The sequence below is a fragment of the Bacillus cereus group sp. RP32 genome (assembly GCF_040459735.1).
GTDB lineage: Bacteria > Bacillota > Bacilli > Bacillales > Bacillaceae_G > Bacillus_A > Bacillus_A wiedmannii.
In genome coordinates, this window is record NZ_JARVHO010000001.1 from 4,438,287 (window position 1) to 4,553,629 (window position 115,343).

The following is a 115,343-nucleotide window of genomic DNA, read 5'->3' on the forward strand; positions in this document are numbered from 1 at the left end:
TTTCGTTCTTTTAATGCTCTTTTCCATCGTATTAAACTACTGCTTTGGCCTACTCGTGCATCATTATGATAAACGAAAAAATATGAAAGTCACATTTTTAATTATGGCTGTGGTCGGAAATATTTTATTACTGTCTTATTTTAAATACATTTCATTTTTCACAGACATGTTAAACAACGCTTTACATTTATCTATTCATGTGGAACCTATTCCACTACCAATCGGAATTTCATTTTATACATTCCAAGCGATGTCCTATGTCATCGATATATACCGTAAAGATGGGGATGTTCAAAAAAATCCACTTAACTTAGCGTTATATATATCTATTTTCCCTCAGCTTATTGCCGGACCAATTGTTCGTTACAATATCGTTGCTGAGCAAATTAAAACGCGCATCCATTCTTTTGAACGATTCACAGAAGGTATTCAAATTTTCGTTCTCGGATTAGCAAAAAAAATATTAATCGCCAACCAAGTAGGATTTGTCGCCGATAAAATATTTGCCTTACCACCATCTGAAATAAGTGTTGGAACGGCATGGATTGGTATTATCGCCTACACCCTCCAAATTTATTTCGATTTCTCAGGGTACTCTGATATGGCAATCGGACTTGGAAAAATGTTCGGATTTGATTTCCCGAAAAACTTCAACTACCCATACATCTCTAAATCTATTTCAGAGTTTTGGAGAAGATGGCATATTACACTTGGTTCTTGGTTCCGCGATTACATATATATCCCGCTCGGCGGAAACCGCGTTTCAAAACTAGCGAATTATCGTAACCTCTTCATCGTATGGGGATTAACTGGTTTATGGCACGGGGCGAGCTGGACCTTTATCTCATGGGGCCTATATTACGGCTTTATTATTTCAATTGAAAAAGCTGGATTTGAAAAAATATTAAACAAACTATGGAAACCGCTGCAACATGCATACGTATTATTAATCGTTATGATCGGTTGGGTCTTCTTCCGAGCTGACAACTTCGCTTACTCGTTCCAATATTTAAAAGCGATGTTCGGCATAGATGGGCAATCTCTCATTGACGACAATACAATGTTATACGTACATGAATACATTATCGTATTTCTCATTGCCTTTATCGCAGCGACACCAATTTTAAAACGAATGAAAAACATATTAGAACTCGCGCCAAAAACGTATATGTTCACGATGCAATTTTTACGTCCTATATTACTACTAACATTATTTATGATTTCGGTTATGTACTTGATTAACTCAACATATAATCCATTTATTTATTTCAGGTTTTAACTTATGTAGGAAGGAAAAGTTATTATGAAAAAATTGGGGAACCTCATCCTGTTAATTGGTTTTCTCACCATTATCTTTTCATTTGGCATATTATCGTTACTCAAACCAGACCGAGACATTTCACCAGTTGAAAATCGGCCGCTCGCTCAAAAACCAGCACTGACGAAAGAAGCTCTCCTAACTGGTAGCTTCTTTAAAGATTTTGAAACATACACAAATGATCAACTAATCGGACGAGATGAATTTATTAAAAGCTATACAATTGCCCAAATTAATATGGGCAAATCTCTCATTAACGACATTATTTTGACTGATGATAAATGGCTCCTTAAAAATCCAGCGTGGACGAAAAAGTATAATGAAATTGATCAATCCATGCCCGCTATAAACGACTTATCTCAGTTTTTAAAAGAACAAAACGTCGAGTTTTACTTTGCTTTACCACCGTCAAAAACGAATGCATTATCATTTAAATTACCTTCTCATATTCACACTTATGCACAGGACAATTTAAATTACTTTCTAACAAAACTTCCAGCTGACGTAAAGCCAATAAAACTGATGGAACACTATAAACAGAACTATACGAACGAAGAAATACAGGACATGTATTTCAAAACAGATCATCATTGGAATATGGACGGTGCCTTCTTAGGCTACCAATATATAATGAACACAATTGGACAACAATCTTCTATATATAAAGGAAAAGAAATAAAAAAAGAAGATTACACTCGTACATGTGCGCAAAATAAACATTTAGTCGGAAGCTTCAACAACCAACTATACCAACTCATCGATGCAACTGGTGAAAAATTGTGCTACTACACACCGAAAGGCGGTTTCAACTTCACAAGCGTTACCGCAAAAGATGTGCAAGGTACTGTTCATCAAAACTTAGATGACATATACGGCGTAGAAAAACAAAAAGATACAACATCATACGCAGGATATTACACGGACGACTATCCAGAAATCGTCACCGAAAATAACAATGCACCAAATGAAGTACGCGCCTTAGTCCTAAAAGACTCATTCGCAAACGCAATCGTGCCACACTTAGCACAAAGCTTCAAACACACATCTATCCTCGACCTGCGTCACTATCACGAAAAAGATGTATATCAATACATTAAAGACAACAATATTAACATGGTATTGTTCGTGTATAGTGATTCGAATTTGAGTGGGGATATGTTTAAGTTTAAGAAATAGAAAGAAGGCTCTTGTAAATGTACAAGAGCCTTCTTTCTATTAAAAAATCAGTGGGGATGAATCCCCACTGATTTTTCACTTCATCTATAATCGAATTATAGATTTGGGTTGTTAAGAACGTTAACGTGTACAGCTTGTGAACCGATTTCGCTTGTAATAACATTTTTATCTGTTAATACTTTGAATACTAATGTACCTTTGTCAGTGTACTTAGTAGTTAAAGTATCGTAAAGGTCTGCCTTGAAGTTTGGAAGTGTAGAATCACTTGTTTGAGATACTGTTACATCTCCAAGTTTTACATCGCCAGCGTTAAATACAGCATCGCCGTTTCTATCTAAGTAAAGTTTACCTTGCTCGTCACCAGATTTTACAACACGTACTTTATGTTGTGTTTCTTTCGTTAAGTTAATACCTTTTACGATATCATCAAGGTTACTCTTCTCAAGCTCTAATACAGTACCGATGTTGATTTTCTTCTCAACGAAGTTTTCTGTTTGAACTGGTTTGAAGTTTACAGATTTAATAGCGATTGTTTCTTGAACGATTTCAACTGTCGCTTTACCAGCAGTTGCACCATTTTTCGTTAAGTGGATATCAACTTTACCTGGTGCTTTACCTGTTACAACAACTTTATTTCCAATAATTTTAGCATCAGCTATATCTTTGTTTTTAGACTCAACTACATAACCCTCTAAGTTTTCAGGATCAGAGTATACGCGATCTGAAGTGTACTTAGATAATTGATACTCAACTTTGTTAGAAACATTTAGGTCAAGTTTCGTATCAGGTGATTGGCCGTATTGACCTACTTTAGATACAAGTTCAAAGTTTTTAAATGCAACGTTACCTTCTGTTACATTCACATATAATGAACCTAAAGTAGCTCCATTAGCATTTTGGAAGTGAACTGTACCTTCGCCTACTTCGTTACCTGTAACCGATACAGTTTTTGTACCGATTGAGCCAGCATCCGTTGTTACTACATCTAATCCACCTTCTGCAACTACACCTGTTTTTGGAAGAACTTCTTTAATTGCAGCTGAGTTAGTACCAAATGGATCGCCATATTGGTCAGTTGTTACGAATGTAACAGGTAATGTTTTATTTTGAACAACTTGTAATTTGTCTGGGTTAGCTTTTACTGATACTAATTTACGAGAATCAGTCGTTACTTTAAATTTAACATCTTTCGTTACGTCACCTACTTTAATAGTAAGTGTAGCTTCACCAACAGCCTCAGCAGTAATATAGTTGTTTACTACAGAGATAATACCGTGGTTTGAAGATTTGATGCTAATTGATCCTGGATCAACTACTTTATCTTCTCCAGCAATTGTAGCAACTAATTTACTAAGAGATGCTTTTTCACCAACAACTAAAGTTTGGCTATTTAAAGCAAAGTCTTTACCAGCAAGCTTGCTGCCATAGTTTACAGCACCATCATTATCAGCATCTACCGCAAATACAACATTTTTAATTGCAGAAGCTGGTGTATCAAGGTTTTTCACTGTAATAATACCAGTGTTAGAAACTGTTAAACCACCGCGTTTTGTAACTTGTACTTCTACTTTGTAGTCACCTTGCTTAATGCCAACAGCTAGTTTACCTGTAGTAGAAGTAGCTTCTCCACCTTCAAAGATGTTTGCTGATGTACCATCTAAGTTATTTGCTACAAATTTGACGTCATGATCTGCTAAGTTTAAGTACTCAACATCAGCGTTACCTTTTTCATCGTTTAATTTGAAAGCAACTGTTTGACCAGCACGATCATCGTCAAATGTAAGTTTTTCTACTGCTAATTTTTTAACTTCGTATACGAATTTCGTTACGAATGATTGATTTTTCACTTTTACAGTAAGATTTTTATTTGGAGCTACTTTACCACCAAGTGTTACAACTGCAGAAGTACCGTCAGCACTTGCTTCAATCGCAACAGCTTTGTCTCCATCAAGAGTTACATCTTCAGCAGCAAGCTTATCTAAACCAGTACCTGTTAATGTTAATTTCGTTGGTTCAGAAATTTTCACATCAGTTACATATGCTTGTGCATTATCTTTTTTGCCATATTTTTTATCTGCTACTGCGATAAATTTAGCTGCTTCTGCACGAGATACAGATTTATTTGGCTCCCATTTGTTTCCGCCTGTTCCTTCAGAAAGTCCAAGATTGATTAGGATGTTTGCTTTTTCTTCACCCCAATGATCTAATAAATCTTCAAATTTTGTAACTAACTCGCCGTTAACTTTATCTTTTAAGTTATAAGCACCTACTATCATAGAAGCGAAAGAAGCACGGTCAATCTTTTTATCTGGAGAGAAGTTTTCTTTACCATCACCTCTAACAACACCCGCTTTTTCAACAGCTGCAATGTATTTAGAAGCCCAATGATTTTTAGCATCTTTGAAAGATGGTTGTGCACCCTCTTCAACTTTTAAACCTAATGTAATTGCCATAATTTTCGCAGCAGAAGCACGATCAATTTCTTCAGCTGGAGCGTATGTACCATCTGGCTTACCTTCGATTGCACCTTTATCTACTAAGTAATTGATAGAATCTAATCCCCAATGACCAGCTGGAACGTCTGGGAATGATTTTCCTGCTGCTGCTACTGGAGATACAACACCTGCTACCATTGCTGCTGTCATTGTACCTGCGATTACTTTTTTGTAAGAGTTAGTCTTTGCCATTTTATAAATTTCCTCCTTCAGGAATATGCTACTAGTTTCATATCATATTAAATTTGAAAACTAGCTAGTTAGAAAAACCATAAAACAATAAAAGCACAAACAAAAATACTATAATGAAAAGTAGTTCATATAATAAAATGATACAAACCGTTAAATGTAAATATAGGGTTTAAATACCATTTTTTGAAACAAGTTCATCATACTATACAAAACTATTCGTTATCAAGAACTTTCTCAAAAGAAGATTCGACATATTCTGATAATTCAGTCTTTTCATTGTATTATTAGTATATTAATAATACTCAAATATAGAAATGAACAAACTGTTTTCCTATAAACCACTCTCACTGCGCTTCGTATATTTTTCATATCGAATACACAATTGGAATTATAGCACATATTTCCACTTCATCACTTAAATGTTTTTTACAATAAATACAATTTTCAGACTGCATTCGACTAAAATTATTGAATTTCGACATTTTATTCTTCTTTTCGAATGTTTTTTTAACAAAAAAAGGTGTGAATTTACAAATAATTTACATATTAATGAGATATTCTTCTATTTTTGAAAACGCTTTCGATTTGTTTCTCAATAAAACTATTCTTTTCAATCTCAAATGTACATGAAATAAGATCAAAATAAAAAGCCTATGATACTCATAGACTTTTGTCTATTTTCTCATAGGCTTTTATTAATCATTTCATGTATCGAATGATTTTAAATTAGTTTTTTGCTGCTTCTTTAATAGAAACTGTAACTTGTACAGCTTTATCAAATTTTACTTCTTGTGTTTTTCCATCTTTTACAACTGTCATGTTTTTCACATAGATAGATGTTGTGCCTTTTGCACCAAATGTACCAGTTTCAGTTACAACATTTGTATCAGCAGAAACGAATTCTACATTAGAAACTGTTGCTTTTGCTGTAGTTGCAGGTACACCATCAACAGATAAGATATTTAAAAGTGCAGCTTGTAAATTAGCATTCGGAGCTACTTCTTTAAGAGATGTACTTGTAAATTCTACTGCTAATTCTTTAGCAGCTGGTGCTGTATCAACAACTTTGAATGAGTGAGTTGTGATTAATTTACCATCTAGTACAACTGTTACTTTATAAGTTTCACCAGCTTTTGCACCTTGACCAACAGTAATTACACGGTTATCTTGTACAGTAACTTGTGCATCAGTTGCGTCTACTTCTTTACCTTCTTTGTTTGTTGTTGTTACTTTTAGTTCAGCTGCTTCTGCACCTTTTAATACTAATCCATTTGCATCTACAGGAAGAACTGAAACAGTCATTGCATCCTTCTTGTTTTTATCCGTAACATATTTATCTAATTCTTTTTCTAAACCACGAACCTCAAATTTAGAGAAAGCAGCTGGAGCTTTTAATTCTACAGCTAATTTAGCTTTTACTTCTTTTTCACCAGATTTAGTTGATAATTCTACAGTATATTTACCAGCTTCTTTACCACCAGCTCTAACTGTTAACTCACCTGTCTTCGGATCGAAGCTTGCAACTTTTTGCGCTGCTACTTCTTTACCGTCTTTATCTAATACAGTTACTTTTACATCATCAGTAGCAAATTCTTTACCATATTGGTCTAAAACTTCAGCTTTAACTTTTACGCCTGTTTCATCTTCTTTAGAAAGTGTAAGGCTTGTTTGCTCTAATTTAATCTCTTTTAATGCTTTTTGAGCAAAAGCTTCAATTTCAACTGTTTTTGAAGCAAGTTCTTTACCATTTTCATCTTTAACAGTTACTTTTACTGGTGCTTTTCCACCTGTACCTAATACAGTAATTTTACCAGTAGCTTTATCTACTACTACCGCTTCTGTATTTAAAGATTCGAATTCAACTTTCACGTTGTCTAATTTAGTTACTGTCGTACCAAATTGGTCTTTTAATTGAACTTTTAACACAGCGTCATCGTTTTCATATACTTTATTATTTTGTTTGAAGTCAGTTTCATCAAATTTAGCATCTGTTGCATTAGAAACTACTGTCCAGTTAGAGATTGAAGATACTGCAGTACCTTCAGCAGAAACTTTTACTTCTTTACTTTCAGCTACTACTTTACCGTCTTTTTTATAAACAGCTTTTACAGTAGTTGAAGTACCTTTGGCTAAATTGATTTTACCTTCTGTAACTTTAGCTGGAGTTACAAATTCAATACCTGCTGGTGAAACAACTTCAGTACCGTTTTCATCTTTAACTGTGTATTTTAATTCACTGTCTACACCCGCTACAACTGTTTGATCAGCCATTTCGATTGTTTTTGCTTCTAAAGAACCTACAGTTACTTCTGCTTTACCAACTTTGTTTACATCTACAGTGTAAGTTTGTTTAGCAGCTAAATTGCTATATAATTCAACTGTAGCAGATTTTTTATCATCTGATAATTTTACATCTTTAACTAATACTTTATCGTTGTTAGCTTTGTTAGCTACTTTAACGTCTTCTTTAGTTAATTTTTCAACAGCTTTGCTGAATTTAACTTCTACTTTTTGAGTTGTAACTGCTTTAGCAGATTCAACTGTTACTGCTTCTTTACCAAACTCTTTGTCAGTCTTAGCAATAAATTTAGCAGCTTCTGCACGAGTCACAGCTTTATCTGGCTCCCAACCATTTCCAGTACCATTAGTGATATCTAAAGCAACTAAAATGTTAGCAGCGTTTTTACCCCAGTGAGGGATTAAATCAGGGAATTTAGTTTCTAATTCTCCGCTTACTTTGCTGTCTAATTTGTATGCTTTTACGATCATTGTTGCCATAGAAGCACGATTAATTTGGTTGTTTGGATTAAACTTACCAGTTTCATCCCCTTGAATCACACCAGCTTTTTCAACAGCTGCGATATATTTAGCAGCCCATGAATCTTGAGCATCTTTGAAAGATGGTTTTGCACCCTCTTTAACTTCTAAACCTAATGTAATTGCCATAATTTTCGCTGCAGAAGCACGGTCAATTGCTTCAGTTGGAGCGAATGTTCCGTCTGGCTTACCTTCGATTGCTTTTTTTGCTACTAAATAATCAATGTACTCTGCACTCCAAGAGCCAGGTTGAACGTCTGGGAATGATTTTCCTGCTGCTGCTACTGGAGAAACAACACCTGCTACCATTGCTGCTGTCATTGTACCTGCGATTACTTTTTTGTAAGAGTTAGTCTTTGCCATTATATATATTTCCTCCTTAGGAATGTAATACTAGTTCCATAAGTTTTTAAATAGATGTTCTATTTATTTTTGAAACTAGTAGATATAAATGTGGTTAACGTATTCTTTGTACAGAATAATAGAATATTCTGTATTACGGAATCACAAAGAAATCATACACCCTTTTCGTCCAATTTAAAATCTCAAATTCGACAAAAAAAGTGAATTTTCGAAATTCTGAATGATCGTTTTTTCGACTTTTATTTTTAAATATCCAGATTATAAAATCAGAATATTTAAAACGAACAGAAAAACACGTCAGAATTACATTTTTAACAATCTTCTTATAACCATTTACAACTATAACAGAAAAACGTTTTCAATATCAATATTTAACTATAAAGATATTACGACATTAATCGACAGCTTATTTTTATATACTTCGACATTTTTATTACCTTCTCATCTCTCAAAATTACCAAATCTATTTTCTTATAATTTACCAAGTAAAACGTAAAATCCTAACATTCTTTATATAAGAATGTTAGGATTACCAAACATACATCTTATCTCTCAAACTTCTTTTTTATGAGCATACATTTAAAATCATTTATACAATTCGACATTTTTCTGCAAATATTTATTTTCTTTCGACATTTTATATTTTTCAACTAATAAAAAAAGAGGATGTCCTCTTAAATTAAGATTACATTCCCCTTTTTTCAAACTCTTTTGAATTCAAGTCACTTATGATGTAGCGAGACGCTGTTGAAATTTGTTCTCTCAATTCTTCTACTCTTTGTTCCAATGTTTCTTTTACATATTCTTTTTGTTCCAGTTGTTTCGTTGCCACGTTATACAAAGTTTCAGCCGTCCAGTCACCATCTACGTTTCCGATAATCGGCTGATTTACTTGTTGTAAAAATGAATCGATCTTTGGATCATATGAAATACCGACCATAGGAATATTAGCAACCGCTGATAATATAAGCGCATGAAGTCTCATACCTATTAGAAGCGAACATTCCGACAAAATTGAAATTTTCTCATGAATATCCAGCTTATACGGAAGCATATGAGCTTCTTCTCCCATTAAGTTAATAATATCGCGTGATGCATTTTGATCAAATGGTCCGTGCATTGGTACGAATAAAATATGGTATCCTTCACGCTTAAATTTTTTCAGCGTATCTGCTAGCTTCTTCATATAATCTTCTTTCGCGTCCCAATACCTCACACTAACTGCAATTACTTTCCCTTGAATCGAATGTTTTTGCAGCCAATCCGACTTCATTCCTTCTGGTTGACATGCCAATACTGGATCTGGAACTAGTTCGATCTCTTTCTTAATACCCATTTCTTTTAAATACAAAAATGAATCTTCATCACGAACTGATATATATGCCGCTTTTGATACTTGCCATTTCACTAATAAACGATTTTGTCTTTTCGTAATTGGACCAATTCCTTGCGCGTAAATATAATACGGCTTCTTCAAAAAACGAGCAATCCGCATAATACCTGTATAGTACAAAATGCTTTTAATACTCGTTTTATCTTGAAGGAGACTTCCCCCTCCGCTAATTAAACCGTTACTTCTCTTTATTTCCTTATAAATTGCTCTTATATCCCAGCGATTTACTGCCTCTACACCGTACATTTTTCTTGTATAGTCGGGGTCATTCGAAAGTACAACAAGCTCAAGAGTAGGATTCTCTTCATGTAGCGCTTTAATAATTGATTGCAAAATTGCTTCGTCCCCAACATTATAAAAACCATAATATCCTGATAAAACTAACCGCACTCTTAATCTCCTCCAACATTTCGCAATCAACTTTTTGTCATTCAACAAATTGCTATCAACTCTTTAATAAGAAAAGTTGGATAACTTCAAATTGATTTCTTTCACAAACATATACATAGCCATACTCATTTATAGACAAATTTACTTACTTAAAAATAGAATTTGCTTTTTGGATATCCAGTTCAACTTTAATGCGCATATGCCATATATGAACAAGGCCACACAAAATGCTAAACCACTATACATCATTGCAATAAATCTAGAATCTACCACATTTATTACAGTAGATGTGAAATATAATCCTATACCTACTATACTAGATACTCCGATTACAGCAAAAAATCTCCCCATGCGAATTGAATAAGCCAATTCTTTTCGAATGTATATATAATTTACGATACAAATTATGATATATATGATCAGTGTACTATAAGCCGCACCAGTTATGCCAAATTGACTTACGAGTACTATATTTAATATGACTTTTACAAAACTCGCTCCAACAACTATCCACGCCGCTTGCTTAGAACGGTTAATTCCTTGCAAAATTCCTATTGATAATACCATAAGTGATGTGAAATACGAACTACCAATTAAAATAGCTAACATGCCGCTCCCTTTAGCATCTGTAAACAACCCAACATTTAACGGGACTGTAAGTGCCATGAGCCAGATTGTTATCGGCGTTGTTAAAACATGAGCAAGCTCATTTGTTCGTTCAATTGTGTGTTTTGCTAACGCTATATCTTTCTTTGTTAATGCAGCAGTTAACAACGGGATTAACGGAAATACCATCGCGCTTGCAAACACGACAATTAATTGTGTAAACGCAAAGCCACGACTATATATACCAAATTGTTCTTGAATCGTTGTAGTGGATTCATGCAACATATGTGGAATCGTTACAGAATCAACTAAATTTAACAACGGCATCGATAATGCTCCAATCGCAATTGGAATCGAAACCTGAAGTATCTTTTTTGCATTTTCTTTAAAATCTTGCAGTGAATATGTATTACTTTTATAACGATATATACTTTTTACATACTTCAATCTCAAATAGATAAGTGACGTAATTACCCCAAGGCAAGAACCAATCATTGCGCCGCCTGTTACAACATCACTATCTTTATTCCAAGATACGAATAAGAATGCAATTGCTAACATAAAGAAAACACGAATGAACTGCTCAATCACTTGTGACACCCCGGTAGGAATCATATCTCCAAAACCTTGGAAATACCCTCGATATACCGCCATATATGGTGCGATTAATAAAGCAAACGAAGTGACAATTAATGGGAGTCTCGTATCTTGTCCACCAAGCATATTTGCAAACATACTTGATCCAATCATAATAACCGAAAATCCAAGCACCCCAAATATTACTCCAATAATAGATGCTGACGTAAATAGTTTGGCAATCCCACCCTGGTCATTCTTCTCATGAAGTTCAGCGATTAACTGTGATATAGCTAGCGGTACTCCCGCTACTGATAAAGTTAAAGCTATCATATATACAGGAAAAACAAGGCGGAAAATCCCAAGCACTTCATCTCCTGCTATATTTTGTAATGGGATTTGAAAAAAACTTCCCAACACTTTCGATAGAAACGTTGTAATCGTTAAAATCGCAGCGCCTTTCACAAACTTATTATTCATCTTCTAGCTCTTTTCTTTCAATATATAATTTAAATACTTATTACATCATAAAACGAGATAGCTATATTCTTCTCTTTTTTGAAAATTTTCACTTTATCTCATTTAGCTATCATACCAAATTTCTTATACATTGAATACTCTCTTTCTTTATGCCCTTCAAATATAGCATGTGCAATAACACCTTATTTATATCCAGTTTTTTCTTCAATTTACTACTTCTACTTATTCCAGATAAACATGTGCTATAATGTAGCTATTGTCAGTAAGAGGAGTGTTTACAACATGCTGAATTCGGTAAAAAAGCTGTTAGGAGATTCTCAAAAGAGAAAACTAAAAAAATATGAACAACTTGTTCAAGACATTAATAATCTAGAAGCAAAACTATCTGATTTATCTGATGAAGAATTACGTCATAAAACTATTATATTTAAAAACATGCTACATGATGGAAAAACAGTGGATGATATAAAAGTAGAGGCGTTCGCTGTTGTACGTGAAGCAGCAAAGCGTGTACTTGGATTACGACACTACGATGTGCAGTTAATTGGTGGCCTTGTACTATTAGAAGGTAATATTGCAGAGATGCCAACTGGCGAAGGAAAAACATTAGTTTCTTCTCTTCCAACATACGTACGTGCTCTTGAAGGAAAAGGCGTTCACGTTATTACTGTAAATGACTATTTAGCAAAACGAGATAAAGAATTAATTGGCCAAGTTCATGAATTTCTAGGTTTAACGGTTGGATTGAATATTCCTCAAATCGATCCTACCGAAAAGAAACTTGCTTACGAAGCTGATATTACATATGGTATTGGAACAGAATTTGGCTTTGACTATCTACGTGATAATATGGCCTCTTCAAAAAATGAACAGGTACAACGTCCCTATCATTTTGCTATTATCGATGAGATTGATAGCGTTTTAATTGATGAAGCGAAGACGCCTCTTATTATCGCGGGTAAGAAATCAAGCAGCACTGATTTACACTATTTATGTGCAAAAGTTATTAAATCATTCCAGGATACTCTTCATTACACGTACGATGCAGAATCGAAATCTGCTAGTTTTACAGAAGACGGTATTACAAAAATAGAAGATTTATTTGATATCGATAACCTATATGATTTAGAACATCAAACTTTATATCATTATATGATCCAAGCATTACGAGCTCATGTCGCTTTCCAATGTGATGTTGACTATATTGTACATGATGAAAAAATTCTACTTGTAGATATTTTCACGGGTCGCGTTATGGATGGTCGCTCTTTAAGTGACGGTTTACACCAAGCTCTTGAAGCAAAAGAAGGTTTAGAAATCACTGAAGAAAACCAAACGCAAGCATCCATTACAATTCAAAACTTCTTCCGTATGTATCCAGCATTATCTGGTATGACAGGTACAGCAAAAACGGAAGAAAAAGAATTTAACCGTGTATATAACATGGAAGTTATGCCAATTCCGACAAACCGTCCTATCATTCGTGAAGACAAAAATGACGTCGTGTACGTAACAGCCGATGCTAAATATAAAGCTGTACGTGAAGATGTTCTAAAGCACAATAAACAAGGACGCCCGATTTTAATTGGGACAATGTCTATTTTACAATCTGAAACCGTTGCGCGTTACTTAGATGAAGCGCATATTACATATCAATTATTGAATGCGAAAAGCGCAGAACAAGAGGCCGATTTAATTGCAACAGCTGGACAAAAAGGACAAGTTACAATTGCGACGAATATGGCCGGACGAGGTACTGATATTATACTAGGTGACGGTGTTCACGAACTTGGTGGATTACATGTAATCGGGACAGAACGCCATGAATCAAGACGCGTTGACAATCAGTTAAAAGGTCGTGCTGGTCGTCAAGGAGATCCAGGTAGTTCTCAGTTCTTCCTTTCTTTAGAAGATGAAATGTTAAAACGTTTCGCACATGAAGAAATGGAGAAATTAAATAAATCACTGAAGTCAGATGAAACAGGACTTATTCTAACTTCTAAAGTTCATGACTTCGTGAACCGTACACAATTAATTTGTGAAGGTAGCCATTTCTCAATGCGTGAGTACAATTTAAAGTTAGATGATGTAATAAATGACCAACGTAACGTTATTTATAAATTACGTAATAACTTGTTACAAGAAGATATAAATATGATTGAAATTATTATTCCAATGATTGATCATGCTGTAGAAGCCATTTCTAAGCAATATCTTTTGGAAGGTATGCTTCCAGAAGAATGGGATTTCGCTAGTTTAACAGCAAATATAAATGAACTTTTACCAGTAGAAAACATGCCATCACTATCAGCGAATAATGTACATTCACCGGAAGATTTACAATCCGTTTTGAAAGAAACATTATCTCTTTATAAAGAGCGCGTAAATGAGCTAAATAGCCATACTGATTTACAGCAGTCGCTACGATATGTTTCCCTTCATTTCCTAGATCAGAACTGGGTAAATCACTTAGATGCAATGACTCACTTAAAAGAAGGCATCGGGCTAAGACAATATCAACAAGAAGACCCTACTCGTCTTTATCAAAAAGAAGGCCTAGATATCTTTTTATACACATATGGTAATTTCGAAAAAGAAATGTGCCGCTATGTTGCAAGACATTTAGGTGTTCCTGAAAACGTACAATAACGAGGTGAAAGATAATGTTATCATTCCTAAAAAGAGCTAAGAAAAGCGGAAAAGATACGACTGTCTCTAGTAATCAATTATTCGGACAAGAAGAAACAAATACTGAAAATAAAACAGTAAAACCGACGCTTTACTTCCACCCTAGCTGGGGTGCAGTAGCACAAGAACAAAAATACATTTATCAATTTTTAAATAAAGAACTAACACGTTTACAAGAATATCAAATTTCTTTATCTGGAATTGAGATTGAAAAACGTGATAATGGTTATGATGTAGCTGTATTTATTCGTAGCACTGTTCCGAAACCAATTTCTTTCGAAGAGGTTACATTAATCCTTCTAGATAAAGAGAAGAAACTATTTGCCCGCAAAACATTTAATCTTTCTGCATTAGGAGATATTCCTGCAAATGTAAATATGCCATTCATCTTTACATTTGAGCAAGAAACAATTACAGGTGCCGAATTATCGCAAACAGATTGGGAATTAGCGTTTGAACTTGAAAGTAAGCATGTATTAGATTTAGACCCATCTTGGGAAGCTCAGTTACCTGAAGCAAGCAAAGAAGCTTTACGTAATTTCGTAGACAATTTAACACCTCCAAATGATGGTGAAATTAACTTCCTAGGTCTGCAAGCTGCAAGAAAAGAAAACGGTGATTTACATACAACGCTTCTTATTCGTAACGGTTGCAAAGACGACATTCAACTAGAGCAACTTCCTCTTCACATTGAAGATGCAGCAGGTGCAGTTGTCGTGAAAGGTGCTTTCACGTTACCGAATCTTGAAATTAAAGCGAACACTACAAAACCGTGGTCATTTGTCTTCCCTGCTTCATCTATATTAAAAGAAGATATGGATCTATCTTCTTGGAAAGCATTTGTACCACAAGACTAATAAGAGAGGCTGCTCTAGAAGCAGCCTCTCTTATTCTTTCCCATACAAAAAAACCTGTTCAAAAAGATGGTCATCACACCTCCTTGGACAGGCTTATTCTTTATGTAAAATTTATTTCGTTACTAATAAACGTTCAATATGATATTCAGCTTCTAACTTGCACATTTCATCTACATGCTTCACTTTATTTTTCTTTAATTGCTCTACTTGCTCTTCGCTCGGCTCTTCATTAATAAGCTCGTTAATTTTTTCATTCACTTTCACTGCTAACGCTTGATGGAAATCTGGATGTTCTTTCAACTCATCATCTACTTTATTAATCCAAGTTGATTTTGTGTATAAATATTGTTTCCACTGTTCAACAAATTGCTGCATATCAAATTTTTCTTCATGCCATTCAATTTCTTTCATATACTTCTCAAAAGAAACAACAATTGATCGCGTAATCCCGATCTTCACTCCATGTGGTAACTGTTTGTACATCAAATATTCCCTCCAGCTCACAGCTCTTCCTTCTGAATATAAAGGAATCTCAAAATTCATATACCTTCTTATAATAGCACATACCTAATCTAGAATGTTACTATACTGCTAAGATTAATAAATGTCAATAACATAAAAAACATCACGATATAAAGATATTAAACACAATAAAAAACACCCTCATACGAGGGCATTTCCTTACATAGCACCAGCTTCTACAAACTGTAATTTATCTTTCTGCTCATTACTCGCCAGCGTTACTAACGTTTTTTCAATATGAGTAGGCACTTGTTCTAGCGTCACACTCACTCCTGACTTATCCGACTGCTCAATGAAATTAAATAACGCCATTGCGCCTGATACATCCATATAGCGCACATCTTTCATACGTAAAACAACCGGAGACTTTACGTCTTGTAAAGCATAAAAAATACGATCCACTGTTAAAAATGAAAGTGGGCCTTTAATTTTATATGTCGCGTCTTTTTCTTTTACAATAGAAGCTTTACGTTCTTTACATTTCACCATGTATATAATGAACGTAAGAATAATACCGAACGCAACAGCAATCATTAAATCGAACTTCACTGTGACAATCATCGTTACGAGCATAACAATGACATCACCTTTTGGTGCTACATGCATTTTCTTCATGCTTTCCCAATCAAACATTCCAATACCAGTTAAAATTAAAATACCTGATAATACAGCAAGCGGAATGTATTGTACGACCGATCCAAGTCCCATAATGAAAATAAATAATATAACACTATGCATACTTGCTGAAAGCGCCGTTTTACCACCGCTTCTTATATTAACGATAGACCGTACAGTCGCCCCTGCCCCTGCTAATCCGCCAAACAACCCGCTCATCATATTACCGATACCTTGTCCGACCAGTTCTTTATTACTTTTATGACGTGTACCTGTCACATTATCCATTACGACCGATGTTAACAACGAGTCAATCGATCCTAATAAAGCAATACTAAGCGCTGGTAAAATAAGTTCTGCAATCCCTGTTCCACTTAAAGATGGAATATGAAGCGTCGGCATCGCTTCTGGAATCGTCCCAATTTTTTCAATCACCTTATTTAATGACAAGTTTCCGATAATCGGTAACTTCACTGTAAGCCCTTCTAACGCAGAAGAAAATAAAGGAAGCAAAGCAGTTACACCGACTAATGCAACTAAACTAGACGGAATAGCCTTAATCCATTTTCCAGAAACAATCATTACAATAATCGTTAATACTACGAGTAGAAAACTATTTTGCACATGCTTTATTTCACCTAAAATAATAATTAATGCGATTCCGTTCATAAATCCTGAAACGACAGGATACGGAATGTATCGAACGTAAGATCCAAGCTTACATACACCGAATAAAATTTGAAACAGTCCCGCCATCATAAAGGCTATAAAACTCGCCTCTAATCCGTGCGTCGCAATAACTCCTGTTGCAATAACCGTAATCGGTCCAGTTGGCCCCGTTACCTGCCCAGGTGTACCACCAAATAACGCCGCAAATAAACCTGCAAAAATCGCACCATACAATCCGACTAGTGCTCCCTCAGATGTTCCCGTTGCAGCAATACCAAATGCAATGGCAAGTGGCAACGCAACAATCGCAACAGTAAAACCTGCTAAACATTCCTTTGCTATTTTTTGAAACATATAATAACCACCTTCACATTAAGTCCACGTTCCATTGTACACCTAAAAGAATATATTCGTTAGCCCACTTTTTACAGTATCGTGACGTAAACGCATTCAATTGTAAACTTCCGCCGCATCTTTGGAAACTATTATAACTATGTTATAATGAACAAATTAAATCTTTTATTATATATTTGGAGGCACTATGCTAACTTTTGAAGAAAAATTATCGATCATTGAATCTTTCCCTGAATTAGAAAGAAAGAACGTATCATTAAAACGCGTGAACTTTCACTTTGAAGAAAGTCGTTTAGATAAAAAGAACGTTGTTTATCACTTACATCCAAATGGAAACGGCTTTGTATATGCAAACTTCATTAAAGGTTATAAAACAGATGATAAAGGCATGATTAACATCCGTGAGTTTTCAGAAGAAGAACTGCGTTCATTAATTGAAAAAGTAATTGAACGTCTATCACAGGAACCAGAAGAAATTGTTACAACAATGGAACCTGCTGCTGAAGAAGAATGGAAGAACGAAGACGGCCACATCCTAACTCTTATTCAAGAGGATGATATGTGGAACGTGTACGCTGGTGTAAACTTAGACGGTACATTCAACTCTTATCCAGAAGCTGCGGAATACCTTGATGAAGAAGGATTTTCCCGTAAATAAAAGTAGAAAGTGGGCATCCCAACATGACCATCAAACAATGTTGCAAACCCCATTTCATTCAACGATTTTTATAACAATAAAAAACCCTCAAGCATCCATATACTTGAGGGTTTTTCAATTAAAAAGTAGAACTGCTGAAAGTTCTTACATTAAGAACAAAGTGGAATTGGTACAGGAATTTGAATACCTTCTACAAATAAGAAGTATTGACCACTTACTATTTTAAAACAAACCAATTGCATGGCTATTCCTCCCTTCTGTTAGATTAATACATTATATTAGTTAATATTATTATACATATAATTAAATAGTTTGTTTTTTAAAAAAGTTACTATGCTACCATCTCTTCACTCAAAGAAAATATCTTCACCTTTCTTTTTGACTATATAAACTCCTTCCTCACACTGTTTCTATTAATTTCCATAAAATAATTTAGAGGAGGATTAAAAATGAATACAACTGCTAGATTAGTAAGTTGGAAAGAACATGGAGATATGATTATTTTGGAATGTGAATCAAATGGAAAACGCTTCGAGATATCAACATATAAACAACGAATATATAATGCCCACCTTTTGTCAGATGACGTATATGTTCGTTTAGATTCATCTGATAATATAATTGGAATAGATATCTATAAGAAGTAAGAAAAGCCCTCTATTTTTGTAGGCGGGCTTTATCTTTATTACAAAATACCAAAGTATACTCTCGTTTTCTCATGAAGTTTATGTAATTATACATATTCACAAAAAATAAACTAAATGAATATTACATGTAGTAAAATATAACTTGTGGACACGTTCTATAAAGCAGATTCTTTTAAAAGGCGTAACATATCAATCATTATAGGGGATGTGGCGTTACTCCGATACTGATCTCAGATCTCTTATATTTTGTGAACTAACAATCTAGTGTATATAGACGATTCTGTTTTATAGTATGTGTTTACACTTATAACAAAGGGGTAATACGGATAGATTCGTATGAAATGAAAATGGTTCAAGTCGGAGAGAGGCACCTTAGGGTGTCTTTTCTTTTGTACATTACATCCCTTTATTTCTTTCACATTGTTTCAAATGCACGAATTACTCTTCATTGCAAAGAAACGAGAATTAAGTGAAGATTGATTGATTTTCACTTAATTCTCCACCTCTACAAAAGAGCAAAGATATTGCTTACAGACAAACAGGCGAAAATCACATAGATATGAGGCATCCGACACTTTCTATTTTTTCGCGCCTTTCAACGACTCTCTAAGCACAAACTTCTGCAATTTCCCACTTGCATTACGAGGAAGTTCATCCACAAATAAATAATGACGTGGGCGTTTATAATCTGCTAATTCATCACTTTCTTTACAATATATTTCCAAATCATTTTCTGTAATCGTTTCATCTTTCTTTACAACGACGGCCACAACACGTTCTCCCCATAATTCATCTGGCTCACCAAGCACCGCAACATCTAATATACCAGGATGACTATGTAGAAAATCTTCAATTTCACGTGGATAAATATTAACGCCTCCGCTAATTACCATATCATCCACACGATCTGCGACGAATAAATAGCCATCTTTATCGAAGTAACCTAAATCACCAGAGTGATACCATCCTTTATACATCGATTTTGCATTTGCTTCTTCTCGGTTATGATAACCAGCCATCATAGTTGGGCCGCGTAAAATAATCTCCCCTACTTCATAAGGAGGTAATACCTCATCTGGTTCTGCTGGTGCATCATCATTTGGTTTTACAATGCGGATTTCATGACTAAAGCACGGTGTTCCTGCTGAACCTGCTTTCGTAATTTGATCTTCTTCTACAAGAAACGCAACAACTGGTCCCATTTCTGTCATTCCGTATATTTGTACGAGATCAATATAAAGACGTTCTTTACATTCCTTCACTAATGCTGGAGCCATTGCCGCTCCTCCATATATACCAATCTTCATCGATGTTAAATCGTACTGCGTTAAATCTTTTTGCAGTAACATATTCCACATCGTCGGTGCTGCAAAAAATGTCGTAATCTTCTCTTCTTGAATCGTATGTAATACTCTATCCGTATCAAAGTGATGTAAAATAACATTCTTTCCACCAACTTGAATACGCGGAATGATTCCAGCATTTAACTCGCCGCAATGATATAAAGGCGCCACTACAAGCCCAGCACTATCTCTATTATATTTTAAGAAATACGTACAAATCATACTATGCTCAGCCATTTCACGATGGCGATGTAGCACGCCTTTCGGATGACCTGTCGTACCGCTCGTATATAGCATAGAACAATAATCCATTTCATCAATTTCGATATCTACTTTGTCAGAAGATGCTGCATTCACTTTTTCATGGTAAGAACTAGCATAGGAAGGTGTATCGTCTTCTACATACCAAAAAGACGAATTTGGAAAATCTCGTTCAATGATAGCAACAGTTGATTCAACTGCTTTTTCAAAGACTACTACTTTCGAGGCTGCGTCTTGGAGAATATACGATACTTCTTTTGCCTTTAAGCGGAAATTAATCGGGTTAAAGATTGCCCCTATTTTCACGCAAGCTAAGTAAACGTTTACAAATTCACGGCAATTATATAAGTAAACAGATACAGTATCTCCCTTTCTTACCCCTTCTTTCAATAGCGCTTGCGCCGTTTTATTTATTTGCTCATCCCACTGTTTATATGTCCAGCGAATATTTTTTTCCGGCTCTACTAACGCCTCTTTATTAGGATACTTACCAACAGCTAAATCAAATATTCTCCCTATCGTCATGTACATGCCAACAATTTCCCCCTTTTCTCTTTCATAAATCTATCATTTCGTCTATAAGTAGACATTGTCCTCTAATGATTTGACTAATTTTTCTGATTATTATCGACATAGTTTTACAATCAGTGCCGCTTAGCGGTAAGTGAAATTATATCGGCGGTTTTCCGAATATATCGACCACAACTTGAAATATATCAGCGATTTTTCGAATATATCAACTTACCGACAAAAACTGACAAAATAAAAAAGAGGCTATTCCAACTCGGAACAACCTCTTTCTTCTTATACGAATAGCTCTTCTAAAATTTTCAGTTTGTCTTCTGTATATTTTACGAAGCCATCGTTATATGATTTTGGATCTTTCGGATTTGCGAAGTGCGTAATTGCGCCTGTCTTCGGATGAACAAATTTACTTGATGCACCACAGCCAAGTCCGATAATCGATTGAACTTCTTCCATAATAACAATGTTATAAATACTTTCTTGCGTCGGCATTGCATAACCAACGTTCTCTAAGTTACCTAAAATATTCTTTTGACGATATAGATAATATGGTACGTAATTATGCTTTTGCGTCCACTCTTCTGCTTCGTGCATCATCGCTGTAATTTCTTCGCGACCAGCTACTTTATATTTACGTTTGTTTTGCGTCATTTCAGAAGCACGTTTGAATGATAACGTATGAACTGTTAACGATTCTGGCATTAACTTTTCTGTCTCATCTAACGTATGCTTGAAAATATCTAACCCTTCACCAGGAAGACCAATAATTAAGTCCATATTAATATTGTTCATTCCCATTTCACGAGCTAAGTGATACTTCTCAATTGTTTCTTCTACAGTATGATGACGCCCAATTGCTTTTAATGTCTCTTGATGGTATGACTGCGGATTAATACTAATACGGTCAATGTTCCATTTATTTAACACTTCTAGCTTCGCTGGCGTGATTGTATCTGGGCGACCTGCCTCAACTGTTACTTCACGCACATTTTTCACATCTGGGAACGCTTCATACATTTCTTCATACAGCATATCCATCTCTTCTGCTGTAATACTTGTCGGTGTACCGCCGCCGTAATAAATCGTCGTAACTGTTACACCTTTTTCTTTTAAAAACTTACCAATTTCACGGACTTCATAATGTAAACCACCTAAGAATGAATCAACAGAGCCTTGGCGTCCGTTAATTGCATACGCCGGGAATGTACAATATGCACATTTTGTTGGGCAGAATGGAATACCGATATAAATACTTACTTCCTCTTTCAAACGGTATAAATCCGGAACTACCGCTAATTGGCAATCCACAATACGCTGAAGAAGTTCAATTTTCTCTTCATGAATTAAATAGCTTTCACGAAGTTCTTGGTGTGCTTCTTCTTTTGACATACCACTTTGAAGCATTTTATGAAGAAGTTTTGTCGGACGAACTCCTGTTAAAATGCCCCAGCTTTGTTCAAGACCAGTTAACTGTTGAAGAACAGAAAGATATACATAAGAAACAACGTGCTTCACTTGCTTCATACGCTCTTTTTCATCTGTGAAAGCAGATAAATCTTTTGCGAAAGTTTCTTCATACACATTTCCAGTAGCAACCTCTGTTAAACGAGCTGATGCTTTCACATTCTCTTCAATGTGTATATCAACAATAAGATTTGCTTCCTCTTGTTCAAATCCAATCGTACTATCTTCAAAAAATAAGCCGCCAATATTTTGCAGCGGACGTAAAAAACGATCATCTTGTAACGTTTTAATTGAAATTAACAACATTATCACCTTTTCATTTGCAAACTCTCTTTAGTTTACTTGAAGGGCGTTTGTAGGTCAATACAGAAGGTTTTACCTTATTTCTATATCCTATTTAAAACAAACTGAATATTAGTTTTTCACGAACTTTTCCTAGTTGTATAGACATTACAATATGCTCTTGTTACAATCTAGAACGTATTAATACTTGCTACTAATTTAAAATACATCTAAAGGAGGACTGTTAACACGACATATATACTATAACGTGTTAACAAACAACTATGAAAAAAAGGTTTTACAACATTTTAGCACTATCTTTGGCATTACAAGCATTTATAGCACCTACCCATTCATTCGCAGAAAATATAGAGAAAACTGCGGAATTGTCTATTGATGAACAAGCGTTAAAAAGCATTGAAGAACATGCAAAACAGCATAGACATGACGAAGAAAACGACCTTGAAATCTCGGGTGAATATCTTCTCCACTTATCAACAAAACTTCCACTATACGATGCAAACGACTTAAAAACCAAAACAAATATTGAAATTGCTGAACCAGTAGTAAAGGCAACGAAGAAAAAAGGTAATACATATTACGTACAAACTACATCCGGTTCTGGTTGGGTTAATAAGGAAAATAATAGTTTAGAAATACAAGAGATTCATAAACTTTCAAATCAAAAACTAATTGTGAAAGACGAAACATCAATATATTCATTCCCTTTCCAATCGTTTAAAGAGGAAACGAAATTACAGCCACAAACAGTAGCTCCTACTGAACAAGCTGGAAATTGGTTTAAAATTCAACTGAACGGAACTGAGAAATGGATTTATGCTCCTTCAGCTACATTCGAAGGTACAAAAGCATCATTATTTGAAAAAGCAGGTTCTATCGAAAAGAGAAGCGCAACTTTCTTCAAAACACCCTCTAATTTGCCTACAAATAACGTTTATGGTGTTACATTTAAAGAAATGATCGTTCCAAAAGGGAATGAAAACATTCGTCCTGGCTACGCAATGGAACCGAAATACATTACAATTCATGAAACTGCTAATACAAGTAAAGGTGCTAACGCGTTAAATCATGCGAAGTACTTAGATAGCCAAGCACGCGGAAATACTGATCGTTCAGCATCTTGGCATTTTACAGTGGATGACAAAGAAATTTATCAACATCTTCCATTAAATGAAGTTGGTTGGCATGCTGGAAATAAGACAGGAAACTATGAATCTATCGGAATTGAAATTGCTGTGAATAGTGATGGAAATTATACGAAAGCAGTAGAAAATGCCCGAAAATTAGCTGCTTATTTAATGAACGAATTAAACATATCTCTAGATCACGTGCAAAAGCATCAATTTTGGAGCGGAAAAAACTGCCCTGCATTTATGATTCAACGCGGACAATGGGATGCTTTCTTAAAAGGCACGAACGCTTACTATAATGAACATCGTAAAGAGGTTATGCCACCGCCAGAAATCCCTCATGAAAAAGACGACATTACAGGTGGTTGGTATGAACAAGACATTCGTCAATTAGCAGCTAGGAAAATCATGTTCGGTGATGGAAATGGTTCTTACTGGCCAAACCGCCTCGTAACACGAGCAGAGTTTGCAAATTTAATGTCGCGAGCTTTAAAATTACCGGCTGGAAACGCTAAATTTACAGACTTAAACGAAGCACATCCATCTTTAGTAGACGGAATTAATCGTGCAGCTAGCGCAGGTATCATTAATGGTCGTGGGAATAATAAATTTGATCCGATTGCTACAATAACACGTGATGAAGCTGTTATCATGATTGACCGTGCATTAGAATATAACTGGATTTATAGAAAAGAAGTGAAATTACCATTCACTGACCAAAATTTAGCATACGATAAGAAAGCATTACAAAATGTTTACGCATACGGCATCGTAAAAGGGAACGAGCGCAATGAATTCGTACCAAAAGGCACAGCAACACGTGCTGAATCAGCCGCATTTTTAAATCGAATGCTTAAGGTTATTGAAGCTTAAACAAAAAACTAAAAGGCATAAGAGATAACATTTCTCTTATGCCTTTTATAAAACTATTAGCTATTTTTAATCATAAATCTAAGACGTATCCCTAATAAAACAAGAGCAAAACCAACGAATGGAAGATAATTCATATCATGTCCTGTGGCTGGAAGGCGTTGTGCATGAGACGCACCTTGTCCTTTTTCTGGTGAGGTAGGTTGTTCTTTATCTACGTTTACCATTCCTTCACCCGGTTTCTCTGTCTCTTCACCTGGCTTTTCTGTTTCCTCACCTGGTTTCTCTGTTTCTTCACCCGGTTTTCCTGTCTCTTCACCTGGTTTCTCTGTTTCTTCACCCGGCTTCTCTGTTTCTTCACCCGGCTTCTCTGTTTCTTCACCCGGTTTTCCTGTCTCTTCACCTGGTTTCTCTGTTTCTTCACCCGGTTTTCCTGTCTCTTCACCTGGTTTCTCTGTTTCTTCACCCGGCTTCTCTGTTTCTTCGCCCGGCTTTTCTGTTTCTTCACCTGGTTTTTCTATCTCTCCACCTGGTTTTTCTGTTTCTTCACCCGGCTTCTCTGTTTCCTCACCTGGTTTCTCTGTTTCTTCACCTGGCTTCTCTGTCTCTTCGCCTGGCTTTTCTGCCTCTTCGCCCGGCTTCTCTGTTTCTTCACCTGGCTTCTCTGTCTCTTCGCCTGGCTTCTCTGTTTCTTCACCTGGTTTCTCTGTTTCTTCACCTGGCTTCTCTGTCTCTTCGCCCGGCTTCTCTGTTTCTTCACCTGGTTTTTCTATCTCTCCACCTGGTTTTTCTATCTCTCCACCTGGCTTCTCTGTTTCTTCACCTGGTTTTTCTGTTTCCTCACCCGGTTTCTCTGTTTCTTCACCTGGTTTTTCTGTTTCTTCACCTGGCTTTTCTGTTTCTTCACCTGGCTTTTCTGTTTCTTCACCTGGCTTTTCTGTTTCTTCACCTGGTTTTTCTGTTTCTTCACCTGGCTTCTCTATTTCTCCACCTGGATTTTCTGGACCTTTTTCTGTTTCTTTTTCATTCAATACTTCTTGTTTCGCTACTTTATTAGCTATAACGTTTACTTCTACTGTAACTTCTATCGCTTTGTAGCCTTCTGGCGCTTTTGTTTCTTCTAACGTATACTTACCTGGCACTAAGTTTTCGAATATAACAACACCATCTTTATTTGTTGTTTTCGCCTCTCCAACTATTTGACCATTTTCGTTTTTTAGTCTAAATTCCGCGCCTTCTAGCACATTTCTGCTCTCAGCATCCTTCTTGATTACCTGTAAGCTTCCCAACTCTTTCACGTTTCTAACTGTTACTGGTACTACTTTGTTCTCTTCCACATTAACTTCAATTTCTTCTTTTAGTAATTTATATCCCTCTGGTGCTTTCGTTTCTTTTAATGTATATTTACCTGGTTCTAATTTCTTAGAGATTACTTTACCTGTTTTATCTGTTCGTAATGTATCTATTTGTTGACCGTCTTTATACACTTCAAATTCGGCACCTGATAATAACTTTGTTTCATCACTTGCATCTACTTTTACAATTTCAAATTGACCTGTTACTTTTTCAACGGATGGCTTATTCCACTTTGGCCAGTTAAATTTAAAATTATGAACCTCAAATCCATCTCTTTGGTGTAATCCACCAACAAAGGCTTGTCCGTTAATAGAGCCACCCTTTGTTTCTACAACTGCATTAGGCGCAAATACACTCCCTACTACACCATAGCCTTTAGTTGTTATCTTTTTAGCATTAGGGAATACCCAAATGACTTTACTAGCTAACTCAGTAAAAGATGAATTAGGGTCGTATGCTTGAGATGTATTTATTAAGTCTGTTGCCATCCCAGTGTTTTTTGTATCATACAAAATTGCACCACTAGCAAAATTAACTGTTTCCGCATCTGAATAAATAACAATAAAATCTTTATTGTCTACATTCGGAAGAAAAACGTCTTTTACATCAAATGTTTTCTTTCCATTTTGTCCTGAAGAAACGTAAATATTAGGATTATTTACATCTTCACCGATTCCAAAGGTCATACCCGGTTTAGGTTTATCAGTATGTAATTGACCAGCCTCCTCAATTACACTATTAACATCTTTTCTAAACTCTTTAAATTTAGCATCAATCTCCGCTTGCTCTTTATAAGAGATACGGTCATATGACGATTTCATTGCACCTTCTGGGTCACCATCTTTTGTCATCGCCACTGTGCCATCTTGAATAATTACTTGTCCTGTTCCCGCTTTCGTAAATTGACCACCTAGTAATAATGCTGGATATCCTTCCTCTACCCATGTTGCTCCAGCTAAATTATTCGCTCCAGTTGCAGCTGCTAAAACTGTATAACTCGATGCATTCATATTTTTTTGAACAGCCATCGCACCCTCAATATCCGCACTCGTTGCACTATGATCTCCAAAAATGATTGCATTGTAATAAGATACATCACCTAAACCTTTTAATTCTGTTGTAGCTGCCTCTGCTTTATACGGTAAATGGATTAAAAAATTCATACATACTAGTAACACAACTATAAAACTACTACTTAATTTTTTTATTTTTTGATTAAATGATTTCCTCAAAAAATTCATTCCCCCTTTTAAACTTCCTAAAACCAAACAAAAAAGCATCTTTCATATGTACCAAGCCTTACTCACAATAACTTAAAATCATTCATTTAAATAAAAACAAGAAACTCTACAACTGCTTAATAAAATTACTACAATTCATTTTTGAGATAATACGTGAACTAAACTATCATGCGGAAGTATTTTTTGCATATGGAGCTCAACAAAATTAACCTGAAGAATATTTCATGTGGTGTAACTATTTTGGCAACATCACCCACTTTACAACAGTTTTCTAAAGGATTCAAGTAAATTGTATGAACTTCAGACACAATTTATCTGGTAAAACGTTTTCATCTTTCGAATAAAACCAATAAAAAAACGTAGCCAAAAAGCTACGTTTTTCTTTCATCGTTTCGGTGTATTTTTATGATTTTTCAAAAATGGAAGCGGGAATTGCTTACGGAAATGTTCTTTAATCATATACTCTACGCCGTTCTCACTATTTGAACGTGTAATCCAGTCTGCTGCTTGTTTTAACTCTACAGGTGAGTTCCCCATCGCTACACCAAGCCCTACATTTTCAATTACTTCTAGATCTTCTAAACTATCTCCAATCGCAACCATTTCGTTTAGCGAAATATTTAAATGCTCTCCAAGCAATTGTAATCCGCGTAATTTTGATACATTTTGCGGCAAAATTTCTATTCGTTTTGAATCACACTCAACATACTCTATATCTTGGAATGCTTTTCTTAATGTATTTATCCCTCGTTCTTTTTCACCTTTACTTTGGAAAATAACATCAATTTTTGGTGCTGCTACTGGATGATCACGAAGCGCATCACCTAACGAATCCACAAACTGAACCGGATAAAATAACGGATCTGCGCTTGATAATACAGTACGCGCAATTAAGTTTGGTGTATTTCTCTCCCGATTTCCGATTGAAAACCGTTCGTGAGAGATGCGGACGTTACAATCGAAGTGCTCTAACACTTGCACAATGTTAAACGTCTTCTCTTCCGATAACCTTCTTTGAATATACGGCTTATCTAACGTTGCTGAAACGAAAGCACCACCGTGTGTCACTAGGATAGAATCTAATTTTAACGCCTTTGCAACTTTATGAGCGGACTGAAAATTACGGCTCGTAAATAATGTAACGTATACATCTTTTCTTTTCACAAATTCAATTGTTTCTCGTAATCCTTTTGCAATTTTTCCGTTGTTGTATAGTAATGTCCCATCTATATTAAGAGCTAGTAAGCGATAAATCATGTCGCACTCCCCCTCTTCGCTGTTGTACTCTATCCATAATTTATGAAATAAATGTAGCAAATAGAACGAGTTAGAATTACTACTGAAAATTTGGTTTACTATATACATATACACTCAGTAAAGGAGATAGTACAATGCAAGCACCACCTTCCTTTTATGAAGGCGATACGTTAGAAGTCGCAAAGAAATTACTCGGACAGAAACTTGTACATACTGTAGATGGAATAAAACGAAGCGGAATCATTGTAGAAGTAGAAGCATATAAGGGTCCCGATGATAAAGCCGCACATAGTTACGGCGGCAGACGAACGGACCGCACAGAAGTCATGTTTGGTGCACCAGGGCATGCTTACGTATATTTAATTTACGGTATGTATCATTGTTTTAACGTCATTACAGCGCCAGTTGGCACCCCACAAGGTGTTCTCATTCGAGCCCTTGAGCCAGTAGACGGGATTGAAGAAATAAAACTTGCGCGATACAACAAAACCGACATTACAAAAGCGCAGTATAAAAATTTAACGAACGGCCCTGGCAAACTATGCCGTGCCCTCGGAATTACTTTAGAAGAACGAGGCGTATCGTTACAAAGTGACACATTACATATTGAACTCGTCCCAGAAGAAGAACACATATCATCACAATATAAAATAACAGCAGGACCTCGTATTAACATCGACTATGCAGAAGAAGCTGTACAATATCCGTGGCGTTTTTATTATGAGGGGCATCCGTTCGTTTCAAAGAAATAAACGATATCAACAAGATATATTAATAAAAGAAGACTGTTCCAAATTAGAACAGTCTCTCCTTTTTACTCCGAGCCTTCCGCAGTCGCAATATTATCCTCTAAGTTTTCTCTTGATAATTCAGCCGCCATAAAATCAGCTGTTTCTGGAAGTGCTAAATGCATATGAGCTTTTTGGCAAATTTGGATCGTACAGTTTTCAACAACATAATCGAAAACATGTCCACCTCCGCTTCTTGCATCGTCAATGTAATGTAAGTGGAAACCAGCTACACCAATACCTTGCGCGTAATCTGGTGTCCAAAATCCAGCAAGCGTGCCTTCTGTATGTTTAAATGAAAAGATTGGTTGTGATTTCGTCACTTCAACGAGCGGTGTATACGGTTTTTCTTGTCTTGGAACAGTTCTCGTTCTTACTTCACGGAATGTACCGTCCATTCTAATAGCGTAAAATAAGTTTTTACTTGGCATTAATTCATGTAATAATGCCTCAACTTCTTCACGATTCATCGGACGCTCTGCCGTATAACTCATTTCTTTTTCAAAAAACGTTACAGTCGCAAACGGTGTTGTTTCTTCCGGTTCTACTTTTTCTGCTGAACCGTCTGAACGTAAATGATAAAATTCGTTATCGAATGCAATCATTTCACCATCTAATTGATCAAATGTGCCGATGCCGAAATCACCACGTTCTTTCAATTCCTCAAAGCTAATTACACCATCATATATACCATCTAATAGCGCAAGCATTGTAGATGTTTGATATACTTCATTACTCGTTTTCGTTCTTTTTGCATCAATATCAATGAATTGTGCAACAGTCATCTCAATCATGCCTCCATTAGTTTAATTGGTTTGGTAATAATTTTTCGCTTAATTTAATGTTGTCACGGTAGTCAATTGGAACATCAATAATGACAGGGCCGTCTGCTGCTAATGCTTCTTTTAATACACCTTCTAATTCATCAGGCGTGTTAACACGAAGACCCTTTGCACCGAAACTTTCTGCATATTTCACAAGATCGACATCGCCAAACTCTGTAGCTGATGTTCTACCGTATTTCATCATTTGTTGGAACGCAACCATATCATATGTACCATCTCTCCATACAAGATGTACGATCGGTGCGTTTAAGCGTACCGCTGTTTCTAATTCCATCGAAGAGAATAAGAAACCACCATCACCTGACACGGAAACAACTTTCTTGCCCGGTTCAACTAAAGTAGCAGCAATTGCCCAAGGAAGTGCAACACCTAACGTTTGCATACCGTTACTAAATAATAATCTACGTGGTTCATAAGAACGGAAACATCTTGCCATCCAAATAGAATGTGAACCGATGTCACATGTAACGGTTGTATCGTCACTAATTAAAGAACGAAGTGTACGAATCACTTGAAGCGGATGCGTAACACCTTCTGAAGCACGGTTTGGAACTTCTGCTTGTTCTGATAATTTCGCACGTAATCGTTCTAACACTACTTCTGATTTCGAACTTAATACAAGTTTCGGTAATTTTTCTGCAATGCTATTTACAGTTAAAGCAATATCACCAATTAATTCGCGCTCTGGTTGGTAATCATGGTCGATATCTGCTTGATGGTCATCAAGATGGATAATCGTTCTATCTCCAAGTTTATTCCAGAATTTCGGATCATACTCAATTGGGTCATAACCGATCGAAATAACAAGATCTGCTTCTTCTAGTAAAATATCACCTGGTTGATTACGGAATAATCCAACACGACCAAAGAAATGGTCTTCTAACTCACGCGAAATTGCACCAGCTGCTTGATATGTTTCAACGACAGGAAGTTCTGTATCCGCAATTAATTCACGAACGGCTTTCGTCACTTCATTTGTGCTCGCTCTCATACCGAGTAAAATAACTGGTAATTTCGCCGATTTTATTTTTTCTACTACATATGTAATTTCATGTGTGGGAGCGATTCCAAGCTGTGGCTTAGAAAGCGCACCGATAGACTCTACAGTCGTTTCAGCTGTCATAACGTCTTGCGGCAGACTTACTAAAGTAGCTCCTGGATTAGTGGAAGTCGCACTTCGGAATGCATTTGATAGTGCTTCTGGCACATTATCAGGATGCTCTACTTCTACGCTATATTTTGTGATTGGTTCGAATAGTGCAGCATTATCCATAGATTGATGCGTACGTTTTAATCGATCCGTACGTGGAACTGCACCAGCTAAAGCAACAACGGGATCACTCTCCGCATTCGCAGTAACAAGACCTGTCGCTAAATTCGATGTCCCTGGTCCTGAAGTTACAAGACATACGCCCGGTTTCCCTGTTAATCTACCAATAGCAGCTGCCATAAATGCTGCGTTTTGTTCATGACGACAAACAATTAACTCTGGTCCTCTTTCTTGCAGTACATCAAATACAGAGTCAATCTTCGCTCCTGGAATACCGAAAACATGTGTAACACCTTGTTTAATTAAACAATCAACAACAAGATCTGCTCCTTTTGTTTTTGTCTTCACGTCGTTTGCTTTTACACCTGTACTCAAACTAATCATCCCTTTATTTCATAATGTGTGTAATAAAGATTTTTAATTTCACCTAGTTAATTAATGTGGTGAAGTATTGTTTATCATTATAGTACAAATGCATTATTTTTCCAAGAATATGAATTTGACATTATTTTGACAAATAATAAGGAATACGCTTACAATCCTTTATTTATCTTAAAATAATATCTTTATAACTTCTCTAAAAATGTACAAAAAACTTCCATCTTGTCACAGTATTAAAAATATAACAGTACCTTGCAAAAAACACTAGCAAATGATATATTTGTAAATATTGGAATACCCATTAATTGGAACGCACTTTGTAATTCGTATCCCCCCTTCAAAATATAGCATTCTCAACTTTAATCCATCATTCTATAAAGGAAAGTGATTGTTATGAACAAAAATGAATTTTTGGAACAACTTAATTCTTCCCTGCGGAATATGCCTAATGCAGAAAAGAAAGATATTATCTCAGAATATGAAACTCATTTTATCAGTGGTAAACAAGATGGGAAATGTGAAGAAGAAATTGCTAGAAAACTAGGAAACCCCAAAACGATCGCGAAAGAACTTAATGTTTCCTATGCAATAAGCAATGCTGACAAGAAACGAAGCTTCAAAAATATAATAACCGCACTATTTTCTGTTATGAGCTTAAGTGTTTTAAACTTTACCTTTATCATTATCGCCTTTTTCGTACTACTCTTTTTATTACCGATTCTTCTAGCACTTATCATTGCTACTCCACTATTAATCATTTCACCTATTTTATTAATAGGGTTAGGATTTTTTAAAGGGTTTCATCAAATCAGTTATTCCGATGTTTACAATGTGTTCATCGCTTTTTGCAGCGGTTTACTCATATCCGTCATCTGTTACCAAATGGTAAAACATCTATACGCAACTTTAGTAAAGTATTTGAAATGGAATATAGCTATTTTACAAAGATAATAATGAATATAAAAGGAGATTAAAATGAAGAAGTATACTTTATATCTACTCATGTTACTTACAATTTTATTTCTATCAGCTTGTTCAAACAGTGCACAGCATAAGGAAGAAAACGATGTGCAATCTATTAAAGATGTAACGATAAAAATTCCAGAAACTATATTTAGTTCCTCAAAAAAGAATGAAACTATTAGTGAAGATGAAATGAAACAAAATATAAAAACGTATTTAAATTATAGCGGAGAGTTATACGAAAACATCGTTCCACTTTCGTCAGCCATGTCTGACGAGGATGTCACGGAATCCGATCGGGAGAAATTAAAACAACTAGTAGATTTAGCGCAACAAAACGATGCGAATTTCCTTAATTTTATTAGTAACAATACGATTCCTGATGATTACAAACAGCCTTCGAAGGAAATTCATGATTACATTTCAGCGTCTACAGCACTTTCAGTAGAACTAGAGCAAGAATTAGACAAAATCGCACAAGATGGTAACTTATTCAAAACTGATTTTTCTTTTACAAAACGCTTTGAGAAAGTGAATGGTAGAAAGCAAAAAGAAATTGAAACATTTTTGAAGGAAAAGAATATTGAGACTGAGTATTTCCACAAATAACAAACAAAAAAGACGCCCCTATACAAGGGCGTCTTCCACTATTACGCTTGTTGTTGCGCGTTATATAATTCTTCAAGTGGCTGCATAATAATTTTGTTAACGTCAGTGATAACGATGTTTAGGCGTTGTTCAGTTTCCATTAACTTTGTGATTTTAGCATCTTGTTGAATGCGAGCTACAACCTCTTGTGCTTTTTGGTTATCTTCTTCACTGATTTCTTGACCTTGCATCATTTTTTGTTGTAGGCCAAGTTGCATTGTGCGGAACTCATCGAATAAGTTCTTTGAATTTACATCACCTTGTACTGCTGCGTAGCTTGCTTTTAATGTTTGGAAATCTTCGTTTTCAGCGATTGCTTTTTGTAATTCATATGCAACATCATGAATGTTTTTTGTCATTTTATTTTTCCTCCTTTAGAAGGCTAGCGCTTTTCGCTCACACTGCCTTTTAAGTGCATTTACATACGCACCTCTTCTTACCATATCAAACTATGCAAGAGATGTGAAGAAATTTCACTTTTATTTCTATGTACTCATCTTATTATTTAAGAAACAACAGTAACAGTCCTTGCACGAGTCCAATCATCCCGCCTAATAGTGCTCCTAAATACGTAATCATTTTCAGTTCATTTTTTGTAATGGACAGAACTAAATCTTCTAGTCTCTCTGTTGAAAATGTAGACACTTCTTGCTGGACAATTTCCGCAAGATGTAGATTGTTTAATATACTTTCTACGTTTTCTGTCCCCCACTTTAAGCCTTTCGTTACTGCACTTGGGACTACCTTTTCCATAATTGTTTCTCGAACTGGCTCACATACTTGCTGAACAGATTGATTTAAAAACTTACTCACTGTTTCCTCCACTTTAACTGCTGACAATATGGAGTTTACAATCATTTCTTTTTCTACAAACGTTTCTACTCCTTTTACATCTCTTCCTTTTAACTTTTCCCACTCTTTTTGCAGTACGTCAGTTAAAAGCTGCTTTGTTCCATCTTGCCCTAAAAACTTAATGACTTCTGGTTGCACACGATCCACTACACTTACATTCCCTAAAAACATTCCGACTAAGTTAAGTAGCGTTCCCCTAGAAGCAAAGAAATCATCAATCATTTTTGAAAGACGTGCTTTCCCTTCTTCACTCTCAAAGAAACTAATTCCTCGCTCTAAAATAAATGCCGAGACATTTGGGATTGTATTCTCTATTTTTTCATGAACAGAATGAGGTAAAGCCTGTTCCCATGTATATGTATAATACTCTACTAAAAATGCCTCTATTTTTTCTGTAATTACATACTCGATTTTCTCGGTCGCCTCTTTTTCTACATGTACTAAATTCCATTTTTCTAACATTTGTCGTAACGACTGTTCATTCGTAATTACTTTATCCACTTCTACTTGCGTCCATTGAATTAAACCTTTTTGAAACTCTTCATTTGTTAATTTCTTTCCGATTCCTTCTGGCGTTAACAAATGTTCGACAACCATTTTTCCTAATTGAACAGCAAGTTCATCTCGGCGCTTCGGAATTAATCCTGGTGTAAATGGAACTTGAAACTTTCCAATATAAATAGGGCGATGAGGACGAAATAACATTTTTATCGCTAAATGATTTGTAAATCCTCCAATAATCGCTCCGAGCCCTGTCGTCGTTAACATACTTAACCATATATTCATTACAATCAACCTTTCGCTTCTCCAAAACTATAGCATATCATCATACGGACAAAAGTATAATGGTATAAAAACGTATTTGCAATATATAGCTATGCCTATTATGCCAACATTTTGTTAGTAAAGGAGTGATTTCGTTGGTTCTCGGTATTTTAACTTCTCACCCTCATTATGAGCAAATGTATTACACCGAAATCGCTAAACGCGCTCGGCTTTATCATAATGTCGTTGCCCAGTTTACGCCATTTAGTATTGATCCTAAAACAGACCTTGTCTCTGGTCTGATTTATGATACAGATACAGGAAAATGGAAAGAGCAAATATTCCCTATTCCTTCTTATATTTACGATCGTTCTTCTTTTAACGAGGAAACAGACTTCGACAAAGCAAAATCAATTATTCACTCATTACACAACCGTCCTACCACTACCTTTTTAAATAACACACTCATTGACTTAAGCGAACTTCATGATTTATTTCTCACGAATAAAAAATTATCTCCTTATATACCAAAATTTGAAATAGCAACGATACAAAACATTTTCAAACTGTTATTAAAAACAAAAGATATTATTATACGGCCTACTAACACACATTCCAATGAAAGTCTGTACCGGATCACTTATAAAAACAAAACGTTTCATATCGATACGATAAATGATGACTATCATACTTCTACTCCAATCAAACGGACAGATGAATTTATATCTTGGTACAAATCTAACATACGATCAGCACGTTACATCATCCATACAATGCTGCAACCACCAAATCAATTAACATACCCGCTCCATATTCGAACCATTTTGCAAAAAAATAAAGAACAAAAGTGGAATGCTATCGGCCAATTTATACAAAAAAGCTCATTTCCGAATCAACTTTTACTTTCGGCAACGGATGATGCTACGCTGCATTCATTTTCAAAAATTAAATACGTACTATCTAGTACCGGTGTACAATTATTACAAGACGCTTTACATGACATTATAAATGAAGTGTTCCAAACATTAGATGAATCTTATTCTTCGTTATTCGAGCTAGAGCTTTCCACCATTATGGATCAAAAAGGGGCAATTTGGCTTATGTATGTCAACACGATTCCCCCGTACGAACATTACATTCGTCATAGTGATGCGCTAGCCGAAAAAATATATCACGGACCACTAAAGTTTAGTCGCTTCACACCATAATGAAAGGAGGTAACACCATTTTGAAAGAGCACATATATACATTAAACATTTCAGATGAGCATCCAAATAGTATTACTTTACCTTACATTTTTTCCATTACACCACCAATTGCATCTCTTTCCTTCGGCGTACGCAATGTTGCAAGTGAAGAGGTGAAAATTCATTATTCCTTTACTCGCGAAATCATTATCGGAAAACAAATTGCAGAGAAACTTTTACTTCCTCATTCCACTACTATCCATGCATTCACGCAAAATGAAACCATTATTTTCGGACCATTAATCGGGATTTTCACAACTGGTTTTAACGATGACTCTTCTAATCCTTTAGGAAACCGTTCAACTTCTCTCAGCGAGTTACTAACGCCACCATTCACCTTGCGACCATTTGTATTTGTTTTTGGTGTGCAACATATAAACTGGGCAGACGAAACAATTGAAGGGTATTTCTTTCAAGAGGAACAGTGGATTAAGAAAAAAGTCCCTTTACCGAATGTCATTTATGATCGATTACCAAATCGGAAAGCCGAAAATTATAAACCGATCGTAAGAGCAAAAAGAAAATTAGAGCATGACTATTCCATTCCGTGGTTTAACCCAGGTTTTTTCAATAAATGGGAAGTGCATCAACTTCTTATGAAAGATGAATCCATTACTCCCTTATTACCAAACACGGAAGCTTTTCAACATTTCGAACAAGTAGAACGCTTTCTTGGCACGTATAAATCTGTTTACATGAAACCGATACACGGTAGCTTCGGGAGAAACATTCATCAAATATTTTACTCTCAAACAGAGAATTGCTACTACTGTCGTTATCGCGAAAATGAAGAAAATAAACTAAGAAAGTACCAATCATTAGAAACGCTTCTGAACCATGTGTTAAAAGGACATGATTTAAAAAATTTTATCGTACAACAAGGTATTTCCTTACTTCGCTTCGATGGGCAACCTGTTGATTTTCGCATTCATACAAATAAAAATCATTTCGGCCAATGGATGGTCAGTGCAATCGTTGCAAAAATTGCTGGCAAAGGTAGCTTAACAACGCATGTAAATAGCGGTGGCGATACAAAATTACTGCAAGAACTTTTTCCAGATTCAACGAAACAAGTTCAAATTGAAAATAAATTAAAACATACAGCCTTACAAATCAGTTACGCGCTCGATGAACAAGTAACCGGAAATATTGGAGAAATCGGTTTTGATATCGGTTTAGACACAGGGGAAAACCCGTGGCTCTTTGAAGCAAACTCTAAACCTGGGCGAACTGTATTCCAAGATGAAAAGTTAAAAGAACAAAGTGAACTGACGCGCCAATTATTTTACGAATATGCCATCTACTTAACTGAACATTCTTTGCGCGATGCAAAAGAAAAAATGTCTCAAATAAAATCCGGGACTCCATCAAACACCAAACATATCCCATCCCCTATGATTCACTCACAAATACAAAAACAAAAACTTCCACCTCATTCATAAGGTGGAAGTTTTCTATTTACACAAGTTTCACTACAACCTCTGTTTCCACGTTACATACTCCGCAATAAAAAATATGATTGCAGTATTCATTTGAATTATTATGTGTTAATCCATCTACTGCACTTAATAATTCTTGGTCCATATACGCACTATAATCGTCTATGTAATCTACAGTTTTTCCATAATCTTGGAGTATACCTTGGCAATTTTGACAAGAATATGTTTGTGATTCTAATGCGTTGCAAAGCGGGCAAATTCCCATCACGATTCCTCCATACGTTATCATTTACAAGCAGATTGAAGAGAGCATTTAGCCGTGCATAGGAGCGTCCTGTCCCCCTACTTAAAATAGAACTATAAAGTTGCTACCGATTTAATTTTAGTAAGTCATAAATAAGAAGTTAATGATTTGCCCCACAATAGCGGGATACAAAAAGAAAAACATATTTCATATCGCTCTTAGTTTAGCCTTCTTTCTAAAAAATACAACGATTACTCTTATTTCATAATTTACGAAATCACTAAGATTTTTTTACAAAATTTACAAATTATTATTTCGTATATCTTTCTAGGTAACATCCATACTATGAGTACAAACTTAATTACCGATGGATTAGCGCCAAACGGGGCGATAATCTGGTTCAAATCCAGCTAGTCCAACCAAAAAAATTTTTTATAACTCTAAGGAGGATATATTCCTATGGCAAACCAAAATTCTTCAAATCAATTAGTAGTACCAGGAGCAACAGCTGCAATCGACCAAATGAAGTACGAAATCGCTCAAGAATTTGGTGTACAATTAGGAGCAGATTCTACGGCTCGTGCTAACGGTTCTGTTGGTGGCGAAATTACAAAACGTCTAGTTGCAATGGCTGAGCAAAGCCTTGGCGGATTCCAAAAATAAATATATATGGCAAAAAGGTCTCAAGGCATATGCCTTGAGACCTTCCTTCATTTATTGCAACATTTGTAAAAACTTCTTCGTGCGTTCTTCTTTTGGATTTGTAAATACATCTTCTGGTGTACCTTGTTCGACAACGACACCGCCATCCATGAAAATAACGCGGTTCGCAATTTGATGCGCAAAACGCATTTCGTGCGTTACAATCACCATCGTCATGCCTTCTTTAGCAAGTTCTTTCATTACTTTCAGAACTTCTTGAACAAGTTCAGGATCAAGTGCTGACGTCGGTTCATCAAATAGTAATACTTCCGGCTCCATCGCAAGCGCGCGAGCAATTCCAACGCGCTGTTGTTGTCCGCCTGATAATTGGAACGGATATAAGTCTACTTTATCCGCAAGACCAACTTTTTCAAGGAAATAGTTTGCTTTTTTCTTCGCTTCTTCTTTCCCCATCTTTTTCACTGTAACGAGCCCTTCCATTACATTTTGAAGTGCCGTTAAATGAGGGAATAGATTATGGTGCTGGAATACCATACCTGTTTGCGTACGAAGATTGACAATATCTTTCTTCGATACTTTTTGAGAGAAGTCGAGCTCTTTATTACCGATGCGAATATTACCAGCGTTCGGCGTTTCTAACACGTTGAGACAACGTAAGAATGTCGTTTTACCAGATCCCGATGGCCCGATAATAACAACAACTTCCCCCTTCTCAACTGATAAATCTATATGCTTTAGTACGGTATTATCTCCGAAACTTTTTTGTAAATGTTGAATTGAAATCATAAAAACAAAAACTCCTTTTATGAAAGGGTTATTTTAGAGTGTAACGTTCTGAACGTTTTTCTAATATTTGTTGCACAATAGATAATAAGAAGCAAATTGCCCAATAAATTAGACCTGCTTCGAAATAAACAATTAAAAACTCATAGTTCATTGCCGCAATTTCCTGCGCTTTTCGGAACATTTCTGTTACTAAAATTAACGATGCTAATGAAGTATCCTTCACTAAACTAATGAATGTATTCGAAAGCGGCGGAATAGATACTCGCGTTGCCTGCGGTAAAATAACACGTTTTAATGCTTGCGGGTATGTCATCCCAATTGTGTAAGCTGCTTCCCACTGTCCTTTCGGGATTGAAAGGATAGAAGCACGAATAATTTCAGATGCATACGCACCAACATTTAACGAAAATCCAATAACTGCTGCTGTATATGGCTCAACTTCAATATTAAGAGTTGGAAGACCATAGAAAATAATAAATAACTGTACAAGAAGTGGCGTTCCGCGAATGATAGATACATAGATACGAGCAATCCATTGTAAAATACGACTACCTGAAATACGTGCAAGCGCTGTTAACGTCGCAAGTATAATCCCGATAATAAATGTAATAAGCGTTAATGGAATTGTCGTAAATACAGCTTCCTTCAGCATAGGCATGAAGGAAGACTGCATAATATCTATCCAAGTAGACAATCGATCTGAAACCAACGCACTACTTAGATACATTTTCACCGAACCATTTTTTCGCTATTTTATCGTACGTACCATCTTTTTTCATATCTTCTAACGCTTTATTTACTTCTTGTACTAGCTTGTCGCTACCTTTACGGAATAAGAATCCACTCTGTGACGCTTCTTTTTCTGTATCTACAATTTTAATTTTTGCATCTTTTTTCGTTTCTAAATAATTTAACACTGATAATTTATCATTAATTGTGAAATCAACACGGCCAGTGTTTAATAATTCTGCAGCTTGGCTAAAGCCTTCTACATTCGTGATTTCCGCACCATTTTTCTTAGCAATATCTGCATAGTTACTTGTTAAAGATTGTGCTGCTTTTAATCCTTTTACATCAGCAAATGTAGCAGGTTTATCTTTATCCTTCGCAATAACTAATACCGCTGAAGATGAAACATATGGGCTAGAGAAGTCATATTTCTTTTGACGATCTTCACGAATACCAACTTCATTCGCAACCATGTCGAAACGTTTTGCATCTAGACCAGCAAGTAAGCTATCCCATTGTGTTTCTTTAAATACAGGTTTTACTTCTAAACGTTTTGCAACTTCTTCTGCTAATTCAACGTCAAATCCAGTTAATTTATTACTTGAATCGTGGAATGTGAACGGTGGATATGTACCTTCTGTTCCAATTACAAGTTCACCACTTTGTTTTATCTTTTGTAACGCATCTTGATTAGCTGTATCTTTTTTCTCTTCTTTACCGCAGCCCGCTACAATCCCGATTGCTAATGTAGTTACTGCAAGTACTGAAAATAATTTTTTCATGATGGTAATCCTCCAAGTATTCTGATAGGAATTTAAAAACTATATTGATTGTATGCAATCTTGAACAATTTTTCAATGAAAATGTTCTTATTTAGTTTATCCTTTTTCTTCATAATCAAACAAAAGGGGAAAATAACGCTACATACAAAAAATAAGTAACATTTTTTAATATAGCATTTATAAAGAAAAAGGTAAAACAATACTTCTTATTTAACTGCCCTGATTCACTAAAAAAGAACTTGTGAAAATCACAAGTTCTCCTCCATACATATTAAGCGCTCTGGTTTCCTTCCATTTGCGTTTTGTACATATCGTAATAACGCCCGCGCTTTTTCATTAGTTCATCATGAGAGCCTTTTTCTAAAATCGTTCCTCTATCAAGCACAATAATTTGATCTGCGCTTTTAATTGTTGAAAGACGGTGAGCGATAATAAATGTCGTTCTTCCTTTTTTCACAACTTCTAACGCTTGTTGGATCATCGCCTCTGTTTCTGTATCAATACTAGACGTTGCTTCATCTAAAATTAAAATGGCTGGATCAAAAGCGAGTGCTCTAGCAAACGAAATAAGCTGACGTTCTCCGGTTGAAAGTGTGCTTCCTTTCTCCGTAATTTCTTCATCTATATTGTTCGCAAACCGTTCAGCGCCAACATCACGCAATGCTTTTACGATGCGATCTTCTGAAATTTTTTCATTCTCTAAGCTTACATTAGAAGCGACCGTCCCGCTAAATAAAAACGGATCTTGCAGTACGATTCCCATATGTTCACGCGTTGCTTGTTTCGGCATCTCTTTTACATCGTGACCATCAATCGTAAGCTTCCCTTTTTCAAACTCGTAAAACTGGAAGAGTACATTCATAATGGAACTTTTTCCTGATCCAGTATGACCGACAAGTGCCACTGTCTCTCCTTGTTTCGCTTCAAAAGAAATATTTTTTAGCACTTCATCTTTTCCATTATAAGAAAACGACACATTATCAAACTTTACATTTCCTTGTAAGCGAGGCATACGTTCCTCTTCTACTGCTTCCCCTTTTTCCTCTAACAATTCAAAAACACGTTCTGATGCAACACGCGATTGTTCTAAGTTAGCAAGCTGATTTACCATATTTGTAATTGGCGAGAACAATCGTGTTAAATAATCAACGAACGCATACAGTATCCCTAGAGAAATGACGCCTGAAGCACTTAATGAAGCACCACCGAAATACCAAATCACACCTGTGAAAGCGATATTTCTTAATACAGACACTAAATTATGAGAAGTTGCTGCATTTAAATTTAAAATTTTATTTTGATACTTAAAATAATCGCCATTTAATTCTTCAAACTCTTTTTTCATTTCACGCTCTTGACGAAACGCTTGAATAATCGGCATCCCTTGGATCGATTCATTCACTGTTCCATTAATATCAGATAAACGAGAGCGCATTTTATGATTGTATACAGACGCATATTTTCTATAAAGAATTGCCCAAACAATTAAAATTGGGATAATTAATAAACATAATGACGCAAGTTTCACATCTAGTAAAAATAGCGCAGCGAATATCCCAATAATATAGATGATACTAGAAACGAATGTTGCCAACACCGTTACATATAAATCACGAATTGCTTCCGTATCATTCGTAACACGCGAAACAATTTTCCCCGCCGGCAAATGATCAAAGTATCGAATTGGCAACGTTTGAATATGAGAGAAAACATCTTCCCTCATAATTTGAATAATTTTGTTCGCTGCCTTCTGTAGGAAAAATTGCTTTCCGTATGCAAATAATGAGACAACTACTAATAAAGCGAAATAACCACCACCAAGTAATAATAGGGGGTTTATTTCTGGTTTATAAAACGCAAACACTTCTTCTTTCGTTAATGCTTTCGCTTTATACACTTGCACTGCCTTACCATTTTGGACGGTAATCATATCATCTTTTACAGTACGTGACCCTTCAGCATTCACTTTATTCGGTACAAAGTAATATTGAAAACCGACTTGCATCACGCGTACTTCTTTTCCTTTTTTCTCACCTTCCTGGAAGCGATCACTTCGCTTATAAAAGGCGCCATTATACGAAACAGCCTCTTCACTCTTTTCTGTTTCATACCAAGGTTTCTCTATCCCGACGATATGATCGTCAATCATCGTTTTCGCGACGAAAGGACCAGCAAGCTCTGCGATAACGAAAACAAATAACATTAGCATTGCTGCAAAAATTGTCCCTTTTACTTTCATCGCATATTGAAACAATCGTTTTGAAACGCTCATATTTTCACCCCACTATCCGCAATTTCATTTTCCCCTTGTTGTCTTTCAAACTGCTCAGCATACCAGCCTCCGCTTTGAATAAGCTGTTCATGCGTACCCTCTTCCATTACTTCTCCTTCATCCATAACGAGAATCCAATCCGCATGTTGTACGGCAGATAAACGGTGCGTCGTAATAATCGTCGTTTTTCCGCTTCTTTCTGTTCTTATATTTTCAATGATCGCTGCTTCCGTACGAGCATCAACAGCTGATAAAGAATCGTCCAAAATTAAAATTTCTGGATTTTGAATGACAGCTCGCGCAATTGAAATCCTTTGTTTTTGCCCTCCTGATAAAGAAACACCCTTCTCTCCAACGAGCGTTTCTAACCCTTCTGGTAAAAACTCTAAATCCTTTGTAAACGCCGCAATTTCAATCGCTTTCTCGAGTTCTTCTTCCGTCGCTTCTCGGTTTCCGAATAAAATATTTTCCCTCGCTGTTTTTGAGAACAAAATATGTTCCTGAGGTACATACCCAATCCATCCGAGTACATTTTCATTCGTTATGTTATCTAACGTCACATCAGAGACTGCAATATCCCCATCTCCAAGTGGGTATTGACGAAGAAGCTGGCGTACGAGCGTCGTTTTTCCGCTTCCTGTTTTTCCAACAACCCCAAGCGTTTCCCCTTGTTTTAATGTAAATGAAACCTTTTTTAAATTTGTTTCAGTTGATGAAGGATATGAAAAGGTAACGTCATCGAACTGAATATAATCCGGCTCTTGTACAAGCTTTGGATTTTTCGGATCCTTGACATCCGGTTCATACGCTAACGTTTCATTCACACGGTCTAATGAAGCATTTCCTCTTTGCATAACATTAATTAATTCGCCAATTGCAAACATCGGCCAAATCATCATTCCTAAATACACGTTAAATGAAACAAGTTCACCAAGTGTTACCTTTGATTGAAATACAAGATACGCGCCATACACTAAACCAATTAAATAACTAAGACCAACAAGCATTTTCACAGTTGGCTGGAATAATGCATCGATTCTAGCTACTTTCATATTTTTTTCGTATACGTCATCTCCTAAATGATGAAATCTTTCCTGATCCGCGTTCTCTTGTACGTATGCACGAATAACGCGCACACCAGCGATCGATTCAAGTACTTTATCATTCATATCTCCGAACGCATCTTGCGCAACTGTAAATCTCTCATGCAATTTCTTTCCATATATGTTCATCGCATACGCCATAATCGGAAGCGGTATAAGTGCCGCAAATGTAAGCTCCCAACTAATTGTAAATCCCATCATAAAGACAATCGTAAGCATATATAAACTCGAATCCACGAGCGTTAATATACCGAAACCAGCTGTCATAGCAATTGCTTTTAAATCATTTGTCGCTCTCGCCATTAAATCACCAGTACGATTTTTATGATAAAACGTCGGTGTCATCTTAAGTAAATGCCCCATAAATTTAGAGCGCATCGTCTTCTCCAGTACGAATGCTCCCCCAAACAATTGATGTTGCCAAACGAAAGTAAGACCATATCCAATTACCGTAACCCCTATTAAAATAAGAATAAATTGCATAATTGCAGCATTCGTTAACGTTCCTGTTTTTATATTATCAATCGTAACCCCTAACACTTTCGGGGGAATGACTTCAACTATATTTACAATTAAAAGAGCTCCAATGGCGATACTATATCTCTTCCAATGCTCTTTAAAAAACCATTTTAACTTTAGTAATACTGATAACAATGTAACCTCTCCCTTCTCGTTCTCGTTTCACTCCCATTTCTTTACCCACTATCCAGATCCATCACATTTACATTTCGTAATCCATACAATCTCATCACATTTTTCCACCTTCAAAAATTTTATATAGTAATGTGGAAAACAAAAAAAAAGCATACCGCCGCTTGACGATATGCACAAAAATGCATAAAAGCGTACGTTACGATATACGCAACGTACGCTTTTTATAAGACAAAGATGCCTTATATATCCGCACGGGTTGCGTAATGATATGAATGTTTTCTGCCATTTAACAGAGCTAAGCCCATCACGATTACAATCATTACGCACACCCCCTTCATTTATTTTCCATTTATAATCTTACAACTTTATTGAGTATTCTGTCAATTGTTTTTTTACAAACCGAATAAAAATATACGCTACATCATTTTGAAATAAGGGAATCTTCTGTAAGAAAGGGCATACAAAATAAAAAAAGAATAAGAAATCGTTTTCACAAACATTTCATTTGAAAAATGTTATCAAACACCCTACAATCACCTTATACTCACTCTTACAAGTTGCTATTTTAGGAGGACTAATCATGACAACTAGCAATACGTACAAATTTTATTTAGACGGAGAATGGAGAGAAAGCTCTTCAGGAGAAACAATCGAAATTCCATCTCCATACTTACACGAAGTAATTGGACAAGTACAAGCAATTACTCGCGGAGAAGTAGATGAAGCAATTACATCTGCAAAAGAAGCTCAAAAATCATGGGCGGAAGCTTCTCTACAAGATCGCGCAAAATATTTATATAAATGGGCTGATGAGCTCGTAAATATGCAAGATGAAATTGCCGATATCATTATGAAAGAAGTCGGTAAAGGTTATAAAGATGCGAAGAAAGAAGTTGTTCGTACAGCTGATTTCATTCGTTACACAATCGAAGAAGCTCTTCATATGCACGGAGAAAGCATGATGGGCGATAGCTTCCCTGGCGGAACGAAATCTAAACTTGCGATCATCCAACGCGCACCACTTGGTGTTGTATTAGCAATCGCACCATTTAACTACCCAGTAAACTTATCTGCTGCAAAACTTGCACCAGCATTAATTATGGGTAACGCTGTTATTTTCAAACCAGCAACTCAAGGTGCAATTAGTGGTATTAAAATGGTTGAAGCACTTCATAAAGCTGGCCTTCCAAAAGGTCTTGTAAACGTAGCTACAGGACGCGGTTCTGTCATTGGTGACTATTTAGTAGAACACGAAGGTATCAATATGGTATCGTTCACAGGTGGTACAAACACAGGTAAACATTTAGCGAAAAAAGCTGCAATGATTCCACTTGTATTAGAACTTGGTGGTAAAGACCCTGGTATCGTTCGTGAAGATGCTGACTTACAAGATGCTGCAAACCATATCGTAAGCGGTGCATTCTCTTACTCTGGTCAACGTTGTACAGCTATTAAACGTGTACTTGTACACGAAAACGTAGCAGATGAGCTTGTTAGCTTATTAAAAGCGCAAGTAGCTGAACTATCAGTTGGATCTCCAGAACAAGATAGCACAATCGTTCCATTAATCGACGACAAGTCTGCTGACTTCGTTCAAGGTTTAGTTGACGACGCTGTAGAAAAAGGTGCAACAATTGTTATCGGTAACAAACGTGAGCGTAACTTAATTTACCCAACATTAATCGACCACGTAACAGAAGAAATGAAAGTTGCTTGGGAAGAGCCATTCGGTCCAATCCTTCCAATCATCCGTGTTTCTTCAGATGAGCAAGCAATTGAAATTGCTAACAAATCAGAGTTCGGCTTACAAGCAAGTGTCTTCACAAAAGACATTAACAAAGCATTTGCAATTGCTAACAAAATCGAAACTGGTTCTGTTCAAATTAACGGACGCACAGAGCGCGGCCCTGACCACTTCCCATTCATCGGTGTAAAAGGTTCAGGTATGGGCGCACAAGGTATTCGTAAGAGCCTTGAGTCTATGACACGTGAAAAAGTAACAGTATTAAACTTAGTTTAATCTTATATGTAGAAGCTGATCTAATTTTGGATCAGCTTCTTTTTATATTAAATAATTATTCATCCTTAATCACAAACTCTTCTCTATAATCTGATTATTACTATATCCATTGACGTATAAAAATACATTTGTTACTCTTAACTACGTTAATTTAATATTTAAATCCTCATTCGTATCTCGGTGAGGTAGAGGTTGCAATCATTAAGAGTATCGTTTCAGGAGATGTAGTGGCATTGATGAAGGAATGAGAAAGGAATGATTGCCGAAGTAAGTCGTGTCCACCATGCACACTTGCTGGGTCTGCATTTAATAAGTGCAGAACTGTCACAAACGAAACATTTCGTTTGTGGAGAGCTATCGAGAGGTATGTCGTGGGTTTCTTATAAGATAGAAAGCATGTAGCGGCAAATTACGTGCTTTTTTTGTTTTGTTTGGGACTTCTCTTCTCTACTAAGAAGACATACATATCTCCTCGCTTGACTTGGTTATACTAACTTTGGAGGTATTTTCTATGCAACAAAAAAAATGGGGCTTTTGGGTACTAACAGCTTTCGTTGTCGGTAACATGGTTGGCGCTGGTATTTTCATGGTGCCAAGTACGTTAGCACAAACAGCAAGCCCTCTCGGTGTCACTTTAGCTTGGTTAACAACAGGGTTTGGTGTTTTAATGCTAGCTCTTGTTTTCGGTAATTTAGCAATTCGTCGTCCTGATTTAACGACAGGACCACAAAGTCATGCATATGCTTTATTCTCAACACCAAAAAAGAAAAAAATGGCTGGTTTCAGTATGGTATGGGGATATTGGGTAGCAAACTGGGCAAGTAACGTTGCCATCATTACATCTTTCGCGGGATATTTATCACTCTTCTTCCCAATTATGAAAGATACACGACTACTATTTTCAATCGGTTCTTTTAACATAGAAGTCGGAAAACTTATTACATTTACTATTTGTTCCATCTTACTTTGGGGAACTCATATTATATTAACAAACGGTGTAAGCGGAGCTGGAAAGCTAAACTTCTTAGCAACAACAACGAAAGTAACAGGATTCCTTTTATTCATCGTCGTTACGTTATTTGCATTCGAGGCTTCTAAGTTTGGACAATGGTACACACCGATGATCGATAAATCAGGTGTATCACACGGCCTTCTTTCACAAGTAAATTTAGCCGCTCTTACAACGCTTTGGGCATTTATCGGAATTGAATCAGCAGTACTTTTATCAAACCGTGCTACCTCTCCTAAAACAGTAAAACGCGCAACAGTTGCGGGATTACTTATTACAGTTGCGATTTACTTAGGAATTACAATTTTAACAATGGGTGTCCTTCACGTTGATAAATTACAAGCTTCTGAACGTCCATTAGCAGACGCATTAAACGCTGCAATGGGGCATGGCGGCGGGAAACTGATGGCATTACTTGCTCTTACTTCTCTATTCGGTTCTATCTTGGGCTGGATTTTATTAAGCTCAGAAGTACCATATCAAGCTGCAAAAGAAGGTTTCTTCCCTTCCTTCTTCACGAAAACAAATAAAAAAGGAAGTCCAATTTACTCATTACGATTAACAAACATTATGTCCCAAGTGTTCTTATTCTCAACACTATCCGGAACCATTGCGGAAGCTTATACATTCGTTATAACCGTATCAACACTGGCCTACCTCATTCCATATCTCGTTTCACCAATCTTCCAGTTAAAACTAGTCGCTACTGGTGAAACATATAAAAATGAAATGCGGGCAAGAATTACAGATGGTATAGTCGCAGTGATCGCACTTTGCTACGCACTATGGGTTATTAAAACCGGCGCATCTGATATAAAAACGTTCCTTCTCGGAATTGGTTTATTCGTAATCGGATTTGCTTTCTATCCATTAATGAATCGTGATGAGAAAAAAAATAACGAAAAGAAAAACGGGCAAGTTGCATAACGCAATTTGCTCGTTTTTTCTTTTGTAAAACATATATAATAGAACAAAGAGGTGAAAAACATGTCAATCGAATCACTATGGAGCAGTCGCTTCCAACAACATATTCAAAATATCATTACATACTTTGCACGTATGATTAACGGTTTACTATATAGCTTTATCTTTATTTCATGCGTTGGCGCATACTACTATGCTCAGTTTCTAAAAGCATCTCCTTCTAAAGGAATATCTTTACTACTTATCACAATTGTACTTACATTCATTATAACGAGATGTCCTATCCGTACATTTATTCAAAAACCTGATGCTGTCTATTTGCTTGCATTAGAAGAGAAACTAACGTCTTATTTTAAAAAATCTCTTCTATATAATTACATCATTCAGCTTTTCCCATTATTATTTACGTTCCTTATTCTCGTTCCACTTGCACTGCAATCATTACAATTAACTGTACCTTTCTTATGTACAATCTTTATCGTTTTAATGATTACGAAAGCTTGGAATATATATACACATTGGATGTGGCGTGATAGTCATGAAAAAAACATATGGTTAATTATTCGTATTACTTGTAACGCCCTAACCATTTACATGCTGTTTTACTCGGCACATGTTCTCATATTATGCGGATTGCTCTTACTACTTGCTTTCCTGCTTTTATATACGAGAAAGCAGCCAACAAAACGAATACCGTGGGATTACATAATTGAACAAGAAGAAAAAATGAACGTCCGTTTTTATCAATTCGCTAGCATTTTCACCGATGTTCCACAACTAAATAAGCAAGTAAATAAAAGAAAATGGCTTACAAATTGGATTGAACCTTTATTACATAAAAAGCGAGCAACTTTCTTCTATTTACATACACTAGCTTTTTTACGCGGGAATGATTATTTCGGTATATATATTCGCTTAGGGTTGATCGGTGCCTTCGCCTTATATTTTATACCAAACATATACGTAAAAGGCGCTATCGCATATATCGTCCTATATATGATTTCTATGCAGCTCCGTTCTCTGTGGAAATATTTTTCGGGAAATATTATTGTAGCATTATATCCAATTGATACTGAAAAACGAATGAATCAATTTCTTCACTTAATCTTTATATTGCTAAGCATTCAACTCATTGTATTTTCAATTGTTATACTCATTGCTACAAGTCAATTTTTACATAGCCTTATCATTATGATTGTCGGGTTACTCTGGATTAAATTTATTATTGTACCAAAAACGAAGCAACGCGTTTCCTCATTTTAACGAAAAGAATTATCTTAAAATCCAAGGAGAGAATAAATTCTCTCCTTGGATTTTTTATTTTCCTTCCTTAAATAAGAATCACTGGCACAACCGATATTTTATGATTTTACATACAAAAACGATAATACATGTTTACGTCCTAATAAAAAGGGTATGTATTAAATTAACAGGGCAAAGGAGGTGCCTATATTGTGAATAAGAAAATGGAGCAATTGGAACATCACGTTACAGATAATCGATGCAAACATGCTTTAACAACAAACCAAGGAGTAAAAATAGCCGAGGATGAATTTTCTTTAAAGATGGGCTTAAGAGGCCCAACCTTAATGGAGGATTTCCACTTTCGCGAGAAAATGACCCACTTTGATCATGAACGAATTCCTGAAAGAATTGTTCATGCGCGCGGAGTTGGAGCTCATGGTCATTTTCAGCTTTATGAATCTTTAGAAGCATATACAAAAGCAGATTTCCTTACTAATCCTTCAAAAAAAACACCTGTATTTGTACGGTTCTCGACCGTTCAAGGCTCTAAAGGATCCAATGACACAGTAAGAGATGTGCGCGGATTTGCCACAAAATTTTATACAGATGAAGGTAACTATGATTTAGTAGGTAATAATATGCCAGTATTCTTTATCCAAGATGCTATTAAATTCCCTGATTTTGTCCATGCAGTTAAACCAGAACCACATAATGATATTCCTCAGGGAGCTAGCGCTCATGATACATTTTGGGATTTTGTTGCCCATAATCCCGAGTCTACTCATATGGTTATGTGGCAGATGAGTGATCGCGCAATTCCGCGTAGTTTACGAATGATGGAAGGTTTTGGGGTTCATACATTTCGACTTATTAATAAAGAAGGAAAAGCCCACTTCGTAAAATTCCACTGGAAACCTACCCTCGGGTTTCATTCATTAGTATGGGATGAAGCCCAAAGGATTGCTGGAAAAAATCCTGATTTCCATCGTCAAGATTTATACGAAGCAATTGAAAAAGGCGATTATCCGGAATGGGAGCTTGGATTACAGTTAATTCCGGAAGAAGATGAGCATGCATTTGATTTTGATATTTTAGATCCAACGAAATTATGGCCAGAAGAAGAAGTTCCTGTAAAACTAGTTGGTAAAATGACACTCAACAAAAATGTTGATAACTTCTTTGCCGAAACGGAACAGGTAGCTTTTCACCCTGGCCATGTCGTACCAGGTATTGATTTTTCAAATGATCCTCTTCTGCAAGGAAGATTGTTCTCCTATACAGATACACAATTATCTCGTTTAGGAGGCCCTAATTTCCACCAGATTCCTATTAATCAGCCTGTATGTCCTTTTCATAATAATCAACGTGATGGCATGCATCAAATGCAGATTCATCGCGGTCAAACAAGCTATCATCCTAATGGCTTAAATAATAATCAACCAGCAACCGTCCAAGCCGAACAGGGTGGATATGAGCATTATCAAGAAAAGATTGATGGACATAAAATTAGAGGTCGCAGTAAAAGCTTCCTTAACTTTTATTCTCAAGCTAAACTTTTCTACAATAGTATGAATCCTATTGAAAAGCAGCACATAAAAGACGCATTTTGCTTTGAAGTTGGGAAGTGCAAATCAGACATGGTGAAAGCAAATGTAATTGCTCTTTTAAACCACGTCGATCGTCAATTAGCAAAGGAAGTCGCTAACATGATTGGAGCCCCTTTGCCTAAAGAAAATCACGAAATAAATTCGGATGCAAAATCACCTGCACTCAGCATGTCCAATACTATTTTTAAAGCTGATTCCAAAAATGTGGCAATTCTATTGAATGGTGACCCAAGCGTCTCCCTTCTGTCCGAATGGATTCAAGCTTTTGCACAGCACCGAATTAACTATGGCATCATAGATAATAAAATTCATCATTTCAATGATTCCATTAAAGTAACGGATACTTATACAACAGCAGACTCCTCACTTTTTGATGCAGTATTAGTGTTTAGTAGTGAATCTGTTATTCAACCCCCTGTTTTAGAATTTGCAGAAACTACTTTTAAACACTTTAAACCGATAGCCTATGTCCTTAGCGACCCTCATGCTTTAGACCATAGTAAGGTTAAACTGGATGAAGCAGGAGTTTACAACTTAACAGACACTTCAATTGAATCATTTATAGAAGGCATTGCCCAAGGACGATTCTGGAACCGATAATATAATGTAAGGAGCGGATTAGAATGAGTAAAAAAATTGCTACTTTAATAACAGATTATTTCGAGGACACAGAATACACAGAGCCAGCAGAAGCTTTTAAACAAAAGGGATATGAATTAACAACTATTGAAGCAGAAAAAGGTAAAACGGTACACGGTAAACAAGGAAAAAGTGAAGTCGTAATTGATAAAAGTATTGATGATGTTTCTCCAGATAACTTTGATGCCCTCTTCATACCAGGCGGATTTTCCCCAGATATACTTCGTGCAGATGAACGTTTCGTTCGCTTTAGCAAAGCATTTATGGATGCGAAAAAACCTGTTTTTGCTATTTGTCACGGCCCCCAATTACTCATCACTGCACAAACACTTGAAGGACGCGATGTAACTGGATATAAATCTATTGAGGTCGACTTAAAAAATGCTGGTGGACATTTTCATGACAAAGAGGTTGTCGTATGCCAAAATCAGCTAGTAACAAGTAGACAACCTGAAGATCTCCCAGCGTTTATTGAAGAATCATTGCGTATATTAGGATAGTTATTATAGGTTAACCAAAATAGCTGTTTAGCTACTTTGGTTAACCTTTTTATTTGTATGAAACATAAAAAGGAATGTCATTTTTAATGACCTGTGGATTCCATCCCTTCTTCGTCCCCAAATTTCTAATCACTTTTCATAGGCATTTCTCATATAGTGAAAATGACTATACGATTCCTATCCATAAGTTAAATAATGATTTTACACATATATAAATAAAAAAAGATGGGAGCCTTAATCATGAATAACAATCCACCTTCAACGCCCCCAAGACAACTCCGAAAACAATAGCCGTGACATTACACTGCAAACATTAAGGGTCATCGGACTCGTCGTCCTTATTAGTGGTTATATCCTCGTTGCGCTCTCTGAAGTAGGTGAGCTGAAAGTCTTATTAACGAACTCAAATAGCAATCCTGATTTAGCTGAAGTTGATCCGTTTTAAAAGCCATATGAAAAGCGATTTCTAGCATCGCTTTTCATATCGTTTTATACAATCTGAGAAACCTCCCCCTCATACTTCTCTCTCCCAATCGCCTTCATAAATAATAAAATACTGCTCATACCAACGATAAAGTACAGAACACTCATGCCCCAAGATGCAAGAAATGACCCTAGCATAACACCTAATGCCCCGTTCATTTTTGCCACTTGAAAGACCATTCCGTTAATCGCCATGTATGAACCTCTTGCCTCATTTGGCACCATATCTGCCATAATAGATTGACGCACTGGCACATACATCATCTCACCTACCGTTTGGAAAAGCCCTGCAATGAATAAAATCCATAAGCTATTGCTCGTGCCAAGTATTGTAAAGCCAATCGTGTAAATGAATAAGCCTACATATAAAATTTTCAAATCGTTAAAGCTTTTCAGCATTTTAATAAGAAGCGCCGAACATAAAACAACTAAAATTGTATTCTCTGCTGAAATCCAGCTCATCATTCGAATACCTGTTAAATCAAACGTAACACCATTCCCAAAGAAAAAGTGCACCGTTTCAAATTCCTGCTGCAAACGTACCCCTAAATAATTATTAACTTGAAACTCTAAAGATAATGTACATATACTTGCTGCACAAAAAATTAAAAATGCTCTATCTTTCATTACGACTTTATAACTATCCGCCATATCTTTTAATACATTTTTCTTCTCCACCGTTTTCCGTGCTACATACACTTCTTCCATATATACAGCCATCACATATAAAGTAATAACTGCAATCACTGTTAATCCGATAAACAATTGCAATCTATAGTTCTCAAATAGTAATCCTCCAAATATCGCTCCAATCGCAATGGATAAATTAATTGCCCAGTAGTTAATGCTGTACATCACTTTTCGATTTTCCGGTGTACTCACATCAATTAACATCGCTTCTGTTGCAGGGTTCATAAGTCCAGATCCTAAACTATTCACTAACATAAATATAAATGTTAGCCACGGTGAATCTATATAATCTGAATTGGCAATCCCCATACAAGCAATGGAAATGACTTGTATACTTTGACCGATAATCATCACCTTTTTACGACCAAGTCGATCCCCAACATATCCACCGTATAAACCAATTACTAATGAAGCTATGACATTAATGAGTAGTAACGCACCAGCAATTGCACTACCTAATTTTAGTGAAAAATAAATCGCCATAAATGGAAAAATCATCGTGGACACAGTACGTGTTAAAAACGAAGTTATAATTCTAATCTTTATATTTCGATGCATACTCCAAAACCCCATTGTTTCCCCCTCCTTATGCTTACTTATTTTACTTTGAAAAAAAGGAAGAAAAAGGTTAGAATATTCTAAAGAGTTTCCCCTTTTATGATAGAAGGAAGTGTATATATGAAAATTATGGACTATTACATTAGACTAAGACTACACGCACAAGATCAACAACATATCCGAAATAGCTTACAAGAATTAGCGAATATGTTATATTGCAGTACGAAAAACGTAAAAATTTTATTAAAGAAAATGAGCGAGGAGCAATTAATTCACTGGACTCCAGGGCGTGGCCGCGGGAATAAAACGGAAATTCTATTTATACATAGTCTCGTAGAAGCGATTGAATCCTACACAGATGAACTGTTAACGCAAGAAAAATTAAAGGATATCTTTCTTCTTTTAAAAGAACCCCTGCCTCTTGCAATTCAAAAAAAGATAGAAAATAAACTACATCATCATTTTGGATACGAACCTTCAAATGATATGTATGACATATTAAAGATTCCTATATCAAGAAAGATATTCCCATTAGATCCGGCTTTTGTGGCTGTAACTACAGAGAGCCATCTTACGAGTCAAATTTTTGACACGTTAGTCGTTTATAACGATGTTACTGAAGAAATGGAGCCACACATTGCGCATACGTGGGAATTAAGTGAGGACGGGCTTACGTGGACCTTCTATTTACGAAAGGATATATATTTTCATAACGAAACAATTTTAACTTCTAAAGATGTACAATTTTCATTTGAACGATTAAAGCAAGTTCACTCTCCTTTCGAATGGTTAACAGAAGAAATTGTTCAAATTGAAACACCATCACCACTGCAAATTCGATTCCATTTAGCAAAACCCAACTTTTTTTTCTTACACTATGTAAGTTCCATGCAACTAGCTATTTTGCCGCGTGATGCTAGTATTCAAAATCATCATTATATAGGTACTGGATCTTTCAAACTTGCTCATTACTCTGAAGACAATATCGTACTCGAAGCGTTCACCCATTATTTTAAAGAGCGCGCGTTACTAGACCGTATTGAATTTTGGGGTATTCCTGATCATGTGCAAATAGATGCTGATTATGAACTACCAAATGAAGAAGAAAATGAAAGACATGATATACAAATAGAAGAAATAGGTTGTATTTATGCTAGCTTCAACTTTACAAAACCTGGTCCTCATCACGACATGTACTTTCGAAAAGCTTGGAGAGAACTATATGACGTTGAAACGATACTTTGTAGCATAGAGGGTAGACGGACAATTGCTGCATCAAGCTTTTTCCCTGAAAGAAGCCGCAAAGCTACTAAAAGGTCCTACTCTTTAGAAAAAGCGAAAGAGTATTTAAAAAAGAGCACCTATAACGGAGAAACGATACATATTTATTTCTTTGCATTTAAAGATAGTGCAAATGACGCACATTTCCTAAAGGAACGTTGCGAACAATTAGGAATACACGTAGAGCTTCACCCATTTCTCGTTTCAGATTATATGGATCATTCTATTGATAAACACGCCGATATTATTTTCATGGGAGAAGTGTTTGCTGCCGATCATGAACTTGCATTCTTAAATGTATTTAAAAATAAAAGTTGCTTCGTAAATAGGTTCATGGACCCGCACTATGAAAACCAAATTAACTGTTTACTTGATACATTTTTATTAGAAGAAAATAAAGAAAAACGCTATGAGCTCATGTATGAGATCGAAGAATTTTTACAAGCAGAGCACATCATTTTATTTAACTATCACGTTTTAAAAAGAAAAACATATCCTTCTTCTTTAAAGAACGTAACAATTGATTCATTCGGCTGGGCAAATTTTGCGAAGTTATGGATACAGCCATCCATGTATTAACATGCAAAAAAGCCCCTTACAAAAAGGGGCTTTCCAATCATTCTTTATTCTCATTACTTCGCAAAACTTTCAGCTAGCTGTTTCTCTCTCCACATAAATGTAATGCCGAGACCAACTATTAAAACAACTCCTGAAAATGCATATGGATAATGAATATTCATATCAAATAATATTCCGCCCATCGCTGGCCCTGCAATATTTCCTAAACTCGTATAAGTCGAGTTCATACCAGCAACGAATCCTTGCTCTTTTCCAGCTGCTTTTGATAAAAACGTCGTTAAAGCTGGACGAAGTAAATCGAATGCTAGGAAAATAAAACAAGTAACGAGAAGCACAATCCAATAATTAAAGACTACAGTTGAAACGAAAGCTAATACTGCACCTACAATTAAACATATTTGAATTAACACTTTTTCACCGAACATATCAACCAATTTACCAAACATAAATACTTGCACAACTACCCCAAAGATGGAGCTAATCGTAATAATTGCTGCAATATCTTTCGGTGTAAAACCAAACTTATGATCAGAAAACAGACTAAACACAGTTTCATACGCCGATAAACCGAAAGCGAGTACAAATACGATAATAAATGCAATTGCATACATTGGATGTAATGATTTCTTTAAATCACCAATAAAGCTTGATTCTTTCGTGTTAGCAGAAATCTCTGCAAGTTCTTCTTTCGTTAACGGTTCTTTTAAAATAAAGATCGAAATTACACATGCTATAAAAGCAATTGCTGCTGCAACGAAAAACGGCACACGTATACCATACTCTGCAATAAATCCGCCAATTCCAGGTCCTATAATAAAACCAGTACTAATCGCTGCTGATAAATACCCCATCGCCTTTGGACGTTCCTGCATAGATGTAATATCCGCAACATATGCCGTAACACCAGGCATAATAAACGCCGCACTAATTCCGCCTAGCACCCTTGCTGCATAAAGCATCCACACATCTTTTCCTAATCCAAAAAGAAGTTCTGAAACACCAAAAATAAATAATCCAATGATGATCATTTTCTTCCTACCGTAAAGATCGACCCACCGGCCTGTAATAGGTGACGTAATGAGCTGAGCCATTGCGAATACTGCAACAAGATATCCCATCGTCTTCCCTGTTAAACTCATGTCATTCATAAAGGACGGCATAACCGGAATGATTAATCCAATCCCTAAAAAAGCGATAAATATATTACTCAAAAGAATGATCAATACCATCTTTTGTTCTTTTATCGGTTTCTTCACTTTTTAACACCTCTTCCCGTAAGTTCCTCAAAAAAATAATGCCCAAGAAGCTTTTTCTTTATCCTGCTATTTGTGGGCTAGTCATGAGTAGAGATGCCCCCACTCATTAGAATTTCACTCTATCCTTCCACACATACATACGCATTAGGTGAATGACTATCATTCAGTTTTCCTCAAAAATGAACCTACCTTTTCAGACAGGTTCATCTTACTACTTCTTTATATGTAGTGCATGTGTTAAAAAATCTAGTACTTCTGCCTTTTGTAGCTCGACTTGCTCATCATCTTTATGGTCATATAAATAAACTTGTTCCGCTGCAGATTCAACAAGAGCGATAAATAACTTAGCCGTTCTTTCCGCGTGAACCGAATCACGAATTTCACCAGCTTCTTTCGCCGCACTTAAAAACTCGCTTAGCCACATATAAAGAGGCTCATACACAGCTTCCCATTCTTTTATATGTTCTGTAGATGCAAGACCCGCATACATTAAAGCTTGTATTTCACGATATTCCGCTATAAAGTGAAACACCGCATCTATTACTTGCGTCACTTTACTTGAGAAAGGCGCATCATTTTGCACTTTTTCTTTCACTGCAAGTATCATCTTTTCAACCATCACTTCTGCTATTGCAGGCATAACCGATAACTTAGAAGGAAAATATAAATAGAAAGTTCCTTGTGCAATGCCAGCCAATTTCACGATATCAGAAATCTTCGTTTTTTCAACGCCCTTTTCCTGAAACACTTCAATAGCTGCATAGACAATTTTTTCTTTTTTATTCATCATCTAAACCCTTTCACACACATATTGAATGACTGTCACTCATTTTATAAGATAATCGATTGTACTGTCAATGATAGTGAACTCTAAGAGGAAATCATTTTTAAATAGTAAAAATCTCCTAATAAACCATTAGGAGATAAAATACAATATATCTTTAAGAAAGAGCCTTTAATCCTGTCACTCCGCATACAATAAGAGCCACACTAATGATACGTGCTTTACTTTTCGACTCACCAAACAGGAACATGTTTAATAAAACGGCACCTGCTGTTCCAATACCAATCCAAACCGCATAAGCGACACTTACTTGTAAAAATAAGAAAGATGTATACAAGAATGCGAAGGATGTAGCAAATCCACCTATATAAATTGCACCATTTGCTAACGTTTTATCTTTACTATACATTTTAAGACCAATCACACCGACTATTTCACTAATTGCAGCACAAAATACGAAAAACCAACCCATCTTTAAGCAGCTCCTTCCACAGTTTCTTCTTTATTATCAGCCAGCTTTAAACCGATAACACCGGCTACAACCATCACGATAAAGAATAATTTCCCTACACTGAAACTTCCACCGAAAAGGAATACATCCATTAAGAAAGTACCTACCGTACCAGCTCCGGCAAAAATGGCATATACAGTCCCTGTCGCAAGATGTTCACACGCTTTAGAAAGGAAGTGAAAATCAACAGCGATAACTCCTAAAATAATAATCCAATGCCACCAAGTATCCGCGGTATTAAAACCAAACACCCAAAAAATTTCAAAGATACATGTTAATATGACATATAACCAAGCTCTATTTTTCATACCTCTCACCTCTTATGACTGACTATCAGTCATTTTTGTTTTTAAAAAAATATACTCCTTCATCACTACTATATAAAGTGAAACTTTAATCAGTGGGGGTTTTGTTCATCCCCACTGATTATTAGTTGAATCAATCGGGCTTTTACGGGCAGTTGATCCTCCACCTAACTTCTTTGCTTCCGCTGAATTTTGAGGTGGGGGTCTTACTGCCCGGCAAATAGCGGGATAAACAACTATCATCCTCATTTACCATTTATATTTGTTCCATTGCCAAGCTAACTACATCCTGCCACACGAAAATGACTGAATGTCATTCATATGTATTGTACATGAATATTTTAAAAACTGTCAATACCGAAAGATTATTTGAAATTTCTTTCATCCGATTTGTATATTTCCTAATAACCTGTCAATACTGCTAGTAACATAATATTTTCTCCACTCCCCCTTGGAGAGATCCCTTGAATAGAGCAGTTAGCTTTTGCTAGCTGCTCTTTTTTATTTGCCGGCACACTATGAGATCAAATCCATTTTTATCATAAATAATTAAGGGTCGGATTATGTTTTCTATTTACTTTCCAAAGAGGCCTTATATGCAATAATTTTATTCTCCAGCATCTTTTCTGTAATTACTAAGTTTTCTCTTTGAATCTGAATAGATTTCCTATGATCTTCTAGGAGCTGTAAACGAGCTTCGGTTGTATGCTCCCCTTCTAAATATAACCTAGCATATTCTCTTATTTTCGCTATTGGCATTTGCGTTTGTTTTAATTTCATGACAAAATGCAACCACTTTATATGTGACTCTTCATACATTCGATTCCCATTTGTATCGCGATTTGCCATTAATATATTTTCCTTTTCATAATAACGTAGTGTATGTGTACTCACTCCTATTAATTTAGCCACCTCGCTAATTGTGTACATACTCTAACTCCCTCCACGTGCTTACCCTCATATATTTTATAGCCTTATCAAATTCATAAAAAACATTTGACTTAGAGTATACTCTAACAAATAAAATCTAACCATAATATATTTATTTGAACTTAGGGGGATTTTATATGAAATACACTGTTATTACTGGTGCGAGTTCTGGAATTGGCTATGAATCGGCTTTAGCCTTTGCAGCTCGCGGAAAGAACTTAATACTTGTAGCTCGAAGACAAGAAGAATTAGACGAATTAAAATTAAAAATTAACGAAATGAATCCAGAATTGGATGTTGTTATTCGAAGAACGGATTTATCTATCACGGAAAATGTTTATAAGCTGTATGAAAGCCTACAAGCCTTTCAAATTGAAACGTGGATTAACAACGCCGGTTTTGGTAATTTCGCCTCCATTGCTGAACAAAATTTAAATAAAATAGAAACGATGTTACATGTAAATATAGAAGCACTAACAATACTCTCCTCTCTTTTCGTTCGAGATTATTCAATGGTTGATGGCACACAACTTATTAACGTTTCATCAGGCGGTGGATACACAATCGTTGCTGATGCTGTTACGTATTGCGCTACGAAATTCTATGTAAGTGCATTTACAGAAGGTTTATCTCACGAATTGAAACAACAAGGTGCAAAACTGCAAGCAAAGGTTTTAGCACCTGGTGCAACTGAAACAGAGTTTGCAAAACGTTCATTTGATATTGATGAATTCCAATACGATAATGTTGTACCGAAATTCCACACCGCAAAACAAATGGCACAATTTATGCTTGATCTTTACGAAAGCGATAAAGTTGTAGGGCTTGTCGATGGTTCTACTTATAACTATGAGCTTAAAAATCCCATTTTTAATTTTGCGGTAAGAAAAACGAATTCAAGTTCTTAAATTCCCCTAAAATATAGATGCCCACTATTACGTAAATAATAGTGGGCCTTTTTTCTCTGAAAATTTCATCCAACATATCGAATCATCGCCACCTCATCACAATAATCCACCTTTGGACAATGTCTACAATCGATCCATACTTTCTCTGGTAACGCATCTCTATTCACAAAATCAAACCCGCACTTTTGAAAAAATTCCGTTTCATATGTTAAAGAAATGACTCTATTCACTTTTATTTTCGCTGCCTCATTTATTACATGGTTCACTAACATACGCCCGATTCCTTTCCCTGCATATGTATGCGAGACGACTAACGACCGGACTTCTGCAAGGTCCTCCCCTAACACATGTAAACCAGCAACCCCAACAATCTCATCGCTTTCTTTCACAACATATAAACATTGTAAATATTGATAGAGAGATAAAAGAGAACGCGGTAAAACCACTCCCTCTTTTGCATAAGCTTCAATGAGACTATAAATTTCTTTCACATCACTCGTAACTGCATTAAAGATTTTCATATTCTATCCCCTTGCCCCGATACTAATATTTATAAACCTAAATGAATTTTAATACATAATTTTATATAATAATACATCTCTCCTTTCTCCTCGTCAATCACTTTATACAAACAAAAAACCAAGCAATCTAGTCGATGTTCGGTTCCTCATTTCGTATCGGCAATACCGTCGAATATTTAATTTCACGAAGTGCTAAACTCGTCTGTATCCTTGTAATACCAAGTTTATTCAGCTTTCTAATAAACTGCTCCAGCTCTTTACGATCACGATTTGCAACCTTTAATAAATAATCATACTCTCCTGTTAAACAGTGACATTCTAACACTTCTGGCATCGACTCTAATTCTTTCTCCAACACGTCAAGTTTATCCGATTGATGAATATTTGTACTCATAAAAATGAAGCATAACAAATCAAAACCAAGCTTTTCTTGATTTAAAATAGCTACTTGCTTATCAATGAAACCTTCGCCATCTAATCTTTTTATTCTCGCATGCATCGCAGCTGGTGATAAATTAACACGTCGCGCAAGCTCTGCATTACTTACTTGTGATTCCTTCTGCAATATATCTAAAATTTGTACGTCCAAATCATCTAACACTTTAATAACAGACGACTCCATTACAATTCCCCCTTTTTCTTACCGATGATTATTCGAAAAAACACCTTACAACTTATATAAAACTGAATATCATTCCACAAACACTATTTACAACAAAATATTTTATCGACTTTTAACCATTATACAAAAGAATATATTACACAACGAAGAAAAATGCTAAAATTATTTACAATTCACATTGATTATAACAAAGGGGATTTTAATATGCCTTATTTTTATGTCTTTTTACTATTACTAACGAGCTTATTATGGGGAGGAAATTTCGTCGTTGGAAAATCGCTCGTTGATCATGCATCACCGATGACACTAACAAGTTTAAGATGGATGATTGCGATCGTTTGTTTATTACCGATCGTATGGTTTAAAGAAAAGAAAATCATTCCACCTCGTGCCGCAATACTTCCGTTAATACTAATGGGAATCTCAGGGGTCGCTCTTTTTAACATCTTTCAATTTCTAGCACTAGAAAAAACATCCGCAACGAATGTAGGGCTTATTTCTACATTAAATGCGATTTCAATTGCACTATTTTCAGTATTATTTCTAAAAGAAAAAGTAAATACACTTCAAATTCTATCCATGATTCTTTCATTCTTTGGAGTTATTCTTGTCCTATTAAAAGGTAACTTTGCACTTTTATTTTCACTACATTTTAATAGCGGCGATTTATGGATGATTGCGGCTGTTTGTATTTGGGGAATCTATTCTGTTTGTAGTAAATGGGCAACAAAAAAAACTACACCGCTCATGGCAACATTATACTCTGGTATTTTCGGCGTTATTCTATTACTGCCATTTAACATGGGGAGCTTCACTGTTACAAACATAAATACTTCTTTCCTAACATCACTTTTATATACTGGGCTTATTTCCACAGTTCTTTGTATGGTGTTTTGGAATATTGGCGTGCAAAAATTAGGAGCGACTACATCCGGTATTTTTCTAAACTTCAATCCGATTTTTACAGCTATTTTAGCATTCCTTTTCCTCGGAGAAGAACTAACGTGGATACAAATTTTCGGGACAATGATCGTTGTGACGGGATGTTATTTATTTTCTCATTTCAAAACGGTTACTGTTCAGCCAACTAGAGCTTTAATGCGCAAACATTCTTAATGAAAAAAACATCGTCATCCGGGTGGCGATGTTTTTATTTACTCTTCATTTCTTTTATATACTGCTTTTCCTCTTCTGGTGATAAACGTTCCGTCGCCTTGCCAGTATCTCCACCTTGAAGGCTCCATAAAAAGTTGTGCTCCTCAACAGTTTGAGAAAAATCTCCTTTTTCCCATCTATTTATAATAGAAAATAACTTCATTTTATATTGAAAACCTGTACTATTTTCAATATCTCTTTTCACATTAAAAATTTCCTTTTTCGTCATTTCTACAAATCCCCATTTTTCAGAGGATTTTACCTTTTGGTGTACCATTTTGTGCATAGTAGAAATAATTTCACCTTCACTAACTTGTGGAGATTCTTCTGCAACTTTTTTCTCTTTTTCGTTTGCCGCTTGCTGGGTTTGAATATTTTTATTTTCTTTTTCCACATATGCAAGCAATTTCTTTCCGCCAACTATAGACGAGAAAAATACTATAATTGTAATGCATATACTTACGATCCATTTAAAAAGCATTATCTCTTCATCGCTTCTCTAACAAGATGACTATCTACATACTGCTTAAACTTCACAATTTTTCCGTTCTCAAGTTGCCATACATGAACAAATTCTGCTTCAAATGATTTTCCCGTGTCTTTATAAACTCCTGAATACATACCTTCAGCAATAATTACATTTTTTCCGCTTACTTCATGATATGTATTTACACTTGCTTTATAATCATCCCATTCTGATCCTAATCGGCTAAATACATTTTCCATTATTGCTTCTACACCGATATAAGTTCCCCCGTACGGGAACCCTTCTGCCTCTGTCCATTCTACTTTTTCAGAGAGGGCTTCTACTAAATGTTTTGCATTTGAAGAAGCTGATCCTTCATACGTGCTTCGAATAATTTCTAAATTTGATTTAGGCATGTTACTTCCTCCCGTTTTATTTATTTATTTATTTATTTATTTTTCACACAAGTTGTAACCTTTACAGTTACAACTTGCACAAAAAAATATTTATATTGTTTTATTCTTAATCCACCAGTTGTAATCATTATAGTTACAATTATAATTCAAGTCAACAATTTATAAATAAGTTTACTTCACTTTCATTACTTTCTCTTTTACGAAACGATCTACATATCCTTCTGCTTTTACAACGAATAAATACGCACCCATTGCTAATAATGCAAGATCTAATTCATACCCTGGATTCTTTCCATCTCCTAATAAACCTGCTGCTCCATTTACCTTTACGATAGCTCCAGCTAAAATAAGAGCGAATAATAGTCCTACATATCTTACGCCTAAACCGATAATTAATAATATACCACCAACTAATTCAACTGTTGCTACGCCGTATGCAAGACCACCTGGTAAGCCGATGCTTGTAAACCATCCTGCTACGTTATCGATACCTGATTGAAACTTCGCTAAACCGTGCGCAAAGAATGTCACTCCTAACACGATACGAATAATTAAATTCCCAATATATTGGTTCATTTTGAACTCTCCTTTTTGTTTTGTTATGGTGAACTTTTATTTACAAGTCAAAACAATACGGTATTTCATTTCATTCGTCAAATACTTTTTTAAAGAAAACAAAAAACATTACCCCTTTTACGGATAATGTTTTCTTACAAAATAGCGCTAATTCAAGCTTTTACTCTATCACACAAAAAAAGTTGAAACATTTTTCCAGCACCAACATACGGCAATAAAGACAAGTCCTCTTCTACAACCATTCCAACAACATTCACTTTCTCATCTTGAGGCAAATCATGTGTGGCAACTTGCATCTCTCCAGCATATCTACCGTACAATTCATTATCAATTGTAATGCTGCCTTTCTTTCTTACAATGGCATCCATCGGCTGTAAAATCACTTTATTCTCCTCGCGCGATTCTACAGAACGAATGACATCACGGGCTGGATCTAGTCTATTTGTATGTACTTGTTTTACCATTCTTAACACTTCACTTTTCTCTACCAATGGCTCGTATCGCAGTGGAATAATCCCTCTACTCGCACTCGCTATCTCTTGTACACTTTCTATACTTCCGCTTATATCCCCGATTAACACTTTATCGACACCACAATCTTGTACAAGTTCTAAGTACGCTTCAAGTGGGCGCATATTGCGGTGCTTTTCTAACGTTGGTAAACCTTCACATAGCGGACCACGTTTTTCACCATCTCCCGGAATAAATGCCATCGTTTTTATTCCACACTCATGTAAGTATGCGTTTTGTTTTTGTAAGAATGATTTTGCTAGTCCTGTTTCTGGGCGCGGGTAAAAATTATGCCACGCTTCTACATTCTCTACCTTTATATTTTCTATGATTAACTCTTTCCAAAATGACTCTGTGATCGTACTCGCATTTAAAGCTACTTTCATCTTGTGAGATACGCGTGCGATTTCTTTCGGCTTGATGCCGTAGTCCATTCTTAAGCCTGTAATGCCCCAGCCCAATAGCTCCTCCACATTTTCATACGTCACCCCTAAATGGTGTAACGATTTTGGAGAAACATCGACCATTAATTCCATGTCATTTTCAAGAGCTTGTTTCCCAAGTATTTGAATTAGCTCTTTATATGTACCAGGGTCATCTTCAGGAATGTGCAATGATGTAAAAATAGATAAAAACCCGTTTTCCTTCGCTACTTTTAGCCACTCTTCTTGCTTCTTTACTCGTTCTTTTGCAAGGTAAATTGAAACTCCTATCATATGAATCTCCCTTTCTATGAATAGAAAAAGAGAAAGGAATCCCTTTCTCTATATGTTTTCTGCCATTTCTTCTTTAAATCCGAAGAAGTACGTAAAGATGAATCCGAACGTATATGCCACTACTAATCCAAGGAAATATAATAAATATTTATTATCAGCAATTAACGGAATTAATGATAATCCTGATACGCCAATTCCGAGTGCGGCTGTTTTCATAACTGCTTGGAATGCACCGCCAACTGCTGCTCCTAAACAAGCTGTAAGAAACGGTTTCCCAAGTGGTAATGTAACCCCGTATAATAACGGTTCGCCAATTCCTAAAAAACCAACTGGTAATGCACCTTTAATTACGTTACGAAGTCGTTTGTTTTTTGTTTTCACATAGATGGCGATCGCTGCTCCTACTTGCCCAGCTCCAGCCATTGCGAGTACTGGTAATAAAGGTGTTACGTGCGTTTGATTAATAAACTCCATATGAATTGGTGTTAAACCATGATGCAAACCGACCATAACGAGTGGTAAAAATGTTCCCGCAAGTACTGCTCCAGCAAACGCTCCACCAATACTTAAAATACCATTAATGCCGCTTGTAATTCCTTCAGATAAGAAACCTGCTACCGGCTGAATGGCTAACATCGTTACGATACTCACCACTAACACAGTAATAAGCGGCGTTATAATAATATCAACTGCATTTGGCACTGCTTTTCGAACTTGTCTTTCCACTACAACCATAAGCCATGCTGCAAAAATAACTGCAAACAATCCGCCCCTTCCAGGTACGAGCGCTTCACCAAATAATTTTATGTTCGCCATCGCCGGGTTAAAAATTAAAATACCCGCAATCGCTCCAAGAACTGGTGTCCCACCAAATTCTTTCGCTGTATTCCAGCCGACTAAAATTCCTAAGAATGTAAAGATACCGCCGCCAATGAGTAGTAGCATTTGTAGCCACGTTGTATTCGGATCAGCACCTGCGTTTTTCGCAAAGTTAGCGACCCCGTTTATAATACCTGACGCAACAAGACCAGGAATTAACGGAATGAAAATACTTCCTATTTTTCTTAAAAAGTTTTTCACTGGTGTATTATTTTTCTTCTTAATCTCTGACTTCATTTCTTGCCCAAGGTCTTCAAGGTGATGATCTGCCACCTCACCAATTCGCAGTCCTGTTAAACCTTCCATTTCAGCTGCTACTTTATTTACTGTCCCTGGTCCAACAACGACTTGAAGCGTCTCATCTTCAATAACGCCCATAACCCCTTCAACCTTTTTCAAAAGGTCCATATTCACTTTACTTTCATCATGAAGCGTTAATCGCAGTCTTGTCATACAATGAGCAATGCCGCGAATATTTTTCACTCCCCCAAGTTGTTCTGAAATCTCTTTGGCCATTCTCTCTTCTTTCTTCATAATAGAATCCCCCTCCCTATTATTTTATAGTGCCTTCTTCACAAACCCTTTCGCTTCTTTTAATTTCTCCAGTGCTTCCCCATACTCACACTGCAATAACACCATAACAATCGCGGCTTTCACATTACGTTCTGCTTTTTCATAACACTCTGCTGCTATTTCATAACTAACCCCTGTTGCTTCCACAATAATGCGTTTTGATCGTTCTACTAACTTTTCATTTGTAGATTGAACATCTACCATTAAGTTTTTATATACTTTCCCAACACCAATCATAGATGCTGTTGAAATCATATTCAGCACTAATTTTTGCGCTGTACCAGCTTTCAAACGCGTTGAGCCTGTTAAGATTTCTGCGCCTGTTTCTACTTCCACATTTAGTTTTGCATATTTACTTATTTCAGCATTTTTATTACAGGAGATACTAGCTGTACTCGCTCCTACGCTATTCGCGTACTTCAAGCCCCCAATAACATAAGGAGTTCGACCACTTGCTGCAATTCCAATCACTGTATCTTTCTCATTTAATCCAATACTTTTTAAATCTTCTTCTGCTAACTCTTCGCGGTCTTCTGCACCTTCCACTGCCTTAGTAAACGCTTTCAATCCACCTGCTATAAATCCTTGTACCATTTTATCATCTGTGCCAAATGTCGGCGGACATTCCACCGCATCCAAAATACCTAAACGGCCACTCGTACCAGCCCCAATGTAAATTAATCGTCCCTCATCTTCAAAGGATTTAATGATAATCTGTACAACCTTTTCAATTTCTTCTATTTCATTTTCAACTGCTAACGCAACAGTTCGATCTTCTTCATTCATACTTTGTAACACTTCTTTTATACTCATCTCATCTAAATTCATCGTCTTCTCATTACGATGTTCTGTCGATAAATTTTCTAACATATTACCACCCACTTTGAAATTTAATTTCATACTTTCATTATAACTTTAAGAAATTTAAAATCAATATTACTTTATTATTTTATGAAATTTTATTTCTTTTCATGACGAATTTATGTCGATACGAAAAAAAGATGGGTTTCCCCACCTTCTCATTTCAGCTTCCGTAATCGCAATGCTTCTTCTCTTGTTTCCATAAATTGATCCAGCACTTTATTACCAATGCGATTAAAAGTAATCACATATAGAGCATCTATCATGTTCAATTGCGTCATTCTTGAAGCAATACTTGCAATACGATGATCTTGTTCTACATCTGGCATACAAAGACGAATATCCGCCTCTTTATATAACGGTGATGATTGATCAAGCTTTGTAATCGCAATAACTGTTGCACCTTGTCTCTTCGCATATTGCGCCATTTCAAGTACATCTTTCGTACGACCAGATGTTGAAATCGCCACAAATATATCGCCTTCTTTTAAATTCGTCACAAGCGGCAACATCATATGAAAATCAGATAGCATCATCGCTGTAAATCCGAGCCTTGTAAATTTATAAGCTCCGTCCATCGCCGGAGTAGCTGATCCGCCTACTCCATAAAAGATAATTTTATCGGCATTTACAATACGATCTGCAGCTTTTTCAAGTTCTTTTTTATCTATCGCCGTCACGCTCGCCTCAATTGCAGCTTTATTCACATACGTAACTTTATTAAACAAGTCGTACGGTCCATCTTCCGTATTCATCACTGAAAAATCATTAATATTATAATCAGCAATCGTTAATTCACGAACGAGCGCGATTTTAAATGCTTTAAAGCTCCCAATCCCAATCGACTTACAAAAACGAACAACACTGGCCTCACTTGCACCCGCATTCGTTGACACTTCTTTCGTCGTTAAGTTCGGAACAATCTCTGCATTCTCCATTATGTACATGGCAACCTTCTTTTCAGCTGGTGAAAATTGATCCATATTACTTTCAATTTTAAATAGTAACGTTGAAGCTTTCACTATTTAACCTCCACTTCTTACGGTTGCTTTCATTTATTTTCTCTTGCTTCAAGAAGATAAAAACCATCATCGCCAGGAGGATGGTGAACGATTACAGTTCGATCCCCTTTTTTATATGCCGTTATTTCACCTTCAGACTTCTGTTTCTCCCAACCACCTATCCAAATTGCAAAGTCAGGTACAAAAGCAGTATACTTATAGTCTTTCAGGTTTTCGTCTTCTACATAGGAAGAAAAAATAGAAACTGGAAAATCTTTTACTTTTGACTCTTTCCATACAGTAAATGGTATGCATAATGCAATAAGTATGATTACACCGATAACCTTTCCCTTCGTAATCTTCACACATTTTCTCCCCTCGACTTATCATATACGTAGATTTTACCATAATTACAACCTATTCATGCTATATGACCATTGCTTTTCCAATAAAAAAAGAGCTTACCTACTTCAGATAAGCTTTTCCTCTTTACACGAAATATTTCTTTAAAAGCGGCGGCGTAATAATCGTCGTTAATATAACAACAATAACAATCGCTGTGAAATTTTCTTTCGCTAGCAAATTCGCCGCCAGTCCATTCGCAGCTATGATAAGTGCTACTTCTCCGCGCGACACCATCCCTGCACCGATACTAATAGAAGATTGAAGATTAAATCCTGTTAGTCTCGCTCCTAAACCTGATCCGATTAGCTTTGTGAAAATCGCAACGAGCGTCATGATGATAATGAACCAAAGCTGACTTCCGATACCTTGAAATGTAATTTCCATTCCAATACTTACGAAGAAGACCGGTACAAATATCGCATATGCAATCGGTTCAATTTTATGTTCTACCTCATGCTTATACTCTGTTTGAGAAATAGCAATTCCAGCTGCAAATGCGCCAATAATACCTGCAATCCCCATCATTTCACTGTAATACGAAAAAGAAAAACAAATAATAAGAGCTGCACTAATTAGAGCTTCTGTTACACGAAGTGGCACAAGCATTTTCATAATCCACGGAACAACTTTCCATGCGATAAAAACAATGCTGACGAAGAAAATAATTTTCTTTACAATAACAAGCGTGATGTTCACATCTTGCGTTCCTAAAAAGCTCATAACAAACGCTAATAAAATAACGACGATAACATCATCAAATACGGCAGCACCTAAAATCGTTGTACTTTCTCTCGTATTCATTTTCCCTAAATCTCTTAGCGTTTGCACTGTAATACTAACTGACGTTGCGCAAAGTAATAACCCTAAAAAAATGGCATGAGACTGTATTAATCCAAACAGCAATCCTGTTACATAACCACCGATGAAAGGAAAAATAATTCCACCAGCCGCTACTGCAAATGATGATTTCAAATTCCGATTTAACTCTTCTAAATCTGTTTCAAGTCCCGCCATAAACATAAGTAGTAAAACACCAATCTCACTCAGTTCATCAATAAGTTCAGAACTATTAATAATACCGAGTACAGCTGGACCGATAATAATACCAACAATTAATTTCCCAAGTACAGAAGGCTGGCCGAGTCTCACACTAATATCACCAGCTAATTTCGTACAAAGTAAAATGACGACAAGTTCAAAATAAAATAGCATAGCATCTTCTCCTACTTTAACTTTAATCAGTGGATTTTCTCCATCCGAATAGATTGGTAATCCCCGTCCATTCCTGCAAGTAGTTTCCCCTATTCATTCGCATTTTATTTGTCACATTTGTATTTGACAAAATATTCTGAATTATAATAAAATGAATCCAGCAATTCCAAAAACTATATACCATAACTGTACCTCCATTTACTTACATACTCTTTTCTAGTGGGCTCATACTACATTCGCGGTTATGGAAATGAAAAACGGGGGGAGAGTCCAAAGTGAAGTCATTATTACGAAAAAAAGCGCTTAGTACTGAATCACCACGACAACTACAAAGAACATTAACCGCACTTGATCTAACGTTTTTAGGAATTGGCGCCGTAATTGGGACAGGGATATTTGTATTAACAGGTATTGTTGCAGCGAAACATTCTGGTCCTGGTATTATGCTATCATTCCTTATTGCTGCATTTACTTGTGCATGTGTAGCCTTTTGTTATGCCGAATTCGCTTCTTCTATTCCTGTCTCAGGAAGTGTGTATACTTACGCATACATGACAGTAGGAGAAGTCGTCGCCTTCATCGTCGGCTGGTGTTTAATGCTCGAATATTTACTTGCAGTCGCAGCAGTAGCTGTCGGTTGGTCTGGTTATTTACAATCTTTACTACAAGGATTTAACGTCCATCTACCCGCCATAATCGCCTCGGCCCCTGGCGTAGGAAAAGGTGGCCTCATTGATTTACCAGCTGTTTGTATTTTACTACTCATTACAGGACTTTTAAGTTTCGGTATACGCGAAAGCGCACGTATTAATAATATTATGGTTCTTATCAAGTTAGCTGTTATTATCGCCTTTATCGTAGCAGGTGCAAAATATGTAAAGCCTGAAAATTGGACGCCGTTCATTCCATTCGGATACGACGGTATCATTACTGGGGCTGCCACTGTATTCTTCGCCTTTTTAGGCTTTGATGCAATCGCAACCGCTGCAGAAGAAACGAAAAAACCACAGCGTGATTTGCCAATTGGCATTATCGGTTCCCTTCTTATTTGTACTGTTTTATACATGATTGTATCTTTCGTTTTAACAGGTATGGTTCCGTATACACACTTAGATGTTTCTGATCCAGTTGCGTTTGCCTTGCATTTCGTTGGCGAAGATACAATTGCAGGACTACTCGCTGTTGGAGCGATGACTGGAATGACAACCGTTCTCTTAGTCGTTATGTATGGACAAGTTCGCGTTTCATATGCGATGAGCCGCGATGGCCTACTTCCAAAAGCGTTAGCACGTGTAAATAAAAGAGTAAAAGTCCCTTTATTAAACACATGGATCACTGGCGTTATTGCCGCTTTATTAGCAGGACTTTTAGACTTACATTTACTAGCTAATTTAGTGAACATCGGTACATTAACAGCCTTTACATTCGTTTGCTGTGCGGTACTTATTTTACGAAAAACACATCCTGACTTAAAACGCGGATTCCGTACACCTTTCGTACCTGTATTACCAGTTGTCGCAATTCTTTGCTGTTTATATTTGATGGCTAATTTATCTAAAACGACATGGATTAGCTTTATAGCTTGGCTTATAGTCGGTTTATGCTTCTATTTCTTCTACTCTAGAAAACATAGTCATTTAGCTACTGCAAAAGTAAACGATGAACAGAAAAAAGCATAACAAAATAGCTCGCCGTTTTAGCGGCGAGCTATCTTTCTGTACTATTATATTTTTTCGTTAACGATTGTAAAATGAAAAATATGCCGATGCAAGCTGTAAACCACGCCCAATTTCCTATTGGTGTAGAATATTTAAAAACGCCAATACCTACAAGCACTATGAAAATGATTACCTGATATATGAGCTTCCACTTTTGCATATGTTCCCTCCTTTACTTCGTTCCCTTCTTTTTCTTCTTCCATGCATTTAAACTATCAAAGAAGAAGTTAATAAATAACGTGCCTAAACCCGCTAATAAAAACGTCATTAAAAATAGAACCCATATACTTTTTTCTTTTAAGAAATAATATCCTACAAGGAGCACAACCGCGATCCATACATATTCAAGAATTCTTTTCAGCTTTTTCTCTTCCAAATTATTCGCTCCTTCATTCTATGCTACTTTTAGTATAACAAAAAAGAAGCCTATCATGATAAGCTTCTTTTTCTTCTCTCTTATTTGTTTATGCTTTTTTCAACGAGTGAAATCGCATATTCTACCGTACGATTCATCGTTTCTACTTGTGCATCTTTTACTTTCGCATCTTTTAACACAGATTCTGCCACTGTAATTTTTTGAATCAGTGCTTTCACTGAACCGTCCGTTACATTTGCATCTTGCGCTTTTTTCACTACTGCTTTTGCAGATTCAATATTGATTTGTAATTTTTCTTTCGGTGTTTTCGGTTGTTCTACTACTTTAGATTGTATAAATGTTTCATTAGCTGTTTTTAATTCGTTATACGTTTGAACAACTTGTTCTCCAGTACTTCCTACATTTTCAAATACTTGCTTTGCAGCACTATAGCTTTTATCTAATTCTTGAAATGCTTCCTTTGAATATTGACCTGGCTTATCACCAAACTCATACGTACCAGCTAACACTTCTTTTACTTTTCCAATCTCTTCATATAACACATTTACTTCCTCTAACTTTGTACGGTTAGAAAACTCATTATACGTTGCTAATACTTCTGAAGAGCTTAACGCTTTACTATATAATTTCGCAAGCGCAATTTGTCCATTTAACGGAATACCACCATTCCCGTTGCTATCAGGGTCTGCACCAAGTGCAAATGGTACGTTGGGATGAGACACTTTCCCTTTAGCTGGTTGACTATTTACTTTTTTACCATCGACATAAATAGCTACTTCACTTCCGTTATAAGTTCCTGTTAAGTGATACGTTTTATTTGCTTCTAATTGAACTCCAACACGTTTATAACTGCCACCAATATGAGCCCACAATTCAACATTTCCACTTCCTGTAGATTCAAAGCCAATTCCGCCGCTCTCTGTATTTTGTAAAATACCTTGTCCGCGAATTTCATTCATTGAAAATACAGTTTCTAGCGTAAACGTATTTGCTACTTTCTCTTTTTGTGCTGCTGAAAATGGAAGGTATCCAAATGTATTAGCTTGTCCATTCAATTTCATTACATTTGTTTTTAAAGCTTTATCGTATGCAATAGATACATTTCCTTTCACATCGCCCTTCGTTCCAAACGATGAGTTATCTTTAAATGTACCATCTAAGAAATTCACATCAAAAACATCTGCCTTTGGCACTTTTACATTCGGATCAATATTATCTTTTTTCGTAGTAACTTCTGCTGTTAAAGGCTGCACACTTTCATTACCAAACGAATCAATTGCAACAACTTCAAGTGTATATGTGTTCCCGCCGTCTAACCCTGCAAGTGTAAATGTCAGGTCTTTTGGCACTGGATCACGATAAAACTCTGAGAATGCTAACAATTTATTCTTTATTTCTCCCGTTTGCTTATCTTTAGCTTGTACACGATAAGAGTGAACAAGAAGGTTGTCCAATGCTTGTGGGAATGTTACTGTTGCCGCATTTTCTGTTACATTTGATACCGCAAGCTTTGCATCCTTAGCAAAGTAAGGATTTTCTTTATCACGATCTTCTACATGTGTAAAAGTTTCTTTCTTTGCTGGTAATTTAATTTTCCAAGGCTCACCTGTCCAAGAATTTGTATGGAAATCACGACGATTAATCGTTACTTCATCATCATCTACTTCTACTAATAAACCTTGGCTTAATGTACTAGCTCCTGGCGGGATATTCCCTTGTACTTTACCACCTTCAACTTCCATGTAACTTATAGAAGATGTACCAACTGATGTAAAGTCTTTTTGATGAATCGACCTTGGATCATCTAGCGGATAATGTGAATGACCTGAAAACGTAATAGCCTGCGGATATTCTTTTAATACCGCATTAATTTTTGCACTATCTTGTGTTCCCCATTCATGACTACCGTATACTGTCTCTTTAATGTGTTGATGTAAAAATACGAAAATCGGTTTTTCTGGATCATCTTTTTGTGCTTTTGCCATCTCTTCTTTTAACCAATTAATTTGCTTATCTGAATAATATCCGTGTGTTGTCCCATTTTCTGGCGACATAACAAGGAAGTGATAACCTTTCACCACTTTATGATAATAAATCGATTCCATTCCTGTTTTTTCTAAGAAACGCTTCTGTGCGCCCTCTACAGATAAACCGTTCCAATAATCATGGTTACCAAGAGAATTCATTCGTACTGCATCTTTATTTGCATTTTCATTATACACTTGCATGAAACGATCATATTGTTGCAGTGACCCTGTATCTGTGAAATCACCTACGATAACAAATGCATCTTGCTTTGGTGCAAGCGTATTGAGCTGTTCAATCGCTCGTTTCCAGCGAAACGTATCATCCGTTCCACTATTTTTAATATGTACATCACTTACAACTGGAAAAACTATCTTCTTTTCACTAGGTGCCTTTTCTTGCTTCTTCTCTTCCGCTTTAACTGATGTACTCCACGGAAATGATACGAATGCTAATACAAAAACCATTAATAATCCAATAAGACCTTTTACTTTTCGTAAAGCAGTTCTGTCCACGTGTATCCTCCTCATAATAATCGATTCATTACAAGGGCTATTTTATCTAAAGCATATTAATGTCGTTTAAATAATAAATGGATTTTATTAGATTTTTGTAAATATACAGTTAATTAAAGGTTAAGTCCAACATTCTTCTTACTATTGTATACAACCACTTTTTGTCTAAAAGAGTCTGAGCATTCTTTTCCCCTGTTTATTCACATATAATCTTTTCTATAACATGAATAATAATTTAAGTTTTAAGCCTATTAGACAATCTTAATTTTTAACATTTCCTTCTTTTTTTAACACATCGGCCATGCTTCTACATTTAATAGTAGTAAAAGACAACTTAAAAGGAGGGGTTGTATTGAAGAACCAAAAAAACATTGGCTGTTTTGCTCCTTTGTCTATCATTTGCCCAGATCCTTGTCCACCGACCCCTCCTCCAAATCCAAATTGCGAGCGAGTAACAAATGAATTTGCAGGAAATTTCCTTCTAACGAATAACACCATTCCCTCTGCCAAAGGTGCATCGCAATCGATGATACTGTGGCAGAGTGATGGGATACTACTTATATCAGGTGCTGTCTCGATTTACAATAGTACTAGCAGCACAGAAGCAATTACAATTGAAATTGTTGGAGCAGTAACCAATATTTTCACTGTGTTTCCTGGCAATACGATATCTTACACAGGAAAAGACTTACAATCTGTTAATATTATCAATATACAAAGTAATCCTTCAGTATATTTAGAAGGCAAGTACTGTTGCCAATTTACATGCTGCTTATAGAATACCAATTTCATTACTTTCTCAATAAAAAAAGCATACCATTTACGGTATGCTTTTTTATGAAATCGGATAACGTACTGTAATACAAAACTCGCCTTGATTAACAGTAGTTCCTGTTGTAGTAATTCGAACAGTCGTAAAATATCGTACAGTGAAAGTACCACTACTTTGTGGTTGTACAGTAATTGTATCAACTACTGTAGCACCTACTAAAAAATCAACTGTAATTGGAGCCGCACCTACATTATATTTCACGTAACCTGAACCATATACTTCTTGCGTGATATTATTTGTATATACAATTTGAGTACCAGCACCTGTAATAGACCAGTCTGTACATACTTGATCTTGTACAAGCGTTTTATTAGAACAACAAGACAAACTGGAACTTCTCATTCCCATTTTGATCCTCTCCTATTCTGCTATGAAAGTGGATAACGTGTTGTAATACAAAATTCTCCCTGATACGTTCCAGCAGGTGTTGCAGGTAATACAACTTGTATAATATCAAAACGACGATACGTAAACCCGATACTCGTTCCTGGATTTAATGTTTGTGTATCTATTACAGTACCAGCAGAATCAAGCGCCTCTACAGTAATTGGTTCTGGTCCAACATCATATTTAACAAAACCAGTACCAACTACATTTTGGTTAATATTATTTGTATAGAGAACATTATCAATTGCTGTTGCAACTACAGTAGCAGACCACGGACTACACACTTTATCTTGTACATAATTTTTATCTGGACAACAAGTTAATGCTGACCCTGAGCACTCACAAGACATAGTTGTTTCCCCTCTCTCTTTTATATTCCCTATATGTGTATGTCCCTCAGAGTCTTTTGCCTGTACTATTCATCTATTTTCAAAAAATATTCAAATGACTAAATAGATTCCGTTTTGTTTCTTTTTTTCATATATTTATAGACAAAGATACTAGCCACAATAAGAAGAACGCCTCCTAATATCGGTAACATATATTGTCCAACAACATCTGCAGCCTTCTCCCAATGCGGCCCTAATTTCATCCCAAAATAGACATATAAAGTCGTTAACGGGAACATTGCTACAAATGTATATATACTAAACTTCCATATATTCATTTTCGCCATACCACACGGAACAGAAATAAGCGTTCGAACTCCCGGTACAAAACGTCCAACAAATGCTACAACTGGTCCATATTTCTCAAAGAAATCATCTGCTTTTTGAATTTGTTCTTCTTTAATAAAGAAGTATTTTCCGTACTTTATTAATAGGGGACGGCCACCGTAATAACCGAGTGCGTATAACGTTAATGGGCCTGTCGTTCCGCCAAGTGTTCCAGCTAATACAGCTAACCAAAAATTCATATCTCCCTCGTACACCCAATATCCAACCATTGGCAACACTACTTCTGCTGGAATAAATTCAAACGTTAACGCTAACACAACTCCAAAATAAGAAAACTGCTTTAAAAACTCGATTATATCTAAAATAATTTGCTCCATATTTTCAACTCCTCTCCTACGTTTACATTATGCTTTTCTTGTAATTGAACTGGCGCCATTTTTACAATTCGGTTCAGAATAAATACCACAATTCCAATATCATCTAAAATACCGATAAACGGCAGGAAGTCTGGAATTAAATCAAGCGGCATCGCAACATACCCAACTAAAAAAGCAACAGATAAAATTTTCTTCTTTATTGAAACCTCTTTTGAAGTAAAAAAGTCAAATAGGAATGGAACGAAACGACGGACATGAAATACAACTCTTAATCTACTAATAAGTTTTTTCATTTTTATTTCTCCTCTCTTTGTATACGAAAAGGACCCTACCAAATATGGTAAGGGTCCTAAAAAAGACAATAAGGGGCCTTTACCATTGCTGGTAAAGGTCTCACTAACAACGAAACGTTGCCAATAAAGCCGAGGGTTTCTCCCTGTAATGACGACTTTACTGTAATAAGTTACTCCCCTTTATATACACAATTTTATACACTCACATTAAAATATTTCAGAGGGCTTGTCAATATATTTTATATCCCAAGCCCTCCTGCTTACCCTTCCGTAAAAAACAAAAAACGTATAGGAAATTTCTTACTATCTCATAATATACATAACCATTTTTGAACGAAAGGAGATGTTTCATTTGCATACCGTCTGGAAAGGTGCACTTTCACTTGGACTATTAAATATAGGAATTAAACTATACAGTGCCGTAGAAGAAAACGATATAAAATTTTTAAGCCTCCATAAAGAATGTTTAACACCTATTAAATATAAAAAATTTGCTCCTGATTGTACGGATGAAGAAATTGATGATAAAGATATTGTAAAAGCCTATGAATACGCCCCTCATAAATACATTATTATGGATGAAAAAGAATTAGCTGCGTTGCAAAAAGCTCACGAACCACGATCCATTCGGATTATATCTTTTGTCCAAAATAACGAAATCGATTCTGTTCTTTATGACCGTTCTTATTTTATAGGTCCTACTCCAGGACATGAAAAATCATATTTATTATTAAAAGAAGCTCTTGAACGTACAAATAAACTTGGGCTTATTCATATTTCTATTAGAAAAAAACAACATTTAGCTATTATCCGTAACTTTGAAGATGGACTAATGTTACAAACCATCCACTATCCTAATGAAATTCGCGATATAACAAATACACCTAACTTACCAAGTAACGAAAATTATCCTATACAAAAACAAGAACTCACCGCAGCAATTAATTTAATCCACCACCTTACAAATCCTTTTGAACAAGAAATGTATACAGATGAATATAAAGAAGCCCTTACCGAATTAATCGAGAATAAAATTGAACAACAGGAAAAAACGGAAACAATCTCTCCAGCTCCGAACATCATCAATATTATGGAGACATTACAGGCAAGTATTGAACAAGCAAAAATAAAAAGAGACAATAAAACAGAAAAAGAGGCCAAATAAAATTGACCTCTTTTTCTTTAAAGCGGATTACATTTCGGCATTTCGAGTCCAGATGATTGAGCTAATTTTAATAAATAATAACATTCCTCTCTTGCCATATGATCTGCCATTCTCGCTGATAATGCACTTAATATTTCATTTGATAACTCCAATTCTTCAACTTCATGTAAAAAATGTGAAAATAATTTTAGTTCAAGTGAAACATCTTTTGTAAACTTCTTTAATGCAGGAAAATGATGAAGCTCTGTTCGTAAATACCCCGTCATTTCAACTGCTTTCAAATAAAATTGTTCAAAGTGCTTCTCGAATTCTTCGCTTTTCTCTTTCAATCTTTTTTCAACAAGATCTAGCCCACCAGAAATAGAACCCGCATGACCAGCCGCATCCGTTAACCAAACGAGATGATAATGCAGTTCATGAAAAACAGGTGGAACTTCCCCTTTCTCCAAAAACTCTAAAACTGTTATATACTCTTCCACTTCGTTTACCATATGATTAATAAAAGTTGGCGTAAAATGAATAGTAATTTTCCCTTCCAACTGCTTCTGTATAATATTTAATTTAAACGTCCGAATTTCCTTAGCAGCTTGTTCTGCCTCTTTTGAGAATGCCATCAGATTCACATTCCGAACTTTATTTAACAAATTCGTAAATGTTTCAACAAAGTAAGTAGCTTTTTTTATATCTTCTTTTTCCTTTGGAGCTAACGCATCAAGTAAAAATTGCGCATGATCACTCAGCACTTTTAGCCAAAATTGATGCTCAAACAACGCACTTTCTTCATAATTTCTCTCCACCAAATCCCCTCCGTTTATTCATTCTTCTCTATCACTTGAAGTTTATATCCATCCGGGTCTTGTACTACAATACTCTTCTCGCTTTTGTTTTCTGTATATGCAATTTTATAAAATACTAACCTCTTCTTTACATTCTCTATGTTAGAAATTGAAAACGTTAAAACATCAACTGAGTCCGTAACACTCTTCTCACGCCCGCCCAAACTGCGATTCATAACAAAACTAATTCTCGTTGAATCGGTATCATACCAAACCCCTGTAACATCTAATTGCGGCCTCAATGAACTAGGTGTTATTCCTAAAATCCCTTCGTAAAAATACAGAGTTTCCTTTAAGTTCTTTACTTCTAACACAATTAAATTCTTTACATTCTCCACATTCATTCCCCCTGTACTTATTACTTTTTTATATGTGTCATAAATGCTCATTATGTCTGAATACAATACGTAGTAATGAACATGTAAGGAGGTTTATTCGTGAATAAATATATAAGATCATTCGTGCCCTATCATAGCCCTCTCGATCCTTGTCCTCCTATCGGAAAAAAATATTATTCTACTCCTCCTAATTTATTTTTAGGCTTTCAACCGCCAAACTTACCACAATTCACACCAAAAGAAGCACTACAAAAAGGGACTTTATGGCCTGTTTTTTATGACTATTATGAAAATCCTTATAAAAAAGGGCGGTGACTACTGACGTGAATCAATCGCTACCAGAAGAATACTATCAGCTTTTACTGGAGCTTCAAGAACTGGACTTTGTACTAGTTGAACTCACTCTTTATTTAGATACACATCCAGATGACACCGCTGCGATTAATCAATTTAATGACTTTTCCTATAAACGGAGAGTATTAAAACAAAAGATGGAAGAAAAATACGGACCACTCCAACAGTTTGGAAACAGCTATTCTAATGCTCCTTGGGAATGGAGCAAAGGTCCTTGGCCATGGCAAATATAAAGGAGAGAAACTATGTGGATTTATGAAAAGAAATTACAATATCCCGTTAAAGTGGGAACTTGCAATCCAGCACTTGCAAAATTATTAATTGAGCAATACGGCGGTGCAGATGGCGAGCTAGCTGCTGCACTACGTTACTTAAATCAACGTTATACAATTCCTGATAAAGTCATTGGCCTACTTACTGATATTGGTACAGAAGAATTTGCTCACCTTGAAATGATCGCTACAATGGTTTATAAACTAACGAAAGATGCAACTCCTGAACAAATGAAAGCTGCTGGACTTGATCCTCATTACGCTGACCATGATAGCGCACTTCATTACCATAATGCTGCTGGTGTTCCATTTACTGCAACGTATATACAGGCTAAAGGTGATCCAATTGCCGATCTATACGAAGATATCGCAGCTGAAGAAAAAGCACGCGCAACATATCAATGGCTCATTAATTTATCCGATGATCCAGATATAAATGATAGTCTACGCTTCTTACGTGAACGAGAAATCGTCCATTCACAACGTTTCCGAGAAGCAGTTGAAATTTTAAAAGAAGAACGCGATAAAAAAATATTTTTTTAAAACACGTATCCTAGCGATATGTGTTTTTTTTACGTTTAAAATTAAATCCTTCTTATTAAACATACAAATAGTATATTTATTCGATTTAATGCATTATTTTTTAATTTTTTCAAAATTCCCTATTGCTTTCTAGTCATCAGACCTTTAAAATAGTAACAGTTACTCGACAAATTGTTTGAATTTTCGACAAAAATACTCATTAGGAGGATTTTCTTTATATGCGTACAACTTTAAAGCCAGCGCAAATACTTTCGATTAGTTTATTACTATTCGCAGTTTTCTTCGGTGCTGGTAATATGATTTTCCCGCCCCTTCTCGGTCTTTCTTCCGGAGAAAATATGTGGGTCTCCATTACAGGATTTATTATTACAGACGTCGGTTTATCTTTACTAGCTATCGTCGCTGTTGCCCTTGCCGGTGGTAGTTTTAACACTTTAGCAAGCCGTGTTCATCCAAAATTCGCAGCAATATTCGCTATCATTATTTATCTTTCAATCGGCCCACTATTTGTTATTCCACGAACTGGATCTGTATCTTACGAAATTGGGATTGCACCACTTTTCCCGGACCAATGGTACTCTATGTTAATCTTTAGTGCGATTTTCTTTACAGTCGTCTACTTCTTATCATTAAATCCATCAAAATTAGTAGATCATATCGGAAAAATATTAACGCCCATTTTACTTGGAATTATTGCCATTATGGCAACAAAAGCGATTCTTTCACCAGGAACATTTGCAGAACCTGTTGGTGACTATAAAGAAATTCCATTTTTCAAAGGATTTCTTGAAGGATTTTTAACGTTAGATGCAATTGGTGCTCTCGTATTATCAACAATTGTTGTAAATGCAATTCGCCAAAACGGTATACAAGAGAAGAAATCAATTGCGAAATATACAATTATTTGCGGAAGTATTGCAGCCCTATTCTTAACAATTGTTTATTTCTTACTCGGTTATATCGGTGCTTCCAACGGAAACTTAGGACAATTCGAAAACGGTGGTCAACTATTAGCTACTGTTATGTACCAATTCTTTGGGACAAGCGGTAATGTTTTATTAAGTATCGCCATTATCTTCGCTTGTTTAACGACTGCAATCGGTGTTGTAAGTGCATTCGCCAACTATTTCGCAACAGTACTAACAAACGTTTCCTACAAAAAGCTCGTACTATACGTTTGTATTTTTAGCTTCGTGATTTCAAACTTAGGATTAAGTTTATTAATCAAAATTACATTACCTGTATTAATTATTTTGTATCCAATTACAATCATTTTAATTTTCGTATCATTTCTTGATAAATATACGAAACGTAAACCTTCTGTCTACATCGGAGCAATGATCGCAGCATTCATTATTAGCTGTATTCATGCACTTGATAATGTGGAAATGATACCAAGTTTTATCGCTAATATCGTACACACCATTCCTTTTTATAACTTAGGAATTGGTTGGATTATTCCAGCAATCATCGGTGGTATAATCGGATACTATATTCCTCAAACAGAAGCTGAAGGTGAAGTTTCTACAAAATAAAGAAAAGAAGCAAGCATGTATTTCATGCTTGCTTCTTTTCTTTATTTCCTATCGCTACATACAATATTTGTGTACGAACGGACCGTTAACGTATAGTAACTAAAGTAAATGATGATATACACACCTATACTGCCTAGTAAAGGAAGACTATATTCAAACATACCTGTAAAGCCCATCAAACTTAAAAATGCAAAGAATGTATGACATATTGCCAGCAGTAATGGTACTACGAATATCGCCCCCACTTGCTTTCTTACAGACTCTGTTGCTTCCTTTTTCGTTAGTCCAATTTTCTTTAACATTCCGTACGCTGGTCGCTCTGCCATCGCTTCTGTTATTTGTTTAAAGTATAAAATACAACCTGTTGCAAGAATAAAAACAATCCCTAAAAATACGCTAGCAAATAATAATACTGCACCATCTTGCAATTCAGATTGGCTCGCCTCTTCAAATGATTGGAATTTCACTTCTTTAGGAATGATTGTCCCTAGCTCTTTCGTTAGCTCTCTATTACCGTTTCCTTCAACGATAAATCCGCTAACTGTTGAAACATCCTTTCCTTGCTGCAACTTATTAAATAGCGAATCTCGAACAACAAGCCCCACTGGTGCAAGTTTCGCACTAACAACTGTTTCTTCGCGGTGATCAACGATTGTTAAACCACTCTTCATCCCTTCAAAGGACACATTACTTCCTTCAAGCGAATTCTTTTCGATGTTATATGATTTATATGGATCTAATAAAATAACTTCCTTTTCAGAACCGAGAATAACTTGTTTATTGCCTAACATAGAAGCTGATTTATTATAATCTGTCACTTTTATAATTTGTACATTACCATTACCTATTAAATACCCTGTTAATATTTGTTCTCCATCTATCTTCCCTTGCATAGACAGCATAGCTACAGATGTTTCATTTTTAATTGCTAACTCATGCTTTTGAATTTCTTCTCTAACTTTCTTATCTAATCCTTTTCCAGTTGTTACATATTCATAACTAACTGGATTCATTAATGCCGCTGTCTTCTGCGCTCCATAATACATACTAGAACTAATTCCAATCGTACATAATGTTACCGCACTTAATAAAGATAATAGCGCCAGCATCTTTACGTTCCCTTTTATTCTAAAGAACAATGAAGAAATGGATAAAATGTTCGTTCCATTCCAATATTTCGTTTTATCTCCCTTTATTTTATGGAGTGATTTCACTGTATATTGCTCAAATAGTAAAAACGTACCTTTTACAATACAACCAAAAATAAGTAGACCTGTAATAAAAATGGCCCCAAACCCAAAGATTTGTGTAAGTAGCGCAATGATATAACCTGTAATTAATAAAACAATCGCTCGTTTTGCCTTCTTACTTGCATACGTAGGTACCTCTTCTTTCTGATTTTCACCATATAGTAATTCAACTAAACGATGCTCATAAATTAACTTTTTACTTTTCCATGATGCAATAAAGAAAATTGCGCCTATCGTTATAAGAACTTCTACTATAGATAAAAATGAAATCGTAAATGTGAACGTAAACGCACTTCCTATTAGCTTCACAAGAAGCCCTGCGCACATATTCGCTATAAATAAACCAGCAAGAATACCTAACACACTTGCCGCACCACCAACTAATAACGTTTCATAAAAGAGTAACTTCGCAATTTCTTCTTTACGGATACCTAATAAACTGTATAGCGCAATTTCTTTTTTCTTCTTTCGCAAAAAGAAGCTATTACAATAAAAAATAAATATCGTTAAAAAGATAATTAACAATATTTGTGCAAAAGTAAATGTCGTTTCCACCTTATCCGACTCTTTTAAAAGAGCTACTACACTTTCATTTCGTTTAATCGATACGAATGTAAAATAAATAATAATGCTGCCTACTAATGAAATAAAGTATAGAAAATAATCTTTCATATTTCGTTTTATACTACGTTTTGATACTTCTAAAAAATCCATCGTACACCTTCACCCGCTCTCGCATTTCTCTATACATGAAGTGTATACGAAATTGTATTTCTCCCCTATCGATTTTCATTACATCTCTCTTACGATATTGTAATATAACAAAATAAAAGAACCTAGTTCCCTAGGTTCTTCACATCGTATGTTTAAAAGTAAATAACTCTTCTTTTGACTGCACAGCAGATTGTTCCTCTTCTATAGCGTCCTTCTTTATCTCTCCTCCTAACCTTACTTTCATCATCGCCTCTTCTATACTTTTTACAATCATATTTCCTGAAAAAATAGTAAGTCCAAAAAATGTAATGGGAACGAGCGGGATCCACGGATTCACTGTTAATGATCTAAAATAGACTCCAATTAAACCTGACCATTCATGCGTGTATGATTCTATTTCTTCTATCGGTCCTAAAAACTGAACTGTTCCACCAAAGAATATTTCCAGTAATCCTAAGTGCAGTAAAATAGTAAGAGTTTGCGTAAACTGCTGAAAAAATACAAGTATAAACGTCATATAGAGATGCGGGAAAATATGCTTTATAACAATGTGCCTTCTCGATCCACCCAATATGCACGCAGCTTCAATAAATTCTTCGGTTCTCAATTTACGTACTTCCTTCGCAACATACAGTGCAATAACTGGCATCACAAGCATTACAAGTAATAAAACTTGAAACGAAGCTCTTTCAAAAAAGGTTGTTGTTTCCTCCCCACTCCCAAATGCATTTGCAAGGTGAAGAAAAAAATACGCAATCATAACTGTTGGAATAACTGTAAAACTATCAAAAAAAGCCTCGATTTTTGAAAACCCTCTTTTTACATATGTTCCAAGCACAACACCAAAAAACACACCTATCACCATTCTAAGTGCCGCAATTAAAATAGATATACCAATCGTCCACTTCGCACCTTCAATGACTAAATGTAACAGGTCGTATCCTTTCCGGTCTGTCCCAAGTAAAAATTGTAATGAAGGTGAAAACGGTGGCACTTGTGGATTTTCATCCGCATCATATTGCAATGTAACTTGTCTAATATGTCCATCATTCCATATCGTATTTCCGATGCTCAAAAGAACTAATATGAGAAGAAACCCAATGCTTATCCAAAATCTTTTATCGCGTTTTATATACGTCCACATATTATAGTCTCTCCTTCATCGCAGCTGGAATGAGATAATGAAACAATTTAAACAAAATAAAAATCGGAATATAAATAAGCAGCACACTAACGATGAAAACCTCAACCCTAATACTCTCATACGATTTCAAAAACATAAAAATACCACCCGTATTAAAAATCCATTCTATAATATATAAATTAGATAACATAAAAAAGATATTCGTTTTCGCAAAGAAAAGTGTACTAAGCAACACATTTCGTAAAACATGACGATTTAAAATATGAAAACGATTCAGCCCTTTCGCCTTAGCAAATAGTACATAATCTTTTTCTAGCTCATTTTCAAAACGAAGCACTAACATTTTTACAAACAGAATCGTAGTCGGTATACTCAAACAAAATATCGGCAATCCTCTAATCGACTCGCCTCCAATTGACGCAATTTGAAAAGGTAAAAAGCCTGTTTGTTTAAAAAACCATACAACTAAAATTTGTGATACTAAAATAAGTAGAATGTCTGGAATAGATTCTAGGAAGATGAGAAATGATTTAATGCGATGCTGTATACGCGGTGAACTACTCATAATGAAATAAACAATACAAAATGCTACAAATAATGAAATGAAAAAAGCCGCCAAAAAAATAACAATCGTTTCTTTATAATGGACGAACAACTGCGGAAATAAAAATTTACCTCTCACATATTGAAAATTGGAAATATCCATTAAGTTCATAAACACTTCTTTTAAACTCTGTATGTACTTTAATGCATGCAGCTCAAATCCGTAAAATAACTTTGGCAGTGCCCCTAAACAAATAATACCCAAAATCGAAATAATAAATTGAACCGTCACTTCCATCCCATTCAGAAAAACTTTTTTGACCACGTTTTCCCTTCTCTCTTTATATAATTTACCCCCTAATTTTATTCTCAATTTTCTGAATTGTAAATATTTATACAGAAAAATCACTAGGTTATGATCCTAGTGATTCTTTATGCGCATGCCCTTCTCTTTTCGCAAACGGCATATACAAAATAAAACATCCAATAAGCGCAGCTATTTCTAATGAAATAATATAGTAAGGGTGTGGCCCTAACATATCGAGTAATGAAGCAGTTTCTGGCTTACGAGCTAAAAACATATAATTGCCACCTGTTTTGTAGTTCACAAAAGAAACGATTGGAATTATTATGTTTAAAAATATCATCGTACGCTTAATTGATTGCAAGGTCGGTCTATATCCTTCTACCCACGTCATAAAGAGTGGTGCCCAAATGAGTAATATATGCGCGATAAAATATTCAATGAAACGAAAATGCGGAAAAGCATATTGCAAGTTCGGCGTTAACATAGCTTGTGATGCACCAATAATTCCCGTAAAAAATACGATCTCATATATGCGGTAACTTTTCGTTACAATCATAATCGATGCTAACAATAAACTAATCGTACATAACTCAAATGGTAATGAAGTGCCCAGTTCAAAAATCCCCGCTTCCCATTCCCACATATGAAGTCCAATCTCACTTCCAATAAATAAAAATGCAATCGCATACCGAACCGTTATATTCCACTCACTTTTCCGTAATGCATCTTGGTATTGATACAGAAAAAATATTCCTACCAACATAATAAATAATATAAGGACGTGTTGCCTTGAGTATGGAATAAATGGTTTTAATGGATGCGCACTAAAATAAGCTTCCATCTTGCCTCCTCCTCTCTTTCATACAATATTATTGTAAGAAAGAAACAACGAGTCAATTCATTTGCTTACACTAGGACAAGCTCTACCTTACATTTACATATTCATACCTTACAAAACTGTAAGGTTATTGTAAGCTAAAACGATTTGTCAGATTCTTCACCTCTTCTATACTGAATGTAGATACTAAAACGAACGAAAAGGTGATAAATAGATGAAGAAGAAAAATAAAGTGTTAATTACTAGTGTAGTAGCAATCGGTATTGCAGCTGGATCATATTTTGCATTTGCTGGCAGCGGTTCAGAAGTGGCAATGGCATATAGCGGATATAAAGTAACAGAAAAACAAATTGAAAACGCACAAAAATTTGGCGGTGAAGTCATTCCAAACGGTATCGAAACAATTTCATTTGATCCAACAAAAGGTACGTATGAATTAGCTGTAAAAAAAGGTGATGAAGTGAAAAAAGGGCAACTCCTTTTTAAATATAATGACCCTACTGCGAAACAAGGTGTAACAGAAGCAGAAATGCAAAAGAAAATCGCACAAAAAGAAGTAACATTGTTCCAAAAACAAATTGATACAGCGAAACAAAAATTACAAAAAGATAAAAATGCAGGCCTTCCTGCTGAAGCATTAAAAGCATCAGAAATCGAAGTACAACAATTAGAATCACAAATTGAAATGAAAAAGTTTGAAGTTGAAAAATCTGATGAAATGATTAAAGCAGCAAAAGAGAAAGTAAATACACTTTCTGTAACGAGCCCTACTGATGGCGTAATTGATGATATCGTAAAAACTGCTGATGAAAAAACAGGTATGAGCGGCATTACACTTCGCCACGCTGGTCCATTTAAAGTAAAAGGTCAACTTTCTGAATATGAGCTTGCTAGTATGAAAGTCGGGCAAGAAGTAACTGTTTCCTCAAAAACTGTCGCTGGTAAGACTTGGACAGGAAAAGTAACAGAAATCGGTTCTACACCATTAAAGAGCATGGATGAAAACAAAACAGTTTCTAACTATCAATTCACTGTCACATTAGATAATAGTGAAGAATTACAAAACGGCTTCCACGTTTACGTAACAAGTAAATCTGGCGAAGCAACTGGTACGATTGTTCCGAAAAGCAGCATCGTGAAAAAAGGTGACAAAAATGTTGTCTTCATTGTAAAAGACGGTAAAGCGAAAGAACAAGCTGTTACTGTTGAATTCGAGACTGATAGCGAAGCAAAAGTTTCTGGAGTGAAAAAAGGAGAGCAAATTATCTCTAAACCTGAAAAAGACTTAAAAGATGGTATGGAGGTCGTCGCCCGATGATTAACTTAAAAGGCATCACGAAATCTTTCCAAAATGGCGCAGAATCCGTTCAAATATTACACGGCATTGACGTAACACTGAACCAGGGAGAATTCACTTCTATTATGGGACCATCTGGTTCTGGTAAATCAACATTAATGAACATTATCGGTTGCTTAGATAAACCAACGACAGGTGCGTATGAACTAGCTGGTCAAAATATTTCAAACATGTCTGAGACAGAACTTGCACGCGTTCGTAATAAAGAGATCGGGTTCGTATTCCAAAACTTCATGTTATTACCGAGACTTACAGCACTTCAAAATGTAGAGCTACCTCTTATTTACGCTGGAGTCGATAAAAAAGAAAGACGCGAGCGCTCATTAGCCGCTTTAACAAAAGTAGGTTTAGCTGATCGTGCTACTCACCTACCGAACGAATTATCAGGTGGACAAAAACAGCGTGTCGCAGTCGCACGTGCAATCGTAAATAATCCAAAGTTCATTTTAGCCGATGAACCGACAGGAGCACTTGATACGAAAACAAGTACACAAATTATGGATCTCTTTTACGAATTAAACAAACAAGGCTCAACAATCATTATGATTACCCACGATCGTGAAATTGGGGAAGCTGCAGCAAGGCAAATTGTAATTCGTGACGGAAACATCGTCCAAGATTGGAGAGGTTAATTTTGAACACGAGTGAAAATATACGCATGGCCCTTTCCTCTATCTTTGCCCATAAAATGCGTTCCATCTTAACGATGCTAGGAATTATTATCGGTATTAGTGCCATTATTACTATCATTTCAATGGGTGATGGTACGAATGCAAAGTTTAAAGAAGAATTAGGCCAAGGAAAAGATAATGAAATAACAATTTACTACGACAACTCTGACTACGGAACAGATATTGCCAAAATTACAGCTGATATGTTAAAACGCCTTCAAACTGTGCCTGGAGTTAAAGATGTGTATCCAGATGTAAGTATGAAAGTAAAAGCAGCTTCTGGTTCAAAAGATGTCTCTCTTGATTTAAAAGGTGGAACAGGCGCCTTTATGACAGATTTGAAAATAAAATTAGTTCACGGTCGTGAATTAAACGACAGCGAATTAAACCAAGCAATCCCTGCTGTTATATTAAATGAAGAAGCTTTCAATAAATTATTTAATGGTTGGGAATCAAACTTATACACTGATATAAAAGGAAAGCCGTATAAGGTAGTCGGTGTGTACGAAACGAAAAATGACTTTGGAATGGCTATGCCTGAAGGGTATACGTCACTTGAAAATGTCCCTGTCATTTCAGGAGTAACTGAGTATGACTCTGTAAAATTAACAATGACCTCACCAACAGAACGTAAAAGTGTAGAAAAACAAGCCGTTTCCGTTTTAAACGAAATGAAAGCTCCTAAATTTGAAAATAAATTCAAAGCACAAGACTTAGGTGAATTTACGAAGCAATTAGATGAATCCATCGGTATGATGAAAATGGTATTCGGTGGTATTGCCGCTATCTCCTTACTTGTTGGTGGTATCGGTGTAATGAATATCATGCTTGTATCTGTAACAGAACGTACACGTGAAATTGGTATTCGTAAAGCACTTGGTGCAACGCGTGGTAAAGTATTAACACAATTCTTAATTGAATCTTGTATTTTAACAGGTCTCGGTGGTTTCATCGGATTCATGCTCGGTATTTTCTTCGCTTGGATCGTCTCAATCTTTGCTGGATGGCCACTCGTTGTCTCAAAAGAACTTGGACTTCTTGCAGTAGGTATCTCAATGTTAATCGGTATTATATTCGGTTTACTTCCAGCTAACAAAGCTGCAAAACTGGATCCAATTGAATGTTTACGATATGAATAAATAAAAAGCGTAGGAGTTTACACTCCTACGCTTTTTATTTATCCCGCTTTAATGGGCAGTAAGACCCCCACCTCAAAATTCAGCGAAAGCAAAGAATTTAGGTGGGGGATCAACTGCCCATAAAAGCCCGATTGGTTCAACTAATAATCAGTGGGGGAGGAAGAATCCCCCCCACTGATTAAAGTTTCACTTTATCTATTAAATCGTGTTTCTTCTATTATATATGTTTCACGTTATAAACACCTTTAATTATTTCAACCTACTAAAGCTATTATAGAATCCTATTATTGCAAAAATAATATGTGACAACCTAAAATCAAGGCGTAATTTTTTCCATACCTCGACTTATTTTGTAACAATTATGGCGATATTTTATTGATTTTCACCTCATTTATATTTCTCCACAGTCAAAATAGTTATTTTTACATAACTAATCACCTGTTCCAACAGCAAAATACGCCATTTTTGTAACACTCAAGAAATAATTACGCAACACTTAAGAAACATTATTAACCTATTAGAAATTGAAATACTCTCCATTTTATGTATTACATGCTCAAACCTCCCCTAAAAACTATAAGAAAGCGCTTTTAGGATATTACTGGAATTATTACAGAATATTAATGACCCGTTACGAAAGCTTTGTAATTCTATGTTTTTCGCAAATAAGAAAATAATGGTTGCTATAATGAGGTCAACGAAAACAAATGCAATGGAGGCTATTATGAAAAAATTTATGGGTATAGCAACAGCAGCGGTTTTTGGTCTTGGGATTTTCACAACATCTGCTAAAGCAGAAACAATCGTAACGACTGATGTACTAAATGTACGAGAAAACCCAACTACTGAATCAAAAGTTGTAGGAAAATTATTAGATGGATATAAAGTTAACGTTTTACATACAGAAAACGGATGGTCAAAAGTGAAATTGAATAGCGGTAAAGAAGCTTTCATTAGCGCTGACTACACAAAAGACACTTACTACGTAACAGCTAACGTATTAAACGTACGTGCTGGTGCAAACACAGACTCAGAAATTCTTGGTAAATTAAAACAAGATGATGTAATCGAAACAACACACCAAGTACAAAACGACTGGATCCAATTTGAATATAACGGCAAAACAGCTTATGTTCATGTTCCTTACTTAACAGGTAAAGCACCAGTTAAAGTTCAACCAGTAGTTAAAGCTGAAAAAACAACTAAAGTTCAAGATACAGCTAAAGCAGTGAAAGCAACTAAAGCTCGTGAAGTAGCTGAAACGCAAGCTAAAGCTAAGGCGGAGGAAGCAACTAAAGCTCGTGAAGCAGCTGAAGCTCAAGCAGAAGCTAAGGCTCAAGAGGCAGCTAAAGCTCGTGAAGCAGCTAAAGCCGGGGCAGAAGCTAAAGCTCAGGCAGCAGCTGAAGCTCAAGCAGAAGCTAAGGCTCAAGAAGCAGCTAAAGCTCGTGAAGCAGCTAAAGCTCAAGAAGCAGCTGAAGCTCAAGCAGAAGCTAAGGCTCAAGAAGCAGCTAAAGCTCGTGAAGCAGCTAAGGCTCAAGAAGCAGCTGAAGCTCGTGAAGCGGCTAAGGCTCAAGAAGCAGCTGAAGCTCGTGAAGCGGCTAAAGCTCAAGAGGCAGCTAAAGCTCGTGAAGCGGCTAAAGCTCAAAAACCTGCTACACAACAACCTGTTGCAAAAGAAACTGAAACAAGTGCACCATCATCTTCTCGTGAACTACGCGTTGTAGCAACAGCTTACACAGCAGATCCACTTGAAAATGGTTATAAAGCAGGCGACCAAGTAAAATCAGCTTTAGGTCACAACTTAACAGCTAACCCAAACATGAAACTAATTGCAGTTGATCCAAGTGTCATTCCATTAGGTTCAAAAGTATGGGTTGAAGGTTACGGAGTAGCAATCGCTGGTGATACTGGTGGAGCTATTAAAGGAAATAAAATCGACGTTTTAATGCCTGATAAAGGTACATCTAGTAACTGGGGACGTAAAACAGTTACAGTTAAAGTATTAAACTAGTTCGTAAAAAAAGAGTCAGTCTCATTGAGGCTGACTCTTTTTTTGATTCTCACATTCTAACTTTCTCTTGAAAGTAACTAATATGATCCCGAAGCAACTTTCACTCTGACATAAATAAGTTCCCTCGGTTTTTATATACTTTATCAAACGCCTTTAAAACTTCTTCATGATTAACAAACTTATGTAAAAAACGAAGAGCGATGACAATCTCCTTCTCTCCCGTCCAAATTAAATCTATCTCTTTGCATTCTATATACGATAGATTACTATTTCAACAAAAAAAGAGGATGCCATAGCATCCTCTCCTGCCCTTCCCTATTCCACACAAGTAAACTGCGTCCAAGCTCCTACATAATCTAGTAAGAATAACTCTTCTTCTGCAATTGTACCGACAATATTTTTCCGTTCATCTATCGGCATTTCTTTTAGAATGATTTGTAGTTCGCCTTTATACTTACCAAATGAGTTGTTACCAATTACAACTTGCCCTCTTTCCTGTAGTACACTTTCGCGCACCGGGAAGTCATAGTCTTTGTATTTTTTACGTACTTCTGTAGAACGTACCATATATTCTGTTATGTCACCGCGTCTTACGTGTAATTCTTGCAGTGTCGCTCTCTTCTCTACTTCAGTCGCTTCGTCTACAAAGTTTACCTTTAGCTGTAACATGTAACGATTTAAGTTTCCTATTTTCTCTAACTCTTCTTCACTCGCATAAGCATTTCCGATAATTACATCATCGATTAGCCCTGTTGCCCATAAATGTTTCGCTTGTACTTCAATTGGTAAGTTACGATGTTGTTCTAACGTACATAATCCGTCATTAATATCCCATGGACCGATGTCGGCTGCATGTGACGTAATAAAGGCTGCCGTGCGAATGCCATGCTTTTTAAAGCGTTCACTACAGCGAATGAAATAATCATATGGAAGACCAGTGAATTTTTGTGGATAGAAGTTATGACAGCCAATTAAAGCTGGTTTATTCGCCTGGTGCGAAAGGATATTCTCTAAGTATGCAATATCGTTACTTACGTTTAGCTCAATTTTTAAGCCGTACGGATTATTCGTCATTTTCGCTTCTGTTAACCCGTCAAATCCTAGATCTAAACGAATACCGTCTGCACCTAACTCTGCAAAGAATGATAGATCACTATAGCTAATACTAAGTTGATCGAATACTGCCGGAGCTACATCTAAAATAACTTCCATATTGTTATCTTTTGCATGATTAATAATTTCTTTAAATTCAGCTACAATTTCTTCTTTTGGACGATTCACAGATAATAGACATGTGAATATTCTTGAAAAACCGTGGCGTGCCGCTGCCGAAATGTATGCCATATCTTGTTCTTTCGTTGAATGCTCTGGATAAAGTGAAATTCCTAATTTACGCTCCATGCTTTTGCATCTCCTTCACACGTTGTATTAATGCCATGCTCGTAAATCTATATTTTGCAGATAAACATGTTGCACATAAAATCGTTGGTACAATAATTACGTACGGTGATTGTAAGCTTAGCATTACATATGCACCCATTGAACTACCGATAAATACAATTGATACGAGTAGTAACACTAATAAAGATTTACTTTGTACCCATTTTGAGTAATGTGCAATACACTGCCCCGCTACGAATGTAATTAAGATGATAATTGCTCCGAGCATTCTGTTTTCTCCTCTCCTGCTAATTGTTGTTTCTCATACATTTTGAAGAATGGGTAGTAAATAACGAATGAGATAACAAAGTTAATAAGTACAAGTACACCAGCCATAATTGTCCAGTCCGTACTAATAATCGCTGCAATTGGTGCTAACATCGTAAATGGCAGTTTCGCCATCATGAGCGGAATCATGCCTGAAACAACTGCGAAATATGATACTGTCGTTGTAACTAACGGTGTAATAACGAATGGAATAATTAAGATTGGGTTCATTACAATTGGTGCCCCGAAAATAATTGGTTCGTTAATATTGAATAAACCTGGTACGAATGATAATCTACCTAACTCTTTTAGGAACTTAGATTTAGAGAACATAAACATAATAACTAAAGCTAACGTTGAGCCTGATCCACCGATCCATACGAACCATTGAATAAATTGCTCTGTAAATAAGTTTGGTAATTGATGTGCATTTCCTGTAGCTGTGAATACTTCCATATTTTCAAGAATTGCTGAATCCCACATTGGACGAATAATTGGTCCTAAAATGGCTGGGCCATGTATACCGAATGACCAGAAGAACACGATTAAGAATACTGTTAATAAACCGCCGAATAAATTATTTCCTACTAATACTGATTTTAGTGGTGCGATTAAATACGTGATTGTTGTATTTACATCGAATTTTAAACCGTAACGAATACCCCAGAATAAAAGAATAACGACTAAAGTTGGAATTAATGCAGCAAACGAGTTTGCAACTGCTGGTGGTACACTGTCTGGTAATTTAATCGAGATATTATGCTTAATCATAAAGTGATAAATTTCTACTGCAATTAAAGCTGTGACAATTGCGCCGAATAAAGACGTTGCACTTAATGTTCCTACTGAAATATATCTTCCCGCATCAATAACACCTGGTACAGCTTTCGTAATTTGAATTGGTTCAACTGATGCTAGTAAAAAGGCGAGTACAGATAACAACCCTGCACTTAACTGATTGAGCTGATAAAAGTTTGCGAGTGAAGCTCCTACCCCAAATGCTGCGTATAACGCCATTAAACCTACTGTAAACCGGAATGGAATATCTAAAATATGGCGAAATGGTGCAATCCATTCCATATATGCATCAATTGGTAAATTTAAAAAGATAACGAAAAATGATCCGACAATCGTTAACGGCAATGTAGAAATAACTCCGTTTCGAATTGCTAATAAATGTCGTTGTCCTGCAATCTTTTGCGTTGTTGGCATAATCTTTTGTTCCATAAAACTCATAAAACCATTCATCAATACCCCTCCTCTTTCTCTTTACTACGTAAGGACAAAAAGTTATAACATTATAATGTTTATATTTAAAAAAATATATTTATGCTACAACTAATTGTTCTGCTTGTTTCAGTACTTTTAAACCGTCACACATGCCATAATCTCTTTGTTCTATTATTGCAACTGGTATATCGTATGATTTCGCAAGAAACTGTACCGCTGGAAACAAATACTTCACCTGTGGCCCGATTAAAACAACATCAGCATTTTTTATTTCCAGTTTCACAAGTTCTGAATCAACTGCTTTAATTTTATAATCCTTCCCTTGTTTCATTGCCTCTTCTTGCATTTTTCTTACAACCATACTCGTTGACATGCCTGCTGCACAACATAATAAAATGTACATCTTATACTGTCACTTTCTCTTCCACTCGTTTATGAAGAGTAATAAATTCTTCAGCAAGTTCTTTCACTGTAATTGCATTCATTAAATGATCTTGTGCATGCACTAACAGTAAACTGATTTCTGCATGATTGCCTCTTGCTTCTTCTTGAATTAAGTCTGTTTGAATGCGATGAGCTGCTGAAATCTCTTCACTAGCAAGTGTCATCTTTTCACTAGCATTCTCAAAATCTCCTTGTCTTGCAAAAGCAATTGCTTCAAGCGCCGCGCTTCTCGCATTGCCACCATGTAAAATTAACGCAAATGGAGTTTGCATATCAGTCATTTTAAATTCCCCCAAGCTATCTTTTTTCTATATTGTTATCTTATTATGAAAACGCATACAATTAAACATAAAAAACTTCCGTTGTGTAACGGAAGTTTTTATATACTTTTTCAAAACGATAGTAAAATCTCTTGAAATTCTTCAATCATTCCAGCCTGAATTAATTTCTCTATCGTATGCTGACTAGACATAATATCATATAAAAAATCATAAAGCTTTTGTAAACCTTCATTATTATTGCGCTTTACACTAAATAAAATAATAACTTGTACTTTCTTATCTCCCCAGTCAACCGCTTTATTAAGTGTACAAAACAGCAAAAATGTTTTCTCACTTAATAACTGCATCGGATGTGGAATTGCAACTAAATTCCCAACGGCTGTAGGAGATGTATTCTCTCTTTCCATAACAGAATCATAAAAGTTTTCTGGTAAATAGTTTTTCTCAGCGGCTTTCTCACATAAAAATTTGATAACCTCTTCTTTCGTAGAAGCGCTATGATTTAAAAAGATCAAATCTTCCTTTATATACTGCTGTACACTAGTATTCACATGCGTAAACAACTGCTGACCGATGGACTTAATTTCTTTATTATCAAATATTGAGTTCACTTTTATAACTGGAACAGGCAAACCACTCGGTATATGAATCGTACTAATAATACAATCTATTTTATCTTTATAAAGGTCTTCCACTTTCAATTGATAATAACCTGTAATCCCTACAATCTCTAATTTATCTCGGAACTGTGATAAAATTTTATATTTCAATAGCTGGGCGCTTCCTTGACCAGTCGCACAAACTAATAAACATCTTTTCTTTTGATTCTGTTCCTGTAAACGACTCATCGCTCCGCCAAAGTGAATCGCAATATAACCAATTTCACTTTCCGGAATCGATTCTCCCGTATATTCACCAATTATATCTCCTACGAGAACCGCAATTTCAAAAGCATACGGATAATTCTTTTTCACTTCTGCCAATAGAGGATTTCTCGTATTTAACTTATACTTCAAACGGTTTAATAACGTTTTTAAATGAACACCAAAACCAAATAATAATTCTTCATCATAATAAAAAATAAGATTCCGTTCCTCCGCTACTTTAAAAAGAATATGTTGCATAAATGCATATAGATCTTTCCCTAATAGTTCTTCCACATTTTCATAACGATCTCTCGCTGTAACAGCAGTACTCAATAAATGCATCGTCACATATAAAACTTCTTCTTCTGGAAATGAAAGATGCAACTCTTTCTCTAAATCTCCTACAATCTGTTTCGCAATTGTATATTCTTTCTTTATGATAAGTTCTGATTGCTCCGCATTCAGTCCTTTCATATAATGTTGATCTTCACAACGCCTTATTGCAATTGCAATATGAATGACTAAATTATCAATTTCTATATCTGATAAATATATCGTTCCTCCCTCGATATACTTTAAGATAACCGAACGGATAAGCGGTATATGAGGTAACGATAAATATGTATCCCTCTGCTCAAATTGCTCATGAAACGGAGTATGATCATAGCGCGGTAAACCATATTGTGATAAACAAGACCGAATATGAAACTCCTCTCCCACAATACGTATACCATAATACGGTCTCTTTTCAATTTGTAATTGATAGCGACCACATATATCTGTCACATCTTTCATAATTAAATTTACAGTCGATTTACTCAAATAAATCTCCTCTGCTAACTGTGAAAGCTTCACATACCCCTCTGTCGTTACAATACGTTGCAGGATGTACGCTATCCTTTCTTCATAAGAAGTCGGGATCTTTTCCGTCTGTTTTTGAAATAGACTCAAGCAAAACTCTTCAAATTTCTTCGCCTGTATAATTTCTAGTTCGTATCCAGTTCCTCTTTGCGATTCAATTTTCGCCCCGTTTTCTTCCAATATATTATTTAATAATTTTATATCTTTTTGAATCGTCTTCGTTGATACATGTAAACGGCTCGCTAAAAAAGCTCGATTTAACATCGATTTCTCTTCTAAAAACTCCTCTAAAATAGAAATTAATCGCTGATGCACTTTTGTCATAGCTCTTCCTCTCACAATTTATATATAAAAAGGAAAAAGCTGCTGAGGTCAGTAGTTTTTTCCTTTTTCATTTTATCTATTTCTTTAATGTAAATCCGAATTTATCCCATGCTTGTAAATAATCTAATAAGAAAATTTCTTCTTCTACAATTCGGCCAACTACATTTGTTTTTCCTGTGTTCACCATATCTTTTAACGCAATTTGTAATTCACCTTTATATTGACCATACTGTTCATTATCAATTAAAAGATCACCGCGTTTAATTTCGCGTGTATTATGCGGTTTGAACTCTTCTTTCTTATATTTCACACGACTTTGTGTCGAGCGAATCATATATTCAGATACATCTCCACGATAAAAATGCGGTTCCTCTAATACGATAATTTTTTCTAGTTCTGTTGTTGTATCATATAATCCTATATCAAATGTTTGTTTCTCTTTATTTAATGCACCTAGTGCTTGTAATTCTTCTTCTGATGCATACGCGTTCGCAATAATAACATCATCAATTAATTCTGTCGCAAATAAATGCTTCGCCTGTGTTGTCATCGGTAATTCACGATGCTGCTCTAACGTACATAACCCTTCTGTTACTGGCCAAGGTCCATATGTTGCATCAAATGATGATATAAACGCAGCCGTTCTCATACCGTAATCTTTAAATTGTTTCGAGCATTTAATGAAATGATCGTATGATAATCCTGAATAACGATGCGGATAAAAATTATGGCAACCAATTAAATTTTCACGATTTGGTCTATGGCTCATAATGTTATCTACATATTTCGTACCGTTACTCATATTAATTTCAATTTTTAAGCCGTATTGATTGTAAGTCATAATCGATTCTTCTAAACCAGAGAATCCAACATCTAAACGAATACCGTACGCTCCTAACTCATGGAAGAAAGATAAATCATTATATGAAATACCTAATTGTGTAAAAACAGACGGACTAATATCAACTAATACTTGGAACCCTAATGCATTTGCATGAGAGATCGTTTCTTTAAACTCTTCTATAATTTTCTCTTTTTCTCCATCTACAGACAATAAGCATGTGAATACACGTGTAAATCCGTATTTACTTGCTAATGTTAAATATTCCTTATCTTTCTCTACTGTTGAATGTTCTGGATAAATAGAAATACCTAATCGTCTCATATGTACACGCCTCTTTCTTCATTGTTTTGTAAACCTTTTCAAATATATGTAGTGAAAAAGTATGTATCCCCTTCTCATTCACTACTTTTTGAATCCGCTTTCTTTAAAGAAAAAACAATTTCTATCATTCATAACAACTACAAGTCTATACATCTATACTTTACAACTTTTTTTCATAGTTGTGTAGCTTTTACACAAATTTGTCAGTTTTTCCACCTCGAAAATTGTTATACGTTTTCAAGGCACCTTCCTTGACTGTTACATTGACCAATACATATACTCGAAAGAAAAGAGAAAATTTTATATAGGGGATGAATATATGGGAGAAGCAATACTCGTAAAACGAGAATCGTTATGGACGAAAGAGTTTGTCGCTTTAATTTTTGCAAACTTATGTATGTTTTTAGGGTTTCAAATGTTAATTCCTACTTTACCTGTTTATGTGAAAGAAATTGGCGGCACAAGTTCTAATATCGGATTTGTTGTAGGCATGTTTACCGTGGCGGCACTTTTTGTTCGACCACTGACTGGAAACGCCTTGCAAAAATTCAATAAAAAAATCATTTTAATGATCGGTACTGCTATTTGTTTACTCGCTATGGGTAGTTATCTTTTCGCTTCAACCATCTTCCTATTGCTTGCCGTACGAATTTTACACGGAGCTGGCTTTGGTATTACAACGACTACATATGGAACTGTCGTTTCAGATTTAATTCCGCAAGCTCGCCGTGGTGAAGGCATGGGATATTTCGGCCTTTCCGGAACGATTGCAATGGCACTCGGTCCACTTATCGGACTTTGGCTCATGCAAACATATAACTTCACGATTCTTTTTTTATGTGCACTTTCATGTACAATTGTTTCATTAATATTAACGAAACTACTTCAAATCAAAAAATCGCCGCAACCACCACGGCAAACATCTGGTACTTTTCTCGATGGATTTATTGAGCGCAAAGCTTTACTTCCTTCATTATTAATATTATGTATTACATTAATGTACGGCGGAATCGGGAGCTTTATTACATTATTTGCTACGGAAGTCGGAATTGCTGATATAAGCCTCTTCTTCTTATTTAATGCACTTGCAATCGCTGTCACTCGTCCGTTTTCTGGAAAGTTATACGATGCGAAAGGTCATGCATTCGTTATTATTCCAGGGGTTATTATTACGTTTACAGGTATTATTTTATTGTCGTATACAACTACCATTCCGAGTTTAATTATTGCAGCAGCATGCTACGGAAGTGGTTTTGGAGCGATTCAACCTGCACTACAAGCATGGATGATCGACCGAGTAGCACCGCACCGACGAGGAGTCGCAACAGCTACATTCTTCTCAGCATTCGACCTCGGCATTGGCGCTGGCGCAATTATATTTGGATTCATTGCACATTTTACAAACTACGCAACTGTATATCGTTATTCCTCTCTATTACTTATTGCTTTCCTATTCATTTACATTACAAGTATAAGAAAGCAAAAGCATGGAGATAAAAACAGAGAAAAAGCTGCTGGTTAATTTCAGTGGCTTTTTTTATCGTATTTTTACTGTTATAAAACTACATGCATTTTCCTACATATTTTTTTAACTTTCATCAAAAAATATACGATGAACTCGCAGACGCTTTCCTACATATCCACCTGAACAATACTATTCTAAAAAGTGCGATTTATTTACAAAATTAAGATTTACACAAGATGAAAACCAATAAAATACAGCTGTTTCTTTAAAGAATTGTAAACTTTTTATCTCTTTGTAAAGTTAGTGTAAATTTTACTAGCAAACCGTTTACAGTGCCTCAAGGTTTAGTTAATAATTACAGCGTACATGAAATTTAAGGAGTGGAATGCGTGGAATATAATGTTCAAGATATGATCTTCCAGTTCATTGGTGGATTAGGTATTTTCTTATTCGGGATTAAATACATGGGCGATGGACTGCAACAAGCAGCTGGTGATCGTCTTCGCGATATTTTAGATCGCTTTACAACAAACCCACTTATGGGTGTACTAGCAGGTATGTTAGTTACTGTATTAATCCAATCAAGTTCAGGAACAACCGCTTTAACAGTCGGACTTGTAAGTGCCGGATTTATGACATTAAGACAAGCAATCGGTGTTATTATGGGTGCGAACATCGGAACGACAGTTACTGCATTTATTATCGGAATTAAAATCGGAGAATATGCGCTCCCAGTTATGGCAGTTGGAGCGATTTTACTATTCTTCTTTAAAAATAAAAAAGTACATTCTGTAGGTCAAGTTGTATTCGGTTTTGGTATGTTATTCTTCGGTTTAGAATTAATGAGCGCAGGTATGAAACCTCTTCGCTCTTTAGAGTCATTCCAAGAGTTAATGGTTAGCATGAGTGACAATCCAATTTTAGGAATTATTGTCGGTACAGTGTTCACTTTAATTGTACAAAGCTCAAGCGCAACAATCGGTATTTTACAAGAACTATTCGGTCAAGGTGCAATCGATTTACAAGCTTCTCTTCCTGTATTGTTCGGTGATAACATCGGTACAACAATTACAGCAGTATTAGCAGCAATCGGTACTTCAATTGCCGCAAGACGTGCAGCATTAGTTCACGTTATCTTTAATATTATCGGTACCATTATCTTTACAATTTTATTAGTACCATTTACAAGTTTAATCCAGTATTTCCAAACTTCATTAAACTTAAATCCGGAAATGACAATTGCATTTGCACATGGAACATTTAACGTAACAAATACAATCATTCAGTTCCCATTCATTGCAGTATTAGCATGGATCGTAACAAAAATCATTCGTGGTGAAGATTCATCTATTAACTTCAAACCGCAACATTTAAATCCAATCTTTATTGAGCAATCTCCAGCTATCGCTTTAACTGAAGCTCAAAAAGAGGTTGTGCGTATGGCTGAATTTTCATTACACGGCTTAAAAGAAGCGAATCAATATTTAAATACACAAGACAAAAAGCATGAAAACATGGCTACTCAATTAGAAGGAGCTATTAACAATTTAGATAAAAAAATTACCGAGTATTTAGTTTTACTATCAGAAAAGCCACTTTCACCTTCAGACTCTGAAAAACACTCAGTTTTAGCTGGTGTTGTTGGAGATATTGAACGTGTCGGTGATCATGTAGAAAACCTTGTAGAACTTGTAGATTTCCAAATTTCAAACCGCGTTTCCTTATCAGACGAAGCACTAGCTGAACTAAATGAAATGCTTGAATTAACGATTTCAACATTACAAGACGCAGTTGAAGCTTTAACAAACTTCGATACTGAACTAGCACAAACGGTTATTGCAAAAGAACGTAAAATCGACCAAATGGAACGCGTTCTTCGTAAACGTCACGTATTACGTCTAAACGAACGTAGCTGTTCAGGTGATGCAAGTATCATCTTCGTTGATATGGTAAGTAACTTAGAGCGTATCGGTGATCACGCTGTAAATATCGCTGATGGTGTTTTAGGTGAACAAGGTAAAATCAATTTAAAACAATCATTATAATAGAAAAGAGACGCTAATGTAAGCGTCTCTTTTCTTATTTCATATTTACAACAGTTCTTCCTTTTAACTTCCCTTGCAATATAAGTGTAAACTTTTCATCTAACTCTTCTAATGTACATTCTTCTGTATAAGATAGTAGCTCTTTATTTTCCCATTCACTTGCTAAAAGCGTCCACACATCTCTTCTCACATCCACTGGGCACTGCACAGAATCGATTCCTAAAAGGCTTATGCCTCGCAAAATAAACGGATATACCGTTGTTTGTAATTCCTGCCCTGCCACATTACCGCATGTCGTTACACAACCACCATACTTTACCGTTTTTAAAGCTGTTTCTAACATACGTCCACCTACAGTATCGATAACCCCGGCGTATATCCCTTTTAGCATTGGTCTTCCTGATTCATCATTCAACTCCGTACGATGAATTACTTGTTTCGCTCCTAGACGTAGTAGCATCTCTTCCTCTTCCATTTTCCCTGTTGCTCCTACTACGTTAAATCCTAACTTACTTAAAATACTAACAGCTACACTCCCTACGCCGCCTGTGGCACCCGTTACTAAAACATCTCCCATACTAGGCGTTATGCCTGCTCCAATAAGCTTATATACTGATAAAGCAGCTGTAAAACCTGCTGTCCCGTACATCATACTTTCCTTTAATGACATTCCCTCTGGTAAAGGGGTGATCCAAGATGCTGGCACGCGAATATATCCTCCGAAACCACCAGAAGTATTCATACCTAAATCATATCCCGTTACAATGACTTGATCTCCTACCTTAATGGTTTCCCCTTCACTACTCACAACTTCTCCTGCTGCATCAATTCCTGGCGTATGAGGATATGTTCTCGTAACACCTTTATTACCCGTGGCTGAAAGCGCATCTTTATAATTTAATGAAGAATAGTGAACCTGTATTAATACGTCCCCCTCAGGTAAACTACTTACTTCTCTCTCTACAATGTTTCTTACAAACTGCTTACTTTCTGTTTCGTTCACAACGATTGCTCGGAATGATGTATGATTCACTATGCCCGCTCCTTTATCCGTAAAATTCTTCTTTATTATATAGAAGAAACAAGTAAACCTACTCATTTCTTCTTGGCTATATTTCAACAAATCTTACTTCTCTATCACTTTCTCACAATACATGTTTTCATTTCCACTAAAACAACTTATACTTATTCTACATCTGAAAAATAAAATATAGAAAATCTGACTTTTTATAAATATATTGAATTTTTACGAAATGTAAATGATTTGTAATGTCTTTTTTCGTCAAATTTCATTATAATAAGTGGATGTGAGTGTCGTATTTCAATCCAAATGAAGGAGTACAGGAAATGGAGCAAAACCCATCTTTGCAAGAAAATACACGCAGTAAACCGAAAAAAAGTAAGAAAAAAACAAAAATTATTATAAGCGTTATACTATTCTTTTTATTAATAGGTGGCGGTTATACTTGGTTTTTAGTAAATAAAGCATCTTCTGCTGTTCGAAATGCCGCACACGATTTAGCGCGCGGTGATAAATCTGATTTACGTGATAAAGCTGTAAAACCTATCACAAATAACGTCTCCGTCTTAATCATGGGTGTTGATGAAAGCGATGTCCGCGGGAAAGAATATGGAGAAGCTATAAGAACGGATGCACTACTACTTGCAACGTTTAATAAAGATAGCAAAACTGTAAAACTATTAAGTATTCCACGAGATACATATACTTATATCCCAGTGGAAAAGAAAAAAGATAAAATTACACACGCTCATGCATACGGTTCTACTAAAAACGGAAAAGATGGTGGACCCCAAGCAAGCATTGATGCAGTTGAAAAATTAATGAATGTTCCCGTTGATTACTTTGTAAAGTTTAACTTCAAGTCATTTATGAAAATTGTCGACGATTTAGGTGGTATTGAAGTCGATGTACCAGTTGAATTTACTGAACAAGATAGTAATGATACTGCTGATGCGATTCACCTGAAGAAAGGTGTTCAAAAGCTAAATAGTGAAGAAGCTCTTGCCCTTGCTAGAACGCGCCACATCGATAGTGATGCAATGCGTGGACAACGCCAACAGCTCGTTATTGAAGCTATTTTAAAGAAACTAACAAGCGTTGGATCTGTAACAAAAGTTGGTAACATCATTGATGATATTAACGGCCAATTCGTTACGAACTTAACATTCGATGATATGCTTTCATTCTATAAGTACGGATCGGATTCGGAAATTGAGAAATTACAAATTCAAGGTGAAGACTGCTATATGGAAAAAGGTGACGATACATGTAGCAAATCTGCTGGCGGCGGCCGAACATATTACTACAATCCAGATAAAAAAGAATTAGCAAATGTAACAAACGGGCTTCGCGCTCACCTTGGATTACCTGCATATACAAAAACAGACTCTGATTCGAAGAAAACAGGCACAGAGAAAACAAAAGAATCTAAGTCTGAAAATTCAAGTGAACGCGAATCAAGTAACAATGAAGTGAAAAATAAGAATAAAAATAGCAGTGAAGATACAGAAACATCGTCTAACAAAAATGAATAAAAAAGAAGCAGTTCTCTATGGAGGTAGAGTACTGCTTCTTTTTATTTCTTCTAAATCAAAAATCAGAACTTTCTAACTATCTTTTTTAATATTTTTAAATTATAATAAACAGTAGCAATCTATTCCAATTATCAGGGGGCTCATACATATGAAAGCTGCAGTAAAACATAACATCTCAGATTTTAAAGACTACTTAAAATCCAACGATATATACATGGAAGAAAATATAGATGAAAATGATGGTTCTGTTCATTTTTCAGTAGGCTTAGAAACAGAAGCTGGCGCAAAAATTCAACTTATCGCTGCTTTCCAAAACGAACATCCTACTGTGGATATATACTGCTTCAATGTTGCTCACGTACCTGATGCAACATCAACAAATGATATTTTGCATGTTATCAATGAATTAAACACATCTTATCGATTTGCAAAATTCACATTAAACAAGCAAAATGCAATTGATATTTCAGCATCGCTTGCATTCTCAGAACCAAACTTTAATCCAGCACTTGTCTTTGAACATACGAGAATGCTATATAAATTAGCAAATGACGAATATAAAAACTTAATGAAAGTTATTTGGGCATAAATCAGCCTGCACCAATCGGGCGTTTACTACCTTCAAATAGCGGCATAAATAAAAGGATGCGCTGCAAGCAGCACCATCCTTTTATTTCAATATCATATCAATCCACATCTTAATAGCTGTACCTACAATCAAAATCGATAACATATATTGCAATGCTTTTTGATTGATCTTTTTCCCGACTCGCGCTCCAAGCGGCGCAGCAAAGATACTTGCAATCGCGATAATAAGAGCTGGAATTACAACTACTTGCCCAGTTATTACTTTTCCAGTCGTAATTCCTACTGAGGAAATAAACGTAATTGCGATAGATGTTGCTATTGTTGTACGTATCGGCAATTTTAAAATGACCAGCATAATGGGAACTAATAAGAAAGAACCTCCAGCACCTATAATGCCTGATGCTCCGCCTACAATAAATGCTAACAAACTTGCTAACCATTTATTATATTTCACTTCATCACCATTATTTCGTTTCGGTACGAACATCATAATAGCAGCTATTGTTGCTAACGCTGCATAAACAACATTGACCGTATGTTCCGCTAATACGTTAGCACCAAAACTCCCTATGAAACTTCCTATTAATATACTAGCTCCCATATACACAACTAGCGTTTTATCCATATCATTACTTTTCCGATAGGCCCATGCCCCTGCAAAAGTTGCAAAGAATACTTGAACCGCTGTAATACCACTTACTTCATGTGACGTATAGCCAGTAAACCCCAGCAATACCGGAATGTATAAGATCATCGGATAATTAATAATCGCACCGCCAATTCCAACCATTCCTGATATAAACGATCCTATAAACCCAATTATAAAAAGTAATACGACTAAGCTCATCTTACATCCCCTCCCTTCTAAAAAGAAGGTGAATTAAATGAATAAGTTTACATTCCCATCCGAAGCATCTGCTAAATAAGCTCCTACTCCTGCAAACTCTACCCCTTCCATAATCTCTTCCTCTTTTAACCCTAATAAATCTACTGTCATTTGACAAGCGACAAGTTTAATCCCCTGTTCTTTCGCCAAATCGATTAAATCTGGTAAAGGCATCGCATTATGTTTTTTCATAATACCTTTAATCATCTTTGATCCCATACCTGCAAAATTCATTTTTGATAATCCCATCTTATCCGCACCGCGTGGCATCATCTTTCCAAATACTTTTTCGATGAAAGTTTTCTTCACCTTCACATGCTCATCTTTCCTTAAAGCATTTAATCCCCAAAAAGTATGAAAAATAGTTACCTCTTGATCATACGCCGCTGCACCATTTGCAATAATATAAGCAGCCATTGCTTTATCATAATCTCCGCTAAATAAAACGATTGTTGTTTTCTTCTGTTGTTCCATGTTTTTCTCCCTCCTATTACCTATAGGGGTATTTTATCATTTATAAAAAGGCTCAAATCATGTATCTCTGTACTATACGACTTTACCTTCCCATGCTAACATACCACCTACCATATTAATTGCTTGAAAACCGTAGCTCTTTAAAAACTGAACTGCTCGTGCACTTCTTCCGCCAGAACGACAAACGATAATATACTCTTTCTTTTTATCCAACTCATGCATACGAAACTCTAATAGCCCTAGTGGAATATTACACGCTTCTGGAATTTTCCCTTCAGCTACTTCTTCTACTTCACGAACATCGATTACATATAACTCTTCATTTCGTAACAATCTTTCCTCTACTTCTCTCGCTGTTATTTCTTTCATTTTAATATTCCTTCCTTATAAAGCGTTCATACCACCTGAAACATTGATAACGTGCTGGAATCCTAATTTCTTTAGTACTTTTGCCGCCTGCTTACTTCTCATCCCGCTCTGACAAATAACGATTACTTCCTTATTTTTATCTAATTGATTTGCTTTACTAGCTAACTCATTTAATGGGATATTCTGAAACCCTTTCATATGATTTCCTCTATATTCACCTACTGTGCGAACATCGATAAATTGTTTATTCTTTTGCCCCATCATACGTTTTAAATCTTTTCCTGAAATACTTTTTACTCCTCTAACTGGTAAGAAGCGAGAAATAATAAACCACGATACAAGTACAATTAAGATTACATTCAATATTGTCTTTACATCCATAAAACTATTTAAACTCCTTCTGTGCTTTTTTCCCGTCCAAATATATACTATAGCTTTGAATATGGAACCCTTTCTTTCTTAAAAAACGAACACTTAAATTCCAATCCACTTTATTATGAACAATAAGATGCAAAGGCTTATTTGGTATTTCATGATAATACCGTTTTAAATACGCATACGGTATACACATAATTCTAGAAGTGTTATCACTGTGACTCTCTGTATAATTGCGTACATCTACAACAACACTTTCCATTTTCCTTACTTGTTCTAACGAAATATATGCAACGTTTAAAACCGGAATGTAACGTTTTACTAAAATTCCTAGCATCAATACTATTAGAGATATAACTATATAAGACATATATGATTATCCTCTTTACTTTCAATAATAAGCAGCGGATGTAATCTTCCACTTGTTATTGAACTGCTATGCTTTCTTGATCCAGAATTTTAATTCACCAGATTCTTCCGTGTGTTTTAACACTTCATGACCGCCTTTTTGTGACCATGCTGGAATATCTTTAATCGCACCTTTATCTGTTAAGTGTACTTCTAACACTTCCCCCGATTGTAATGCTTCCATTGCCTTCTTTGTTTTTACAATTGGCATTGGACATGCTAATCCTTTTACATCTAATACTTCTTTCACCTTCATCTTATATACCTCCTATTTTTATTTCATTTGAAACCGAATTAATTATGAACAGCACAACGGTTTGGACCAATCTCCATTTCACGCTCTTCGTCTTGACTTAGATTTAATCGCCCCATATTTGTTTGACGAATTTCTTGATATGCATTCGGTTGAGGTGGTAAATTCTCTGTTACAACTTTACGAAACTCTCCCTCATCCTCAATATTTAATCCTGTATTATACGCAAATAAATCTTTTAATTTAGCACTAACAATGCCACTCTCGTCCATTTCACTTATTTTTGAATAATGAGCCGGTAACACAACTAAGTTTTGAGATAGTTCTTTATATCGGCTATACAAAGTAGTACGTAAATCACTTACCCAATCTTCAGCTTTCCCAGCAAGGTCTGGACGCCCAATTGAATCTACAAATAAAATATCGCCTGATAATAAATAGGAATCATCTACAATAAATGACGTACTTCCAATCGTATGCCCCGGTGAGTATAATGCGTCAATTTCAATTTTAGTACCCCCCACCGTAATAACAGATCCTTCAACAAGTGGTTTATATGAGAACACAACTTCCTCCGCATCTTTTGGCGGCAACCAATACGTACCACCTACTTTTTCCGCTAACTTACGTCCGCCAGAAATATGGTCTGCATGTAAATGTGTATCCATTACATTCGTAATCGTAACACCATGCTCTTTCGCAAACTCTTCGTACGCTTCAACTGTTCTTACTGCATCAATAACTGCTGCTTCACCGTTTGAAACGACCATATAAGATAAGCAACCTTTTCCAAGACGGTTAAACTGATACATACTTCCGCCATCTTTTAAATCTCCAACTTTTATAGGCTTTATATATTCACTCCAAGCCTTCATACCACCAGATAAATAATAAACATTTTCTAATCCAGCCTCTGTTAATTGCTCTGCCACAAATATAGAAGACCCTTCTTTTGCGCATACTACTAAAACATCTTTATCTTTAGGTAGTTCACTTACAATATGATCTACACCCTCTAATAAATCAAAGTACGGCACATTCATTGAAGTAACTTCTTTTCCTTCAATTTTCCAATCTTCATAATCCGCCTCATTACGAACATCTAAAATAAATAACTCTCCGAATAAAACTTTCTCTGCAATATCTTTTGCTTGTAACGGTTTAACGTTCATCTAATTACCCCCATGGGTATATTTTTATTTAAAAAATTTTATTTTTCCACATTGCCTTGCCACTCTAACATGCCTGGAATGACATTTTTCACATTTGCATAACCTTTCTCTTTCAACATGTGGCAAGCTACATCACTACGGTTACCAGTTCGGCAAACAACATAAATTTGCTTCTTCTGATCTAACGCTGCACTGTCTAATTCTCCTAACGGCACGGAAACAGCCGATGGAATATGACCAAAAGCGAATTCCGCCGCTTCACGAACATCTACTACAATACACTCTTCACCACTTAATAATATCTCTTCCAATTCCGAATTCGTAATTATTTGAGGATATTTCACTACTTCATTCACTTCATGCTCGTGTGCTTTTCTAACATAATGCATCAATAGATCACCTTCGTGTTTCGTCCCGATGTACTGATGACCTACTTTACTCGCCCAACTTTGTATATCTACAGTAGACCCTTTATCTGTTGCCTGAACTTCAATCACTTGCCCTGATGTCAAACCTTCCATCGCCTTCTTCGTCTTCACAATCGGCATCGGACAGGCCAAACCTTTACAATCTAAACTCATATCCACTTTTATACTCATAGTCGATTCCTCCATAATTTATCCCGCATTAACGGGCAGTAAGACCCCCACCTCAAAATTCAGCGAAAGCAAAGAAATTAGGTGGGAGATCAACTGCCCGTAAAAGCCCGATTGGTTCAACTAATAATCAGTGGGGGATGAACAAAACCCCCACTGATTAAAGTTTCACTTTATATACATATACCTATAGGGGTATATTAAAATGTTTTTGATAATCTGTCAACACTTATGTTTGACAGATTATCGGCTTTTTACAAGTAATTGAACAGCTTCTTTAATTAACTCTTCATTTGAACCATTACCGCTTTCAAACTGCTCACGCAAACATTGCTCTAAATTCGTTCCCACAACAAGTCCAATTGTACGATCAAGTGCAGAACGAGATGCCGTTAACTGTGTAATAACCTCTCGGCAATCTTTTCCTTCTTCCATCATACGAAGCACACCACGAACCTGACCTTCAATACGTTTCAATCTATTTTTCATATCTTGATTATATTCCATTCTATAATCACCTCATTACCATTATGTCACTATTTATAGCTTATGACAATATATTATACCCTATATGGTATTTTGCAAATCCCTATTTTTAATATTTATCTTATATGTTCACAAAACAAAAAGTGAAACCTTAATACATAAGCTTTCATCTTCCACTAAATTTTGAAGTGGAAGATGAAAAAATATTAATACGCAACACGTTCTGGTAATACTGTCCCATACAATTTAAAGCCGCCATCTACATTCTTTACCTTATATCCTTTTTCCATTAACATGCGCGCTGCAACATAACCTCTCATACCAAGTTGACAAGTAATATATATTTCTTTATCTACCGGTACTTCATCCAAACGATCACGTAACTCATCTAAGGGGATATTAATAGAACCTTTAATCATTCCTTGTTTGAGTTCATTAGGCTCTCGAACATCAATAAGATATCCACCATTTTCAACAATACGATCTATTTCATGCCATTGTACTGTGTCCACGAAACCATTTACTATATTACTTGCTGCATACCCCACCATGTTTACTGGGTCTTTTGCAGAAGAATAAGGCGGTGCGTATGATAATTCTAAATCAGGCAAATCAATTACAGTTAAATTTGCTTTTATTGCCGTTGCAATAACATCAATACGCTTATCTACACCGTCACGCCCTAACGCCTGCGCCCCATAAATTTTTCCGCTTTCTTTATTAAAAATTAATTTTATTAACACTGGCGTCGCATTCGGATAATATCCCGCATGCGAATTCGCCTGTACATGTACTACCTCATAGGGTATATTTAATCGTTTTAATATTTTCTCATTTACTCCCGTCGCAGCAACTGTTAAATCAAAAACTTTAGCTACAGAAGTTCCCAGCGTACCTTTATATAAAGAATCCGTATGACCATGAATAATATCTGCTAACATGCGACCTTGACGATTAGCTGGCCACGCTAACGGAATCATCGTTTCTGTTTCTGTAACAAAATCCTTTACTTCAATCGCATCACCAATTGCATATATGTGCGGGTCCGACGTTTGAAAACTCTCATCTACCTTTATCGTTCCTCTAACTCCTAGTGCTAACCCTGCATCCTTCGCTAAACTGCTCTCTGGTTGCACACCAATTGCTAAAATAATCATATCTGTCTTTATGATTGAACCACTTTTTAAACGTACAACAGTCCCGTTCTCTTCTAATGTATCTACACCATCTTCTAAAACAAGCTCAACATTGTGCTTTTTCATATGCTCATGCACATATGCTGCCATTTCATAATCAATTGGTGGCATTACTTGATTTGCCATCTCTACAAGAGTAACATCAATTCCTCGTTCTCTTAAGTTTTCAACCATTTCAACTCCAATAAATCCACCACCAATAACCGTCGCATGACGTGGTTTCTTCTCATCAATATACGCTTTAATGCGATCTGTATCAGGTACATTTCGTAACGTAAACATCGCCTTCGCTTCTTCAATACCTGGAATAGATGGAACGATTGGTTTTGCTCCTGGTGAAAGAATTAACACATCATATCCCTCGTTATATGTTTCATTTGTAGTTACATTCTTTATCGTAATTGTTTTCTCTTCTTTATTAATCTTTACCACTTCACTCAATACACGTATATCTAAATTAAAACGCTTTGACATCCTTTCAACAGTTTGTACTAATAACTTTTGTCTTTCTGTAATGACACCGCCAATGTAGTATGGTAATCCACAATTCGCAAATGAAATATATTCACCACGCTCCACCATAATAATTTCATCCTCTTCACTTAAACGACGAAGCCTTGCAGCTACTGATGCTCCACCAGCAACTCCACCTACTACTACAATATTTCTAGACATATTTCAAACCTCCATCTTATTTATTTTCTTAATGTATCAAAAACAGAAAACTTATACCCGTATGGGTATATAATAAAATATACAAAAATCATTTTCAATATATATATCTTTTGTTCACAAATTCGAAACAAAAAAGAACCTAGATATCTCCAGGTTCCTTTCTGTATGATTAAATCCATGCCTAAAGGCGGCGTAGTATGGAGTAATACTTATTTTTGACGGCTGAATTCATTTACGAATAAAGTAATTTGTCATACTTCCTATAAACTCTTTGTAAAACTATAATCCATTTCTCCACCTAACGCTTCAGGTGTATCACCAGTTTCTCTAAAATCATGTGTATAAATTTGTTCAAATGAACCGAAATCTACTTGCTTATAAAATTCGAAACAAGGGAATCCATCATGTTCTCCTTGAATATTGATACTACCATCCTTTTTCACACATACAGTTAATAAATAGTCCACAGGAGGAGCATACATATTTAACGGATTACTTGCACTTGCTCTCATTTTGAATTGCACACCATCAGAATTCCATTCAATATCCGTACACACAATATTTTCAGTACTCGCTTTTCCTGTTCTTTTATTCACCGAACCATCTGGGTTTGTAACCTTCTCTGTCGTAATACCCGTGTCCACATATGAAAACACTTCTTCTTTATAAAAATCCACTACTACCTCTTGCTCAACTCTAGAGCGCATAGCGTTTACCGCATACGGTGTAAATTCACGGGAATCACCTTCGAATTGGATTACTTTTCCCGTTTCCATATCCTTCTTAGCTTCAGTCCAAGACATTGGAATAAATACACTGGCTCTAATTTTAACGATATTAGTCATAAGAAACACCTCTATAATTTTATTTTAAATACTGCATATCATTGAGTAAAACAGATCACAATTTCGGTCCCATAATCAATAGATTTCTCTTTTAACGTTTGCTACTTCCTTCTGAAAAATAGCGCTATATTTATTAGATTGTCGTTTTAAAACTATATTCCATTACTCCAGCTAGTGCTGCTGGAGTATCATCCGTTTCTCTGAAATCATGTGTGTATATTAATTCAAATGAACCAAAGTCTATTTGTTTATAAAATTCATAGCAAGGGAAACCATCGTGTACACCTTCAACATGCACAGTACCACATTCATTAACTCGTATAGTCAAAAAATAGTCAGCTGCAGGTGCTGTCGTGTTTAACGGATTACTTGCACTTGCTCTCATTTCAAATGAAACTTCATCTTCACTCCATACAATATTTGTACATGCAATGTTATCTGTACTTGTCTCTCCCTTTTGATACTCAATTGAGCCATCTGGATTTGTAATCTTCACAGTGACGATACAAGCATCTGCATATGTGAAAATTTCTTTTTTATAAAAATCAATATTCACTTCTTGTTCTAATCTTGAACGCTTTGTGTTCACAGCGTATGGTGTAAACTCACGTGCATCTCCAGCATATTCAAACACTCTTCCTGTTGCAGAATCCTTAATAGGTTCCAGCGATGCATATGGTGCAAATACACTCCCTCTAATTTTAACGATATTAACCATGT

107 protein-coding genes, 2 pseudogenes and 1 riboswitch (1 of these 110 only partly in view) are annotated in these 115,343 nt (G+C 35.9%); of the genes and pseudogenes, 37 read left to right on the top strand and 72 right to left on the bottom strand.

Annotated features, from left to right (window positions below; genetic code table 11):
* Together QCI46_RS22935 and patB1 are read left to right on the top strand one after the other, a co-directional pair.
* Positions 1-1,279, top strand: the 3' portion of a protein-coding gene (locus QCI46_RS22935) for an MBOAT family O-acyltransferase (protein ID WP_353841494.1). 137 nt of this gene lie to the left of the window's left edge; the window shows 1,279 of its 1,416 coding nt (coding positions 138-1,416); its start codon lies beyond the left edge, outside the window; the stop codon is at positions 1,277-1,279.
* Between the two features lie 24 nt (positions 1,280-1,303).
* Positions 1,304-2,494: a secondary cell wall polysaccharide O-acetyltransferase PatB1 gene (patB1, locus tag QCI46_RS22940; protein WP_353841495.1), complete on the top strand. Its 1,191-nt coding sequence runs from the start codon at positions 1,304-1,306 to the stop codon at positions 2,492-2,494.
* A gap of 95 nt (positions 2,495-2,589) precedes the next feature.
* On the opposite strand, the gene QCI46_RS22945 is transcribed toward patB1, so the two are convergent.
* The 4 genes from QCI46_RS22945 to QCI46_RS22960 form a co-directional block, all read right to left on the bottom strand.
* Positions 2,590-5,181: an S-layer homology domain-containing protein gene (locus QCI46_RS22945; protein ID WP_353841496.1), complete on the bottom strand. Its 2,592-nt coding sequence runs from the start codon at positions 5,179-5,181 to the stop codon at positions 2,590-2,592.
* 726 nt (positions 5,182-5,907) lie between these two features.
* Entirely contained in the window at positions 5,908-8,361 is a 2,454-nt protein-coding gene (locus QCI46_RS22950; protein WP_353841497.1) for an S-layer homology domain-containing protein, read from the bottom strand.
* Between the two features lie 685 nt (positions 8,362-9,046).
* Complete coding sequence (csaB, locus tag QCI46_RS22955) at positions 9,047-10,144, bottom strand: polysaccharide pyruvyl transferase CsaB (RefSeq protein WP_353841498.1); 1,098 nt, start codon at positions 10,142-10,144, stop codon at positions 9,047-9,049.
* Between the two features lie 141 nt (positions 10,145-10,285).
* Positions 10,286-11,806, bottom strand: a complete 1,521-nt coding sequence (locus tag QCI46_RS22960) for a putative polysaccharide biosynthesis protein (RefSeq protein ID WP_353841499.1) — start codon at positions 11,804-11,806, stop codon at positions 10,286-10,288.
* 282 nt (positions 11,807-12,088) lie between these two features.
* Here QCI46_RS22960 and secA2 point away from each other — a divergent pair, with 282 nt between their 5' ends.
* Positions 12,089-14,455, top strand: a complete 2,367-nt coding sequence (secA2, locus tag QCI46_RS22965) for an accessory Sec system translocase SecA2 (RefSeq protein WP_353841500.1) — start codon at positions 12,089-12,091, stop codon at positions 14,453-14,455.
* A gap of 14 nt (positions 14,456-14,469) precedes the next feature.
* Complete coding sequence (locus tag QCI46_RS22970; RefSeq protein WP_353841501.1) at positions 14,470-15,351, top strand: accessory Sec system S-layer assembly protein; 882 nt, start codon at positions 14,470-14,472, stop codon at positions 15,349-15,351.
* Between the two features lie 111 nt (positions 15,352-15,462).
* On the opposite strand, the gene QCI46_RS22975 is transcribed toward QCI46_RS22970, so the two are convergent.
* Both QCI46_RS22975 and QCI46_RS22980 read right to left on the bottom strand, forming a co-directional pair.
* Complete coding sequence (locus QCI46_RS22975; RefSeq protein WP_353841502.1) at positions 15,463-15,834, bottom strand: hypothetical protein; 372 nt, start codon at positions 15,832-15,834, stop codon at positions 15,463-15,465.
* A gap of 198 nt (positions 15,835-16,032) precedes the next feature.
* Positions 16,033-17,511 (bottom strand): SulP family inorganic anion transporter, encoded by a 1,479-nt coding sequence (locus QCI46_RS22980; RefSeq protein ID WP_353841503.1) that lies wholly within the window; start codon positions 17,509-17,511, stop codon positions 16,033-16,035.
* A 187-nt stretch (positions 17,512-17,698) separates the two neighbouring features.
* Here QCI46_RS22980 and QCI46_RS22985 point away from each other — a divergent pair, with 187 nt between their 5' ends.
* Both QCI46_RS22985 and QCI46_RS22990 read left to right on the top strand, forming a co-directional pair.
* The gene (locus QCI46_RS22985; RefSeq protein ID WP_172554654.1) at positions 17,699-18,169 is read left to right on the top strand and encodes a hypothetical protein; all 471 of its coding nucleotides are present in this window, start codon (positions 17,699-17,701) and stop codon (positions 18,167-18,169) included.
* Between the two features lie 449 nt (positions 18,170-18,618).
* Positions 18,619-18,816, top strand: coding sequence for a hypothetical protein (locus QCI46_RS22990; protein WP_353841504.1), 198 nt, complete (start codon positions 18,619-18,621; stop codon positions 18,814-18,816).
* A gap of 578 nt (positions 18,817-19,394) precedes the next feature.
* On the opposite strand, the gene QCI46_RS22995 is transcribed toward QCI46_RS22990, so the two are convergent.
* On the bottom strand, positions 19,395-20,951 hold the full coding sequence (locus tag QCI46_RS22995; protein ID WP_353841505.1) for a fatty acid--CoA ligase: 1,557 nt from the start codon (positions 20,949-20,951) through the stop codon (positions 19,395-19,397).
* A 273-nt stretch (positions 20,952-21,224) separates the two neighbouring features.
* Positions 21,225-22,715: a coproporphyrinogen III oxidase gene (locus QCI46_RS23000; RefSeq protein ID WP_327959452.1), complete on the bottom strand. Its 1,491-nt coding sequence runs from the start codon at positions 22,713-22,715 to the stop codon at positions 21,225-21,227.
* Positions 22,716-22,975: 260 nt separating this feature from the next.
* Here QCI46_RS23000 and QCI46_RS23005 point away from each other — a divergent pair, with 260 nt between their 5' ends.
* Positions 22,976-24,715: an N-acetylmuramoyl-L-alanine amidase gene (locus QCI46_RS23005; protein ID WP_353841506.1), complete on the top strand. Its 1,740-nt coding sequence runs from the start codon at positions 22,976-22,978 to the stop codon at positions 24,713-24,715.
* A 56-nt stretch (positions 24,716-24,771) separates the two neighbouring features.
* Here the strand turns inward: QCI46_RS23005 and QCI46_RS23010 are convergent, their stop codons facing one another.
* Both QCI46_RS23010 and QCI46_RS23015 read right to left on the bottom strand, forming a co-directional pair.
* Positions 24,772-27,300, bottom strand: coding sequence for a SpaA isopeptide-forming pilin-related protein (locus QCI46_RS23010; RefSeq protein WP_353841507.1), 2,529 nt, complete (start codon positions 27,298-27,300; stop codon positions 24,772-24,774).
* Between the two features lie 393 nt (positions 27,301-27,693).
* Positions 27,694-28,566 (bottom strand): Cof-type HAD-IIB family hydrolase, encoded by an 873-nt coding sequence (locus QCI46_RS23015; protein WP_353841508.1) that lies wholly within the window; start codon positions 28,564-28,566, stop codon positions 27,694-27,696.
* Positions 28,567-28,700: 134 nt separating this feature from the next.
* On the opposite strand from QCI46_RS23015, the gene QCI46_RS23020 reads away from it, so the two are divergent.
* Positions 28,701-29,318 carry a DNA-3-methyladenine glycosylase gene (locus QCI46_RS23020; RefSeq protein WP_001148818.1) on the top strand — a complete coding sequence of 206 codons (618 nt, stop codon included), beginning with the start codon at positions 28,701-28,703 and terminating at the stop codon, positions 29,316-29,318.
* 62 nt (positions 29,319-29,380) lie between these two features.
* Here QCI46_RS23020 and alsD read toward each other — a convergent pair whose 3' ends face one another.
* Entirely contained in the window at positions 29,381-30,139 is a 759-nt protein-coding gene (gene alsD / locus QCI46_RS23025) for an alpha-acetolactate decarboxylase (protein ID WP_353841509.1), read from the bottom strand.
* A 16-nt stretch (positions 30,140-30,155) separates the two neighbouring features.
* Complete coding sequence (gene alsS, locus QCI46_RS23030) at positions 30,156-31,844, bottom strand: acetolactate synthase AlsS (protein ID WP_353841510.1); 1,689 nt, start codon at positions 31,842-31,844, stop codon at positions 30,156-30,158.
* Positions 31,845-32,243: 399 nt separating this feature from the next.
* On the opposite strand from alsS, the gene QCI46_RS23035 reads away from it, so the two are divergent.
* Both QCI46_RS23035 and QCI46_RS23040 read left to right on the top strand, forming a co-directional pair.
* Complete coding sequence (locus tag QCI46_RS23035; protein WP_327959460.1) at positions 32,244-32,801, top strand: HAAS signaling domain-containing protein; 558 nt, start codon at positions 32,244-32,246, stop codon at positions 32,799-32,801.
* A gap of 24 nt (positions 32,802-32,825) precedes the next feature.
* Entirely contained in the window at positions 32,826-33,422 is a 597-nt protein-coding gene (locus QCI46_RS23040) for an NDxxF motif lipoprotein (protein ID WP_353841511.1), read from the top strand.
* A gap of 41 nt (positions 33,423-33,463) precedes the next feature.
* On the opposite strand, the gene QCI46_RS23045 is transcribed toward QCI46_RS23040, so the two are convergent.
* Complete coding sequence (locus QCI46_RS23045; protein WP_353841512.1) at positions 33,464-33,820, bottom strand: YlbF/YmcA family competence regulator; 357 nt, start codon at positions 33,818-33,820, stop codon at positions 33,464-33,466.
* Between the two features lie 142 nt (positions 33,821-33,962).
* Positions 33,963-35,099, bottom strand: a complete 1,137-nt coding sequence (locus QCI46_RS23050) for a DUF445 domain-containing protein (protein WP_353841513.1) — start codon at positions 35,097-35,099, stop codon at positions 33,963-33,965.
* Between the two features lie 134 nt (positions 35,100-35,233).
* On the opposite strand from QCI46_RS23050, the gene QCI46_RS23055 reads away from it, so the two are divergent.
* Both QCI46_RS23055 and QCI46_RS23060 read left to right on the top strand, forming a co-directional pair.
* Positions 35,234-36,286, top strand: a complete 1,053-nt coding sequence (locus QCI46_RS23055; protein WP_353841514.1) for a YheC/YheD family endospore coat-associated protein — start codon at positions 35,234-35,236, stop codon at positions 36,284-36,286.
* A gap of 20 nt (positions 36,287-36,306) precedes the next feature.
* On the top strand, positions 36,307-37,767 hold the full coding sequence (locus tag QCI46_RS23060; RefSeq protein WP_353841515.1) for a YheC/YheD family endospore coat-associated protein: 1,461 nt from the start codon (positions 36,307-36,309) through the stop codon (positions 37,765-37,767).
* A 16-nt stretch (positions 37,768-37,783) separates the two neighbouring features.
* On the opposite strand, the gene QCI46_RS23065 is transcribed toward QCI46_RS23060, so the two are convergent.
* On the bottom strand, positions 37,784-38,029 hold the full coding sequence (locus QCI46_RS23065) for a hypothetical protein (RefSeq protein WP_046956678.1): 246 nt from the start codon (positions 38,027-38,029) through the stop codon (positions 37,784-37,786).
* A 438-nt stretch (positions 38,030-38,467) separates the two neighbouring features.
* Here QCI46_RS23065 and sasP point away from each other — a divergent pair, with 438 nt between their 5' ends.
* Positions 38,468-38,671, top strand: coding sequence for a small acid-soluble spore protein, SasP family (gene sasP, locus QCI46_RS23070; protein WP_000013339.1), 204 nt, complete (start codon positions 38,468-38,470; stop codon positions 38,669-38,671).
* Positions 38,672-38,722: 51 nt separating this feature from the next.
* On the opposite strand, the gene QCI46_RS23075 is transcribed toward sasP, so the two are convergent.
* The 5 genes from QCI46_RS23075 to QCI46_RS23095 form a co-directional block, all read right to left on the bottom strand.
* Complete coding sequence (locus tag QCI46_RS23075) at positions 38,723-39,457, bottom strand: amino acid ABC transporter ATP-binding protein (RefSeq protein WP_000623593.1); 735 nt, start codon at positions 39,455-39,457, stop codon at positions 38,723-38,725.
* 28 nt (positions 39,458-39,485) lie between these two features.
* Positions 39,486-40,184: an amino acid ABC transporter permease gene (locus QCI46_RS23080; RefSeq protein WP_033657688.1), complete on the bottom strand. Its 699-nt coding sequence runs from the start codon at positions 40,182-40,184 to the stop codon at positions 39,486-39,488.
* Complete coding sequence (locus tag QCI46_RS23085) at positions 40,171-40,968, bottom strand: amino acid ABC transporter substrate-binding protein (RefSeq protein ID WP_353841516.1); 798 nt, start codon at positions 40,966-40,968, stop codon at positions 40,171-40,173. Before QCI46_RS23085 ends, QCI46_RS23080 begins: the two co-directional genes overlap by 14 nt.
* A 271-nt stretch (positions 40,969-41,239) precedes the next feature.
* Positions 41,240-43,240: an ABC transporter ATP-binding protein gene (locus QCI46_RS23090; protein ID WP_353841517.1), complete on the bottom strand. Its 2,001-nt coding sequence runs from the start codon at positions 43,238-43,240 to the stop codon at positions 41,240-41,242.
* Complete coding sequence (locus tag QCI46_RS23095) at positions 43,237-44,997, bottom strand: ABC transporter ATP-binding protein (protein WP_327959466.1); 1,761 nt, start codon at positions 44,995-44,997, stop codon at positions 43,237-43,239. The genes QCI46_RS23090 and QCI46_RS23095 overlap by 4 nt, the downstream gene beginning before the upstream one ends.
* Positions 44,998-45,577: 580 nt before the next feature.
* Between QCI46_RS23095 and gapN the strand changes: the two genes are divergently transcribed.
* From gapN to QCI46_RS23125, 6 genes and pseudogenes are all read left to right on the top strand, one after another.
* Entirely contained in the window at positions 45,578-47,017 is a 1,440-nt protein-coding gene (gene gapN, locus QCI46_RS23100; RefSeq protein WP_353841518.1) for an NADP-dependent glyceraldehyde-3-phosphate dehydrogenase, read from the top strand.
* Positions 47,018-47,195: 178 nt separating this feature from the next.
* Positions 47,196-47,382: riboswitch (Lysine riboswitch) on the top strand.
* A 146-nt stretch (positions 47,383-47,528) separates the two neighbouring features.
* Positions 47,529-48,953, top strand: coding sequence for an amino acid permease (locus tag QCI46_RS23105; RefSeq protein ID WP_088062091.1), 1,425 nt, complete (start codon positions 47,529-47,531; stop codon positions 48,951-48,953).
* A 60-nt stretch (positions 48,954-49,013) separates the two neighbouring features.
* Positions 49,014-50,213 carry an ABC transporter permease gene (locus QCI46_RS23110; protein WP_353841519.1) on the top strand — a complete coding sequence of 400 codons (1,200 nt, stop codon included), beginning with the start codon at positions 49,014-49,016 and terminating at the stop codon, positions 50,211-50,213.
* Between the two features lie 191 nt (positions 50,214-50,404).
* Complete coding sequence (locus QCI46_RS23115; RefSeq protein WP_353841520.1) at positions 50,405-52,402, top strand: catalase; 1,998 nt, start codon at positions 50,405-50,407, stop codon at positions 52,400-52,402.
* A gap of 23 nt (positions 52,403-52,425) precedes the next feature.
* The gene (locus QCI46_RS23120; RefSeq protein ID WP_353841521.1) at positions 52,426-52,941 is read left to right on the top strand and encodes a type 1 glutamine amidotransferase domain-containing protein; all 516 of its coding nucleotides are present in this window, start codon (positions 52,426-52,428) and stop codon (positions 52,939-52,941) included.
* A gap of 240 nt (positions 52,942-53,181) precedes the next feature.
* Positions 53,182-53,386, top strand: a pseudogene (locus QCI46_RS23125) (hypothetical protein).
* A 44-nt stretch (positions 53,387-53,430) separates the two neighbouring features.
* Here QCI46_RS23125 and QCI46_RS23130 read toward each other — a convergent pair.
* Entirely contained in the window at positions 53,431-54,687 is a 1,257-nt protein-coding gene (locus QCI46_RS23130) for an MDR family MFS transporter (protein WP_353841522.1), read from the bottom strand.
* Between the two features lie 105 nt (positions 54,688-54,792).
* Here QCI46_RS23130 and QCI46_RS23135 point away from each other — a divergent pair, with 105 nt between their 5' ends.
* Entirely contained in the window at positions 54,793-56,532 is a 1,740-nt protein-coding gene (locus tag QCI46_RS23135; RefSeq protein ID WP_353841523.1) for an SgrR family transcriptional regulator, read from the top strand.
* A 53-nt stretch (positions 56,533-56,585) separates the two neighbouring features.
* On the opposite strand, the gene QCI46_RS23140 is transcribed toward QCI46_RS23135, so the two are convergent.
* From QCI46_RS23140 to QCI46_RS23160, 5 genes are all read right to left on the bottom strand, one after another.
* Positions 56,586-57,788 (bottom strand): MFS transporter, encoded by a 1,203-nt coding sequence (locus tag QCI46_RS23140; protein WP_131934148.1) that lies wholly within the window; start codon positions 57,786-57,788, stop codon positions 56,586-56,588.
* 211 nt (positions 57,789-57,999) lie between these two features.
* Positions 58,000-58,578: a TetR/AcrR family transcriptional regulator gene (locus QCI46_RS23145; protein WP_001993037.1), complete on the bottom strand. Its 579-nt coding sequence runs from the start codon at positions 58,576-58,578 to the stop codon at positions 58,000-58,002.
* 151 nt (positions 58,579-58,729) lie between these two features.
* The gene (locus QCI46_RS23150; RefSeq protein ID WP_000539670.1) at positions 58,730-59,044 is read right to left on the bottom strand and encodes a DMT family transporter; all 315 of its coding nucleotides are present in this window, start codon (positions 59,042-59,044) and stop codon (positions 58,730-58,732) included.
* Between the two features lie 2 nt (positions 59,045-59,046).
* Positions 59,047-59,391, bottom strand: a complete 345-nt coding sequence (locus tag QCI46_RS23155; protein ID WP_000796014.1) for a DMT family transporter — start codon at positions 59,389-59,391, stop codon at positions 59,047-59,049.
* A 567-nt stretch (positions 59,392-59,958) separates the two neighbouring features.
* Positions 59,959-60,318: a MerR family transcriptional regulator gene (locus QCI46_RS23160; RefSeq protein WP_353841524.1), complete on the bottom strand. Its 360-nt coding sequence runs from the start codon at positions 60,316-60,318 to the stop codon at positions 59,959-59,961.
* A gap of 137 nt (positions 60,319-60,455) precedes the next feature.
* Between QCI46_RS23160 and QCI46_RS23165 the strand changes: the two genes are divergently transcribed.
* Positions 60,456-61,226 (top strand): SDR family NAD(P)-dependent oxidoreductase, encoded by a 771-nt coding sequence (locus tag QCI46_RS23165; RefSeq protein WP_353841525.1) that lies wholly within the window; start codon positions 60,456-60,458, stop codon positions 61,224-61,226.
* A 65-nt stretch (positions 61,227-61,291) separates the two neighbouring features.
* Here QCI46_RS23165 and QCI46_RS23170 read toward each other — a convergent pair whose 3' ends face one another.
* Positions 61,292-61,747 carry an N-acetyltransferase gene (locus tag QCI46_RS23170; protein WP_048545675.1) on the bottom strand — a complete coding sequence of 152 codons (456 nt, stop codon included), beginning with the start codon at positions 61,745-61,747 and terminating at the stop codon, positions 61,292-61,294.
* A gap of 127 nt (positions 61,748-61,874) precedes the next feature.
* Entirely contained in the window at positions 61,875-62,369 is a 495-nt protein-coding gene (locus QCI46_RS23175) for an Lrp/AsnC family transcriptional regulator (protein WP_353841526.1), read from the bottom strand.
* Between the two features lie 204 nt (positions 62,370-62,573).
* On the opposite strand from QCI46_RS23175, the gene QCI46_RS23180 reads away from it, so the two are divergent.
* Positions 62,574-63,485, top strand: a complete 912-nt coding sequence (locus tag QCI46_RS23180; protein ID WP_353841527.1) for a DMT family transporter — start codon at positions 62,574-62,576, stop codon at positions 63,483-63,485.
* 34 nt (positions 63,486-63,519) lie between these two features.
* Here the strand turns inward: QCI46_RS23180 and QCI46_RS23185 are convergent, their stop codons facing one another.
* The 9 genes from QCI46_RS23185 to QCI46_RS23225 all read right to left on the bottom strand — a co-directional run bounded on the left by QCI46_RS23185 (position 63,520) and on the right by QCI46_RS23225 (position 71,139).
* The gene (locus QCI46_RS23185; RefSeq protein ID WP_353841528.1) at positions 63,520-64,005 is read right to left on the bottom strand and encodes a PRK06770 family protein; all 486 of its coding nucleotides are present in this window, start codon (positions 64,003-64,005) and stop codon (positions 63,520-63,522) included.
* Positions 64,005-64,406: a nuclear transport factor 2 family protein gene (locus QCI46_RS23190; protein WP_353841529.1), complete on the bottom strand. Its 402-nt coding sequence runs from the start codon at positions 64,404-64,406 to the stop codon at positions 64,005-64,007. Before QCI46_RS23190 ends, QCI46_RS23185 begins: the two co-directional genes overlap by 1 nt.
* Positions 64,407-64,577: 171 nt before the next feature.
* Positions 64,578-64,982, bottom strand: a complete 405-nt coding sequence (locus QCI46_RS23195; RefSeq protein ID WP_087985777.1) for a DoxX family protein — start codon at positions 64,980-64,982, stop codon at positions 64,578-64,580.
* 152 nt (positions 64,983-65,134) lie between these two features.
* Complete coding sequence (locus QCI46_RS23200) at positions 65,135-66,208, bottom strand: DUF871 domain-containing protein (RefSeq protein WP_353841530.1); 1,074 nt, start codon at positions 66,206-66,208, stop codon at positions 65,135-65,137.
* A gap of 48 nt (positions 66,209-66,256) precedes the next feature.
* On the bottom strand, positions 66,257-67,621 hold the full coding sequence (locus tag QCI46_RS23205) for a PTS transporter subunit EIIC (protein WP_353841531.1): 1,365 nt from the start codon (positions 67,619-67,621) through the stop codon (positions 66,257-66,259).
* Positions 67,622-67,645: 24 nt separating this feature from the next.
* Positions 67,646-68,530: an N-acetylmuramic acid 6-phosphate etherase gene (gene murQ / locus QCI46_RS23210; RefSeq protein WP_327959481.1), complete on the bottom strand. Its 885-nt coding sequence runs from the start codon at positions 68,528-68,530 to the stop codon at positions 67,646-67,648.
* 149 nt (positions 68,531-68,679) lie between these two features.
* On the bottom strand, positions 68,680-69,543 hold the full coding sequence (locus QCI46_RS23215; protein ID WP_000648163.1) for a MurR/RpiR family transcriptional regulator: 864 nt from the start codon (positions 69,541-69,543) through the stop codon (positions 68,680-68,682).
* A 29-nt stretch (positions 69,544-69,572) separates the two neighbouring features.
* A complete protein-coding gene (locus QCI46_RS23220) occupies positions 69,573-69,887 on the bottom strand; it encodes an outer surface protein (RefSeq protein ID WP_327959482.1) in 315 nt (104 codons plus the stop codon).
* 124 nt (positions 69,888-70,011) lie between these two features.
* Positions 70,012-71,139 (bottom strand): cation:proton antiporter, encoded by a 1,128-nt coding sequence (locus QCI46_RS23225; protein WP_353841532.1) that lies wholly within the window; start codon positions 71,137-71,139, stop codon positions 70,012-70,014.
* Between the two features lie 275 nt (positions 71,140-71,414).
* Between QCI46_RS23225 and bcaP the strand changes: the two genes are divergently transcribed.
* Entirely contained in the window at positions 71,415-72,818 is a 1,404-nt protein-coding gene (gene bcaP / locus QCI46_RS23230; protein ID WP_353841533.1) for a branched-chain amino acid transporter BcaP, read from the top strand.
* Between the two features lie 28 nt (positions 72,819-72,846).
* On the opposite strand, the gene QCI46_RS23235 is transcribed toward bcaP, so the two are convergent.
* The 4 genes from QCI46_RS23235 to QCI46_RS23250 form a co-directional block, all read right to left on the bottom strand.
* On the bottom strand, positions 72,847-73,017 hold the full coding sequence (locus QCI46_RS23235) for a hypothetical protein (protein WP_078419598.1): 171 nt from the start codon (positions 73,015-73,017) through the stop codon (positions 72,847-72,849).
* A 12-nt stretch (positions 73,018-73,029) separates the two neighbouring features.
* Complete coding sequence (locus tag QCI46_RS23240; RefSeq protein WP_000391504.1) at positions 73,030-73,233, bottom strand: hypothetical protein; 204 nt, start codon at positions 73,231-73,233, stop codon at positions 73,030-73,032.
* 80 nt (positions 73,234-73,313) lie between these two features.
* Positions 73,314-75,773, bottom strand: a complete 2,460-nt coding sequence (locus QCI46_RS23245; protein WP_353841534.1) for a LamG-like jellyroll fold domain-containing protein — start codon at positions 75,771-75,773, stop codon at positions 73,314-73,316.
* A 261-nt stretch (positions 75,774-76,034) separates the two neighbouring features.
* Positions 76,035-76,283: a hypothetical protein gene (locus QCI46_RS23250; RefSeq protein WP_353841535.1), complete on the bottom strand. Its 249-nt coding sequence runs from the start codon at positions 76,281-76,283 to the stop codon at positions 76,035-76,037.
* On the opposite strand from QCI46_RS23250, the gene QCI46_RS23255 reads away from it, so the two are divergent.
* Positions 76,171-76,551 carry an S-Ena type endospore appendage gene (locus QCI46_RS23255; protein ID WP_353841921.1) on the top strand — a complete coding sequence of 127 codons (381 nt, stop codon included), beginning with the start codon at positions 76,171-76,173 and terminating at the stop codon, positions 76,549-76,551. The two genes, QCI46_RS23250 and QCI46_RS23255, sit on opposite strands and share 113 nt — an antisense overlap.
* A gap of 57 nt (positions 76,552-76,608) precedes the next feature.
* On the opposite strand, the gene QCI46_RS23260 is transcribed toward QCI46_RS23255, so the two are convergent.
* From QCI46_RS23260 to QCI46_RS23275, 4 genes are all read right to left on the bottom strand, one after another.
* Positions 76,609-76,953, bottom strand: coding sequence for a DUF3992 domain-containing protein (locus QCI46_RS23260; protein ID WP_353841536.1), 345 nt, complete (start codon positions 76,951-76,953; stop codon positions 76,609-76,611).
* A gap of 20 nt (positions 76,954-76,973) precedes the next feature.
* Positions 76,974-77,342: a DUF3992 domain-containing protein gene (locus QCI46_RS23265; RefSeq protein WP_353841537.1), complete on the bottom strand. Its 369-nt coding sequence runs from the start codon at positions 77,340-77,342 to the stop codon at positions 76,974-76,976.
* 98 nt (positions 77,343-77,440) lie between these two features.
* Positions 77,441-78,046, bottom strand: coding sequence for a DedA family protein (locus tag QCI46_RS23270; RefSeq protein ID WP_049114279.1), 606 nt, complete (start codon positions 78,044-78,046; stop codon positions 77,441-77,443).
* Positions 78,028-78,339 (bottom strand): YkvA family protein, encoded by a 312-nt coding sequence (locus QCI46_RS23275; RefSeq protein ID WP_353841538.1) that lies wholly within the window; start codon positions 78,337-78,339, stop codon positions 78,028-78,030. The genes QCI46_RS23270 and QCI46_RS23275 overlap by 19 nt, the downstream gene beginning before the upstream one ends.
* A gap of 352 nt (positions 78,340-78,691) precedes the next feature.
* Here QCI46_RS23275 and ku point away from each other — a divergent pair, with 352 nt between their 5' ends.
* The gene (ku, locus tag QCI46_RS23280; RefSeq protein WP_353841922.1) at positions 78,692-79,504 is read left to right on the top strand and encodes a non-homologous end joining protein Ku; all 813 of its coding nucleotides are present in this window, start codon (positions 78,692-78,694) and stop codon (positions 79,502-79,504) included.
* A 17-nt stretch (positions 79,505-79,521) separates the two neighbouring features.
* Here ku and QCI46_RS23285 read toward each other — a convergent pair whose 3' ends face one another.
* On the bottom strand, positions 79,522-80,301 hold the full coding sequence (locus QCI46_RS23285; protein ID WP_327959487.1) for a DUF2935 domain-containing protein: 780 nt from the start codon (positions 80,299-80,301) through the stop codon (positions 79,522-79,524).
* A 14-nt stretch (positions 80,302-80,315) separates the two neighbouring features.
* Positions 80,316-80,729: a VOC family protein gene (locus QCI46_RS23290; protein WP_327959488.1), complete on the bottom strand. Its 414-nt coding sequence runs from the start codon at positions 80,727-80,729 to the stop codon at positions 80,316-80,318.
* 48 nt (positions 80,730-80,777) lie between these two features.
* Between QCI46_RS23290 and QCI46_RS23295 the strand changes: the two genes are divergently transcribed.
* From QCI46_RS23295 to brnQ2, 4 genes are all read left to right on the top strand, one after another.
* Positions 80,778-80,993 carry a spore coat associated protein CotJA gene (locus QCI46_RS23295; protein WP_075312109.1) on the top strand — a complete coding sequence of 72 codons (216 nt, stop codon included), beginning with the start codon at positions 80,778-80,780 and terminating at the stop codon, positions 80,991-80,993.
* A gap of 8 nt (positions 80,994-81,001) precedes the next feature.
* Positions 81,002-81,265 (top strand): spore coat protein CotJB, encoded by a 264-nt coding sequence (locus QCI46_RS23300; RefSeq protein ID WP_001076510.1) that lies wholly within the window; start codon positions 81,002-81,004, stop codon positions 81,263-81,265.
* Positions 81,266-81,277: 12 nt separating this feature from the next.
* A complete protein-coding gene (gene cotJC / locus QCI46_RS23305; RefSeq protein ID WP_000265273.1) occupies positions 81,278-81,847 on the top strand; it encodes a spore coat protein CotJC in 570 nt (189 codons plus the stop codon).
* 218 nt (positions 81,848-82,065) lie between these two features.
* On the top strand, positions 82,066-83,382 hold the full coding sequence (gene brnQ2, locus QCI46_RS23310) for a branched-chain amino acid transport system II carrier protein BrnQ2 (protein ID WP_353841539.1): 1,317 nt from the start codon (positions 82,066-82,068) through the stop codon (positions 83,380-83,382).
* Positions 83,383-83,423: 41 nt separating this feature from the next.
* Here brnQ2 and QCI46_RS23315 read toward each other — a convergent pair whose 3' ends face one another.
* The 4 genes from QCI46_RS23315 to QCI46_RS23330 all read right to left on the bottom strand — a co-directional run bounded on the left by QCI46_RS23315 (position 83,424) and on the right by QCI46_RS23330 (position 88,181).
* Positions 83,424-85,346, bottom strand: coding sequence for an FtsX-like permease family protein (locus QCI46_RS23315; protein ID WP_353841540.1), 1,923 nt, complete (start codon positions 85,344-85,346; stop codon positions 83,424-83,426).
* 139 nt (positions 85,347-85,485) lie between these two features.
* Entirely contained in the window at positions 85,486-86,490 is a 1,005-nt protein-coding gene (locus tag QCI46_RS23320; protein ID WP_088608438.1) for an ABC transporter permease, read from the bottom strand.
* Between the two features lies 1 nt (position 86,491).
* Positions 86,492-87,358 carry an ABC transporter permease subunit gene (locus tag QCI46_RS23325; RefSeq protein WP_353841541.1) on the bottom strand — a complete coding sequence of 289 codons (867 nt, stop codon included), beginning with the start codon at positions 87,356-87,358 and terminating at the stop codon, positions 86,492-86,494.
* 88 nt (positions 87,359-87,446) lie between these two features.
* Complete coding sequence (locus QCI46_RS23330) at positions 87,447-88,181, bottom strand: YwaF family protein (RefSeq protein ID WP_353841542.1); 735 nt, start codon at positions 88,179-88,181, stop codon at positions 87,447-87,449.
* Positions 88,182-88,392: 211 nt separating this feature from the next.
* On the opposite strand from QCI46_RS23330, the gene QCI46_RS23335 reads away from it, so the two are divergent.
* From QCI46_RS23335 to entC, 4 genes are all read left to right on the top strand, one after another.
* Positions 88,393-89,496 (top strand): efflux RND transporter periplasmic adaptor subunit, encoded by a 1,104-nt coding sequence (locus QCI46_RS23335; protein WP_353841543.1) that lies wholly within the window; start codon positions 88,393-88,395, stop codon positions 89,494-89,496.
* Positions 89,493-90,167: an ABC transporter ATP-binding protein gene (locus tag QCI46_RS23340; protein WP_000609098.1), complete on the top strand. Its 675-nt coding sequence runs from the start codon at positions 89,493-89,495 to the stop codon at positions 90,165-90,167. The genes QCI46_RS23335 and QCI46_RS23340 overlap by 4 nt, the downstream gene beginning before the upstream one ends.
* 26 nt (positions 90,168-90,193) lie before the next feature.
* The gene (locus QCI46_RS23345) at positions 90,194-91,345 is read left to right on the top strand and encodes an ABC transporter permease (protein WP_483299031.1); all 1,152 of its coding nucleotides are present in this window, start codon (positions 90,194-90,196) and stop codon (positions 91,343-91,345) included.
* 601 nt (positions 91,346-91,946) lie between these two features.
* On the top strand, positions 91,947-93,356 hold the full coding sequence (entC, locus tag QCI46_RS23350; RefSeq protein ID WP_353841923.1) for a cell wall-binding protein EntC: 1,410 nt from the start codon (positions 91,947-91,949) through the stop codon (positions 93,354-93,356).
* Positions 93,357-93,456: 100 nt separating this feature from the next.
* Here the strand turns inward: entC and QCI46_RS23355 are convergent.
* The 8 genes and pseudogenes from QCI46_RS23355 to QCI46_RS23390 all read right to left on the bottom strand — a co-directional run.
* Positions 93,457-93,579: pseudogene (locus QCI46_RS23355) on the bottom strand (HEAT repeat domain-containing protein); the annotation flags it as partial.
* Between the two features lie 92 nt (positions 93,580-93,671).
* Positions 93,672-94,757 carry a DUF871 domain-containing protein gene (locus tag QCI46_RS23360; RefSeq protein WP_353841545.1) on the bottom strand — a complete coding sequence of 362 codons (1,086 nt, stop codon included), beginning with the start codon at positions 94,755-94,757 and terminating at the stop codon, positions 93,672-93,674.
* Positions 94,747-95,025, bottom strand: coding sequence for a hypothetical protein (locus tag QCI46_RS23365; protein ID WP_000900037.1), 279 nt, complete (start codon positions 95,023-95,025; stop codon positions 94,747-94,749). Before QCI46_RS23365 ends, QCI46_RS23360 begins: the two co-directional genes overlap by 11 nt.
* Positions 95,001-96,311, bottom strand: coding sequence for a PTS sugar transporter subunit IIC (locus tag QCI46_RS23370; protein WP_002063903.1), 1,311 nt, complete (start codon positions 96,309-96,311; stop codon positions 95,001-95,003). The genes QCI46_RS23365 and QCI46_RS23370 overlap by 25 nt, the downstream gene beginning before the upstream one ends.
* A 79-nt stretch (positions 96,312-96,390) precedes the next feature.
* Complete coding sequence (locus tag QCI46_RS23375; protein ID WP_000275650.1) at positions 96,391-96,696, bottom strand: PTS sugar transporter subunit IIB; 306 nt, start codon at positions 96,694-96,696, stop codon at positions 96,391-96,393.
* Position 96,697: 1 nt separating this feature from the next.
* Entirely contained in the window at positions 96,698-97,018 is a 321-nt protein-coding gene (locus tag QCI46_RS23380; RefSeq protein WP_000131328.1) for a PTS lactose/cellobiose transporter subunit IIA, read from the bottom strand.
* A gap of 110 nt (positions 97,019-97,128) precedes the next feature.
* Entirely contained in the window at positions 97,129-99,069 is a 1,941-nt protein-coding gene (locus QCI46_RS23385; protein ID WP_353841546.1) for a BglG family transcription antiterminator, read from the bottom strand.
* A gap of 76 nt (positions 99,070-99,145) precedes the next feature.
* A complete protein-coding gene (locus QCI46_RS23390) occupies positions 99,146-100,234 on the bottom strand; it encodes a DUF871 domain-containing protein (RefSeq protein ID WP_353841547.1) in 1,089 nt (362 codons plus the stop codon).
* A 319-nt stretch (positions 100,235-100,553) separates the two neighbouring features.
* Between QCI46_RS23390 and QCI46_RS23395 the strand changes: the two genes are divergently transcribed.
* Together QCI46_RS23395 and QCI46_RS23400 are read left to right on the top strand one after the other, a co-directional pair.
* Positions 100,554-101,756, top strand: a complete 1,203-nt coding sequence (locus QCI46_RS23395; protein WP_353841548.1) for an MFS transporter — start codon at positions 100,554-100,556, stop codon at positions 101,754-101,756.
* 332 nt (positions 101,757-102,088) lie between these two features.
* Positions 102,089-103,744 (top strand): Na/Pi cotransporter family protein, encoded by a 1,656-nt coding sequence (locus QCI46_RS23400; protein ID WP_000456277.1) that lies wholly within the window; start codon positions 102,089-102,091, stop codon positions 103,742-103,744.
* A gap of 34 nt (positions 103,745-103,778) precedes the next feature.
* Here the strand turns inward: QCI46_RS23400 and QCI46_RS23405 are convergent, their stop codons facing one another.
* On the bottom strand, positions 103,779-104,777 hold the full coding sequence (locus QCI46_RS23405) for a YhdH/YhfP family quinone oxidoreductase (protein ID WP_353841549.1): 999 nt from the start codon (positions 104,775-104,777) through the stop codon (positions 103,779-103,781).
* A gap of 314 nt (positions 104,778-105,091) precedes the next feature.
* On the opposite strand from QCI46_RS23405, the gene QCI46_RS23410 reads away from it, so the two are divergent.
* The gene (locus QCI46_RS23410; RefSeq protein ID WP_353841550.1) at positions 105,092-106,300 is read left to right on the top strand and encodes an LCP family protein; all 1,209 of its coding nucleotides are present in this window, start codon (positions 105,092-105,094) and stop codon (positions 106,298-106,300) included.
* A 148-nt stretch (positions 106,301-106,448) separates the two neighbouring features.
* Positions 106,449-106,889 (top strand): hypothetical protein, encoded by a 441-nt coding sequence (locus tag QCI46_RS23415; RefSeq protein WP_000642361.1) that lies wholly within the window; start codon positions 106,449-106,451, stop codon positions 106,887-106,889.
* Positions 106,890-106,970: 81 nt separating this feature from the next.
* Here QCI46_RS23415 and QCI46_RS23420 read toward each other — a convergent pair whose 3' ends face one another.
* From QCI46_RS23420 to QCI46_RS23475, 12 genes are all read right to left on the bottom strand, one after another.
* Positions 106,971-107,735, bottom strand: a complete 765-nt coding sequence (locus QCI46_RS23420; RefSeq protein ID WP_098133084.1) for a sulfite exporter TauE/SafE family protein — start codon at positions 107,733-107,735, stop codon at positions 106,971-106,973.
* 33 nt (positions 107,736-107,768) lie between these two features.
* Positions 107,769-108,248, bottom strand: a complete 480-nt coding sequence (locus QCI46_RS23425) for a DsrE/DsrF/DrsH-like family protein (protein WP_353841551.1) — start codon at positions 108,246-108,248, stop codon at positions 107,769-107,771.
* 72 nt (positions 108,249-108,320) lie between these two features.
* Positions 108,321-108,617 (bottom strand): rhodanese-like domain-containing protein, encoded by a 297-nt coding sequence (locus QCI46_RS23430; protein WP_327959497.1) that lies wholly within the window; start codon positions 108,615-108,617, stop codon positions 108,321-108,323.
* A 15-nt stretch (positions 108,618-108,632) separates the two neighbouring features.
* Positions 108,633-108,998 carry a rhodanese-like domain-containing protein gene (locus tag QCI46_RS23435; protein ID WP_327959498.1) on the bottom strand — a complete coding sequence of 122 codons (366 nt, stop codon included), beginning with the start codon at positions 108,996-108,998 and terminating at the stop codon, positions 108,633-108,635.
* A gap of 4 nt (positions 108,999-109,002) precedes the next feature.
* Complete coding sequence (locus tag QCI46_RS23440; RefSeq protein ID WP_353841552.1) at positions 109,003-109,362, bottom strand: sulfurtransferase; 360 nt, start codon at positions 109,360-109,362, stop codon at positions 109,003-109,005.
* A 66-nt stretch (positions 109,363-109,428) separates the two neighbouring features.
* Positions 109,429-109,656 (bottom strand): sulfurtransferase TusA family protein, encoded by a 228-nt coding sequence (locus QCI46_RS23445; protein ID WP_000864996.1) that lies wholly within the window; start codon positions 109,654-109,656, stop codon positions 109,429-109,431.
* 38 nt (positions 109,657-109,694) lie between these two features.
* Positions 109,695-110,825, bottom strand: coding sequence for an MBL fold metallo-hydrolase (locus tag QCI46_RS23450; RefSeq protein WP_327959500.1), 1,131 nt, complete (start codon positions 110,823-110,825; stop codon positions 109,695-109,697).
* Between the two features lie 38 nt (positions 110,826-110,863).
* The gene (locus tag QCI46_RS23455; protein WP_327959501.1) at positions 110,864-111,424 is read right to left on the bottom strand and encodes a sulfurtransferase TusA family protein; all 561 of its coding nucleotides are present in this window, start codon (positions 111,422-111,424) and stop codon (positions 110,864-110,866) included.
* A gap of 240 nt (positions 111,425-111,664) precedes the next feature.
* Positions 111,665-111,928, bottom strand: coding sequence for a metal-sensitive transcriptional regulator (locus tag QCI46_RS23460; RefSeq protein WP_000456206.1), 264 nt, complete (start codon positions 111,926-111,928; stop codon positions 111,665-111,667).
* Positions 111,929-112,113: 185 nt separating this feature from the next.
* Positions 112,114-113,778, bottom strand: coding sequence for a CoA-disulfide reductase (gene cdr / locus QCI46_RS23465; RefSeq protein ID WP_353841553.1), 1,665 nt, complete (start codon positions 113,776-113,778; stop codon positions 112,114-112,116).
* A 260-nt stretch (positions 113,779-114,038) separates the two neighbouring features.
* On the bottom strand, positions 114,039-114,623 hold the full coding sequence (locus QCI46_RS23470; RefSeq protein ID WP_353841554.1) for a DUF3238 domain-containing protein: 585 nt from the start codon (positions 114,621-114,623) through the stop codon (positions 114,039-114,041).
* A 133-nt stretch (positions 114,624-114,756) separates the two neighbouring features.
* The gene (locus QCI46_RS23475) at positions 114,757-115,341 is read right to left on the bottom strand and encodes a DUF3238 domain-containing protein (protein WP_353841555.1); all 585 of its coding nucleotides are present in this window, start codon (positions 115,339-115,341) and stop codon (positions 114,757-114,759) included.
* Positions 115,342-115,343 lie beyond the last annotated feature (2 nt).

Coding starts and splice junctions, on each gene's coding strand:
- patB1 (WP_353841495.1), top strand. CDS start 1,304: ATGAAAAAATTGGGGAACCTCATCCTGTTAATTGGTTTTCTCACCATT.
- QCI46_RS22945 (WP_353841496.1), bottom strand. CDS start 5,181: ATGGCAAAGACTAACTCTTACAAAAAAGTAATCGCAGGTACAATGACA.
- QCI46_RS22950 (WP_353841497.1), bottom strand. CDS start 8,361: ATGGCAAAGACTAACTCTTACAAAAAAGTAATCGCAGGTACAATGACA.
- QCI46_RS22960 (WP_353841499.1), bottom strand. CDS start 11,806: ATGAATAATAAGTTTGTGAAAGGCGCTGCGATTTTAACGATTACAACG.
- secA2 (WP_353841500.1), top strand. CDS start 12,089: ATGCTGAATTCGGTAAAAAAGCTGTTAGGAGATTCTCAAAAGAGAAAA.
- QCI46_RS22970 (WP_353841501.1), top strand. CDS start 14,470: ATGTTATCATTCCTAAAAAGAGCTAAGAAAAGCGGAAAAGATACGACT.
- QCI46_RS22975 (WP_353841502.1), bottom strand. CDS start 15,834: ATGTACAAACAGTTACCACATGGAGTGAAGATCGGGATTACGCGATCA.
- QCI46_RS22980 (WP_353841503.1), bottom strand. CDS start 17,511: ATGTTTCAAAAAATAGCAAAGGAATGTTTAGCAGGTTTTACTGTTGCG.
- QCI46_RS22985 (WP_172554654.1), top strand. CDS start 17,699: ATGCTAACTTTTGAAGAAAAATTATCGATCATTGAATCTTTCCCTGAA.
- QCI46_RS22990 (WP_353841504.1), top strand. CDS start 18,619: ATGAATACAACTGCTAGATTAGTAAGTTGGAAAGAACATGGAGATATG.
- QCI46_RS22995 (WP_353841505.1), bottom strand. CDS start 20,951: ATGTACATGACGATAGGGAGAATATTTGATTTAGCTGTTGGTAAGTAT.
- QCI46_RS23000 (WP_327959452.1), bottom strand. CDS start 22,715: ATGTTGTTAATTTCAATTAAAACGTTACAAGATGATCGTTTTTTACGT.
- QCI46_RS23005 (WP_353841506.1), top strand. CDS start 22,976: ATGAAAAAAAGGTTTTACAACATTTTAGCACTATCTTTGGCATTACAA.
- QCI46_RS23015 (WP_353841508.1), bottom strand. CDS start 28,566: ATGATTTATCGCTTACTAGCTCTTAATATAGATGGGACATTACTATAC.
- QCI46_RS23020 (WP_001148818.1), top strand. CDS start 28,701: ATGCAAGCACCACCTTCCTTTTATGAAGGCGATACGTTAGAAGTCGCA.
- alsD (WP_353841509.1), bottom strand. CDS start 30,139: ATGACTGTTGCACAATTCATTGATATTGATGCAAAAAGAACGAAAACG.
- QCI46_RS23035 (WP_327959460.1), top strand. CDS start 32,244: ATGAACAAAAATGAATTTTTGGAACAACTTAATTCTTCCCTGCGGAAT.
- QCI46_RS23040 (WP_353841511.1), top strand. CDS start 32,826: ATGAAGAAGTATACTTTATATCTACTCATGTTACTTACAATTTTATTT.
- QCI46_RS23045 (WP_353841512.1), bottom strand. CDS start 33,820: ATGACAAAAAACATTCATGATGTTGCATATGAATTACAAAAAGCAATC.
- QCI46_RS23050 (WP_353841513.1), bottom strand. CDS start 35,099: ATGAATATATGGTTAAGTATGTTAACGACGACAGGGCTCGGAGCGATT.
- QCI46_RS23065 (WP_046956678.1), bottom strand. CDS start 38,029: ATGGGAATTTGCCCGCTTTGCAACGCATTAGAATCACAAACATATTCT.
- sasP (WP_000013339.1), top strand. CDS start 38,468: ATGGCAAACCAAAATTCTTCAAATCAATTAGTAGTACCAGGAGCAACA.
- QCI46_RS23075 (WP_000623593.1), bottom strand. CDS start 39,457: ATGATTTCAATTCAACATTTACAAAAAAGTTTCGGAGATAATACCGTA.
- QCI46_RS23080 (WP_033657688.1), bottom strand. CDS start 40,184: ATGTATCTAAGTAGTGCGTTGGTTTCAGATCGATTGTCTACTTGGATA.
- QCI46_RS23085 (WP_353841516.1), bottom strand. CDS start 40,968: ATGAAAAAATTATTTTCAGTACTTGCAGTAACTACATTAGCAATCGGG.
- QCI46_RS23090 (WP_353841517.1), bottom strand. CDS start 43,240: ATGAGCGTTTCAAAACGATTGTTTCAATATGCGATGAAAGTAAAAGGG.
- gapN (WP_353841518.1), top strand. CDS start 45,578: ATGACAACTAGCAATACGTACAAATTTTATTTAGACGGAGAATGGAGA.
- QCI46_RS23105 (WP_088062091.1), top strand. CDS start 47,529: ATGCAACAAAAAAAATGGGGCTTTTGGGTACTAACAGCTTTCGTTGTC.
- QCI46_RS23110 (WP_353841519.1), top strand. CDS start 49,014: ATGTCAATCGAATCACTATGGAGCAGTCGCTTCCAACAACATATTCAA.
- QCI46_RS23120 (WP_353841521.1), top strand. CDS start 52,426: ATGAGTAAAAAAATTGCTACTTTAATAACAGATTATTTCGAGGACACA.
- QCI46_RS23130 (WP_353841522.1), bottom strand. CDS start 54,687: ATGGGGTTTTGGAGTATGCATCGAAATATAAAGATTAGAATTATAACT.
- QCI46_RS23135 (WP_353841523.1), top strand. CDS start 54,793: ATGAAAATTATGGACTATTACATTAGACTAAGACTACACGCACAAGAT.
- QCI46_RS23145 (WP_001993037.1), bottom strand. CDS start 58,578: ATGATGAATAAAAAAGAAAAAATTGTCTATGCAGCTATTGAAGTGTTT.
- QCI46_RS23150 (WP_000539670.1), bottom strand. CDS start 59,044: ATGGGTTGGTTTTTCGTATTTTGTGCTGCAATTAGTGAAATAGTCGGT.
- QCI46_RS23155 (WP_000796014.1), bottom strand. CDS start 59,391: ATGAAAAATAGAGCTTGGTTATATGTCATATTAACATGTATCTTTGAA.
- QCI46_RS23160 (WP_353841524.1), bottom strand. CDS start 60,318: ATGTACACAATTAGCGAGGTGGCTAAATTAATAGGAGTGAGTACACAT.
- QCI46_RS23165 (WP_353841525.1), top strand. CDS start 60,456: ATGAAATACACTGTTATTACTGGTGCGAGTTCTGGAATTGGCTATGAA.
- QCI46_RS23170 (WP_048545675.1), bottom strand. CDS start 61,747: ATGAAAATCTTTAATGCAGTTACGAGTGATGTGAAAGAAATTTATAGT.
- QCI46_RS23175 (WP_353841526.1), bottom strand. CDS start 62,369: ATGGAGTCGTCTGTTATTAAAGTGTTAGATGATTTGGACGTACAAATT.
- QCI46_RS23180 (WP_353841527.1), top strand. CDS start 62,574: ATGCCTTATTTTTATGTCTTTTTACTATTACTAACGAGCTTATTATGG.
- QCI46_RS23185 (WP_353841528.1), bottom strand. CDS start 64,005: ATGCTTTTTAAATGGATCGTAAGTATATGCATTACAATTATAGTATTT.
- QCI46_RS23190 (WP_353841529.1), bottom strand. CDS start 64,406: ATGCCTAAATCAAATTTAGAAATTATTCGAAGCACGTATGAAGGATCA.
- QCI46_RS23195 (WP_087985777.1), bottom strand. CDS start 64,982: ATGAACCAATATATTGGGAATTTAATTATTCGTATCGTGTTAGGAGTG.
- QCI46_RS23200 (WP_353841530.1), bottom strand. CDS start 66,208: ATGATAGGAGTTTCAATTTACCTTGCAAAAGAACGAGTAAAGAAGCAA.
- QCI46_RS23205 (WP_353841531.1), bottom strand. CDS start 67,621: ATGAAGAAAGAAGAGAGAATGGCCAAAGAGATTTCAGAACAACTTGGG.
- murQ (WP_327959481.1), bottom strand. CDS start 68,530: ATGTTAGAAAATTTATCGACAGAACATCGTAATGAGAAGACGATGAAT.
- QCI46_RS23225 (WP_353841532.1), bottom strand. CDS start 71,139: ATGCTATTTTATTTTGAACTTGTCGTCATTTTACTTTGTACGAAATTA.
- QCI46_RS23235 (WP_078419598.1), bottom strand. CDS start 73,017: ATGCAAAAGTGGAAGCTCATATATCAGGTAATCATTTTCATAGTGCTT.
- QCI46_RS23260 (WP_353841536.1), bottom strand. CDS start 76,953: ATGGGAATGAGAAGTTCCAGTTTGTCTTGTTGTTCTAATAAAACGCTT.
- QCI46_RS23265 (WP_353841537.1), bottom strand. CDS start 77,342: ATGTCTTGTGAGTGCTCAGGGTCAGCATTAACTTGTTGTCCAGATAAA.
- QCI46_RS23270 (WP_049114279.1), bottom strand. CDS start 78,046: ATGGAGCAAATTATTTTAGATATAATCGAGTTTTTAAAGCAGTTTTCT.
- QCI46_RS23275 (WP_353841538.1), bottom strand. CDS start 78,339: ATGAAAAAACTTATTAGTAGATTAAGAGTTGTATTTCATGTCCGTCGT.
- QCI46_RS23290 (WP_327959488.1), bottom strand. CDS start 80,729: ATGAGCATTTATGACACATATAAAAAAGTAATAAGTACAGGGGGAATG.
- cotJC (WP_000265273.1), top strand. CDS start 81,278: ATGTGGATTTATGAAAAGAAATTACAATATCCCGTTAAAGTGGGAACT.
- brnQ2 (WP_353841539.1), top strand. CDS start 82,066: ATGCGTACAACTTTAAAGCCAGCGCAAATACTTTCGATTAGTTTATTA.
- QCI46_RS23315 (WP_353841540.1), bottom strand. CDS start 85,346: ATGGATTTTTTAGAAGTATCAAAACGTAGTATAAAACGAAATATGAAA.
- QCI46_RS23320 (WP_088608438.1), bottom strand. CDS start 86,490: ATGTGGACGTATATAAAACGCGATAAAAGATTTTGGATAAGCATTGGG.
- QCI46_RS23330 (WP_353841542.1), bottom strand. CDS start 88,181: ATGGAAGCTTATTTTAGTGCGCATCCATTAAAACCATTTATTCCATAC.
- QCI46_RS23335 (WP_353841543.1), top strand. CDS start 88,393: ATGAAGAAGAAAAATAAAGTGTTAATTACTAGTGTAGTAGCAATCGGT.
- QCI46_RS23340 (WP_000609098.1), top strand. CDS start 89,493: ATGATTAACTTAAAAGGCATCACGAAATCTTTCCAAAATGGCGCAGAA.
- QCI46_RS23345 (WP_483299031.1), top strand. CDS start 90,194: ATGGCCCTTTCCTCTATCTTTGCCCATAAAATGCGTTCCATCTTAACG.
- QCI46_RS23360 (WP_353841545.1), bottom strand. CDS start 94,757: ATGGAGCGTAAATTAGGAATTTCACTTTATCCAGAGCATTCAACGAAA.
- QCI46_RS23365 (WP_000900037.1), bottom strand. CDS start 95,025: ATGCTCGGAGCAATTATCATCTTAATTACATTCGTAGCGGGGCAGTGT.
- QCI46_RS23370 (WP_002063903.1), bottom strand. CDS start 96,311: ATGAATGGTTTTATGAGTTTTATGGAACAAAAGATTATGCCAACAACG.
- QCI46_RS23375 (WP_000275650.1), bottom strand. CDS start 96,696: ATGTACATTTTATTATGTTGTGCAGCAGGCATGTCAACGAGTATGGTT.
- QCI46_RS23380 (WP_000131328.1), bottom strand. CDS start 97,018: ATGACTGATATGCAAACTCCATTTGCGTTAATTTTACATGGTGGCAAT.
- QCI46_RS23385 (WP_353841546.1), bottom strand. CDS start 99,069: ATGACAAAAGTGCATCAGCGATTAATTTCTATTTTAGAGGAGTTTTTA.
- QCI46_RS23390 (WP_353841547.1), bottom strand. CDS start 100,234: ATGAGACGATTAGGTATTTCTATTTATCCAGAACATTCAACAGTAGAG.
- QCI46_RS23395 (WP_353841548.1), top strand. CDS start 100,554: ATGGGAGAAGCAATACTCGTAAAACGAGAATCGTTATGGACGAAAGAG.
- QCI46_RS23410 (WP_353841550.1), top strand. CDS start 105,092: ATGGAGCAAAACCCATCTTTGCAAGAAAATACACGCAGTAAACCGAAA.
- QCI46_RS23415 (WP_000642361.1), top strand. CDS start 106,449: ATGAAAGCTGCAGTAAAACATAACATCTCAGATTTTAAAGACTACTTA.
- QCI46_RS23420 (WP_098133084.1), bottom strand. CDS start 107,735: ATGAGCTTAGTCGTATTACTTTTTATAATTGGGTTTATAGGATCGTTT.
- QCI46_RS23425 (WP_353841551.1), bottom strand. CDS start 108,248: ATGGAACAACAGAAGAAAACAACAATCGTTTTATTTAGCGGAGATTAT.
- QCI46_RS23430 (WP_327959497.1), bottom strand. CDS start 108,617: ATGAAAGAAATAACAGCGAGAGAAGTAGAGGAAAGATTGTTACGAAAT.
- QCI46_RS23435 (WP_327959498.1), bottom strand. CDS start 108,998: ATGGATGTAAAGACAATATTGAATGTAATCTTAATTGTACTTGTATCG.
- QCI46_RS23440 (WP_353841552.1), bottom strand. CDS start 109,362: ATGTCTTATATAGTTATATCTCTAATAGTATTGATGCTAGGAATTTTA.
- QCI46_RS23445 (WP_000864996.1), bottom strand. CDS start 109,656: ATGAAGGTGAAAGAAGTATTAGATGTAAAAGGATTAGCATGTCCAATG.
- QCI46_RS23450 (WP_327959500.1), bottom strand. CDS start 110,825: ATGAACGTTAAACCGTTACAAGCAAAAGATATTGCAGAGAAAGTTTTA.
- QCI46_RS23455 (WP_327959501.1), bottom strand. CDS start 111,424: ATGAGTATAAAAGTGGATATGAGTTTAGATTGTAAAGGTTTGGCCTGT.
- QCI46_RS23460 (WP_000456206.1), bottom strand. CDS start 111,928: ATGGAATATAATCAAGATATGAAAAATAGATTGAAACGTATTGAAGGT.
- cdr (WP_353841553.1), bottom strand. CDS start 113,778: ATGTCTAGAAATATTGTAGTAGTAGGTGGAGTTGCTGGTGGAGCATCA.
- QCI46_RS23470 (WP_353841554.1), bottom strand. CDS start 114,623: ATGACTAATATCGTTAAAATTAGAGCCAGTGTATTTATTCCAATGTCT.
- QCI46_RS23475 (WP_353841555.1), bottom strand. CDS start 115,341: ATGGTTAATATCGTTAAAATTAGAGGGAGTGTATTTGCACCATATGCA.